106 protein-coding genes, 1 tRNA gene and 4 pseudogenes (1 of these 111 cut by a window edge) are annotated in these 113,398 nt (G+C 62.1%); 51 read left to right on the top strand and 60 right to left on the bottom strand.

Annotated features, from left to right (window positions below; all coding sequences use genetic code 11):
- Both cysK and KIP88_RS22690 read left to right on the top strand, forming a co-directional pair.
- A protein-coding gene (gene cysK, locus KIP88_RS22695) for a cysteine synthase A (RefSeq protein WP_249790944.1) crosses the window boundary here: on the top strand, nt 1–37 show its 3' end. The gene continues 941 nt to the left of window position 1, outside the view; the window shows 37 of its 978 coding nt (coding positions 942–978); the start codon falls outside the window, past its left edge; the stop codon is at nt 35–37.
- 2 nt (nt 38–39) lie between these two features.
- Nucleotides 40–279: a BrnA antitoxin family protein gene (locus KIP88_RS22690; protein ID WP_214490211.1), complete on the top strand. Its 240-nt coding sequence runs from the start codon at nt 40–42 to the stop codon at nt 277–279.
- Nucleotides 280–372: 93 nt separating this feature from the next.
- Here the strand turns inward: KIP88_RS22690 and KIP88_RS22685 are convergent, their stop codons facing one another.
- Both KIP88_RS22685 and KIP88_RS22680 read right to left on the bottom strand, forming a co-directional pair.
- On the bottom strand, nt 373–1,803 hold the full coding sequence (locus tag KIP88_RS22685; protein WP_214490210.1) for a caspase family protein: 1,431 nt from the start codon (nt 1,801–1,803) through the stop codon (nt 373–375).
- A 177-nt stretch (nt 1,804–1,980) separates the two neighbouring features.
- On the bottom strand, nt 1,981–2,859 hold the full coding sequence (locus KIP88_RS22680; RefSeq protein WP_214490209.1) for a DMT family transporter: 879 nt from the start codon (nt 2,857–2,859) through the stop codon (nt 1,981–1,983).
- A 162-nt stretch (nt 2,860–3,021) separates the two neighbouring features.
- Between KIP88_RS22680 and KIP88_RS22675 the strand changes: the two genes are divergently transcribed.
- Both KIP88_RS22675 and KIP88_RS22670 read left to right on the top strand, forming a co-directional pair.
- The gene (locus KIP88_RS22675) at nt 3,022–3,420 is read left to right on the top strand and encodes a RidA family protein (protein ID WP_065729279.1); all 399 of its coding nucleotides are present in this window, start codon (nt 3,022–3,024) and stop codon (nt 3,418–3,420) included.
- 87 nt (nt 3,421–3,507) lie between these two features.
- Complete coding sequence (locus KIP88_RS22670; RefSeq protein ID WP_214490208.1) at nt 3,508–3,708, top strand: hypothetical protein; 201 nt, start codon at nt 3,508–3,510, stop codon at nt 3,706–3,708.
- Between the two features lie 192 nt (nt 3,709–3,900).
- Here KIP88_RS22670 and KIP88_RS22665 read toward each other — a convergent pair whose 3' ends face one another.
- The 3 genes from KIP88_RS22665 to KIP88_RS22655 all read right to left on the bottom strand — a co-directional run bounded on the left by KIP88_RS22665 (nt 3,901) and on the right by KIP88_RS22655 (nt 5,552).
- A complete protein-coding gene (locus KIP88_RS22665) occupies nt 3,901–4,455 on the bottom strand; it encodes a hypothetical protein (RefSeq protein WP_214490207.1) in 555 nt (184 codons plus the stop codon).
- Nucleotides 4,400–4,753 carry a hypothetical protein gene (locus KIP88_RS22660; RefSeq protein WP_214490206.1) on the bottom strand — a complete coding sequence of 118 codons (354 nt, stop codon included), beginning with the start codon at nt 4,751–4,753 and terminating at the stop codon, nt 4,400–4,402. Before KIP88_RS22660 ends, KIP88_RS22665 begins: the two co-directional genes overlap by 56 nt.
- A gap of 202 nt (nt 4,754–4,955) precedes the next feature.
- On the bottom strand, nt 4,956–5,552 hold the full coding sequence (locus tag KIP88_RS22655) for a formyltransferase family protein (RefSeq protein ID WP_214490205.1): 597 nt from the start codon (nt 5,550–5,552) through the stop codon (nt 4,956–4,958).
- Between the two features lie 347 nt (nt 5,553–5,899).
- On the opposite strand from KIP88_RS22655, the gene KIP88_RS22650 reads away from it, so the two are divergent.
- Entirely contained in the window at nt 5,900–6,304 is a 405-nt protein-coding gene (locus tag KIP88_RS22650; RefSeq protein WP_214490204.1) for a DUF5413 family protein, read from the top strand.
- On the opposite strand, the gene KIP88_RS22645 is transcribed toward KIP88_RS22650, so the two are convergent.
- A complete protein-coding gene (locus tag KIP88_RS22645; RefSeq protein WP_214490203.1) occupies nt 6,296–6,541 on the bottom strand; it encodes a hypothetical protein in 246 nt (81 codons plus the stop codon). The genes KIP88_RS22650 and KIP88_RS22645 overlap by 9 nt on opposite strands.
- 157 nt (nt 6,542–6,698) lie before the next feature.
- Between KIP88_RS22645 and KIP88_RS22640 the strand changes: the two genes are divergently transcribed.
- The 4 genes from KIP88_RS22640 to KIP88_RS22625 all read left to right on the top strand — a co-directional run bounded on the left by KIP88_RS22640 (nt 6,699) and on the right by KIP88_RS22625 (nt 11,083).
- Nucleotides 6,699–7,094: a hypothetical protein gene (locus KIP88_RS22640; protein ID WP_214490202.1), complete on the top strand. Its 396-nt coding sequence runs from the start codon at nt 6,699–6,701 to the stop codon at nt 7,092–7,094.
- Nucleotides 7,095–7,292: 198 nt separating this feature from the next.
- Nucleotides 7,293–9,626, top strand: a complete 2,334-nt coding sequence (locus KIP88_RS22635; protein WP_249790943.1) for a PAS domain S-box protein — start codon at nt 7,293–7,295, stop codon at nt 9,624–9,626.
- A 98-nt stretch (nt 9,627–9,724) separates the two neighbouring features.
- Nucleotides 9,725–10,117: a response regulator gene (locus tag KIP88_RS22630; RefSeq protein ID WP_249790942.1), complete on the top strand. Its 393-nt coding sequence runs from the start codon at nt 9,725–9,727 to the stop codon at nt 10,115–10,117.
- Nucleotides 10,118–10,849: 732 nt separating this feature from the next.
- The gene (locus tag KIP88_RS22625) at nt 10,850–11,083 is read left to right on the top strand and encodes a hypothetical protein (RefSeq protein WP_214490199.1); all 234 of its coding nucleotides are present in this window, start codon (nt 10,850–10,852) and stop codon (nt 11,081–11,083) included.
- Nucleotides 11,084–11,142: 59 nt separating this feature from the next.
- Here KIP88_RS22625 and KIP88_RS22620 read toward each other — a convergent pair whose 3' ends face one another.
- A complete protein-coding gene (locus tag KIP88_RS22620; protein ID WP_214490198.1) occupies nt 11,143–11,286 on the bottom strand; it encodes a hypothetical protein in 144 nt (47 codons plus the stop codon).
- Nucleotides 11,287–11,753: 467 nt separating this feature from the next.
- On the opposite strand from KIP88_RS22620, the gene KIP88_RS22615 reads away from it, so the two are divergent.
- Entirely contained in the window at nt 11,754–12,263 is a 510-nt protein-coding gene (locus KIP88_RS22615; protein WP_214490197.1) for a hypothetical protein, read from the top strand.
- 805 nt (nt 12,264–13,068) lie between these two features.
- On the opposite strand, the gene KIP88_RS22610 is transcribed toward KIP88_RS22615, so the two are convergent.
- Genes KIP88_RS22610 through KIP88_RS22595 form a run of 4 tightly spaced genes read right to left on the bottom strand, consistent with a single transcriptional unit; the run spans nt 13,069 to nt 17,374 of the window.
- A complete protein-coding gene (locus KIP88_RS22610; RefSeq protein ID WP_214490196.1) occupies nt 13,069–14,121 on the bottom strand; it encodes a TetR/AcrR family transcriptional regulator C-terminal domain-containing protein in 1,053 nt (350 codons plus the stop codon).
- Nucleotides 14,075–14,737, bottom strand: coding sequence for a TetR/AcrR family transcriptional regulator C-terminal domain-containing protein (locus tag KIP88_RS22605; RefSeq protein ID WP_214490195.1), 663 nt, complete (start codon nt 14,735–14,737; stop codon nt 14,075–14,077). The genes KIP88_RS22610 and KIP88_RS22605 overlap by 47 nt, the downstream gene beginning before the upstream one ends.
- 1 nt (nt 14,738) lies before the next feature.
- On the bottom strand, nt 14,739–16,346 hold the full coding sequence (locus tag KIP88_RS22600; protein WP_214490194.1) for an MFS transporter: 1,608 nt from the start codon (nt 16,344–16,346) through the stop codon (nt 14,739–14,741).
- Nucleotides 16,343–17,374: an HlyD family secretion protein gene (locus KIP88_RS22595; RefSeq protein ID WP_214490193.1), complete on the bottom strand. Its 1,032-nt coding sequence runs from the start codon at nt 17,372–17,374 to the stop codon at nt 16,343–16,345. The genes KIP88_RS22600 and KIP88_RS22595 overlap by 4 nt, the downstream gene beginning before the upstream one ends.
- Before the next feature lie 82 nt (nt 17,375–17,456).
- Here KIP88_RS22595 and KIP88_RS22590 point away from each other — a divergent pair, with 82 nt between their 5' ends.
- Nucleotides 17,457–18,083, top strand: coding sequence for a TetR/AcrR family transcriptional regulator (locus tag KIP88_RS22590; protein ID WP_214490192.1), 627 nt, complete (start codon nt 17,457–17,459; stop codon nt 18,081–18,083).
- 107 nt (nt 18,084–18,190) lie between these two features.
- Here the strand turns inward: KIP88_RS22590 and KIP88_RS22585 are convergent, their stop codons facing one another.
- The 12 genes from KIP88_RS22585 to KIP88_RS22535 all read right to left on the bottom strand — a co-directional run bounded on the left by KIP88_RS22585 (nt 18,191) and on the right by KIP88_RS22535 (nt 28,909).
- Nucleotides 18,191–18,973 (bottom strand): 3-hydroxybutyrate dehydrogenase, encoded by a 783-nt coding sequence (locus KIP88_RS22585; protein WP_214490191.1) that lies wholly within the window; start codon nt 18,971–18,973, stop codon nt 18,191–18,193.
- 43 nt (nt 18,974–19,016) lie between these two features.
- Nucleotides 19,017–20,195 (bottom strand): patatin-like phospholipase family protein, encoded by a 1,179-nt coding sequence (locus KIP88_RS22580; protein WP_214490190.1) that lies wholly within the window; start codon nt 20,193–20,195, stop codon nt 19,017–19,019.
- Between the two features lie 32 nt (nt 20,196–20,227).
- Nucleotides 20,228–21,025 carry an acetoacetate decarboxylase gene (locus KIP88_RS22575; RefSeq protein ID WP_214490189.1) on the bottom strand — a complete coding sequence of 266 codons (798 nt, stop codon included), beginning with the start codon at nt 21,023–21,025 and terminating at the stop codon, nt 20,228–20,230.
- Between the two features lie 56 nt (nt 21,026–21,081).
- Nucleotides 21,082–21,729: an NAD(P)-dependent oxidoreductase gene (locus tag KIP88_RS22570; protein ID WP_214490188.1), complete on the bottom strand. Its 648-nt coding sequence runs from the start codon at nt 21,727–21,729 to the stop codon at nt 21,082–21,084.
- On the bottom strand, nt 21,729–21,851 hold the full coding sequence (locus KIP88_RS47890; RefSeq protein WP_283848524.1) for a hypothetical protein: 123 nt from the start codon (nt 21,849–21,851) through the stop codon (nt 21,729–21,731). Before KIP88_RS47890 ends, KIP88_RS22570 begins: the two co-directional genes overlap by 1 nt.
- Nucleotides 21,852–21,959: 108 nt before the next feature.
- Nucleotides 21,960–22,892, bottom strand: a complete 933-nt coding sequence (locus tag KIP88_RS22565) for an MBL fold metallo-hydrolase (protein ID WP_214490187.1) — start codon at nt 22,890–22,892, stop codon at nt 21,960–21,962.
- A gap of 95 nt (nt 22,893–22,987) precedes the next feature.
- Entirely contained in the window at nt 22,988–24,193 is a 1,206-nt protein-coding gene (locus tag KIP88_RS22560; RefSeq protein WP_214490186.1) for an NAD(P)/FAD-dependent oxidoreductase, read from the bottom strand.
- Nucleotides 24,194–24,317: 124 nt separating this feature from the next.
- Nucleotides 24,318–24,641 (bottom strand): hypothetical protein, encoded by a 324-nt coding sequence (locus KIP88_RS22555; protein ID WP_214490185.1) that lies wholly within the window; start codon nt 24,639–24,641, stop codon nt 24,318–24,320.
- A 105-nt stretch (nt 24,642–24,746) separates the two neighbouring features.
- Nucleotides 24,747–25,697 (bottom strand): helix-turn-helix transcriptional regulator, encoded by a 951-nt coding sequence (locus tag KIP88_RS22550; RefSeq protein ID WP_214490184.1) that lies wholly within the window; start codon nt 25,695–25,697, stop codon nt 24,747–24,749.
- 337 nt (nt 25,698–26,034) lie between these two features.
- Complete coding sequence (locus tag KIP88_RS22545) at nt 26,035–27,777, bottom strand: ATP-binding protein (protein WP_249790941.1); 1,743 nt, start codon at nt 27,775–27,777, stop codon at nt 26,035–26,037.
- Nucleotides 27,770–28,207 (bottom strand): response regulator transcription factor, encoded by a 438-nt coding sequence (locus KIP88_RS22540; protein ID WP_214490183.1) that lies wholly within the window; start codon nt 28,205–28,207, stop codon nt 27,770–27,772. The genes KIP88_RS22545 and KIP88_RS22540 overlap by 8 nt, the downstream gene beginning before the upstream one ends.
- A 51-nt stretch (nt 28,208–28,258) precedes the next feature.
- Nucleotides 28,259–28,909, bottom strand: coding sequence for a response regulator transcription factor (locus KIP88_RS22535; protein ID WP_214490238.1), 651 nt, complete (start codon nt 28,907–28,909; stop codon nt 28,259–28,261).
- Nucleotides 28,910–29,354: 445 nt separating this feature from the next.
- Between KIP88_RS22535 and KIP88_RS22530 the strand changes: the two genes are divergently transcribed.
- On the top strand, nt 29,355–30,287 hold the full coding sequence (locus tag KIP88_RS22530; protein WP_214490182.1) for an AraC family transcriptional regulator: 933 nt from the start codon (nt 29,355–29,357) through the stop codon (nt 30,285–30,287).
- A gap of 10 nt (nt 30,288–30,297) precedes the next feature.
- Here the strand turns inward: KIP88_RS22530 and KIP88_RS22525 are convergent, their stop codons facing one another.
- Nucleotides 30,298–31,224: a catalase family peroxidase gene (locus KIP88_RS22525; RefSeq protein ID WP_214490181.1), complete on the bottom strand. Its 927-nt coding sequence runs from the start codon at nt 31,222–31,224 to the stop codon at nt 30,298–30,300.
- A gap of 550 nt (nt 31,225–31,774) precedes the next feature.
- Here KIP88_RS22525 and KIP88_RS22520 point away from each other — a divergent pair.
- Together KIP88_RS22520 and KIP88_RS22515 are read left to right on the top strand one after the other, a co-directional pair.
- Nucleotides 31,775–32,377 (top strand): annotated as a pseudogene (locus KIP88_RS22520) (sigma-70 family RNA polymerase sigma factor); the annotation flags it as partial.
- A 792-nt stretch (nt 32,378–33,169) separates the two neighbouring features.
- Nucleotides 33,170–33,373: a cold-shock protein gene (locus tag KIP88_RS22515; protein WP_214490180.1), complete on the top strand. Its 204-nt coding sequence runs from the start codon at nt 33,170–33,172 to the stop codon at nt 33,371–33,373.
- A 117-nt stretch (nt 33,374–33,490) separates the two neighbouring features.
- Here KIP88_RS22515 and KIP88_RS22510 read toward each other — a convergent pair whose 3' ends face one another.
- Nucleotides 33,491–33,745, bottom strand: coding sequence for a DUF3551 domain-containing protein (locus KIP88_RS22510; RefSeq protein WP_214490179.1), 255 nt, complete (start codon nt 33,743–33,745; stop codon nt 33,491–33,493).
- Nucleotides 33,746–33,961: 216 nt separating this feature from the next.
- Between KIP88_RS22510 and KIP88_RS22505 the strand changes: the two genes are divergently transcribed.
- Together KIP88_RS22505 and KIP88_RS22500 are read left to right on the top strand one after the other, a co-directional pair.
- Nucleotides 33,962–34,174 (top strand): hypothetical protein, encoded by a 213-nt coding sequence (locus tag KIP88_RS22505; RefSeq protein WP_214490178.1) that lies wholly within the window; start codon nt 33,962–33,964, stop codon nt 34,172–34,174.
- 67 nt (nt 34,175–34,241) lie between these two features.
- Nucleotides 34,242–34,496 carry a hypothetical protein gene (locus KIP88_RS22500; RefSeq protein WP_214490177.1) on the top strand — a complete coding sequence of 85 codons (255 nt, stop codon included), beginning with the start codon at nt 34,242–34,244 and terminating at the stop codon, nt 34,494–34,496.
- Nucleotides 34,497–34,637: 141 nt separating this feature from the next.
- Here the strand turns inward: KIP88_RS22500 and KIP88_RS22495 are convergent, their stop codons facing one another.
- The 5 genes and pseudogenes from KIP88_RS22495 to KIP88_RS47885 form a co-directional block, all read right to left on the bottom strand.
- The gene (locus KIP88_RS22495) at nt 34,638–34,958 is read right to left on the bottom strand and encodes a hypothetical protein (RefSeq protein ID WP_214490176.1); all 321 of its coding nucleotides are present in this window, start codon (nt 34,956–34,958) and stop codon (nt 34,638–34,640) included.
- The gene (locus tag KIP88_RS22490) at nt 34,955–35,404 is read right to left on the bottom strand and encodes a DUF1778 domain-containing protein (RefSeq protein WP_214490175.1); all 450 of its coding nucleotides are present in this window, start codon (nt 35,402–35,404) and stop codon (nt 34,955–34,957) included. Before KIP88_RS22490 ends, KIP88_RS22495 begins: the two co-directional genes overlap by 4 nt.
- 189 nt (nt 35,405–35,593) lie before the next feature.
- Nucleotides 35,594–37,255 carry a hypothetical protein gene (locus KIP88_RS22485; RefSeq protein ID WP_214490174.1) on the bottom strand — a complete coding sequence of 554 codons (1,662 nt, stop codon included), beginning with the start codon at nt 37,253–37,255 and terminating at the stop codon, nt 35,594–35,596.
- A gap of 674 nt (nt 37,256–37,929) precedes the next feature.
- A pseudogene (locus tag KIP88_RS22480) lies at nt 37,930–38,445 on the bottom strand (antitoxin Xre-like helix-turn-helix domain-containing protein); the annotation flags it as partial.
- A gap of 41 nt (nt 38,446–38,486) precedes the next feature.
- Nucleotides 38,487–38,612 (bottom strand): hypothetical protein, encoded by a 126-nt coding sequence (locus tag KIP88_RS47885; protein ID WP_283848523.1) that lies wholly within the window; start codon nt 38,610–38,612, stop codon nt 38,487–38,489.
- Between KIP88_RS47885 and KIP88_RS22475 the strand changes: the two genes are divergently transcribed.
- From KIP88_RS22475 to KIP88_RS22465, 4 genes are all read left to right on the top strand, one after another.
- Entirely contained in the window at nt 38,601–39,209 is a 609-nt protein-coding gene (locus KIP88_RS22475; RefSeq protein WP_308163624.1) for a class II aldolase/adducin family protein, read from the top strand. The two genes, KIP88_RS47885 and KIP88_RS22475, sit on opposite strands and share 12 nt — an antisense overlap.
- Nucleotides 39,206–39,382, top strand: a complete 177-nt coding sequence (locus tag KIP88_RS46625) for a hypothetical protein (RefSeq protein WP_249790939.1) — start codon at nt 39,206–39,208, stop codon at nt 39,380–39,382. Before KIP88_RS22475 ends, KIP88_RS46625 begins: the two co-directional genes overlap by 4 nt.
- Nucleotides 39,383–40,069: 687 nt before the next feature.
- The gene (locus KIP88_RS22470) at nt 40,070–41,962 is read left to right on the top strand and encodes a tyramine oxidase (RefSeq protein ID WP_214490173.1); all 1,893 of its coding nucleotides are present in this window, start codon (nt 40,070–40,072) and stop codon (nt 41,960–41,962) included.
- Nucleotides 41,959–42,276 (top strand): hypothetical protein, encoded by a 318-nt coding sequence (locus KIP88_RS22465; protein WP_214490172.1) that lies wholly within the window; start codon nt 41,959–41,961, stop codon nt 42,274–42,276. The genes KIP88_RS22470 and KIP88_RS22465 overlap by 4 nt, the downstream gene beginning before the upstream one ends.
- Here the strand turns inward: KIP88_RS22465 and KIP88_RS22460 are convergent.
- From KIP88_RS22460 to KIP88_RS22450, 3 genes and pseudogenes are all read right to left on the bottom strand, one after another.
- Entirely contained in the window at nt 42,262–42,471 is a 210-nt protein-coding gene (locus KIP88_RS22460) for a hypothetical protein (RefSeq protein WP_214490171.1), read from the bottom strand. The two genes, KIP88_RS22465 and KIP88_RS22460, sit on opposite strands and share 15 nt — an antisense overlap.
- A 199-nt stretch (nt 42,472–42,670) precedes the next feature.
- Nucleotides 42,671–48,598, bottom strand: a complete 5,928-nt coding sequence (locus KIP88_RS22455) for an AAA family ATPase (RefSeq protein ID WP_214490170.1) — start codon at nt 48,596–48,598, stop codon at nt 42,671–42,673.
- Nucleotides 48,599–49,015: 417 nt separating this feature from the next.
- Nucleotides 49,016–49,837: pseudogene (locus tag KIP88_RS22450) on the bottom strand (NAD(P)/FAD-dependent oxidoreductase); the annotation flags it as partial.
- Between KIP88_RS22450 and KIP88_RS22445 the strand changes: the two are divergent.
- The 5 genes and pseudogenes from KIP88_RS22445 to KIP88_RS22425 all read left to right on the top strand — a co-directional run.
- Nucleotides 49,790–50,371, top strand: a pseudogene (locus KIP88_RS22445) (GNAT family N-acetyltransferase); the annotation flags it as partial. The pseudogenes KIP88_RS22450 and KIP88_RS22445 sit on opposite strands and share 48 nt — an antisense overlap.
- A gap of 608 nt (nt 50,372–50,979) precedes the next feature.
- On the top strand, nt 50,980–51,630 hold the full coding sequence (locus KIP88_RS22440; RefSeq protein WP_214490167.1) for a LysE family translocator: 651 nt from the start codon (nt 50,980–50,982) through the stop codon (nt 51,628–51,630).
- Between the two features lie 304 nt (nt 51,631–51,934).
- Nucleotides 51,935–52,120, top strand: a complete 186-nt coding sequence (locus KIP88_RS48530; RefSeq protein ID WP_374226498.1) for a hypothetical protein — start codon at nt 51,935–51,937, stop codon at nt 52,118–52,120.
- Nucleotides 52,084–52,251: a hypothetical protein gene (locus KIP88_RS22430; protein WP_214490165.1), complete on the top strand. Its 168-nt coding sequence runs from the start codon at nt 52,084–52,086 to the stop codon at nt 52,249–52,251. Before KIP88_RS48530 ends, KIP88_RS22430 begins: the two co-directional genes overlap by 37 nt.
- Before the next feature lie 112 nt (nt 52,252–52,363).
- Complete coding sequence (locus KIP88_RS22425; protein ID WP_214490164.1) at nt 52,364–52,792, top strand: GFA family protein; 429 nt, start codon at nt 52,364–52,366, stop codon at nt 52,790–52,792.
- 223 nt (nt 52,793–53,015) lie between these two features.
- On the opposite strand, the gene KIP88_RS22420 is transcribed toward KIP88_RS22425, so the two are convergent.
- From KIP88_RS22420 to KIP88_RS22390, 7 genes are read right to left on the bottom strand one after another with little or no spacing between them, the layout of a single operon-like run.
- Complete coding sequence (locus KIP88_RS22420; RefSeq protein WP_214490163.1) at nt 53,016–54,347, bottom strand: aminotransferase class III-fold pyridoxal phosphate-dependent enzyme; 1,332 nt, start codon at nt 54,345–54,347, stop codon at nt 53,016–53,018.
- A 46-nt stretch (nt 54,348–54,393) separates the two neighbouring features.
- Complete coding sequence (locus KIP88_RS22415) at nt 54,394–55,458, bottom strand: ABC transporter substrate-binding protein (protein WP_214490162.1); 1,065 nt, start codon at nt 55,456–55,458, stop codon at nt 54,394–54,396.
- A 44-nt stretch (nt 55,459–55,502) separates the two neighbouring features.
- A complete protein-coding gene (locus KIP88_RS22410; RefSeq protein WP_214490161.1) occupies nt 55,503–56,561 on the bottom strand; it encodes a histone deacetylase family protein in 1,059 nt (352 codons plus the stop codon).
- A gap of 7 nt (nt 56,562–56,568) precedes the next feature.
- Nucleotides 56,569–57,432 carry an ABC transporter permease gene (locus KIP88_RS22405; RefSeq protein ID WP_214490160.1) on the bottom strand — a complete coding sequence of 288 codons (864 nt, stop codon included), beginning with the start codon at nt 57,430–57,432 and terminating at the stop codon, nt 56,569–56,571.
- Nucleotides 57,432–58,271, bottom strand: a complete 840-nt coding sequence (locus tag KIP88_RS22400) for an ABC transporter ATP-binding protein (protein ID WP_214490159.1) — start codon at nt 58,269–58,271, stop codon at nt 57,432–57,434. Before KIP88_RS22400 ends, KIP88_RS22405 begins: the two co-directional genes overlap by 1 nt.
- Before the next feature lie 17 nt (nt 58,272–58,288).
- Entirely contained in the window at nt 58,289–59,872 is a 1,584-nt protein-coding gene (gene ggt, locus KIP88_RS22395; protein ID WP_214490158.1) for a gamma-glutamyltransferase, read from the bottom strand.
- Nucleotides 59,865–60,689, bottom strand: a complete 825-nt coding sequence (locus KIP88_RS22390; protein ID WP_214490157.1) for an IclR family transcriptional regulator — start codon at nt 60,687–60,689, stop codon at nt 59,865–59,867. Before KIP88_RS22390 ends, ggt begins: the two co-directional genes overlap by 8 nt.
- A gap of 330 nt (nt 60,690–61,019) precedes the next feature.
- Here KIP88_RS22390 and KIP88_RS22385 point away from each other — a divergent pair, with 330 nt between their 5' ends.
- The 7 genes from KIP88_RS22385 (at nt 61,020) to KIP88_RS22355 (ending at nt 68,866) form a co-directional block, all read left to right on the top strand.
- Nucleotides 61,020–62,063, top strand: a complete 1,044-nt coding sequence (locus KIP88_RS22385) for a LacI family DNA-binding transcriptional regulator (protein WP_214490156.1) — start codon at nt 61,020–61,022, stop codon at nt 62,061–62,063.
- A 78-nt stretch (nt 62,064–62,141) separates the two neighbouring features.
- Nucleotides 62,142–63,599 (top strand): xylulokinase, encoded by a 1,458-nt coding sequence (xylB, locus tag KIP88_RS22380; RefSeq protein WP_214490155.1) that lies wholly within the window; start codon nt 62,142–62,144, stop codon nt 63,597–63,599.
- On the top strand, nt 63,596–64,918 hold the full coding sequence (gene xylA / locus KIP88_RS22375; protein ID WP_214490154.1) for a xylose isomerase: 1,323 nt from the start codon (nt 63,596–63,598) through the stop codon (nt 64,916–64,918). Before xylB ends, xylA begins: the two co-directional genes overlap by 4 nt.
- Before the next feature lie 13 nt (nt 64,919–64,931).
- Nucleotides 64,932–65,696, top strand: a complete 765-nt coding sequence (locus tag KIP88_RS22370) for an ATP-binding cassette domain-containing protein (protein ID WP_214490153.1) — start codon at nt 64,932–64,934, stop codon at nt 65,694–65,696.
- The gene (locus KIP88_RS22365) at nt 65,696–66,778 is read left to right on the top strand and encodes an ABC transporter permease (RefSeq protein ID WP_214490152.1); all 1,083 of its coding nucleotides are present in this window, start codon (nt 65,696–65,698) and stop codon (nt 66,776–66,778) included. Before KIP88_RS22370 ends, KIP88_RS22365 begins: the two co-directional genes overlap by 1 nt.
- Before the next feature lie 87 nt (nt 66,779–66,865).
- Nucleotides 66,866–67,798, top strand: coding sequence for a sugar-binding protein (locus tag KIP88_RS22360; protein ID WP_214490151.1), 933 nt, complete (start codon nt 66,866–66,868; stop codon nt 67,796–67,798).
- Between the two features lie 90 nt (nt 67,799–67,888).
- Nucleotides 67,889–68,866: an aldo/keto reductase gene (locus KIP88_RS22355; protein WP_214490150.1), complete on the top strand. Its 978-nt coding sequence runs from the start codon at nt 67,889–67,891 to the stop codon at nt 68,864–68,866.
- A gap of 207 nt (nt 68,867–69,073) precedes the next feature.
- Here the strand turns inward: KIP88_RS22355 and KIP88_RS22350 are convergent.
- From KIP88_RS22350 to KIP88_RS22340, 3 genes are all read right to left on the bottom strand, one after another.
- Nucleotides 69,074–69,149: transfer RNA gene (locus KIP88_RS22350), tRNA-Lys, on the bottom strand.
- A 144-nt stretch (nt 69,150–69,293) separates the two neighbouring features.
- Nucleotides 69,294–71,972 carry a glycosyltransferase gene (locus tag KIP88_RS22345; protein WP_214490149.1) on the bottom strand — a complete coding sequence of 893 codons (2,679 nt, stop codon included), beginning with the start codon at nt 71,970–71,972 and terminating at the stop codon, nt 69,294–69,296.
- A gap of 214 nt (nt 71,973–72,186) precedes the next feature.
- The gene (locus tag KIP88_RS22340) at nt 72,187–72,771 is read right to left on the bottom strand and encodes a beta-1-3, beta-1-6-glucan biosynthesis protein (RefSeq protein WP_214490148.1); all 585 of its coding nucleotides are present in this window, start codon (nt 72,769–72,771) and stop codon (nt 72,187–72,189) included.
- A 247-nt stretch (nt 72,772–73,018) separates the two neighbouring features.
- Between KIP88_RS22340 and KIP88_RS22335 the strand changes: the two genes are divergently transcribed.
- A complete protein-coding gene (locus KIP88_RS22335; protein WP_214490147.1) occupies nt 73,019–74,644 on the top strand; it encodes a beta-(1-6) glucans synthase in 1,626 nt (541 codons plus the stop codon).
- Here KIP88_RS22335 and KIP88_RS22330 read toward each other — a convergent pair.
- Nucleotides 74,604–74,984, bottom strand: a complete 381-nt coding sequence (locus KIP88_RS22330) for a hypothetical protein (RefSeq protein WP_214490146.1) — start codon at nt 74,982–74,984, stop codon at nt 74,604–74,606. The genes KIP88_RS22335 and KIP88_RS22330 overlap by 41 nt on opposite strands.
- Before the next feature lie 97 nt (nt 74,985–75,081).
- Complete coding sequence (locus tag KIP88_RS22325; protein WP_214490145.1) at nt 75,082–76,392, bottom strand: hypothetical protein; 1,311 nt, start codon at nt 76,390–76,392, stop codon at nt 75,082–75,084.
- A gap of 183 nt (nt 76,393–76,575) precedes the next feature.
- On the opposite strand from KIP88_RS22325, the gene glmU reads away from it, so the two are divergent.
- Nucleotides 76,576–77,934, top strand: a complete 1,359-nt coding sequence (gene glmU / locus KIP88_RS22320) for a bifunctional UDP-N-acetylglucosamine diphosphorylase/glucosamine-1-phosphate N-acetyltransferase GlmU (protein WP_214490144.1) — start codon at nt 76,576–76,578, stop codon at nt 77,932–77,934.
- A gap of 134 nt (nt 77,935–78,068) precedes the next feature.
- On the opposite strand, the gene KIP88_RS22315 is transcribed toward glmU, so the two are convergent.
- The 5 genes from KIP88_RS22315 to KIP88_RS22295 all read right to left on the bottom strand — a co-directional run bounded on the left by KIP88_RS22315 (nt 78,069) and on the right by KIP88_RS22295 (nt 82,274).
- A complete protein-coding gene (locus KIP88_RS22315; RefSeq protein ID WP_214490143.1) occupies nt 78,069–78,599 on the bottom strand; it encodes a hypothetical protein in 531 nt (176 codons plus the stop codon).
- A gap of 834 nt (nt 78,600–79,433) precedes the next feature.
- Nucleotides 79,434–79,889: a DUF805 domain-containing protein gene (locus KIP88_RS22310; RefSeq protein ID WP_214490142.1), complete on the bottom strand. Its 456-nt coding sequence runs from the start codon at nt 79,887–79,889 to the stop codon at nt 79,434–79,436.
- Nucleotides 79,890–79,949: 60 nt separating this feature from the next.
- Nucleotides 79,950–80,645, bottom strand: coding sequence for a tetratricopeptide repeat protein (locus KIP88_RS22305; RefSeq protein WP_214490141.1), 696 nt, complete (start codon nt 80,643–80,645; stop codon nt 79,950–79,952).
- 83 nt (nt 80,646–80,728) lie between these two features.
- On the bottom strand, nt 80,729–81,589 hold the full coding sequence (locus KIP88_RS22300) for a DMT family transporter (RefSeq protein ID WP_214490140.1): 861 nt from the start codon (nt 81,587–81,589) through the stop codon (nt 80,729–80,731).
- Between the two features lie 70 nt (nt 81,590–81,659).
- On the bottom strand, nt 81,660–82,274 hold the full coding sequence (locus tag KIP88_RS22295; protein ID WP_214490236.1) for a TetR/AcrR family transcriptional regulator: 615 nt from the start codon (nt 82,272–82,274) through the stop codon (nt 81,660–81,662).
- Nucleotides 82,275–82,553: 279 nt separating this feature from the next.
- On the opposite strand from KIP88_RS22295, the gene KIP88_RS22290 reads away from it, so the two are divergent.
- From KIP88_RS22290 to KIP88_RS22275, 4 genes are all read left to right on the top strand, one after another.
- Nucleotides 82,554–83,042 (top strand): Twin-arginine translocation pathway signal, encoded by a 489-nt coding sequence (locus tag KIP88_RS22290; protein ID WP_214490139.1) that lies wholly within the window; start codon nt 82,554–82,556, stop codon nt 83,040–83,042.
- A gap of 74 nt (nt 83,043–83,116) precedes the next feature.
- Nucleotides 83,117–83,707 carry a ferric reductase-like transmembrane domain-containing protein gene (locus KIP88_RS22285; protein WP_308163623.1) on the top strand — a complete coding sequence of 197 codons (591 nt, stop codon included), beginning with the start codon at nt 83,117–83,119 and terminating at the stop codon, nt 83,705–83,707.
- 101 nt (nt 83,708–83,808) lie between these two features.
- Entirely contained in the window at nt 83,809–84,387 is a 579-nt protein-coding gene (locus KIP88_RS22280; RefSeq protein WP_214490137.1) for a hypothetical protein, read from the top strand.
- 153 nt (nt 84,388–84,540) lie between these two features.
- A complete protein-coding gene (locus KIP88_RS22275) occupies nt 84,541–84,744 on the top strand; it encodes a cold-shock protein (RefSeq protein WP_214490136.1) in 204 nt (67 codons plus the stop codon).
- A 398-nt stretch (nt 84,745–85,142) separates the two neighbouring features.
- Here KIP88_RS22275 and KIP88_RS22270 read toward each other — a convergent pair whose 3' ends face one another.
- Nucleotides 85,143–85,307 carry a hypothetical protein gene (locus KIP88_RS22270; RefSeq protein ID WP_214490135.1) on the bottom strand — a complete coding sequence of 55 codons (165 nt, stop codon included), beginning with the start codon at nt 85,305–85,307 and terminating at the stop codon, nt 85,143–85,145.
- Nucleotides 85,308–85,868: 561 nt separating this feature from the next.
- Here KIP88_RS22270 and KIP88_RS22265 point away from each other — a divergent pair.
- The gene (locus tag KIP88_RS22265; RefSeq protein ID WP_214490134.1) at nt 85,869–86,222 is read left to right on the top strand and encodes a hypothetical protein; all 354 of its coding nucleotides are present in this window, start codon (nt 85,869–85,871) and stop codon (nt 86,220–86,222) included.
- 868 nt (nt 86,223–87,090) lie between these two features.
- On the opposite strand, the gene KIP88_RS22260 is transcribed toward KIP88_RS22265, so the two are convergent.
- Nucleotides 87,091–87,393 (bottom strand): hypothetical protein, encoded by a 303-nt coding sequence (locus KIP88_RS22260; protein ID WP_214490133.1) that lies wholly within the window; start codon nt 87,391–87,393, stop codon nt 87,091–87,093.
- An 886-nt stretch (nt 87,394–88,279) separates the two neighbouring features.
- Here KIP88_RS22260 and KIP88_RS22255 point away from each other — a divergent pair.
- The 5 genes from KIP88_RS22255 to KIP88_RS22235 all read left to right on the top strand — a co-directional run bounded on the left by KIP88_RS22255 (nt 88,280) and on the right by KIP88_RS22235 (nt 93,546).
- The gene (locus tag KIP88_RS22255) at nt 88,280–88,423 is read left to right on the top strand and encodes a hypothetical protein (RefSeq protein WP_214490132.1); all 144 of its coding nucleotides are present in this window, start codon (nt 88,280–88,282) and stop codon (nt 88,421–88,423) included.
- A 206-nt stretch (nt 88,424–88,629) separates the two neighbouring features.
- Nucleotides 88,630–89,043 carry a hypothetical protein gene (locus tag KIP88_RS22250; RefSeq protein ID WP_214490131.1) on the top strand — a complete coding sequence of 138 codons (414 nt, stop codon included), beginning with the start codon at nt 88,630–88,632 and terminating at the stop codon, nt 89,041–89,043.
- 754 nt (nt 89,044–89,797) lie between these two features.
- Entirely contained in the window at nt 89,798–91,624 is a 1,827-nt protein-coding gene (glmS, locus tag KIP88_RS22245; protein ID WP_214490130.1) for a glutamine--fructose-6-phosphate transaminase (isomerizing), read from the top strand.
- 92 nt (nt 91,625–91,716) lie between these two features.
- Nucleotides 91,717–92,499 (top strand): DUF502 domain-containing protein, encoded by a 783-nt coding sequence (locus KIP88_RS22240; protein ID WP_214490129.1) that lies wholly within the window; start codon nt 91,717–91,719, stop codon nt 92,497–92,499.
- A 63-nt stretch (nt 92,500–92,562) separates the two neighbouring features.
- Nucleotides 92,563–93,546: a dihydrodipicolinate synthase family protein gene (locus KIP88_RS22235; protein ID WP_214490128.1), complete on the top strand. Its 984-nt coding sequence runs from the start codon at nt 92,563–92,565 to the stop codon at nt 93,544–93,546.
- On the opposite strand, the gene recG is transcribed toward KIP88_RS22235, so the two are convergent.
- From recG to KIP88_RS22220, 3 genes are all read right to left on the bottom strand, one after another.
- Nucleotides 93,498–95,606 carry an ATP-dependent DNA helicase RecG gene (gene recG / locus KIP88_RS22230; RefSeq protein WP_214490127.1) on the bottom strand — a complete coding sequence of 703 codons (2,109 nt, stop codon included), beginning with the start codon at nt 95,604–95,606 and terminating at the stop codon, nt 93,498–93,500. The two genes, KIP88_RS22235 and recG, sit on opposite strands and share 49 nt — an antisense overlap.
- A gap of 70 nt (nt 95,607–95,676) precedes the next feature.
- Complete coding sequence (prfH, locus tag KIP88_RS22225; protein WP_214490126.1) at nt 95,677–96,300, bottom strand: peptide chain release factor H; 624 nt, start codon at nt 96,298–96,300, stop codon at nt 95,677–95,679.
- Nucleotides 96,297–97,490, bottom strand: a complete 1,194-nt coding sequence (locus KIP88_RS22220) for an RNA ligase RtcB family protein (protein ID WP_214490125.1) — start codon at nt 97,488–97,490, stop codon at nt 96,297–96,299. Before KIP88_RS22220 ends, prfH begins: the two co-directional genes overlap by 4 nt.
- 419 nt (nt 97,491–97,909) lie before the next feature.
- Here KIP88_RS22220 and KIP88_RS22215 point away from each other — a divergent pair, with 419 nt between their 5' ends.
- Entirely contained in the window at nt 97,910–98,200 is a 291-nt protein-coding gene (locus KIP88_RS22215; protein WP_214490124.1) for a succinate dehydrogenase assembly factor 2, read from the top strand.
- The gene (mfd, locus tag KIP88_RS22210) at nt 98,197–101,715 is read left to right on the top strand and encodes a transcription-repair coupling factor (RefSeq protein ID WP_214490123.1); all 3,519 of its coding nucleotides are present in this window, start codon (nt 98,197–98,199) and stop codon (nt 101,713–101,715) included. Before KIP88_RS22215 ends, mfd begins: the two co-directional genes overlap by 4 nt.
- 141 nt (nt 101,716–101,856) lie before the next feature.
- On the opposite strand, the gene KIP88_RS22205 is transcribed toward mfd, so the two are convergent.
- The 3 genes from KIP88_RS22205 to KIP88_RS22195 all read right to left on the bottom strand — a co-directional run bounded on the left by KIP88_RS22205 (nt 101,857) and on the right by KIP88_RS22195 (nt 106,580).
- Entirely contained in the window at nt 101,857–103,113 is a 1,257-nt protein-coding gene (locus tag KIP88_RS22205) for a GGDEF domain-containing protein (protein ID WP_214490122.1), read from the bottom strand.
- A gap of 91 nt (nt 103,114–103,204) precedes the next feature.
- Nucleotides 103,205–104,710, bottom strand: coding sequence for a class I adenylate-forming enzyme family protein (locus KIP88_RS22200; protein WP_214490121.1), 1,506 nt, complete (start codon nt 104,708–104,710; stop codon nt 103,205–103,207).
- Nucleotides 104,711–104,753: 43 nt separating this feature from the next.
- The gene (locus KIP88_RS22195; RefSeq protein ID WP_214490235.1) at nt 104,754–106,580 is read right to left on the bottom strand and encodes an extracellular solute-binding protein; all 1,827 of its coding nucleotides are present in this window, start codon (nt 106,578–106,580) and stop codon (nt 104,754–104,756) included.
- A 260-nt stretch (nt 106,581–106,840) separates the two neighbouring features.
- Between KIP88_RS22195 and KIP88_RS22190 the strand changes: the two genes are divergently transcribed.
- Complete coding sequence (locus tag KIP88_RS22190; RefSeq protein WP_214490120.1) at nt 106,841–107,617, top strand: invasion associated locus B family protein; 777 nt, start codon at nt 106,841–106,843, stop codon at nt 107,615–107,617.
- A gap of 70 nt (nt 107,618–107,687) precedes the next feature.
- Here the strand turns inward: KIP88_RS22190 and hspQ are convergent, their stop codons facing one another.
- Nucleotides 107,688–108,020: a heat shock protein HspQ gene (gene hspQ / locus KIP88_RS22185; protein ID WP_027537766.1), complete on the bottom strand. Its 333-nt coding sequence runs from the start codon at nt 108,018–108,020 to the stop codon at nt 107,688–107,690.
- 123 nt (nt 108,021–108,143) lie between these two features.
- On the opposite strand from hspQ, the gene KIP88_RS22180 reads away from it, so the two are divergent.
- Nucleotides 108,144–109,097, top strand: coding sequence for an AEC family transporter (locus KIP88_RS22180; protein ID WP_214490119.1), 954 nt, complete (start codon nt 108,144–108,146; stop codon nt 109,095–109,097).
- A 136-nt stretch (nt 109,098–109,233) separates the two neighbouring features.
- Here KIP88_RS22180 and KIP88_RS22175 read toward each other — a convergent pair whose 3' ends face one another.
- A complete protein-coding gene (locus tag KIP88_RS22175; protein ID WP_214490118.1) occupies nt 109,234–110,424 on the bottom strand; it encodes a UbiH/UbiF family hydroxylase in 1,191 nt (396 codons plus the stop codon).
- A gap of 135 nt (nt 110,425–110,559) precedes the next feature.
- On the opposite strand from KIP88_RS22175, the gene pcsA reads away from it, so the two are divergent.
- The 3 genes from pcsA (at nt 110,560) to KIP88_RS22160 (ending at nt 113,086) form a co-directional block, all read left to right on the top strand.
- On the top strand, nt 110,560–111,294 hold the full coding sequence (gene pcsA, locus KIP88_RS22170; RefSeq protein WP_214490234.1) for a phosphatidylcholine synthase: 735 nt from the start codon (nt 110,560–110,562) through the stop codon (nt 111,292–111,294).
- A complete protein-coding gene (locus tag KIP88_RS22165) occupies nt 111,291–112,016 on the top strand; it encodes a TerC family protein (protein WP_214490117.1) in 726 nt (241 codons plus the stop codon). Before pcsA ends, KIP88_RS22165 begins: the two co-directional genes overlap by 4 nt.
- Before the next feature lie 95 nt (nt 112,017–112,111).
- Nucleotides 112,112–113,086, top strand: coding sequence for a quinone oxidoreductase (locus KIP88_RS22160; protein WP_214490116.1), 975 nt, complete (start codon nt 112,112–112,114; stop codon nt 113,084–113,086).
- Nucleotides 113,087–113,398 lie beyond the last annotated feature (312 nt).

The raw sequence follows: 113,398 nt of genomic DNA, 5'->3' as shown, positions 1-113,398 counted from the left end.
GCGCTATTTGTCAACCGCACTGTTTGAAGGAATCTAGCGATGGCGGACCAGCCGCGGCGGCCGAGAACCCTGAACGACGCGCGCACCGAGGCCGAGGCCGCGTTCAAGCGCACCACCACCAAGGTGGCGGAAGCGCCGCCGAAGACGCCCCGGCTTCCCGGCGTGAGGGAACTGGTCTCGCTGCGGATCGATCAGGATGTGCTGGAATATTTCCAGGAAGGCGGCCCCGGCTGGCAGGACCGCATCAACGAGGCATTGCGAAAGGCCGCGGGCAAATAGATCGCCGCTAGCACGCATCTTGATTTAACGAAGCGCAGAATGAAAAAGGCCCGGGATGAACCCGGGCCTTTTTGTAGATGGGTCGCTTGCGGGTCAGCGCAGCATGCCGCCCACGACGCCGCCGATGAAGCGCCCGGCGCCGGCCGGATCGGGTCCGGGATTGCTCTGATATTGGCGTTGAGGCTGAGGTTGGGGCTGCGGCTGTGCCTGCTGCTGGCCGCCGCTGCTGGTGGCGCGGCGCTTGGGCCGCTCCTCGTCGGTGCTCGCGGTCGGCGCGGCCGCCACGATCTCGGTCAGCAGCGCCTTGTGCTGCAGCTTGTTGAGGTAGCCGCTCTTGGGATAGCCGCGGGCGGCCTGCCAGCGCGTGATCACGCCGCGGGTTCCCTGATCGAACTGGCCGGTGACCTTGGTGTCGAAGCCAAGCCCGGTGAGGCGGCGCTGCACGTCGCGGCGCTGGCCCTTGTCGAGGCCGATCTGATCCTCGGTGGTCTGGTTGGCTTCATCCTTGAAGGTCGCGGGATCAATGCCCGTGCTCAGGTTGCGGGTTGCGGTTGCATCCTTGGCACCGCTCTCGAGCGACGCAATGCGCGACAATGCCAGCGAGCGGAACTGACCGTTCGGGTAGTTGGTCAGATAGGCGTTGAGTTCTTCCGGCTTGTTGGAATCCTTGATCGAGCGCCAGAACTCCAGTTCCACGTCCGACGCCTTTGAAGCTCCCGCTGCCGGCGCTACAGCCGCCACGGCTCCGGGCGCGGGCGCGCCGTTCAGATAGACCGTACCGATCAGGTTGGTGTGACCCCAGGGCAATTGTCCCTTGTTGGTCTCCTCATTGACCTGGGCGCGGACCTTGGTCATCGCCTGCTGGATCTCCATGCCGGGCTGGGTGAGGTTGGCGAGAAGGGCGCGCGTGAACGGGCTGTTGGAGCCTTCCTGGCCATCGAGCGCGGTCTGGCCCGGGCCGGTCGCGAACGCGATCAGCGTGCCTTCGCCGGACTTCATTTCGGCGAGACCGGTCTGCACGTTGACGCTGCGGGTCGCGGCGTTCGACTTGATCTTCGCCGCAAACGGGTTGTCGCGGCAGGCATCGAGGAACACCAGCTTGACCTTGGCGTCGCCCATGGTCTGCTCGAGCGTGAGGTCGATATTGATCGCAGCGCCGAGCTTGACGTCCATTTCGGATTTGATGTCGGCGTCGATCGGCAACAGATAGTTGGTGCCGGAGATGGCAATGCCGTGACCGGCGTAGAAGAACAGCGCGACGTCGGCGCCTTGCGCCTTCTTGCCGAAGTCGAGCAGCCGCTCGGTCATCTTGTCGCGCGTGAGATTGGAACCTTCGACCACCTCGAACCCGACATTGCGCAGCGCGCTGGCCATCGCCTTCGCATCAACGGAAGGATTCGGAAGCGGCGCGACGTTCTTGTAGGTGCCGTTGCCGACGACGAAGGCAACACGCTTCTCGGCACTGGCGGCGCCGGCCGTAAAGACCAAGCAGATGGCGGACAAAATGAGGGTTGGGTAGCGCATAGGAAATCCCCCTGCAGAATCGACAAAAAGGCTTTGGTGGTAACGCTGGCTGGACCTTACAAAGAATCGCCTGCTTCGCACCACAAAAAAGCGGGCGAACAACCAAATCCGGGACCATCCGTTACCCTCGCGACACGCGTCTTAGCGTGATCTAGATCACAGCCAGGCAAATAAAATTCAGCTTTGGGCGGGCGCCTTAGTCGAAGGATTCGGTTTCAGGTTCAACAGATTTCCGGTGAGGATGAGCACGGCGCCGAGCACGGTGAACAGGTCCAGCCGTTCCGAATAGATCAGCCAGCCGGCGGCGGCGCTGAGCGGAACCCGCAGAAAATCCATCGGGATCACCACGGTGGCATCCGCATGCAGCATCGCGCGCGCCATGCAGTAGTGGGAGAACGTGCCGCAAAACGCGATCACCACGACCCAGCCCCAGAGATAGGTTGGCGGCCACGTCCAGACGTAGAGTGCGGGCAGCAAACCAGCCGCCGATTGAATCACCAGCATCCAGAACATGATCGAGAGCGTCTGCTCGGTGCGGGTAAGCGACTTGACCATCGCGACCGACACGCCGAACCCGACGGCCGCCGCCAGCGCGATCAACTGGCCCGGATCGACCTCGCTGGTGGCGGGGCGAACGATCACGACGACGCCGACGATCCCGAGCACGATCGCCGCGATCTTCCAGATGGTCATGCGCTCGCCGAGGAAGGTCGCGGCCAGGATCGCGGTCCAGATCGGCATCGTGAATTCGATGGCCACCACCTGGCCAATCGGGATCAGCGTCAGCGCAAAGAACCAGCCGAGTTGCGCGCCGTAATGGATGAGGTTGCGCGCCACGTGCTGCGGCAGCCGCGTCGTCTTCATCATGCCAAATCCGCCGCTGGCGCGGATCAGCGGGTACAGCATCAGGAAGCCGAGGATCGAACGCATCTCCATGAGCTGGAACACGTTGATCTCGCGCGCCGCCTCGCGTCCGGCGACCGCGATGATCAGCATCAGGGAGAGCCAGCCGGCCATCCACAGCGCGGCCAGGGTTTTGGATTGTGTGCGGTCCATTCGGGAAGCTTGAGGGGTTGGGGCAGGCCGGTATCGGCGAGCGCGCCACAATTTGCAATGCGCATATGCGGCGGGGCAGCGATGCGCGGCGTCGCAATTTCGCTGTGGGAGCGGCTGCCCGTTCAGTGCTAAGGAGCGACGGTCTCAAGGAGGAACTTGCGCATGCGTATCTTGCAACCGGCCGAATGGTCGAAACCCCGTGGCTTCTCGCACGGTGTCGAGGTCGACGCTTCCGGCAAATGGATCGTGCTGGCCGGTCAGACCGGCGGCGACGAGAAGGGCGATTATGCCCCTGACATGGCCGCCCAGGTCGGCACGGCGCTGAAGCGCATCGTCAAGCTGCTTGGAGAAGCCGGCGCGGGGCCCGAGCACATCGTCCGCCTGACCTGGTACCTGACCAGCCGCAGCGAATACGAAGCCGCAGGTCCCGGCATCGGTGCAGCCTGGAAGGAAACACTCGGGCGCAATTTCCCGCCTTCGACGCTGCTCTACATCGACGGGCTGGTCGACGTGCGGGCGAAAGTCGAAATCGAAGTTACGGCCTTCGTGCCCAAGGCCTAACTGCCAGGGCGTAACTGTCATCACAAGCGCCAGGCGCTGCCTGCTTCAACAAGCGCGCCGGCAAAGACAAAAGGATATCGTCAGCCAATGACCACTCGATCGACCTCTGCAGACTTCGTCACCGCCTTCGCAACCGGCTGGCCCGAGCACCAGCCCGACATCATGGTGCTGTCGCTGACCACACAACGGGGCGTTCAGGATTTTGCGTTCAACAAGGAGCAGGCTTTATTGATCGCAAAGACGATCAAGGAGACCGCTGCGAAGCTCGAGAAGCCGAAGACGAGTTAGTGCAACGGCACAACTGTCATCACCCGCCAACGGGTCGCGCGAATGCGCGCCCAATGACAGGCTCCGGCGGGCGACTTGTCCGCCGTAGCTCAACGAGCGAAGGCGGCTCCAGTATTCCAGAGATGTTATGACTTAAACGCCAGGGCGCGGCGTACTGGGTACCCCGCTTTCGCGGGGTACGACAACGCTGGCCTACTTCGACAGCAAAATATTGGCGGCCCTGAACTGGCTGTCGGCCCTCATGGCGATCGCCTGCTTGTTGCCGGTCGTCTTCAACGAAATGCTGGAGTTGAAACCGGCCGCCTGGGCGATGATCTGGAAGCTGCCGCCGGCGCCGTGGCCCTGGATGCTGCCGCCGACATTGCGGCTGGTCTCGCTCCAGGTACCGGTGACTTCGCCGCCCTGGGCGATAACCGCGGCCTGCAGATTGAACCTATAGGCGTCGCTGGCGCAGGTGAGAACCATCTCCATGCTGGGCCCGCCGACCTTGTAGGTCGCGCGGCAGCGGATGCGCTCGCTGGAGCCGTCGTCGAGGGTCACGGTGCCGTTGCCGGACCAGTTACCGGCCATGCCGGCGAAGGTGCTTGACTGGGCGTGGCTGGTCGACGCGGCAACGATCGTCAAAAAAAACGCGACGGCTGCAAATGTCAGCCGCCGCGCTTTGGCGAAAAATTCTGAAGTCTGGCTTGCCTTACTGACGGGATGCTTCCCATCGACCGCTGCACGCGACACCAGCTGAAGCCCCATTCCATTTCCCCGATCCGGAGTTGCCACTGAGTTGACCGTTCGCATATGCACCATTGATCGAGACTCGCACAAGTCCCCCGCTGCCGACGCTGCCGGAAACCGGACCGCCCGAAATCTTGCCGTCGGCGACGTTCACGGTGGAGGTAGTCTGCGCATCGCAACTGCCCGTTTTTGTGACAACGGTAACCTGCCAAAGGCCGTCATAGGGCGACTGGGCGGAGGCCGGAGCTGCGGCCAAGGTCGCGGCGGAGGCAAGAAACGAAGCAAACAAAATGTCGCTGATGCGATTGGCGCGCATGGATCAAATCCTTGAGATGTGTGTGATGACGCGCCTTATCCGGTCACAATGTGTCCAAACTTGGGTGCGACGCAACACGGAGGAATGTTCCCGGGATTTCAAACACATCAAGGTGAATCTGGTTCCGGGCAGGGAACGAAAAAAGCTGCGATTTCGCCACTGATTCCGTACCAAAACCGCTGTAGAGGTATCCAGGTAACGTTCAGTGTTTCGCGTCCAGGCTCGGCGCTTGGGTGGCGAACTCCTCCTCCTGCGGCGTGGCAGGGAGGTTGTTGTGGGTCTTGGCGTGAAAGATGACGTCAGCGAGCAGTTTCTGGCCGAGCGGAGCCAGCGCGCGTTCCCAGAGCTCGCGCGCGGTCTCTCCCTTCCTGACGAATACCCACTCTTGCGCGGCGATGGCGCCGGCATCCATGCGGTCGGCGAGGTGGTAGACGGTGCCGCCGGCGATCGGATCGCCTTCCTTGATGGTCCATTCCACCGCCGCAAGGCCGCGATGCCGGGGCAGGAGCGAGGGGTGATAGCCGATGCCGCCGAGTTTGGCGGTAGCCAGTGCTTCCCGGGTCACGCGGGCATGGCTGTGGGCGGTCACGATCAGGTCGGTATTGGGCGCGACTTCCGGGGCGGCCACGCGTTTCGGATCGGCCTGCACGACGACCTCGATCCCGGCGGCGTGCGCAGTGGCGGCAAGCCGGTCCTCGCCATCGTGGACGACAACGCGGACGATATCGACGCCGTGTTGGCGCAGCGTGTTGAATGTCGTTACGCCGAAATGGCGGGAACCGACCAGGGTGATCCGCATATGTTCTTTCCGTCGTTAATCAGGCCGGTATGCCGATAGCACACCATGGCGGCCTGTTTCGACGCTGGCCCCGGGGCTTTGGGGTTATCAACAGGGCGGACCGGGCAGCTAGCTCTTGCTCAGGTGGCTCGGGTAGGGCGCGGCCTCGTCTGGCAGAAGCGGATCGGTTGTAGCTGGCGCAGCCGGTCCACCCACTGCGGCTCGTCGAGGGCTTCTTTCCAGACTTCCCCAATGCGCATCCGAACATAGGCCGGAGCGGCGGCACCGGCCAGCGTGAGTGGCGTCACATCGGCAGCGAACGACGCGGCGCTACGGTTCGGGCCAATCAGCAACCACGGACGACCAGCATGAAACGCCTTCTCATCTTTGCCGCCATAGCGCCGCCGCTCGGCTTCGTCGTCGCGTTCTGGGTGATGCTGCAGATTGCCAATTGGCTTGCGGGCAGCCCGAACACGTTCGATGTCGCCCAAGTCATGATGCTGCCGACGATATATCTGGTGGGGTTGATCCCCGCGCTATTGGCCGCGTGGTTTGACCATGCGCTGGCAAGGCGCAATGTCTCGTACCGCATCGCGCTCACGGCGCTGTTCGGCTACGCGATCAGCTACCTGCCGCTGGCAGCAACGTTCTGGATGGGCTTCGTCCACGGGCCGGATGTCCTGCTGTTCGGCCTTATCGGCGCGGTGCCGTCGGCGGTCTGTTCGTGGCTGGCGGCGGAGCGGCAGGCGCCTGACCTTGTTCCGTCACCATGACAGGATGCGCAGCTCTGGCCGGGAGTAGGCCGGGACCGGTTGCTGGACCGGATCGGACTGTTGTTCGGCCGCCATCTGCAGTCGCTCCCGCAGGTCGGCGCTGCACTGCTTCATCTGGTTGCGCAACTCGCGCCGGGTGAAGGTGGTGAGGGAGGGATCGCCGAGCTGCTGCCAGGCAGCGCGCAGCCACTGCTGCAGGGCGTGGATATCGGAATCGAGGATATCAGGCTGGTTCATTCCGCCGGAATCTCAAAACGTGATCGCGCCATGAATAAGTCTGATTCTCTTCCCGACGCCTACTCCGTAGCAACAGGAAAAACCGACCCATCCGGAAGCAAGGGAACCCGCGCCCTACCTGATCGTTGGATGTAGTGCCTCCTGGAGAGAGATCCCGATGTCCCGTAATCCGGCACTTGTTCTCTTGGTGGCGCTCGGCCTTATCGCCCCCGCAACGGCATTCGCACAACTCACGCCGCCGGCTGGCTCGGCCGGCGCCGGCAATTCGTCGATATCGGGCGTGCCGTTCGGCCCGGCCAATCCCAGGGCACTCTCCGATCCCAGCGGTATCGGCAACGCCGCGAGTATCCCGCCGCTCCGTGCCAACCCTCCGACGCCGCCCACCTCCTACGGCTCGGTCGATGCGCCGCGCGCACGCGTCGCGCCGTCGCCCTATCCAGGCGCCTCGCAACGGATCATCAGCGCGCGTAAGGCTTACCCGCGAAGGCCGCCGGTTGGGCGACGGGGGCGACCGGAGGTGAGCTCATTCACGGGGATCTGCCGGGGCTGCTAGCGATCAATCCTGCGCTTCATCCTGCAGGGAGCGAGGCGCGCAAGAAAACGGACATTTCGAGCTCCAGCCGTCGCGAGGAACAATTTTCTCTTGCCGGACTTATGCAAGGTTAGGCTCAGCGGTATTTTGCTAATCTTGCATTGCTGATGCCGAGTATCGCGTGACACAAAATTTGCCCTTGGGGCAGAGATGGCGGGAATGAACATCCAGCAACGGACGGCCAAGACTCTCGCCCAGCCAGGCCTGTCCGCCACCCCGGATATCGCCCTAGTGCCTCGCGAAGAACGATTGCCGGCGCACGAAGACAGGCTGGCTATCACCTACGAACACGTCGGCGTGGGCATCGCCGAGATCGATCAGGCCGGGCGCATGCTGCGCGTCAACCAGAAGGTCTGCGAGCTGACGGGACAGGAAGCTGCCGACCTGCTTGGCCGCTCCATCTTTGACGAGACCGCGCCGCAGGACGTCGCGCAGGATCTTGCGCAGTTCAGGCGGCAGGTCGCCGGCGAAATCGATCGCTACACCATCGAAAAGCGTCTCGCGCGCAAGGACGGCTCATACTTCTGGGCGGAGGTGACGTCCTCGAGCGTTCGCGATGCGTCGGGAAATTTCCTTTACGCGGTGCGCGTTCAGCATGACATCAGCGCCCGCAAGGAGACCGAACAGGCGCTGGCACGCCGCAGTGAAGAGCAGGCGGCACTGTTCCGGTTCTCCGAAAATCTCCAGTACGCCACCTCGCTTCCTGACGTTTACGACGCCGGCCTGGATGCCGTCCTCGCCGCGCTCGTTTGCGAGCGCGCCTCCATCCTGCTGTTTGACGACAGCGACGTGATGCGTTTCGTCGGGTGGCGGGGCCTGTCGGACGACTATCGGAAGGCCGTCGAAGGCCATTCGCCATGGGACAGGGACGAAAGAAATCCGCGTCCGGTCTACTTCGAGGATATCGGCGTTTCAGCGCTTTCGGTCGCGCTCAAGGAAACGATTGCGCGAGAACATATCGCGGCGGTCGCTTTCATTCCGATTATGATCGGCGGCCGGCTCGCCGGAAAATTCATGGCCTATTACGCCAGGCCGCATCACTTCACCGAACCGGAGATCGACGTCGCGCTGACGCTCGCGCGGCAACTCGGCTTCGGCATCGCGAGATTAAGGGCGGAACAGGCGCGCAGCGCCGCCGAAGAGCGTGCGCAGCAGCTCGTGTCCATCGTGGAATCTTCCGACGATGCGATCATCAGCAAGAATCTGGACGGGATCATCCGGACCTGGAATCCGGGCGCCGAGCGGCTGTTCGGCTATACCGCCGGCGAGGCCATCGGCAAGCCCGTGACAATTCTTTTTCCGCCGGGCCGCGAAGACGAGGAGCCCGGGATCCTCGCGCGCATACGGAGCGGCGAGCGCATCCACCATTATGAAACCGTTCGCCGGCGGAAGGACGGTCGCCTTCTGGACATTTCGCTGACTGTCTCGCCCGTGCGCGACGGCGCGGGACATATCATCGGCGCATCGAAGATCGCCCGCGACATCACCGATCGCAAGGAAGCCGAACGCCGGCTCCGGGAGAGCGAGCAGCGTCTCACCGAATTGCTCGCGGCGATTCCGGCCGCGATTTACACGACCGACGCGCAGGGGAAAATAACCTACTTCAACGAGGCGGCCGTCGAATTCTCCGGCCGGACGCCGGCGCTCGGCACCGACGAATGGTGTGTCACGTGGAAGCTGTTCATGCCGGACGGCACGCCGCTCCCGCACGATCAGTGCCCGATGGCGGTGGCGCTCAAGGAAGGGCGTGCCGTGCGTGGCGCCGAAGCGGTCGCGGAGCGGCCGGACGGGACGCGGGTTCCCTTCATTCCGTTCCCGACGCCGTTGCGGGACTCTTCCGGCAGGATCAACGGCGCCATCAACATGCTGGTGGATATCAGCGAGCGGCGGCAGGCGGAAACCCAGCAGCGGCTTCTGCTCGATGAACTCAATCATCGCACCAAGAACAACATGCAGATGCTGCAGTCGCTGCTGTTTTCTGCGGCAAGAACCGCGCACAGCGACGAGGCGCGGAAAGTCCTGAACGAAGCCAGCGCGCGGATCGCGGCCATGGCGGCGGCGCAGCGTGTACTGTACGGCCGCAGCGATACGAGCCGGTTCGCGGCGGAAGAATTTTTGCCGGCGGTCTGTGAAACCATCCGGCAATTGCTGCCGCCGGATGCGCGAATTGAATGTGGTGCTGCGCAGGGCGTGCTTTCCAATGATATCGCGATGCCGCTTGCACTGATATTGAACGAGCTGCTGACAAACGCCGTGAAGCACGGCGTCAAGGATCATGCGAGGCAGGGCGTCCGGGTCAGCCTGACCGATCAGGACGGACGGTTGGCGCTCTGCGTCGAGGATGACGGGGAGGGGTTCGACCTGGAGGAGGTGCGCAAGACCTCGTCCGGACTCCAACTCGTACTCGGCCTCGCGCGCCAGCTGCGCGGAACGTTTTGCGTCACGAAAAACCCCTCGCGGGCGTGCCTCGAGTTCCCCGCCGCGAAAATCTAGAGCGGGGATCGATGACGCCTCAGCGCAGCGCAAGGCATTTCGCGTCGCGGTCCGAACCGGACCGGAACCCGCCGCTGCCTGCCGAAGAGGCCCGACGGATGGAAGACAAGCAGGGCCCGCCGTGCGTTCTCATCGTCGAGGATGATTTTCTGATAGCCATGCAAACCGAAGTCGCGCTGACGGCAGCCGGCTTTGAGGTTGTCGGCCCGGCCACGACCGCCGAGGAAGCCGTCGCGCTGGCCGGCGAGGCGCAGCCGACGCTCGCCGTGATGGACATTCGTCTCGCCAGCACCCGCGATGGCATCGACGCCGCACGGCAATTGTATCAGGACTTCGCCATTCGCTGCATCTTTGCGACCGCACATGACGATGCGCACACGCGCGGGCGCGCCGAGCCCTATGCCCCGCTCGGATGGCTGCCGAAGCCATACACCATGGCTTCGCTCGTCGCGGTGGTTGCCGAGGCTCTCGCAGAGCTGCGCCGGCCGTAGCGCTCCGGCAAGCGTGCTTTGGGTCCGTGCCACCAAGGATCGGACACCCCCTTGCAGGTGCTTGCGCTGCCGTTCCCGATCCACTTCAGTCGACCGGAAGGCTCAGTCCCGATTGTGGCGCCGGCCCAGCAAATTTAACTATTTAAAATCGCGACCCCGTGGACAGAATCGCACGGGCCGGTTGCTCTCATTAGATTTAATTAACGCGCGTCAACGATCTCGATCACGACAGGCTGGATAGCCGGCGACCGCGTCAGGGCAGGGCGCGGTTCGAGCCCGGGTCGTGGGCGCGCGAATAGCCTGACATCTCGGGCCAACGTTTTTTCATGCCGACGGCAATCTGTTGGGCCAAGCGATCCTCACACTGGAAGGGCTTCAATGACGCGCGACGTTGCGCCCTCAACCGTGCGCGCTGACGCCGGAGATATCTTTTGGATCGCGTATGCATTAGGCATCGCTCCAAGATTTGGAAGCCACCGCCAAAAAGGACCCTCCGGAAGGCGATGGTCTCCTGATCGGGCTTGCGACGATCGTTTCTGGCGGATTATTTTCTTGCCCGCAAACGTCCCGGCGCGTTTTATTAAGTTAATAGAGCCATTTAATCAGGCCCATAATTTCAGGCAAGGGAACCGGGGGCAATCGACATAATTATGGTTAATTTGTTCGGGGGCGTTCGAAGGGAACTTTCCACTTCATCCCGATTTAAGCCTGGGAGCAGGGAGAGCGATAGACATGGCCAAACGCTGGAGTGCCGAGGATATCAGCGACCTCAAGACTCTCGCTCAAAAGTACTCAGTTCAAGCGATTGCCGAAAAGATGGATCGAACCGTGGGTGGGGTGGCCTTCAAGGCTCACCAGCTGGGACTCCCACTAAAAGCGCGCTCGCGGGCCATCGATCCGGAATCCACGGATTTCAATTGGACAGGGGGCGACAGCAGACCGCCCGCGTCTGAGAAACGCCACTGAGGCAGCGCCTGCGGCCCTCGAGGCAAGGGTTTGGTCCTGATGCGGTCTCCGCTGCGAGCCTAGCCGGTGCGGTAGGCATCCAGCGCATGGGCGGCGAAGATGCCCACGCTGACCAGGGCGAGGATACCTGCTGAAAGCTCAATCATTGGCCGGCCTCCCGCTCCTGGATTGTAGCGAGGAATCTGCTGCGTGACTGGTTCCATATGAGATCGAAGATGAATTGCATGCTGGCTGTCCCTGTTTTGTTAACAACCAGCTACGCAGTCCTTTGTTTCAGGATGTTTTCGTCGGCTCCAGAAAATGGTTTCGTCCGCACTTCTGCCGCAACTGAATGATGACAATTTCGCGGCCGGAGTGCATGCTTTTTGTGACACCAGCGGAGTGATTCGATCATGCTGGAAGCAATCGTATTGTTGCTGGGCGTAAGCACGTGCGCCCTGATCCTCATTGCCTTCTGGGGCCTCGACCTGCTCGGGATGCGCCGTCGCAGAGGATAGGTTGATTTGGTTGAATGCGGATCGTTGCCGGGAAGGGCACCGGCACGAGGCGGTCACCCGCGCTTGGGGAAACGACAGGGCGCCCACTCACAGTAAACCAACGCTTAACTATAAATCGGTACACATTTGCTGTGTCCGGGTGGTGATCGTCCGGCTAAACGGGAGCGAATATCATGCCCGTCGAGATGCTGACGTACGCCGAACTGGGCGACAGGCTCAAAATTTCCCCGGAGGCAGCCCGGGCTCTCGTAAAGCGACATAGATTGCCCCGTTCCCCCTCCAACGACGGCAAGACGCTTGTGCACGTCGACCTCGCCGAAATCAGCCACTCCCCAATCTCCCGCCCGCCGCAAGCACAGGGCGGTCACCATGTGGTCACCGCCCTGAAGCAAAAGATTGAGTCCTTGCAGGCCGAACTGCTCGAGATGAAGGCTGTTGCCAACGGCCATCGGGGCGACTTTGAGAGAGAATGCGAACGCACGAACAAGCTCTTGGCCGAATTGCTCAAGGCCGCCTCAGAAAGCGCGGGCGCCCGGGAAAGGGCGGCTCTGCTCGAAGGGAAGCTATCGATGCTAACGCAACCCTGGCGACGTCGGCTGGTTGACGCTTTCACCCTTGCCTTGCCACAGGTCGCCGGCAACGGGCGTGAGAGCGCCGGAAGCATAGCTCAATCGCGTAACTGAACCGACTTGACTCACGGGTCACGCTCCGGCGGTTGTCGATAACCGCTGACATTCTCGTCGTTCAGTTCAAGGCCGCTTGGCGTGTATCACGATACCGGACTGGGTCGCTGTTGCGCGCCGGGTGGCGCGGAATGCCAATTTTCTGGCCTTGAATAACAAGACTTGTTCTTGCGCTTTGGACTAACGCATTCGGGCCCGCGCGTCCGAGTTGGCGACGCGCTCCAATTCCCAATTCATAGGCCCGTGATGGAGCAGGACGACTTGGTGTTCTGGATTTCGATCGTTTGGTTTTTTTGCATGTGCGGCGCTGCCGCGTGGGTACTCTCGTCGAGTGCGGCCTAGTGCGCCTGACGACAGCACGCCGCCATACCTGATTGCGAGGTCGACCAAATGCTCGCGTCGACTTTTCTGAATTCACGCCAATGGAGTCTAGATAGGCTCGTCCCGCTGGCTGGCGTCAGCGCCAATGGCGGCGGTGATGACGATGGCCCCAGTAGTGACGATGTCCCGCTCGCTGCCAGCCATAGCTCGAGTAGGGGTTTCCGCGCCCGTAGTTCTGGCAATTTGCGTTCGGATAGAACTGGGCGCACTTGCCCGGATTAGTGATTACGTGCTGCGCCGACACCGGGCTGGCAAACGCGGATAGGAATAATAAGGCAACAGCGCCAAGTAAGATCGTGGGTCTCGTCATCGCAGCCTCGCTTGGTACGTGTTTGCGACTTCAAACGGCGATTGATCGTAAGAGTTCCAAAATGTCTTAGGATCGTTCGCGCCGTGTTGCGAAGCACACCTATCGCCTTGATCTTCACGCGGGCGAAAGCCTTTTACGCGCGAGGATTGGTGTCTCGTTAGGCGCAACGCCGTCGAGAAAGACTTTCACCGCGGTGCGGGCGCGCAAATCAATTTCGGAAAGCGTTGGTATCGCGCCAAGCTGAAGCACAGCTTCCAGATGAATGTTTCCGTAGAGCATTCCGAGAAACTGGCGGGCGCCGGCTTCGCAATCCGCGAGGTCGACTTCACCCGTCTGCTTCGCTCTTGCGAGAATTTTTGTAAGGACCGCGATGGCCCGCTTTGGGCCATGCTGCGCGTAGACCCGTGTCGCATCCGGGTAGTGGTCCGCTTCGAGGATGGCTGTGTAACAAACCTCCAGCAAGGCCGGTGTCATCATCGTCTCGAGAAGATTGCGTCCAATGATGATGAGCAATTCCCTGAGCGGCAGGGAAAGCTGGTCGGCACTGACACTCAGTGCATTGGAGGAATATTGACTGACGACCTTGGCGAACTGGTCGACCAGAAGCTGCTCTACGTTCTCGCGCCGCGTTGTCTTCTCGCGGAGCAGTTCGCGGTAGAGACCGTGCGGCGTCCATGTCCAGCTCGGCCGCCCAAGCACAAACGCCGTCAGAACCGCGCAATTTGACCAACCGCGAATCTGGCTCGCTTTACCTGGGACCGCCTCGCGGACACGAAGGATATCGCCCGTCCCGCCCCACCGCAGAAATTTGACGGCATCGGCCGGCGGCAAGATCGTCACCATCATACGCGTCCACCAAGGCTCCACGAGCAGCCAACTCCCGGTGTTCGTCGGCCGCATGGCAAAGACGTGCTTATGCTTGTGATGGACGAACCGATGCCACCATTGCCGTTTCAGGCCGGGGACGAAGCAAATGATCCAGTCGACGGGCTCGACCGTCACCAGCGATCCATGCTCGTCGGCGCAGTTGGCCAGATCCGACGGGACATCGTCGACGACCTTCAGACTTGATGAGCTGTCGCTGCTACGCGCCAGCCAGGACTGGCTCGCACGGACAGTATCATATGGCGCGTTCATATCTGGCGCTCCTCGCGCTTGCACATCCATGCAGGAACCTTTCAACGCCGGCCTTGACGCGGTCGGCGGTTGTCCCGTTCTGGCTCGTCACGGGATTCAGCATCAGTGCCTGGTAGAGTGGCTCCCTCAGCAGTCCCATCAATTGCTCAGCGCATACCTGCGCGTCCGATATCGACAGGATCCCTCTTTCATTGGTGTCCGACAGAAACTCCCGCAGCCTCCGTGTGACGATCTCCGACCCTGCCTCGTAGACCCGCTTCTTGAGAGAAGGGTTGCGCGCAACTTCGGCCATCATCATCCGGATGAACCCGACCAGGGTGGTCGAATATTCTCGCGAGGCAACGAGGCCGAAGGCGACAAGGGTATCGCGTACATCGTCAAGGGTATGGGGGCGCACCCTCCTCACCAATGGCTGCGATATGAAAAAGGCTTCGTGTTCGGCAAGCGCGACGACGAGATCGTCGACACTTTTGAATGTCGACCAGATATCTTCTTCCGAATATCCGCTCCGATGAAAAATACTGTTGAGGCCAGCGGGTGCATCGCTCGGATCAGCAAGGGCCTCGCTGATCGCCGACAGGATGTCGGAGCGAATGTCCGGCCTCGAGTCAGCATTGTCCGCTCGAGCGGACGTGGGACGTCTCATGTTACGGCTCCTCGCTTCGGGATGACTGCGCCGCGTGCGCTTTCGCGTATCGGTGGAATCCAATCTTGATGGTCACCAGCACAGGCGCGGCGATCACAAAGAGCAGGGCGACTGCATTGAACGCGGTGTCGAAGGCGATCACGGTGGACTGACCAGTGACGGCTCTTCCCAGCAGGCTCGTGGCAGCCCGGCTGGCGGCCACGGCGTCCATTCCTCGCGCCGCGAGCATGGATGTCATCGCCGTCAGGCGCTCGCTCACCGCAGGAACACCCGCGGTGACGCTGGCGCCGAGCACCGCAACATTGCGGGCGACGTTATGGTCGATCAGTGTCTGCAGTCCGGCGACCCCCATCAGACCACCAAGCTGGCGACCCGCATTGAAGAGACCGATGCCGGACGCACGTTTGTGGTCATTGAGATTGCTGAAAGCGATGAGCGTGATGGACAGAAACAGGAAGCCAAGGCCCAGGCCGCGCAACAGGATGGCGGCCATCATGTCGTGCGCGCCGCTTTCGCTGGTCGAACCGGACAGCATCCACATCGCAATCATAATCAGCAGGATCCCAAAGGGCACTGTAGCCACCGGAGGAACGCGGCGGGCCTGGAAGAGAAAGGCGGCTATGAGGAGCGTGCCGATGAAAAATGCGCCGCTTGGCAACAAGAGCAGGCCGGCGTCGGTAGGCCTGAACGCGAGAACGGAGACGGCAAACGACGGGATCAGGAATGCGCTTCCGAACAGTGCAGCGCCGGCGACAAAGCTGACAATGAAGGCGAAGGAAAAATCTTCCGTCCTGAACAAGGTGAAATCGAGCAGGCCCCGGCCTTTGGCGATCACCTGGTGGCCGAGAAACAGCAGCAGGGCGGCGGCGCCCAGCACCGTCAGCCACAGGATGCGAGGTTCCTCGAACCAGCGCCATCGGTTGCCCTGGTTGAGGACATAGGTGAAGCAGAGAAATGTGACTGACATCAGCGAGAAGCCGATCCAATCAAACGGACGGCGCACGGCCGCAGCGGGCTTCGGGGCGTCCGCGATCAACAGGAGGCCGGCCGCTGCCAGGGCCACCGGAACGACGCTGACGAAAATCCATGTCCAGGACTGGCTGTCGAGCAACCATCCCTGGAGCGCCGGGGCGATGGTCCCGGGAGCGACGACCGATCCCATCGCGAACAGGGCTTGAAGGATCGGTTGGTGGGCGCGCGGATAGGCGAGAAAAATGATCGCCTGCCCGCTGATAAGCAAGGTGCCTCCGGCGAAGCCCTGTATGATGCGGAGTGCTATCAACAGATCCAGCCGGGCTGTGATGACGGCAATGCCACATGCCGCGCCCATGACCAGCGTTGAGCCGATGATCAGTTTGTGCGGATTGATGCGGGTCATCAGCCAGGGGGCGGTCATGAACCCGATCAGTTTCAGAGCGGTGTATCCGATGTCCAGCCAGGCGGCCTCATCGGGAGTTGCATAGGTGTCGCCGATGATATAGCCGCGCCCGAGCGACAACACCGTGCCTGCGATCGCCTCCGTCAGCGTCGCAAGCACAATGGCTGCGACGAGAAGGGCTCCTGCCGCAGATCTGTCGCGGCTCGGCGTGTCGGCGACGGCCATGGTCATGAACCGCTTCTCCGGTCAACCGCGACACGCGCGGACAGGCCGGGCACGAGGCGGCCGGGCAGTGGGTTGCTGGCAAACCGGATCTTCACCGGTACGCGTTGAACGACGCGAATGAAGTTTCCTGTCGCATTGTCCGCGGGGAGCAAGCTGAAGGCAGACCCGCTGCCGGGCGCGAAGCTGTCCACCAGACCTTCAATTGTCTCGTTCGGGTAGCCGTCGACCGTGATGCGGACGCGCTGACCGGGCCGGATATGTTCGATCTGGGTTTCCTTGAAATTCGCCACGACCCACACGTTCTTGACCGGAACGATGTCAAGCAAGGACGCGCCCGGCGCGACAAGCCGGCCGACGCGGACCTGGCGATTGCCGATGACGCCGTCGACTGGCGCATGCACTACAGTGTTGTCGAGATCGATCTGGGCAAGATCGCGTGCCGCCTGTGTCTGCGCCACGGCAGCAACGGCGGCTTCGCGCTGGGTGGCAAGGACGGCAATGCGCTGCTGCTGGGCCTCCACCATTGCCGACGCCGCCGACACGCCCGCCTCGGCTCGCGATAGCGCCGCGTCGCTTTCATCGACCGCGGCCTGGCTAACGGCACTGGTGCGGATAAGTTCGCGGCGGCGATCGGAGGCCTTGGTCGCCAAATTCTTCTCGGCCACGGTCGAACGTCGCTGGGCTTCGGCCTGTCGAACCAGGGCGTGCTGAAGCTGGATGTCCGCATCGACATTGGTGAGGCGAGCCTGGGCAGCTTCGACATTGGCCGCTGCTTGCGCAAGCTTTGCGCGGTAGTCCCGATCGTCGATCCGGAACAGGACGTCACCCGCCTGGACGGTCTGGTTATCCCCAACCTCGACAGTCGTGACGTAGCCCGCAACCTTTGGGGCGAGTGAGGTCACGTCCCCACGGACATAGGCGTTGTCGGTCGACGTCTCGCCGTTCGAACGAGCCCTCCATCCCGTGGCCACGATCACCACCGCGCCAAGGCACAGCAGCAAGCCGATCACCTTCTTCTTGTTATGCTGACGCATGACGGCCTCCGGTAATGGGTGTTACCATTTGACGTTTATGGTAATGAGCGTTACCAGTCAAGCGATGGATCGGGATGGACGAATGGCTAAGGCTAAGAAAGGGCGCCCGAACGGCCGCCGAGAAGCCCTGCTTCGAGCTGCTGCCGAGGTCTTTTTCGAACAAGGCTACGCGGCGACAAGCATCGACGCGATCATCGAACGCGCCGGTGGGTCGAAACGCAACATCTACGTTGAATTCGGTAACAAGCAGGGCCTGTTCTCCGCCATCGTGAAAGAAAACGCAGACAGAGTTCTTTCGACACTGGTCGTTGAGCAGACGGAAGGCCACGACTTGGAGGCGACGCTGACAGCGTTTGGTCGGCATCTCATGGGTGTTTACATGTCGCCTACCTTGATCGGCATTTACCGAATTGCCGTCACCGAGGCCAATCGCTTTCCTGATCTTGTGAAGTCGTTCTACGAACAAGGACCCGGCCGGGCCACGTCCCGGCTTGCCGAGGTCCTTGAAGCCGCCAATAAACGGGGGGACATTCGCATGGATGACTGCTTGCGAGCGGCTGGGCATTTTGTAGGTATGATCCGCGACAACGTTCATCTGCAGGTCGTTCTGGGGCTCCGCGCGGCACCATCGGACAAAGAAGTGCGGGCAGCGGTGCGTTCGGCCGTAGCGGTCTTTTTGAACGGTGTTCGACCTGGCCGGGAAAAGTAGACAGCCTGCTGTCGTCTTCGGCATCAAGCGGTCTACCGAACGGCCGGGCCGAGTGCCAATACTGATCATGATTCTCTCGTCATGTGAGGGAATGCTCATCGTCTTGCCTACTGCGCAGTCCAGCCGCCATCGACAGAGATCGCTGTGCCCGTGATCTGGTCTGCCGCAGCGGAGCACAGGAACGCGACGGTGCCGCCAAGCTGCTCCGGCGAGGCAAACTCCAGCGACGGTTGTTTCTCGGACAACAGCTCCTCGGTGGCTTCCTTTTGACTGATGCCGCGTTGTGCAGCGATGTCGCTGATTTGCTTTTCGACCAAAGGCGTTCGCACCCAACCGGGACAGACGGCATTGCAGGTGACGCCGCTCCCGGCCGTCTCCAGGCCAACCACCTTGGTCAGGCCGACCAGCCCGTGCTTGGCCGCGACATAGGCGGCCTTGTGCGTTGACGCGACGAGGCCGTGGGTGGAGGCAATGTTGACGATCCGTCCCCAGCGCTGCTTTTTCATCTGGGGCACCGCCGCTGCTATGCCGTGGAACGCCGCGGACAGGTTGATGCCGAGAATTGCATCCCACTTAGCAGCCGGGAATTCATCCACTGGCGCGGTGAACTGGATGCTGGCATTGTTGACGAGGATATCGAGGCGTCCGAATTTCTCGATTGTCCTGGCAATCAACTCGCGCACCGCGTCGCCCTTTGACATGTCGGCGCCGTCATAGGCGACACGCACGCCGTGGTCGCGTTCGATGCCGCTGCGAATCCGTTCGATCTCGCCCGCATCGCCAAAACCGTTCAACACCAGGTCGGCGCCGGCCTTCGCCAGTTCCTTCGCGATCCCGAGTCCGATGCCGCTGGTCGATCCGGTGACAATCGCTACCTTGCCCTTCAACATGAGAATTCCTTTCGATGCTTTGAGAGGTGAATCCGTCGCGCGCTCAGTCGCGGCGATGGACGTCGTGTGTGACGATGCCGAGCTCCGGTGACGGCGGGTCGAGGCGGTGCGGATCGGCCAGCGTGCGGCGGATGTCGTCGAGCCCGCTCTGCCAATGCGCGCGCATCGCGCTCAGCCCGAACTCGTAATCCCTCGAATGGCCCTCGTGGGTCTTGGTCTGATAGATCAGGTGGATGATGTTGTGGGAGCGATGGCGCGCCATATCCGCGATGGCGCGGATTTCCGGGTCCTGCTTTGCGGCTTCCGGCAACTTCTCGATCGTCTTCTGCAACGCCTGACGCATCTTCTGCATCCGCAGCGCCTGGTCGGTAACGGCGCGTGTGCGGCTCGAATACTGGATGTCCTTCTGGCGGCTCGACACCTCCATCATGTCGTAGGGGACGCGGCCCCTGGCCGACCAGAGATCGATCTGGAATGTCAGCGTGTCACATGGCTCGCCGGACAACACGCGGGAAAGAGGTGTGTTCGAAACCACGCCGCCATCCCAATAGTGCTCGCCTTCAATTTCGACGGCGGGGAAACCCGGCGGCAGGGCGCCGGAAGCCATAAAATGCTTCGGTCCCAGCCGGCGTTCGGCGGTGTCGAAATAGGTCAGGTTGCCGGTGCGGACATTGACCGCGCCAACGCTGACGCGAACTTCGCCCGAGTTCAATCGGTCGAAGTCGATGAGCCGCTCCAGCGTCTGGTGCAACGGTGCCGTATCGTAGAAGCTGGTCGCGGCATCGCCCGAGAACGGCGACCAGAACGGCGAAGGGAAGCGCGGCTTGAAGAAGCCGGGCTGGCCCTGGACCAACGCCCGCGTCGCCGCCATCGAGTTGCGCACCGAGTTGATGTCGAAAGCAAAGGGCAGGGCATTGGCCAGCCCTTCGCCGGCGGGCCACTCTATCGAGAAGGCACAGATGGTTTCCCAGAACTCGCGCAGCCGTGCGACGCGCTCGGCTTCAGGGGAGCCAGCGATGATGGCGGCGTTGAGCGCGCCGATCGAGATGCCGGCCAGCCAGTTCGGCCGGATGCCGGCCTCGTGCAGGCCTTCATAGACTCCCGCCTGATAGGCGCCGAGCGCGCCGCCGCCTTGCAGCACCAAGGCGACGACATCGTAGGGCAGCACCCTGGAGTATTGCGGCGGCACGGGATTGGTCTGTTCACGTATTACGTTTAACATTGCCAAAACTCCTTGCATTGCGGTTGATCCGATCAGCCGACATTCGCTTCAATCAGGATGTCGGACCATGCGCGACGTCGTGCGGGCGCGCCCGGTGATAGATAGTCGTGAACCACGGTGCCGAGGCCGAGCGTCAGGTCGGCAACGATGTGCTTGGCCGACAGCACCTGCAGCACCGGCAGCTCCGCGACGGGGGCGAGCGCATGCGAGTAGAGGTCAAGCGCAGCCGGCCCGGTCCATGCGCCCTTCACGGTGATGTCTTCGAGGTGGAAGCGCACCAGCTCGCAGATGCGCGGCGTGCCGTCGACATGCGGGATGATCTTGATCAGGAAGTTGGGCGCTGCGAGCTTCCTGGCCTCGGTCGCGGTGTCGAGGGCGCGGTGCTTGTAGCCCATGGTGCCGGTCGCGATGCGGACCGAGCCGTAGTTGAGGGTGCCGACCAGCGTGTCGGTCTCGACGGCCAGCTTCGGCTCCGCCAGCTTCTTGGGAAAGCCCCACAGCTCGCGCCCGCCCGCAATCGGCGGATGATCGTTGAGGAACATCTGGTGGACGAAGCTGCCGGCCTGCCCCTGATAGGAGACCGGGATGACCTGACCGCTTTCGGTGTAGTCGCCGAAGCCGGTGGAGTCGGGCATACGGATGAATTCGTAGTTCACCACCGGCTCGCTGACCGCCAGCGGCTCCGGCACGATGCGGCGCAACGCTTCGAGATCGGTCCGGTACTGGATGATGAAGTATTCGCGGTTGACGAAGCGATAGGGGCCGGCGGGAAAGGCCGGGTTCGTCAGCGGCATGGCGAACGCGCTCGCGCGCACGGTCTCGTGTTTCATCGAGGTCGAGCTCCAAAAGGTTTTGGGGTAGATTTCACTGCGGTTCGCCGCCAAACCTAGTTGCGCACCGTTATGGCCTTCTTGTATGTCGCGGGGTCATCGAGTATCTTGACCAGATACTCGGCCACGTCAGCGCGGGTGGCGGTTGAGGTGATGTTCCAGCGCAGATCGGTCCCGGCCTTCAGGTTTCCGCGAGCACGCTTGAATGTCAGCGTTGCCGGTCGAACGATCGTCCAATTGCAGTCACTCTCCCGAACGGCTGCCTCCTGCTTCTCCTTGTCTGCCATCACCTCCTTGAGTGCGAGCTTGACCATGAAGCCTGCGCCGAAACTCCCGGTGTGGTAGCTCTCACCGACACTCACCGAACTCTCAACGATGAGTCGGCCCCGGCCTGGAGGCATGGCGGCCAGAATGTTCTTGGTTCCCACCGAGCAAACCGGGACGCCGGGCTGGCGTCGACCCCGATCCTCTTTCGCCTGAGGTATCGCCCCCAACGTGCAGATGACCGCATCCGCTCCTTGGATCGCAGATGCCACCGCGGCTGGATCCATTGCATCGCCCTTGACGATTCTGAGATTCGGATGCGTCAAGGGCATGCGCTTTGGGTCACGGACAAAGGCAGTGACGACGTGACCCGCAGACAAGGCGAACTCAACGACGAGCCGTCCTGTCGACCCCGTTGCACCAAAGACAACGACGTTCATCACACCCTCCCGTCGCGCGGCTTCGATGCGCGATCGCCGTGGAGGGTGGCTTCCTTGACATGCATGGCCACGCAGAAGGCCCAGCCGTTGAGCAGCGTGGCGCGCACGGTCTCGTGTTTCATCGAGGTCGAGCTCCAAAAGGGATTTGGGTGAGCGGGCCGCGCTCCGGCGCTGCAAACGCGGCCCGTATCGGATGAAGCGCTCACTACGCGCCCTGGTTCGGCCAGCGGTCAGTAGTCCCAGAAGACCGGCACCCAACGAAAGGCGTCGCCGTCGACCGCCACATGGCCGACGGACGGGAACGGCAGGTGAGTGGCCACCAGCAGCCCACCGGTCTCAGCCAGCTCCCGCAAGAGACGGATACGAACGCGGGCCGACTCCTCGGGGTCGTGTTCGAAGCCGTTGTACCACTCGGGGTGTTCGAACCCGACCGCGAACACGAGGTCTCCGGCGAACGTCAGCCGGTCGCCGCCGGACACCACGCGAACCACGCTGTGCCCGGGGGTGTGGCCGCCAGTGCGAGTGACGACCACTCCCGGCGCCACCTCGTACTCCTCCTCGAACGGCCGCAGCTGGCTGCGGTACTCTTTCACGAACCGCTTGGCTGTCGATCGAAGCGCGTCCGGGAAACCCGGCGGCATGGAGACGTGGGAGAAATCGGGTGCCTCCCAGAACTTGACCTCGGCGGCCGCCACGTGGATCCGCAGGTCCGGACGCAGTTGGTCCTTCACCCCGTCGACGAGCAGCCCGCCAATGTGGTCCATGTGCATGTGGGTCAGCACCACGTCGGTCACGGACGCAAGATCGATGCCGGCGGCCTCCAGTCGCTTGATCAGCTGCCCGGCCCGCGGCAAGTGCAAGTCCGGGTCGAGCCCAAGCCCGGCGTCGACGAGGATGGTCCGGTCGCCGCTACGCACCACGACCACGTTCAGCGCCCAATCGTAAGCGTCCGGCGGCAGGAACATGTCTTTCAGCCAGGTCGCCCGGACGGACGGGTCGATGTTGTGTGCCAACATGGCGGTTGGGAGCGGCAGCACGCCATCGCTGACCACCAGCACGTCAATGTCGCCGACCCGCACCGCGTAGCGCGACGGAACCAATTCGTTGGGCCCCGGTCCACCGGGGTGTGAGGTGTTGTCCAGGCTCGTGTTTGTTAGGCTCATGTTTGTCTCCTGCTTCATGGTTGAGGCTGCTGGCTGGTCTTGGTTGAGCAGGCCGCGCAGCCAGCGGCGAGCGCGGCCCGTATCGCGTGAGGCGTCTACACCTTGGTCACATTTTCCGGATCGGCCGATGCCAACGCAGCGGCGCGCTCGGCCTTCGGCGGATAGATCCACACGGTGTTGATCTCTTGCTTGGTCTTCTTCGCGACGTCGCCGACCATCTCCACCTTGCGGTCCCAGCCGCGCGTGAACAGCGCGCCGGCTTCTCCGAGGTCGAGACAGGTGACGTATCCCTTCTGGTGATACGGCTTGGTCGGAACGCCCAGCAGTTCGGCCGCGGCGTTGTTGCCGGCAAAGGCGCCCATCCGCGTGGCGTGCTGGCACGACATCAGCGCGTAATTGCCGTCGTCGTCGCATGCGGCGCGCGCGGCATCGCCGGTGGCGAAGACGCCGGCGACACCCGGCACGCGCAACTCGCGGTCGACGAGCAGGCGGCCGAAATTGTCACGCTCGGCGGGGATCTGCTGGGTCAATGGCGCGGCGCGAATGCCCGCCGCCCAGATCACGGTTTCGGCTTCGATGTGTTCGCCGTTGGAAAGCGTGACGCCGGATTTGTCCAGCGAGGCGACGCCGGCCCCGAGCCGGGTCTCTACACCGACCTTGCGCAGGGCGTCCTCGATGACGGGGCGGGGGCCTTCGCCCATATCAGGGGCGATCGCACCGTTCCGGTCGACGATGATGACGCGCGGCTTGGCATTCTTGCCGAGGATTTTGCGGAGTCGCGCCGGCATCTCTGTCGCTGCCTCGATGCCGGTGAAACCGCCGCCGGCAACGACGACCGTGTCGCGCCCGTTCATTGCCGGACGATCGGCAAGGCCGTGCAAATGCTTGTCGAGCGCGACTGCGTCCGCGAGCTGGTCGACGCTGAAGCCGTGCTCGGCAAGGCCGGGAATGTTGGGGCGGAACAGCCGGCTGCCGGTGGCGACGACCAGCCGGTCGTAGGACAGCGTCTTCCGCGTGCCCGTGGCGGTCGCGATCTGCACCACGCGGGCCTCGGCGTCGATCGTCTCTGCGCTGCCTTGCACATAGTCGACATCGATGGCCTTGAGGACATCCAGCAGCGGTGCCGACAGGGTCTCCGGCTTCTGTTCATAGAGCCGCGGCCGGATTACCAGCGTCGGCTCGGGCGCAACCAGCGCGATCTCGAGTTCCTCGGGCGAGACGCCCTGGATATCGCGGAGGCGGGCGGCAGAAAGTGCGGCATACATGCCGGCGAAGCCGGCGCCAATGATGATCAATCGCATGTGATTTACTCCTGTGGTTTGAGGTGCTCGGAAGTACGCGCGTCACCGCCGCCGCTACTCGTTGGCGGCAAAGCCTGTTGTGATCGACGACGACGCGAAGATGTGAGACGAAGGCGCTAATCGCCTATGGAGGAGCGCAGTCCAGCATTAACGGCATAGGCCGTTCACATGCTGCGCGGCAGCTTCTGGAACTGCGTGGCCAGCCGCGTTGAAAGACGATCGAGTGACCGGGATTCGGTGACCAGTTCTTGAAGATTTGAGCGCCGTCGTTAATCATGATGGAGCTCATGGGATTGTTACCTTGAATGGCTTGCGCCGGATTTTCCGTTTCTTCGCCCGTCGGTGACGTGAAACGAACTGTCAATGAAAGTCCGTACATGAGGGCGCTCGCGACCACCCTCCGTCGTGACGTGATTGCATTTGGTCCGACGAAGTTCTTCCAGGCCATTGCTTGTCTCCTAGTTCTTGGCGTGACCACCGCGATGATCTTTGTCTAGCGGACCAAACCTGTGACTGCCCCAGAGCGATTGACGTACGTGTAGAGAGATTGCTGCTAACGCACGCGCCTCCGCCAATCGGTCGGGGTTTCGCCGGTCAACTTCCTGAACGCCGCGGCGAAGGCCGTTTGCGACGAATAGCCGAGCGCTGCTGCAATCGACACGACCGACATTTCGGGCTCGCGCAGCATGTTCATGGCCTGCTCGAGCCGGTGCTGGCGCAGCCAGGCATGCGGCGAGAGCCCGGTGCTTTCCTTGAAGGCACGGCAGAAGTGGAAGCGCGACACGTCGGCGTCCGCAGCCAGCGCCGCGAGCGAAACGTCCGCATCGCTATCGGAGCGCAGGCGTTCGATGGCGCGTCGCAGTACCATCGGCGGGAGGCCGCCCACGACCGGCTGGGACGTGACCGACGAGCCGGCATGCGCGGCCAGCAGGCGGTTGGCCAAAAGATCCGTCAGTTGCTGCCTGAACAGGGCATCCAGCGCCGCGCTGCCTTCAAGCGCATCCGCCGCACTCAGAAGCAATCGGGATGTAATGAGGTCGGTGTGCCCTGTTCTTTCCAGGAGATCGCCAGGGGCGGTCATGTCGGCTTCGCCGGCAACACGCGCGAGCGTTCGGTGCGGAAGGTAGAGCTGAACGACATGCATGGGCTGGTGAATATCCCACCGGGAGGTCGAGCCGGCCGGAATGACCGTCACAACCCCGGGGCGCGCCGTTGCAATCGCGGCTGATTTCCCGGTGCGCCGCTCCAGCCGCTGTGAGCCGGCGGGATAAGTCATGATGACGTGATCAGCCATGGGCTCGACCACATCGTGTAGGGGCTCATGCTTCCAATAGGCGATTGCGCCGCTGGACGGGTCGGAGGCCATGCGAACAGGGGTGGTCCTGAGCACCCGCGCCATCTCCACATCGGCTGGACGCCGATCGGCAGCCGGCGAGTCGTCCGGGCTCGCCCCAGATGCGACCAGCAGATTCTTCAGAGGATCGTGCAAGATCGGCTTGCTCATGGACTGTGCTCGCATTGAAGACGTCATGCGTTCGCTCCGCAGTGTGCGCTGGACCAAAGAGGCGCGGGGCCCGTTGCTTCCTGTATGTTCGCAATGATGATGGCAAATGCCGCGCGACGGTATCGTGCAGCGAGTCTAGTCGCGCTGGTTCGGCGGATAGATCGACCTGTACCTTGGGATAGGATGGATGCGACGCGCGTTATCGCGCCATGGAGCACGTTGAATCGATGTCATGGCGCATGAGGTCAGCTTTGACCCGAAACGGACATGCGTCATTCACACTTCTGCAAAACTGGTCGAGAGAAGATTGCACGAGGTTTGGAGGCGCAGTACGTGGTCAGTCCTGGCAGTCCGAATTGATAGGAACTGTGAATTGAAACGCCGCACCTTTTGGTACGTTTGCGGCCGCCCACAATCGTCCTCCGTGATCCTCGACGATCGAACGGCAGATGGATAGTCCCATCCCCAGGCCGCTCGACTTCGACGTATAAAATGCCTCGAAGGCTCGCTCGATAGCGCCTTCCGATAGGCCCGGGCCAGAGTCTCGCACCGCAACGAGAACACAGTCAGCTTCAGCCTGGGTGCTGATTAGCAATTCTCGACGGTCGTCGCTCATTTGGCTCATCGCCTCGACTGCATTTACGATCAAGTTCAGCATCACTTGTTGAATCTGGACCCGACTGCCTTGAATGACAGGTAAGCCCGCCGCCAGTTTAGTCCGCACTTGAACGCCGTTTTTCAACACTTCACCGCGCGTCAGTCCGATAACTTCCGAAATGGCTTCATTAATCTCCAAGCTGTCCTTTCGCGTGGGCTCCTTCCTAACCAACGCGTGCGTCCGGTCGACAACTTCAGTGATGCGCATGCCGCTCAGCACAGCTCGGTCTATTGCCTTTTTTGCCCTTTCAATATCTGGCTGCTGGCGAGTGAGGAAGCGCTGGGCGGTTTGGATATTCAGGAGCACGGCCGTGATCGGTTGCTTGACCTCATGCGTAATAGACGCCGTAAGCTGGCCCAAAGTTGCCAGTCGATTGGCGTGGGCCAATTCCATCTGCATGTTGCGGAAACGCCGCTCGCTCTCACGCGCTTCTGCTTCTGCCCGTCTACGCTCGGTTAGATCGAGCACAAATGCGACACCCTGGCCCTCTGTCTCTTCAAGGCTCGCGACGCCGATCAACACTGGAATACGGCTCCCATCCTTCCGGATATACTCCTTTTCAAAGGGTTGCACGGCTCTCTTGTTCTTTAGCTCGGAGATCGTCAGCGCATCGCGATCGCGCCATTCAGGGGGCGTCATGTCCGCCCACCTCACTCGACCGGACAGGAGGTCGTGCTGATCATATCCAACGATGCGGAGAAACTCGCTATTGGCATCAAGAATCTGACCCTCCACATTCCAAATGATGATGCCGATGATGTTGGCATCGACGAGGCGGCGAATTTTCGCCTCACGTTGTTTGATCTCTCGCTGCGTGGCTGCAATGGATCTCAAGTCCGCCTGCAACACGTCACGCCACTGCAACAGCAGTCTGAGATAGAGCTCGCTGTATTCGTTGCTTTTCCTGTCGAGAACACAAATCGTTCCAAATATCTCGCCATCGGGCCAACTGACCGGCACGCCGAGGTAAGAGATCATGCCTAGTTTGATGTCAGGGTTTGACTTCCACGCCTCGTCTTGCAGAGCGTCCGGGACAATCAATGGTCGACGGGTGTTCATTACAGTCTCACAATAGAGTCCTGTGTTGAGACACGCGATCTCGTCCGGTTCGTAAGGATTTCCCTTGGACTCGCTGGAAACGAAGACTTTGATGTTTGGCGGCTCTGCCCTCATGATCAAGGCGGAGGGAACATTTAGAATATCGGCCAGAAGATCTACGATCTCCTGCCATTTTCGCATGACTTCCGCGGGTACTTGAATATTGGGGAGCATGTCAGCCTCGACACTCATGTCCGTTGCGCGCAAGTCATCCAGACGTGATCCTGCGCTTTCAGATGCGAAATCGGACAACTCCATCCCGGGCGGGGATGAGAAGGATTGTTCGCGGCCGCCCGCGACGGCTTTGTGGACGGGACTAGTCATCAGAAGGCTTCCCCTGTTCATCACCGTCAGGGCCAGAGCCCACGTGCCTCAGGGCGGACTGCAGATGACGAAAGAGGGCGTCACTGCTTACCGGCTTGGTCAGGTATGCATAGGCCCCACCTCTCATGGCGCGAGATCGGGTCGTCGGATTCGGATCGGCCGTGACGATGATCACCGGCATCGAGGAACCGATGCTCCGCAGGTGCTGCAGCAGGTCGAGGCCGCTCCGGCCCGGCATGCTCACATCGGTAATCAGGCAATCGAAGCTGCCCGGGGTGTATTCCGCCATGAAGGCCTCCGCTCGATCGAAAGTGCGACACGATAGATCCAGCACCAGAAGGAGGTCAGAGAGGGCCTCTCGCACAGCTTCGTCGTCATCTATGATCGCGATCAGGGGCGCTTTGGACAAGCGGATGATTTTCGCTGGCATGGCCTCACGACCATCTGCCCATTGCTGGCCGGGTTGTATCTATTCTTTGGTCTAGGGTGATCTCTCCCCTCGAATCTCCGCAGGTAAAAGTTCCCATATGCGGATGAGCTGCCCGATCGACGTCGCCTGCATTTTCTTCGTGACGTTGCCGCGGTGCAGCTTGACGGTGATCTCGCTGATGCCGAGATCGAACGCGATCTGCTTGTTGAGGCGACCCTTTGCCACTTCGCGCAGGACCTCGCGTTCGCGCGGCGTCAACTTTGCGTAGCGGTCGACATGTTGTTTGACGAGCCGGGCGGCGGTTCTTTGCGCGATATCCTTTTCGATCCCGGTTGTGACCGCATCAAGCAGCGTCTGGTCTCTTACTGGCTTTGTCAGGAAATCGACGGCTCCCGCTTTCATCGCCTGAACGGTCATAGCGATGTCGCCATGTCCGGTGAGGAAAATGATCGGTCGCGTATTGCCGTTCGAGGCGAGATGCTGCTGGAGATCCAGGCCGCTTGCTCCGGGCATGCGAACATCGAGGATAAGGCAACCCGGGCGCTCCGGAAGATCGGCGTGCAGCAATTCCTGCGTCGATCCAAAGCAGCGCGCGTCGATTCCCACCGACAGAAGGAGTTCTTCAAGTGCGGAGCGGACGTCCTCGTCATCGTCCACGATGAGGACGAGAGGTCGCTCCATATTGTCGGCAACGTTGCTCATGGGAAGGCGGGGTAAGGGCGGTAGGGCAGATGAGCCGGCAAGTGCAGTGGTACCAAGCATTGCGTAGTCTCCCTTCTGATCGCTTCTGCTCTGTTGTCTGCCCCGGTCGTTCATCTGGGTCGATCGTTCGTGGCGGGTTCTAAACTCCGTACAAGTACGGCGTCTTTCCTAAAGCCGCTGTGCTTTGCCGGAACCTGCTCCAAGCGCGCAATCGTGATACTAACTGCCTAGGCGGCCCGGATTCGTGGTCGGGAGATCAAGCGGGCCTAAGTGTATTGAAACCGCTCTGAAAATCGTTCTCACGCGATCGGACCGATTGCTGTCACAACAGCTTCGCGTTTCACGGGCAAGCCTAGACGGTTGCTCGCCGATAACAGATAATGTGACGGAACCTCGCGAGCGGCGATCAGTTTCCCGGTTCAATCCACCCATGAGATCGATCCAGATGACACAAGCGGGTGCCTTCGGACAGCGGCTCGGGCAGTTACTGCATCTGAAGGATGCGCCGCCCTCGCTGATCACGCGTTCACTGCGCGGCGTGGAACTCGCGGTCACCGAAACCCGGGATGACAACCCGGTGGCCGGTCTTTCCGGCTCGTTCACCCCTGAAGATGCCTTTGTCGTCAGCCTGAAACTTCACGATTTCCCGGACTGCGAACTCTGGGAGAACGGCAAGTGCGTGATGAAGGCGCATGTCCCGGCGGGCGCAACATATCTGTACGATCTCAAGCGCGATCCGCGCTACGTGATCGACAAGCCGTTCCACTCCCTGTTTTTCTATCTGCCGCGCTCGGCGCTCGACGGCCTCACGGAGCAGTCCCGCACGCCGCGCGTCGGTCAGCTCGACTGTGAGCTCGGCGTAGGCCATGACGACGCGATCGTCCGTCATATCGGCGCGTCGCTGCAGCAAGGGCTGCGCCGGCCGGACGAGACCAATCAGCTTTTCATCGATCACATGATGCTCGCGCTCACCGCACACGTCGCCCAGGCCTATGGCGGACTGCGTCCCGGCTCTGAAACGGCCCGCGGCGGTCTTGCGCCTTGGCAGGCGAGGCGCGCCTGCGAGAGGCTCGAGTCCGACCTCGGCGGAAAACTTTCACTGCAACAGATCGCGGCTGAGTTCGACCTATCGGTCAGCCATTTTTCGCGCGCATTTCGAATCTCCACCGGCCTGCCGCCCCATCAGTGGCTTCTTCAGCAGCGCGTGAAGGCGGCCAAGCAATTGATGACCGTCCGCGATCTACCATTGTCCGAGATCGCGATGTCGGCGGGGTTCGCCAATCAAAGCCACTTTACGCGGGTGTTTTCCGCCGTAGTGGGTGTCAGCCCAGGTGCGTGGCGCCGCGAAAAGCAGGGCATTTCGGAAGACGAGACGTGATCCAGGGCGATCACCGACGCTTCGCCAGCGAGATGGCGTAGGCGGCACTTCGCGCCGCAAAAATCTCGTCCGGCGGATGACCGATGCCTTCGGCGAGATTGGCCGGATCGAAGATCGACGCATCGCACGCCTCATTTGCTTCGACGCCGGTGATGACGATCGTTCCCAGTCGCACCGCTTCGCGATGGTCCTCATCCGGCCATCGGATGGTCACGTCCATGGTGGAATCGCCGGGACGGTCGAGCAGCGCCATCACATTGAATCGAACATCACCTGAGGTGATCCGGCTTTCGAGGTCGTCATACAGGAAGTCGGCAGGCTTCGCCTTGGTCGCGTCCTCGGTCAGCGTGACTTCTCCACCAGCCGGAACGATCTTGAATTTGATAAACCGTGTCTCGCCCTTCGCATTCGTTGCGGGAAAGGCGTGCACCCCCCAATAGGTCGTACCCGCAAAACTCAGGGGCGGTGGATGTGCGGCGATGTAGTTTGCCTGATGCTGAGTCTCGGGATTGGCGGCAGAGAATGCCCTGATCTTCGTCATATCCGGCTTGCCACCGCGTCGGGGAATGCGTGCCTTGAGGAAGGCCAGCATCTGGTCGAGCGTCCGCGCAAAATGCATCGGAGCGCTTTGCACGAGAATGTCCGAGCGATAGCCATCGCCGCCGAGCCTGAAGCTGAAGCAGCGCAGTCCGTATTTGTCGTTATCCGCCACTTCGGGATTGCCGCCGCCCACCGAGAAGCGGGCCAGCACCCGTGATGGCTTTGTGAAACTGCGGGATTTCGTAATCTCCGCCGCCCGATCCGACGCGGCATAGGTGCCACGGACGCATCGGCCCCTGGCAAAGCTCGCGCGCCCCTTCGGCGGATGACCGGCTGCCGCTTTCAGGGCGTCGACGATGGACCTGGGCGTGGCGGCGCCGGTCGGGAACCGGGACATAAAGGGATCATGGGTTCGAACTTGGGTACACGTTCTAGGTGCTCCACTGGTCCGGCGTCTTTCCTAAAGCGGCCATGCCTTGTCCGATTCTGCTCCAGGCTCGCCATCGCGAGGTACCATGCCACCCCGCTCATCCAAGTTTGTGGTCAGGACGGTTGAGGGATGCAGTAAACGCCGCATGCGATCAAAGTCATGATCAAGCGAAGCGAGCGCATCCAATTCAACTGGTGCTGCCATCGCCGCACCGAAAGCGTCACACCACGCGCTTCCTCCTGCCTTCCGCCTAATTCACCTAGACCATGAGGTTAGAAATACGAGTCTCTCGTAGGGTAGCGCGAACAACGCCACGCAACGCATCCTTGCGCAATCTCGTCATAACGAAGTGGAGAGAACAATGCCCAAGGGCGAGCGGCGACAAGGCGCAGCGAGGCCAATTCTATTGCCGGCCCAGCATCGGCAGGAAATCCCTTCGTCCGGCCTCCGGCCGATTCTCGCGACGGCGATCTCGCCCAACTGCGCCGGCGAAAGTTTGTCCGAGCGGTGCCGCGGGATGAGCGATGGCAAACTGGCTTACGCGTTCCGCAATGCGACGGAATCGGAAGAAAGTGCTTCCGACGAGATGCTTCTAAAAAATATTGCGGAGGGCGACAAGGCCGCAATGCACATCATGTTCGCCCGTCACCGCGTGAGAGTGTTTCGTTTCATCCAACGGATAGTCCGCAATACGGCAATTGCGGAAGATCTCGTCAGTCAGGTGTTCCTCGATGTTTGGCGTTCCGCAAACAGCTTCGAAAGCCGCTCGCGGGTTTCCACCTGGCTGCTCTCGATTGCCCGTTTCAAGGCGTTGTGCTCCTTCCGTGAGCGAAGGCATGTGAATATCGATCGAGAGGATGTGGTTGAAATCGTCGATACCGCAGACACGCCGGACGTGACGCTTGATCGCAAGAAGACGAACGCCACATTGCGCGCATGTATTGACAAGCTGTCTCCAGCTCATCGCGAAATCATCGACCTCGTCTATTATCACGAGAGGTCAGTCGCTGAGGTGAGCGAGATCGTCGGCATTCCCCATGCCACCGTGAAGAGCCGGATGTTTTACGCGCGCAAGCAACTCGCGGGGATGCTTGTGAATGCGGGTTTCGAGGGCGCAGCGGTTCGAACAAACGTTGATAAGGCGAGAGAAGCAAGACCATCTCGCGGATTGCATCTCACAATGCGGGCAGGGCTGTCACCAATCAGCAATAACGTGTAGCGCCGCTCGGTTTCTGCATGGCGCCATTCTCAAATTGACGTGTTGCGCTCAGGGAACCAACCCTGGCCAAATCAGTTTAATCCCCTGTGGGTAGCACGGAGTAATCCATGACCACTCTGCAAGCGGTCGCATTGGGCGCCATGCTCGCGTGGACTCCATCGCTTATTATCCTGGCGGTTTCGCTATGGGATGTTCCCGAGCTTGAGGGGATGGAGTAGCGCCGCGGCGGAAGACGCAGCCGAGTGCGCTCTGATCCGCGATCTCGCCACGCACCAAGCGAAGCGCGAGTTGTTTGATCGGCTCACCAGCCATCTTACGGTCCTCGCGGACCGGCGCTGCTGCAACGGAAGGCGGGGACCTGAGACCGCCTCAGTTGGCGACCCCTTCACTTCAAAACCTAATACTCGAAGGCGACGCCTCGCACCCCAAGCGGGTGGGCTTGGCTCAATTCGCGCGCGTCCCGGCTATTCACAGGGATTGGAGCGCGAGCCGTATTTGCCCTTCGCCTTCAGCCCCCGGTTCAACAAGCCGGCGGATTGCCTCTGGCCGCGTCAAGTCGGGCTCGCGACCGCACCTAAGAGGGCGGCAGTTTAAATCGCGCGCGGCCCGCTGTTTCACGCTGGCGGGCCCTTTCTTTCGCCAGATTTCTGTCACCAACATTGCGTGTTTTAGAATCGATTGGGGAGAAACGACGTGGCGATAGGTACAGTGAAGTGGTTCAACCCGACAAAGGGCTATGGATTTATCCAGCCCGACACTGGCGGCAAGGACGTGTTCGTCCACATCTCGGCCGTCGAGAGAGCAGGTCTAAGCAATCTGAATGAAGGCGCGAAGGTCAGCTACGAAGTCGTGGCCAACCGCGGGAAAGAATCCGCCGAAAACCTCAGGGTAGGTTGATCGTCGTCCGCTAGCGAGAGCCGGCGGGACTACGGCGACCCGAGCACCTGCCAGACGATAGCGACCGCCAGTAGCACAAGCATGGCGTTAGCGGTCGTGCGGTCGCTGCGGTTCACTTCAATTGACCTGGCGATGCCGTGGATAACCCGCCGGCGCTTCCGCGCCCGCGAAGTATGGATTGACGACGCACTGTGCCGAGCGGCCCGACGCCGATGCGTTGCACTGAGGCAGCGACGTGTAGCGGCATTCGTAATAGTTGGTCCGGTCGTACACACGCAGGCAAACCGGATAAGCCGGATCGTACGTCTGGGCGCCCACCGGCCCTATTGAGGTCGCCCCGATCGTCAAAATCGCCAAGGCCAGAATGCGCATCAGAGCCTCCTTCGGCATTTCTTGGGGAAACGGCCCCGGCTTGTCTCCGCTTCTCCGGGGCCGCCAACTCTCAGCTGGAGCTTGGGGGCTGGAACAGCCGAGAGCCTCGACTAGACTCCCGCCGGGAACATTAGTTCCAATGCCACCTTCGAACGTTTCCCGTTCTACCGGTTATCCCGACCGCTGGAGGAGACGGGACATGAATGGACACTGATAATGGCGGTTGGCACAGCGATGCTCGCCACCCAGCTCTGGCCGATTCCGTGGAAAGATGAGAGCGGCAAGGGCCGGTGGGGCGGCGGCGTTCGTGGCTACTACGGCCGCAGCTACAACGAAGCGCGCGAGTACGAGCAGGAATACCGCCAAGGAAATAGCAAGGTCGAGCGCAAGTGGGAGCGCGACGGCGGCTACAAATTAATTCCCCCTTAACCATTCTCCCTCGCAATTGCTGCTCAGGTGCTGCGTTCAGATTCGCGGCAGCGGTGGGGACCGAGCGATGCACGCAACAGACGATCTGAAGATTGGAAAGCTGTACCGGCTGAGTTTTCCGGGTATCGCGGCCCGAGTGATTGAGCCGCCCGCTGGTGTGCAGGTCGGGAAGTATCCTTACCTCGTTGAGAGCCTTATTTTGAGAAGCCGCTGGTGGGTCAACGAACAGGGCGAGCCGGACAATATCTATTCGCCACGCGTCATTCTCATGTCCAAGGAGAGCGCTCAGGCGGCATCGGTTGCAGGAGCTATTCAAGCTTAGGTATCGGGCGGGAAGCAGCGCAGCAGCACCGCGGCGAAGCGCTCGCCGGCATCTTCATCGTGGCGACGACGAATAGCGCTTCCCAACGGCTTCCCAGGCTCAATAAGCTGGGAAGCAAAGCGATCGATTTCTGGTCGTAAGTTATTGATTTCGTTTGGTGAGCGCGGAGGGACTCGACCGAGCCAACTGATCAGCACCACCGGCACGGACGGATAGCGCGGCATCTTTCTTCTTGAGTTCGTCCGGAATCTGGGTGAGCGGAACGCTGTTCGAAGTCAGGGTGTAGAACCCGGCCAGCCTCTCGGTCTCGACTTCAACGGCCACGAAGCATTTGACATAACCGCGCTTGATGTCCTGAGACACCGTCTCGCGGAAGTGCCTGTCGATACGATCGTTGCCGCAGCAAAACCTGCTGCGGTCATGCGCGGCCAGCGCCTCCACGCGGAACGGAGGCAGCGTCACCGGATCAAGGCGGCATGACGGCGCGCGGCGGCGACCAGTTTGGCGTTCGGGGCCGGCGGCTCGATCAGCGCCTTGGCAAAGGCGGCCTGATCGTCGCGCGACAGCTTGATGCTGCTGCTTTCCTCGATGGTGTGCCGCGCGTCGCTTACCATGACAGACGTGACGTAGGCGGTCATGGTCAGACCGCGCAGTTGTGCGGCGCGCTCCATCACCTCATAGAGAGCAGTCGGAATCCGCGCCTCCAGCCGGGACATGGCTTCTTTAGGCAGTTCAAGACGGGCGAGGCGGTTCGTATGGTGGGTCGCAAAACCGATATCAAGGTAGGCTGCTTCAGGCACGCGCTGGACCTTCCGGCGCCGGACCTTGCTAGGCGCGGTTTCCTTGAGCGAGTGGGCCTTGACCTTGGCCTTCGCTCTGGCCTTGGTCTCTTTCTCCGTCTTGAGCATGGCGGATCTCCAGCGCCTTATATACGGCAGAATGCCGTACAGAACAGCCGTCGGGAGCGGCCTGATCGCGAACCGCCGGCTGTCTCGACCGACACGCCTGTCACTGGCGATTCAACTGGCGCATCGGACGAGCCATCAGCTCGGCGATGGTATCGCGCGGGCTAAGGCAATAAGTTCTGAAACGAGCGGCTAGACGACGATCGTGAACGAATCCCATGGGCTCCAGTCAGTGCCATCGAAAGCGCGCACATACATCGTGTCCGTGCCAGGGGTGGTGCCGCCGCGGACCCAAACATCATCAAGGTCAGCGGCATTGACATCGATTGCGGTGCCGGCCGCCCAGTGGGAATTTTCGGGTGTCCAGAAATAACTGCTGTTAGCCGCGGAATTTCCGTCCCAGAACTGGTACTTCGTAATGGCATCGCCATCGGCGTCGGAGGTTGTCGTCCAGTTCATGACCTGCGCCCATTGCGCGGCACTTAAATTCTGATTGCCGACCGTCGCGACTGGGGCCGCATTCGTCGATGAAAATGTGAAACTGTCCCAATTGCCCCATGATGCGCCGTCGAAAGCCCGCACGTACATGGTTTCAGAACCTGCCGTGGCGCCCCCGCGAATCCAGAAATTGCCGAGATCGGAGGCCGAGACGTCGATCGCAGTAGCGGCCGCCCAATGCGAGTTGGTGGATGACCAGAAGTACCCACTATTTGCACCCGAGCCTCCGTCCCAGAACTGATAGCTGGTAATCGCATCGCCTTCGGCATCCGTTGTGCTGAGCCAGCTCTGTGGCTTGGCCCATTGATTAACGTGCAGAGTTTGATCGTTGATGGTTGCGACGGGGGCGGTATTTATCGTCGTCGTCAGCGTGAAGGTATCCCAAGCGCCCCATTCGAAGCCATCGAATGCGCGCACCCATAGCGTCTCGGAGCCAGTTGCAGAGCCGCCCCTGATCCAGACGTTGGCGAGGTCGGAAGCGGAAACGTCGATGACAGTACCCGCGGCCCAATGTGAGTTGGTTGGAGTCCAAAAGTAGCCGCTGGTGGCTGATGTACCGCCATCAAAAAACTGATATTGCGTAATCGTGTCGCTGTCCGCGTCGGACGTGTTTAGCCAACTGCCTGCTGTGATCCATTGATCAACATGCAATGAATGATCGGCAACGGCGGCAACGGGCGTTGCGTTCGTCGACGTCAACGTGAAACTATCCCAGTTCCCCCAATCAGTTCCATCGAAGGCACGTACCCACAGGGTTTCGCTACCGGTCGCGGTGCCGCCTCGCACCCACGTATTTGCTAGATCTGCTGCCGAAACGTCGATGACGGTATTCGCGGCCCAATGGGAGTTGTCGGACGTCCAGAAATAGGCGCTGTTCGCGCCCGTACCGCTGTCCCAGAACTGGTATTTGGTAGCAACGTCGCCGTTGGCATCGGAGTAGCTCAGCCAATTCGAGACCTGCGCCCATGTATTATTGTGCAGTATCTGGTCATTGATCGCAGCGACAGGAGTGGTGTTCGGTATCGTGGTGAAGGTGAAACTGTCCCAATTGCCCCAATCGGTACCGTCAAAAGCGCGAACCCACAGAGTCTCGGAGCCCCCCACTGAACCGGCACGAAGCCACACATCAGAGATATCCGAAGCTGCGACATCAATGACGGTGTTGGCAGTCCAATGCGCATTGGTTGGAGTCCAGAAATAGCCACTGGTTGCGCTCGTACCGCTGTCCCAGAATTGATACCTTACCGCTGGATTGCCGTCAGCATCGGTATAGGTGATCCAAGGCTGGAGGCGCTGCCATTGATCGTGCAGCAGACTTTGATTGCCGATAGAAGCGACGGGCGCATTATTTGCCATGGTTGCTTACTCGCCGGTTGAAAAAAACAGGTGATCATCAATATCAATGTTCCACGACGGGAACACTCCGGAGCCTGACGCAATAACCTGAGATAATCAAGATTGCCAAAATTAACGAAAATCGTTTGTGATATGCATCACACGTATAGTTAAATTCCGTCGCGGGCCGGTGTTGACGCGCCGGCCTTCTGCTTTTTCACCGCGCGATTGGAAGCCTGCGGGGCTTCACCGCGCCCCTGATAGTGTGAAGGCGCCCTATGCGCGACTCCCACATGGCGGGTGTGTGAATGGCCGGAAGCGCGCTTTCAGCGCTTGACGCCCCTATCACGTATCGGGCGGGAAGTAGTGCCGCAGCACCAGCCGCACCGCGCCACCAGTTTAGCCAATCCATGATGACCCCCTTTGGCCGCGCAACTGCTTTGCAGACACAGTGCAGACACGAGGGGTTTTCTAGGATCTTGGGAGTTGGCCTAAGATTTCCATGGTGAGCGCGGAGGGACTCGAACCCTCGACCCCATGATTAAAAGAAAAGTGCTTTTGGCATTTTCGTGAATGAAATCAATTGATTCGGTTTACAATCTAAGCTCGTTTCCGAGGTCAAACGGGCCCTAAAAGAGGGGGGTTGTAAACCTGCCACCGGCCGCGGTGAGGGCGCGAACACATCCGTCATCGGAAACGATTTCCGTGTCAGTGTAAGGTGTGAACGCCTCGTCGATGGCGTTCGGCTGCATGTATAGGCCACCTCGCGCGCCGTCGAGGAAGCGGCGCATCGTGAGCAACCCGTCCTGGGAACCGCTGGTCACCAGATCTAGAGGTGGCCTTCCGCCGAACACGACGGCATTGTGCAGGGTTCGCAGCCACTCGACGCCAAGCCGCTCGGTCGGAAAGAGGATTTCGAGACCCTGATGGATTCCGAGTATCGCCGAAATGCGTGTGAGGACATCAACATCGAGCGTGAAGGCGCCGTGCTATCGAGCTTGCTTGCACCATCTGTGATATGTGGATCGAGACGGATACCCGAGGACCAAATGACGCTGTTCTTGCGTCAGGCCCCACAGATCTGCAATGGCCAGGAATGTCCGCAAAGCGGGCGCGCTGAGCCGCCTTAGATTGGCCGGCGCAAAGCGCGAGGTATCGAGGCGCTTTGGCCCTTTTCGCGCTTCAGACGGGCGCGCTTTGTGATTGCTCAACGTGGCAGCCAACCTTTATCAGATATAGACACAAGAAACCGCTATTCAGCCTTCTTGGCAATGCCCAGGACGTGTACGCGCTGCTCCGCCCAGCCGGCCTCGAGTAGCTGGATCGCGCCGCGTACGAGGCGGAATTTGGAGACCTCCTTGGCGTAGTGGTTGACCATCTGCTCGGACATTCCGACGATCGCGCTCACCATCTGCGTCGTGCAGCCTCGTTTGAAGAGGAGAGGCTACACCGCAAGCAGCGCCTTGCCGCAACCTTCCGCCTGTTCTCGCGCAACGGCTTCGACCAAGGTCTCGCCGGGCATGTCACCGTGCGCGATCCGGAATTTCCGGATCGCTTCTGGATCAATCCGCTGTCGAAGTTTTCCGGCCAGATCAAGGTCTCGGACCTTCAGTTGGTCGATCGTGCCGGCAACATTCTGATCGGTGACAAGCCGATCAATCAGGCCGGCTTTGTGATTCATTCGGCGATCCATGCCGCGCATCCGGAGGTGATCGCCGCAGCCCATACGCACTCGACCTACGGCAAAGCCTGGTCGGCGCTTGGCCGTTTGCTCGATCCGCTGACCCAGGACTCCTGCGCCTTCTATGAAGACCACGCGTTGTTCGATCCGTTCTCCGGTGTCGTGCTGGAAGCGGAGGAGAGTCGAAAGATCGCCGAAGCGCTGGGATCGAAGAAGGCCGTCGTTTTGCAGAACCATGGCCTGTTGACGGTTGGACCGACGATCGAAGCGACCGCTTGGGGTACATCGCGATGAACAATGCGGCGCGAACGCAACTCCTCGCCGAAGCGGCGGGAACGCCGAAACCGATTCCGAACGAGGTGGCGAAACTGACCGCAAGCCAGGTCGGCACCCACAAGGGCGGCTATTTCAGCTTCCAGCCGCGGTGGGACTGGATCACCGAGGCGGAGCCGGATCTGTTCAACTAGCGCATCAGGTTCGCACCGACATGGCGCCCGCGGCCGGATGACCGTGTGCTCATCGAGACGTAAGGGTCGGAAGTGACGCTGAGAGATGACGCGAGCACCAGTGAACGATCGCTGCCGACCGATGACAGGGCGTGGACAGCCGCCGAGAAACATAAGCTTCGCGGACTCGCGAAGAACAATACGCCCGTCAGAAAGATCGCGCGGACCCTGAATCGCAGCGTGGCTTCGACAGGGAACATGGCCGCCAAGCTTGGCATTGTGCTGAACTTGGGCGTCAGATCCCTTTACACACACGACTGATCATTTCGATGAACCAGCGCAGTGCCGGATCGGCCATGGCGCGGCGAAATTAGTGGCGCTTCAGCGCTGGCCAACCTGCTGGCGACCGCGATTCCGACACGACGTCTGGTGGACGGCTTGTCGGCAGGCATCAGATTGTCGGTCCCTATCTGGAGGACCGCACGACGCCAGCTCGTTGAACGCTATCTTGGTGGCTTCATCCCGCCGCCATCTTTATAAGCAAGGTGAACACAGGTCGATGGCGGAGAGGGTGGCATGGCTCGGAGATTGCGAACATCAGGGCTTTGTGGTCTGGCCTTTGGCGGTCTGATCGCAGGCGTTCTCTCTTCCACCGCCGTTTCGCGTGCCGAAACGAGAGTTCCGCCGTTGGCGTCGCCGGCCCATCCCATGGATGGCTTAACCGCGGACGAGATACGCGCGGGCATCGACGTGCTCCGTGGCGCCGGCAAATTCGACGATGCCGCCCGCGTCGTGTTCATCGCACTGGATGAAAACGGCAAGGACGAGGTTCGGGCGTGGCGGCCGGGGCAGGCATTCGCGCGGCGGGCGGTGGCGACGCTGCTGAAGGACGGTCATCTCTACGAGGCGCGGCTCGATCTCAAGTCGCGGAGCCTGACCAGTTGGGACGAGATCGGGGATCGGCAATCGGCACTGACCATCGATGAGCTGATGTCCGCGGGCGTGTTGCCAAAGCTCGACCCACGATGGATCGCCGCGATGGCCAAGCGCGGCATCACGGACTTCAAGAATGTGCTGTGCCTTCCGCTTACCGTGGGCCCGGTGTTCGATCCCGCCCTCAAGGGCCATCGGCTCCTGAATGTGCCCTGTGTCGATACGACGGGCGCCGGCAATAATCTCTGGGGAAAGCCGATCGAGAACCTGATCGCGCTGGTGGACCTCAGCGCCCGGCAGGTGGTGTCGGTGACCGATCTCGGCGTGTTGCCGCCGCCCGCGAATTCGCCGTCGCATGCCTATGCCGATTCCGGAAAATATCGTGCCGCGCCGAAGCCGATCGAGATTTCGTCGCCGCAGGGGACGAACGTGACGGTGGAGGGCGGGCAGGTCCGCTGGGACAACTGGTTCTTCCACGTTCGCCTGGAGCCGCGCGTCGGCGCGGTGCTGTCGCTGATCCGCTACGACGATCGCGGCACCCAGCGTGACATCGCCTACCAGCTTTCGGCGAGCGAGATGTTCGTTCCCTACATGGATCCGGCGCAGACTTGGCAGTTCCGCGCCTATATGGACATCGGCGAATACGGCTTTGGCGTGCTGTCGAGCGAGTTGCGCCCAGGCGAGGATTGTCCCGGCAACGCGCATTTTCTCGATCTGACCATCTCGGACACCAAGGGAGCGCCTGTGGTCTTCAGGGGCGCGGTGTGTGTTTTCGAGCGGCCGACCGGGGATCCGATCTGGCGCCACAGCGAGCTGATCAACAACACTGCCGAGGTGCGGCCGAACACCGAGCTTGTCGTGCGCATGGCGCCCGTCGTCGGCAACTACGATTATCTCGTCGACTATGTGTTCGACCGCGCCGGCAACATCGACGTGAAGCTCGGCGCGTACGGCATCGACGCCACCAAGGGCGTGGCGAGCCGGAACCTGAGCGATCCGACCGCGGCGCAGGATACGGCCTATGGAACGCTGGTCGACGAGCGGTTGCTGGCGGTCAATCACGATCACTACATGACGTTCCGGATCGACATGGATGTTGACGGCACCGGCAATCGTCTGGTCGAGGATCGCTTCGGCGTTCGCCGGTTGAGCGGCGAGGGCCCGCGAAAAAGTCTGTGGCAGGTCGAGACACGGCCGGTCGCAACCGAAGGACCGGTCACCACGCCGTTGAATGCGGCCCAGTTCCGGATCGAGAGCGCTGGCAAGACCAACAAGCAGGGCTATCGCACCAGCTACCAGCTTATGCCCGGCCATTCCGACGTGTCGTTGCTCGCCAAGGACGACCCGATCCAGCTTCGCGCTGGCTTCAGCGGCTACACGCTATGGGCGTCAGCCTACGCCAGCGACGAGAAATATGCTGCGGGCCTCTATCCCAACCAGAACGCGGAGGTAGATGGCTTGCCGAAATGGGTTGCCGCCAAGCGCCCGATCGAGGATCGGGACCTCGTGATGTGGTACACGGTCGGCTTCCGGCATGTGCCCCGCGCCGAGGACTGGCCCGTGATGCCGGGCCTGTGGCATGGTTTCCGCTTGCGCCCGTTCAATTTCTTCGATGGCAATCCGGCGCTCGACGTGCCGCCGCTCGTCGATGCCAAGGGCGCGAAATGACCCGCCGCCTGCATCGAATTGGCACCGTCGCATGCGTTCTGCTGCCGTTGCTGATACAGGAGGCGGCCGGCGGCGCGGCGACTTCTTCCGACATCGCGAGCGAGGAAACGTCCTTGCTCTATCTGAGTCCGCATGACTGGGAGAGGCAACCAGCCACGCGCAAGATCGCGCTCGCGGCCGATTTCATGCGGATCTTCTGCGCGGACCAGACCATGTCGCCAGCGTCGCTGGCCGATTGCCTCGACAGGGACAGTGCCAACGGCGCGCTGTTCGAGCGCGCCATCGCCTGTGCGAGCGCCTTAGCTGGCCGCTGAGAGACCGGCGCTGATTCCCTCGGCCATTTTCGTCACATCTGCCGATGTCAGAATGAGCGGCCGCGACAGGATGATGTTGTTGCCGGAGACCCGGACCATCACGCCAGCCTCGTAGGTGCCGTCGGCGACCTTCGCCATCATCTTGTCCGCAGGCTTTTTGCTGTCGCGATCGACAACAAGCTCGATCGCGGCCATCAATCGCTTGCTTCGCACGTCATGAAACCGGACTGGAAGCTTACATCGTTCCAGTCACGCTTACTGTCCTCGGAGCTGGTGGCGAAATCGTTCTCGAAAAAGGGTTGTCGGCAGCGATCAACCGGGTCGTCGAAAAAATGTGCGGCGTTCTGTGGAATGCCGAAAGCCAGCGTCACTGCAATCGCGGCTTGGCCAGCTATCAGGTCCGCGTCTCGTCAGCCTGTTCCGCCGGAACGGCCTCGTCCAGCTTTGGTGGCAATGCAAATTGAAATACTGCTCCCCGCGGCTCATTTGCACTGGCCCACAGCCGGCCGCCGTGCGCCTCGATGATCGACCGGCAGATCGCCAGACCCATGCCCAAACCGGCGGACTTGGTCGTGTAGAAGGCCTCAAAAACGCGGTGCGCACTTGTGAGATCCAAGCCCGGGCCCGAGTCCCGAACAGCAACGAGGACGTCGCCCGTGGGATCCATCTGCGTCCTGATCAGCAGTTTGCGCGTCTCCTCTCCGAGGTCGCTCATCGCCTCGGCTGCGTTCATGATCAGATTCAGGATCACCTGCTGCAGCTGGACGCGATCACCGTCCACAGACGGTAAGCTCGTCGCGAGCTCTGTCTTCAGCTCGACACCGTGCTTCAGCACTTCGGTCCGGGTCAGGGCGATGACGTCGAGAATGGCTTCGTTCAAGTCGACTCGGCTGCTGCGGGGCGGTGCCTTCTTGATGAGGTCCCGGATTCCGTCGATGACATCGCCGGCCCTTCTGCCGTTCTCGATGACCTGGCCGAGCGATTGTCGGACTTCCTCGAGATCAGGCGGGCTGGCGCGCAGCCAGCGCAAGGCGGCGTAAGCGTTGGTAACCGCAGCTGCGATCGGCTGGTTGACCTCGTGAGCGATCGAGGCCGTCAGCTGGCCCATGGTCGTCACGCGATTGACGTGCGCCAGTTCCGAGTGCGCCTCGCGCAAGGCCTGCTCTGCTTGCCTGCGCCCGGTAATGTGCCGCCCGACGCCGCGGTAACCGGTGAAGCGCACATTTTCGTCAAACACCGGCAGCCCCGAGACGGATATGTAACGCTTGCCACCGTCGGGCGTAGGTCGCGCCAGCTCGAAGTCACGGAAGGGGAGATGGGCATCAAGCGTCGCCCGATGTTTGCGCCAGGCCTCTGCATCGGGCTCCAAATAGGGCACTTCCCAGCGCGTCTTGCCAAGCTCGGAGCCCCGCGACGGTGCATCGACAACGCTTTCGGCGAACTCCTGACGAATGAAGCGATGCTGCGCATCGCTCTCCCAGTACACGTCGAACGAGAATTGCACGAGCGTTCGAAAGCGCTCCTCGCTCGCGCGCAGCTCCTGCTCGGCCCGCTTGCGCTCGGTCAGATCAAGCACAAACGAGACCCCTTGGTTCCCCTTTTCATCGAATAGCGTCCCGCCCATCAGCACGGCCACGCGGCTGCCGTCCTTCCGGAAGTATTCCTTCTCAAATGGTTGGACTATCCCAATCGTCTTCAGCTCTGCAACGGTCCGTGCGTCGCGGTCGCGCCATTCCGCGGGCGTCGGGTTTGTTCGGTTCAGGCGACCTGAGGCAAGATCCTCTTGGTCGTATCCCAGCATACGCAGAAATGCGTCATTGGCTTCGAGAATCCGACCTTCGAGGTCCCAGATGATGATCCCGATGATGTTGGCGTCGACCAGACGCTGAATCTTTGCTTCGCGCTCTGCAAGATCGCGGTACAAGCGGGTATTCTCAAGCGAGATCGCGGCCTGCGAGGCGAGCAGCGTCAGCGCCGCGATGCGGGCCGGTGCGAAGACACGAGCGGCCAGGTTGTTCTCCAGATAGAGGACGCCGACGAGCTTCGCCTGATTGAGCATCGGAAGGCAGAGAATGGAACGAGCCTTGTGCTGACGAATGTATGGATCCGCAGCAAACGAGGACTGGGTCGCGGCATCGTCGAGAATGACGGTCTCCTGCATGCGCAGGACATAGTGGAGCACCGATTCTGGCAGCAGATCCTCGGTTATTACATCGTCACGCGGATTGACGATCACCCGATCGCCATTGGTCGTGGCTTCCGCTGTGATCCGCAGCGCTTGCCCTTGCAGCAGGAGCAACAGACCTCGTTGGGCTCCGGCCTGCTCGATCGCGGTGCGAACCAGCGTCCCGATCAGCTTTTCCAGAACGATTTCGCCTGACACGGCCTGCGAAACCTTGATAACCGTCGCGAGGTCCAGTTGCTGAATCGGCGCGCCGATCGTGGTCGTCGGGCCGGGAACGCGCTCGTTCTCCCGAAGGTGCGGATGAAGCTGCTCGAGTTGCCGCACCTTGCCGTCGGCTCCCCAGCGAAGATACCCGTGGCGGGCGTTGCGCAGATAGAGATGCGCGATCTGCTCAAAGCCACGCGCGGCGTAGAAGCGCGCGGCCAGTTCATAGGCGAGCGCCTCATTCTGCACGAAGGCATTGTCGCGCGCAGAACGGATTGCCCGCTCGTAGAGACGCTCTGCTTCAAGTTCCCGTCCTTCGAGGTCGGCAATCTCCGCATCAACCAGTGCGACGCGATTCTCGTAGTTCTCGGGGCAATTGTTCGCCCAGACCTTGAGCTGCTCTTGATGTGCAGTCATCGCCTCCAGATGCTGCTGCCGGTCGTCGGGAGGAGCGGACCTGCAGACCGCCGCGTGGCAGAGCGCAGAGCAGAAGCAATATTCAACCGTCTCCGAGTGCGAGAGCGTCCACAGGAGATCGTGCGCGCTCCGGGAGGCATCGAGCGCAATCTCGATGTCGCCAGATATGAAACGCGCCTGCAACTTCCGGATCCAATAATAGGCCGTGGGCCGCGCCAGGGCAGCGTCAGCGGAGAGCTGGTGCTCAAACTGCCGCTCGTCGAACTCTCTATCGTCAAATTGACCGAAGATCGGTGTCAGGCCGCGGAGAGTCCGAATGAGCCTGAGCTGCGCGGTGATGAGATCGATGAAGAATGTGAAATGGACTTTCCGTGCGAATTCGAGGCCATAGTCGGCCTCTCGTTGCGTCTCGGCAAGCGCGTCGCCTGCCGCCAGCATGTTCCTGATCAGGTTCGCGTAGCCGTAAGCGGCGTAAATGACGTCTCCGTTCCGGGTAGCCACATCGACACCTCGACGCACCAGCTCTTGTCCCGACTTCACGTGCTGAGTCCATGGCATGACCAGGTTCCCGAACACGATATAGACACCGGCTTGGAAGCGCTTCAATCCACATCGTTCGACCAGCTCGTACCCCACGCGACCGAGTTTGAGCGCGGTCTGATACTCGCCGTAGCGTGCGCCGGCAACGAGCGCCAGCCGCTGGTAGGCCAGGCTTGATCCATCGCAGTTGCCGCGCTCGAGGGTCAGCTTGACCGCGCAGGATACCACGAGTATTTCGCGAGTCTTGTCAACGCGCGCGCCCGGCGTTTCCATCTTGTTCAAGATGTCCATGGTCGCCAGCGAAGCCGGATCGGTCATCAGCGGCAATTCGATAAGTTCATCGATCGTGCGGCTGCCGAGCAGGGACAAGACCTGTTCATAGTCGCGTCGAGCCTCGTCTTCGGTGGGATGGGGCGACCAGTCAATGCCCACACGCCGGAGGTAGTCGAGACCGACCTCGACGGCGTGGCTGCCTTGACCGAGGGTCGTGTAAACATCCATTCGCAAGCAGGTGATGGCGGCGCAGTCAACGATGTTGGTGGCGCGTTCCCAAAGAATCCTGAGCCGTTCATCGGCTGCGGCCAATGCGCCGGTCACAAACTCGCACTCTGCACGGTGGAATTCGAGCGCGAACGTAAGTGCGCCACAACGCTCCGAGCAGCCGCCCGACAATAGCGCGCGACCGGCAATGAGGTAGGTGAGGGCAGAGCTGTAGGCTGCCGATTGCCTGGCGCGCCTGCCCGCGAGCAGATTGAGTTCGGCTAACCACTCGCGCTCCTCGCGTGAGGTAATCAAGGCCGCCCCGCGGTTGAGCTGATTAACGATGTCGAATATCACCTCCTCCCGCTTCTCGGGAAGTGTGCGCGCCACGAGCAATCTGCCCATTCGAAGGTGCGTTTCGCCACGCAGCTCGTCGGGGACCATCGAATAAGCAGCCTCCTGAATGCGATCGTGGACGAACCGGTACGTGCCCCTCGAGTGTTCGATCAATTCCTGATGCACGGCTGGCCACAGCGCTGCGTGGACCTGCGGCCTGGAAGTCCCGAGCACGATCGAGAGTGTCGCGAGGTCGGCGCTGTTTCCAAGACTCGCGAGCTGCTGCAACGCAGCCAGTGTGGTTGCCGGCAGGCGGGTGAGCTTCCCGACCATCAACTCCACCACGTTTTCGGTGTATCCCTTCGCGTGAATACGGTCGAGATCCCAGGACCAACGCGCAGCATCATGATCGAAGATGAGCATGCCCTCTTCGGCGAGCGAGGACATGAACTGATTGGCGAAGAAGGGATTGCCGCCGGTCTTCTCGTGCACCAATTGAGCGAGCGGTGCGGCGCGCTCCCGGTCGCAGCGAAGCGTGTCTGCAATCAGTTCTGCGAGATGCTCTCGATCGAGCGGCGCGAGCCTGATTTCCGTCACTTTCCCGCCAGCCGTCTTGATCGCTTCGAGCTTGCGCAGCAGCGGATTGGCGGCAGTGACTTCGTTGTCGCGGTAGGCGCCGATCAGCATGAGGTGTTGCAGATCCGAACGGGTCAGCAGATCCTCCAGAAGATCAAGCGTCACCGCGTCGAGCCACTGCAAATCATCGAGGAACAGCGCCAGTGGATGCTCCGGCCTAGCGAAGACGCCTATCAGCCGCCGTAACACCAGTTGGAAACGCTGTTGCGCGTCTTGGGGTGGTAACTCACGAACCGGCTGCTGATCTCCGATGATGAGCTTCAATTCCGGAACGAGATCGACTATGAGCTGGCCGTTCGGGCCTAACGCTTCACGGAGCGAGTCGCGCCACGGCGCCAATTGAGCTTCACTCTTCCCCAACAATGGCCGAATAAGACTCTTAACGGCTTGAGCGAGTGTCTCATATGGCGTTTCAGGCTTGTGCTGGTCGAACTTGGCGGACGCGAAGAGCCCGCGTGGCGTAACGAGCACCTTATGCAGCTCATTGACCACTGACGATTTGCCGATCCCGGAGTATCCGGAAAGCAGCGCCAGCTCCGGCGCTCCGGTCGTGATGATGCGATCAAAAACAGCGAGTAAATGCTCGACCTCGCGCGCTCGTCCGTACAGTCTCTCGGGAATAAGGAGCCGGTCCGAACTGTCTTGGACGCCGAGCGGAAACGCATCGATGCGTTCGCGCGCTTCCCATTGAGCCAGGCAGCGCCGCAAGTCACGCTCGATGCCGCGTGCGGTCTGGTAGCGCTCCTCGGCTGTCTTGGCCAGCAACTTCATGATGATGGCCGAGACAATCGTCGGGACTTCCTTCACTCGCTCGGCCGGCGGGATGGGTTGCCGTGCGACGTGGCAATGCACCCACTCCATGGCATCGGCCGCCGCGAAAGGCAGCACGCCGGTCAGCATCTGGTACAAGGTGACGCCGAGTGCGTAGAGGTCGCTTCGGAAGTCAATCGAACGGTTCATGCGGCCGGTCTGTTCGGGCGACATGTAGGCGAGACTACCGGTGAGTTCTTCCGGCGGCTCCGGTGACGGCCGCTCGCGCCGCAGGCGTGAGGCGAGACCAAAGCCAGTGAGCCGCACCTCGTTACCCACGCCCGTCACCAGGATATTGGTTGGCTTGAGGTCCTTGTGGACAAGGCCATGCTGGTGCGCCTTGTTCAGCGCTGTGACGATGCCGATCGCCAGGCGCAAGAACTGTCCCATCTCCGTGGGGGCGCCGAGCCGTCGGGCGAGAAGCTCGCCGCCGGGGTCCTCAAGCAGGAGCATGGTCCCTTGGCTGTTCCGCAACAGCTCTAGCGGCTGTACTGCCCAGGCACCGTCCAGTTCATCCTTCAACCCAAATTCGTGCGCAAGGCGATCAAGGTGCGAGGGCGTTGGATGCTCCGCGGTTGGCAATACCGCCAGCACCGGCTTCCGCTGGCCATCGGCGTCCAGACGCCATCCTCGGCCGAATAGACGCTCGCCGTCCTCGCACAAGACCTGGAAGGTGCATTGCGCATCAGCGCCGAACCGATAAGATTTCTCCAACGGCCGCACCCCGCCATTACTCCGGTGGTCGCTATCGGACTAACTTTGGCTCTCACCGATCGTCTGCTTGAGCAGGCCAGGCCGAGCTTCAACGACAACTCTGCCACAGCCAGCGCGGTATTGCATGCCTTTCTGGTATTTGCGCTCACTACAGGACATGGCTGCGGCTAGCGCGGAACCGGACACGCACGCTGGTACGCCAGCCAGAGTAGCCCCAGCAAATCGCGTGGCAATCGCCATGCAACGTGTGCGCGACGAGAGGGACGCATTGCGAGTGACCAGTAAGCGACGGCTGCCGATTTGACCCAATGTGTGCCGCTGGCAAATACGAGGGTCTCGCGAACCCAGGCGACGAGGGCGAGCTTGTGAGGCTTGCCGACCGCTTTCGCAGCCCTTCCGGGCAGCATCCTGGGCGGGCTAGAAATCCGCGACTTTGCCCCATGCTGATGCCGAGAACCGATCCGGGCGATACGGTTTCGGATCAAAAATGGGCTCCGCTCCGGTGACGAGGTCGGCGATCAGGTGGCCGGCTCCCGGCCCGATGCCGAAGCCGTGCCCGGAAAAGCCGGCGGCCAGAATGAGGCCGGGCGCCTTCTCCAACTCTCCTATGCCGGGCACCCCGTCCGGGGTGCTATCGATATAGCCGGCCCAAGCCGCGGTGATCTTTGTCTTGCGGAGTTCGGGTATGAGTTCGATTGCCCGGCTGTGGGTCAGCTTCACCGCAGCCGGATCGGGCGTCGGATCGAGAATGCGCATGTGCTCCATCGGCGTCGGCTCATCGAGCTTCCAGCGCTTCAACCTCTCATGGCCGGAACGAATCCCTTCGAAGCCGCCCGGCAAGAGGCTGCGCCAGCGCTTCAAAAACATCGGCAGAAACTGCGGAGCGAAGCGCAGCTGCTGCGGCGTGACGTCCACGCGCCCACGTCCGCTGATTGCCAGGGTGTAGCCGCCATCGCTCCGGCGGGTGAGGGAGATGCTGGCGGTATGCAGAACATCCGGCAAATCTTGGGCACCGGGAGAGACGGCCAGGATCGAAGAACGTATCGAGGCTTGGGGGAAGCGGATGCCGACCTGACGGCAGAAGGATGATGCCCAAGCGCCCCCGGCAAGCACAGCGACCTTCGTCTTGATCGTTCCGCTCTCCGTGACAACGGCGCTCAATCGCCCGGCTTCGAACTCGGCGAAACCCGGGGCCGCAATCTTCGTCTGAACGCCACGCGCGCCGCCCAGCGGCTGTATCTGTCGCTTGATTTCCAGCCGGAGAAAACGGTTTATCAGCGTCAGGGCACGGTGCGGCAGGCTGGGGTCGCGATGGACCGGCCACCAACCGGAGTGGTCAGGCAGCTGCAAGACAAAGACTTGCCCGCGGTCATCGCCAGCGACGCACTTGCTTTCGGCGTCAGCAGGCAGGCCGTCATCGGTGCGCTGTTTGCGCATTCTTCGGGTTACGGCCTGTTCCGCGAGGACAAGCTTTGCGCCTTTGCCCTATGTCGACGGTTCGGGCGGGGCCATGTCGTTGGCCCCGTGGTCGCAGCGAACGACGAGGATGCAATCGCGGTGGTCAGGCCCCACGTTCTGGAGCATGATGGACTATTCCTCCGTCTGGACACGCATCGTGAGCACGGCGATTTTGTTACCTTTCTCATGGAGAATGGACTGCCTGTGTTCGACACCATGCTGACCATGTCTTTTGGCAAACGCTTGGCCGATTTCGTGCCGGACGAGGCGAACCCGCCGGTCACCTACGCGTTAGCGAGCCATACCTTGGGTTGAAGGGCGAGTTTGAATTCAAGTGGGCTGCGGCCCTGATCCCGCCAGTTGGGCCATGTTTTGGCCAGCCCGTTCGGAATCATCGAAACACCAGGTGCGCGCAAGAGATCATTTGACGGAAACCCTAGTCCCCAAGCATCAACTGGTTCTTGAGCGCGCGGGGTGTCGCCGACTCTGCGGAAACTGATCCTCCTGCAAAAGCTGCTTCCTTATTTGGAAACCGCTGCCAACCTATTGGAATTGCGAGAGCGCCTTTTTGGCGTTTTTTCCAAATGCGACTTGAAATCGTTGAACAATCAAGCGGGGTTTTGATTCCGCCATTCGGACGTCTGGTCCCCCGCGTCAGCCGAGACGGGAAGCGTTGAGTTTGTTACGTAAACACCAACGTTCGGGTGCCGAATTTTGGGCGCGTTTGGAAAGCAATGCCGCATCGCTTCTCTCAAGCAGATCTAGTGGTGTTGCCCGCATACTTGAGACAGAGCCAGACCCCTTTCGCATTGACCGCGCCATAAATCGATCGACTTGTTCTTTGGTGGGTCGGTCGATTAGCATGGCAGTCGTGCGCCCAACACCACCTATGTCATGTTGCTCTTTCATGGTATCCAACTTCTATGTTCAACTTTCACTTGCTGCTCGCCTTCATCCTTGCATCGCTGGTGCTGAACATCACTCCAGGCCCCGACATGATGTTGACGCTCACGCGCGGCATGACCCAAGGCTTTAGAGCTGCCTTCATGAGCGTCTTGGGGACGTTCTTCGCCGGCTTCGTCCAAATACCGGTTGTCGTTCTAGGTCTCGCCGAAATTTTCCGGCATTCACCGGAACTGTTCTCCGCCGTGAGGTTGGTCGGCGCAGCCTACCTAGCCTACCTTGGTATCCGCGCTTTATGGCGCAGCATCCGCCTCGACCAGCATACGATGCGGGCGGCGCTGACAGGCGCACACCGAGCCGCCTTCATACAGGGCTTCACGACAAACCTGCTCAACCCGAAGGTTTTCCTGTTTATGACGGCGTTCCTGCCCCAATTCACTGATCCCACTGTTGGTCCGGTCTGGCAACAATTATTCATTCTTGCAGTAGTCTCGAAGGCACTTGGCTTTGTCGTCTATGTCGGCTTCGCCGCTGGTGCTTCCAGCATTGGCGGGTGGCTTGCCCGCAATGCGTGGTTTGCCAAGCTGCAAGAAGGTATTCTTGGCGCTGTTATGTTGATGATTGCCGGATTGCTTTTCTTTGATCGTAGCGGCCCTGCGACCGCGCGCTAGTGTCCTGAATCTGAAGTTCACAGCATCACAGAGTCACGTTGATGTGGCACATTTCCGTCGCGAAGCAGCGAGGGAGATTGCAATGGCTGGTCGGCGAACGGCACCTCAGATTGTGCTGAGAGATGACGAGCGCTCGGAACTGGAAGCGCTGGTCAGACGACTCAAGACTGGGGAGGCCATGGCGATGCGGGCACGCATCGTTCTGGCATGCGCAAGGACTTCAGAGTAAGATAAGGTCGCGGCGGCGCTTAGAGTCAGTCAAGTCACCGTCGGCAAGTGGCGTGGTCGTTTCGCCGAGCACCGGCTGGATGGGCTCTATGACGAGCCTCGCTTGGGAGCGCCGCGAACGATCGATGATGCGCGCATCGAAGCTGAAATCATCACAACCCTTGAGACCGTCTCCGAGAACGTCACGCATTGCTCCGGCAGTCGCCGAAGTAGGACCGCAGCGAGATGGCGCGCCAAATCTTCTTGCTTCTTCTCTGTCTGATCGACGGCTTCGCCTTGATCGCCTACGAAGCCGCGATGCGAGCCGCCAACATCACGGGCGAGACCGGCACACTAAACGGACAAGCGGAGGCCATCGAAATAATGCTGGACGACGGCTTCGACGGTGGATAGGTCATGGCTCACGATCAGGTCTCCCTTGCGCAACGTTGCTCTGGTTTGAATCAAGCCATGAATCGATGGATTACGCTACGGATGACTTGCATCATTCGCAACGGAGAAACCCGTGACGCGTTCGGAAAACTCGAATGAACGTATGCTTGCCGGAGAATGCTATTGCCGCGCAGTCAGCTACAGGGTGGCAGATGCGTTCGCCTATGCCGCGAACTGCCATTGTTCGAATTGCCGGCGCACCACGGGTTCGGCGTTCAAGCCGTTCGCCGGAATCATCCGCGACAAATTCAGCGTCGTCAAAGGCGATGACAATCTGATGATCTATGGCGACGAAGCCAACCACGACGCGCATTGCCGGCGTTGCGGCTCATTGCTGTATTCGCTGGTCCGCGAGGGCGCCTTCGTTCACGTCGCCATGGGGACGCTGGTCGATAAGCCCTCGATCCGGCCGACCATGCATATTTTCGTTGGTTCCAAAGCGCCCTGGTTCACCATCACCGACGACCTGCCGCAATACCAGGGCCACGTGGTAGCGGACTGATTGTCGCAGAACTGGCAAACGAAGATTAACAGGCAGCGCTGGATGGTTCTTATACGAATATTGCCACGCGGCGGTCGCGCCGAGATCGGGGCGGCCTGGAAGAACGGCCAAACTCAATGACGTCGAGCCTGTATTCTGGCTTCACCGTGAAGTTCTGACCGGTGTGGTCGTTTCCTTAGGCCGAGCTCCGAGGCTGGCCCTCGTTGATGGCTGGCTCCATGTTTCACAACGTCCGAATGCCGTTCTTGATGCCTTCGGCGATCTGACCAATCTGCTCCTCATTGATAATAAGAGGGGGTGACAGGATCAGGGTGTCACCGAGAGCGCGAACAAAGACCCCGTTTTCGAAACAATGGTTCGCCACGGCCCGCGCCCGTTGACCGGGAGCATTTGGCGCAGCTTCGATCTCTACGGCCCCAAGCAGGCCGAGGTTGCGAATATCGCGGACCACGCCGCCGGCGCCCCTGATGTCGTGACTGGCGGCTTCCCATTTTCCGGCAATGCGCGCGACCTTCTCGAAGATGCCTTCCTCCTGATACACATCGAGGGTGGCAAGCGCCGCAGCGCAGGCAAGCGGGTGGCCGGAGTAGGTGTAGCCGTGCGCGAACTCGACGGTAGCCTCCGGTCCCTGCGACATGGCGTCATGCACATGGCGATGGACCAGCACGCCGCCCATGGGAACGGCGCCGTTACTCATCCCCTTCGCGCAGGTGATGAGATCGGGTGTAACGCTTAGAGCCTGGGCAGCAAAGGGCGCTCCCAGTCGTCCGAAGCCGGTGACGACTTCGTCGAAGATCAGCAGGATGCCGTGCTTGCTGGTGATCTCGCGCAACCGCTTGAGATAGCCCTTGGGCGGCGGCAGCACGCCACCGGCGCCAGCCACCGGTTCGACGATGACGGCTGCGACGGTCGAGGGGTCGACCGAGGTGAGGAGACCTTCCAGCGCATCCGCAAAGTCAACACCGTGTTCCGGTTCTCCCTTGCTGAACGCATTGCGGGTGAGATCATGTGTGTGAGGAAGGTGTGATACTCCCGGAAGCATGACGCCGAACTGCGCCCGCTGCCATCCGATGCCGGAGACCGAGAGTCCGCCGAACCCCATTCCATGGTAACTGCGCTGGCGTCCGATCAGGCGCTGGCGATGACCCTCGCCGCGTGCCCGGTGATAGGCCAGCGCCATCTTCAATGCGGTGTCGACCGCTTCGGAGCCGGATCCGGCAAGGAAGATGTGGTCAAATCCCTTCGGCGCGATCTCCATCACCCGATTGGTGTAGTGAAACGCGAGCGGATGGCCCAGCGAGAAGCTTGATGCGTAATCGAGCTTGCCCGCCTGGTGGCGAATGGCCTCGATGATCTTGGGATGGCAATGCCCGGCATTGACGCACCAAAGGCCGGCAATGGCATCCAGCACAGACCTGCCTTCAGGGGTCTTGTAGTGCATCCCCTTGGCCTCGACAAAGAACTCCGGCGCTGACTTGAAGCGTCGGTTCGGCGTCATTGGCATCCAGTAGGCGTCAAGGTCGTTCGGAGGAATGTCGAGGTTCGCTTGGGACATTTACGTTACTCCAGTCTTGTATGCTGTGGACGGGCGACCGGGCGCGTTAACGCGCCAAGGCCTGTTCGACGGACTTGAGGTCGAGGTCCTTGTTGATGTCGCCGACCAGGTCGTTCGTTGCGATCTCCTTCGCATCCATAGGCTGCTTAAGGATCTTCGCGCGCACCAGCCAATCGAGGTAGCTCTGATAGACCTTGAGGTCGCTCTCACCCCACTTCTCGCCGGGCTTGTCGAGCGTCCACTTCTCAGAGACGGTCTTGAGCAGGGTCGCTGTCCGGTCGAGCGCTGCGTCTGGAGCAAGGCCGGTCGGGACGACCTGCGGATAGACCTCCTGGAAGATAGCGGCGGCCTGACGCGTATTCTTCAGGGTGTAAACCACGCCCATGGTGTAAGCGCGTGTCAGGCGCACCAGCAAATCCCGCTTGCTTCTGATCGAGTCAGCACTCGCCACGAAGCTATTGGCGGGGAAGGACTCGATTACAGGATCCTCGAGCATGCGCATGGGGACGCCTGCGAGAGCCATCAGCGTGTATTGCGTGTCCCACTGGCTGACCGCATCGATCTCCTTGCGCTGGAGCAGGACGACGCTTTGCGCCGGTTGACCCGACACAACGACGCGGATATCGCGGTCGGGGTCGAGGCCGGCATCGGAGGCTCCCGAGCGGGCCAGCACGACGCCTGCCGAGGCCATGGAGGTCACCCCGATTTTCTTGTCTTTTAGATCCGCATATTTCTTGATGGGGCTGTCCACCGGCACTGCGACGCCAAAAATGTTACGGCGGTAGGCAGTATAGAAAACCTGCATCTTCACGCCAGTCTGGTGCAGGATCGCGACCGGTTCTGGGGTGGCGACCGCGACCAGCACCTCGCCTGTCGCAACGTTGCGGACGCAGTCCGAAGATCCCGGAAAGTTCACCAGTTCGACTTCGATGCCCTCCTGCTTGAACCAGCCAAACTTGGTGGCAACCGCGATCGGGGCGACCCCATGCGTTATCACGCTCGTGCACCAGCCCAGGCGCACTTTGTCCAGTGCGAATGCGGGCGAGGTCGTGCCTGCAACGGCAATCACTGACCAAAGGGCGAGGCCAGCACCTAGATAGGTATGACGCATCTTGCTCTCCAGTTCTGTTGCACGTTGGTTGAGGTGACATCTCGTCAGGTCCGTTTGTGTCGTGAGCAGAATGCACCGATAAAGGCTGCGGCGGCGTTCTCGGAGGCCTCGAGCGAATAGCCGCCCTCCTGCACGATGAGCGTTGGAAGCTGCAGATCGGCCAGCAATTCGCCGACTCGCGCAAAGGCGTCCGTCGAGACATCGAGCAGGGATAGCGGGTCGTCGCGGTGGGCGTCCCAGCCGGCCGACACCACGAGCACCTCGGTCTTGTGCGCACGCGCGGCTTCAACGAGATTTCGGCAGGCGTCGAGAAAGACTTCGTCGCCGCTGCCGGGGGCAAGCGGCACGTTGACGTTGGCGCTGAGCCCTTCTCCCTCGCCGCGCTCGTCGGCGTAACCCGAGAAGTAGGGATAGTAGGACGTCGGGTCGGTGTGCACGGATGCGAACAGCACGTCGTTGCGGGCATAAAAGACCGCCTGCGTGCCGTCTCCGTGATGCGTGTCGAAATCGAGGATGGCCACTTTGCCTGCCCGCTTGCCGATGAGATCGGCGGCAATGGCGGCGTTGTTGAGGAAGCAGAAGCCGGAGGCGCGGTCGGCGAATGCATGATGTCCCGGCGGCCGGCAAAGCGCGAATGCAGAGGGGGCGCCATCGATAACCGCGTGCGCCGCAGACAGCGCGGCCTGCGCCGATTCGTAAACCGCGCTCCAGGTGCCGGCGCCGATGGCGCAATTGAGGTCGCCGATGTACCAGCCCGCCTGGGCGTTGACCACGCTGCAAAGCGGTCTGGACGAAGGGTTGAGGGCCGATCCTTTCCCGCGGTACGGATGCGTGTTCGGCAGGACCTCCGGCCCTGCCTTGGGATTGGCTGCCCAGCGCACGTAGCTGGAGGCGAGAAAGTCGACATAGTCGGCGCTGTGCACGGCTTCGATGGCTTCGCGGCCATGGTCGGCAGGTGGCGTTTCCTTCAGGCCGGCCTCGGTCAGCCTGCGGGCAAGCACCTCCAGCCGATCCGGATTTTCGACGGGCGGGGAGAGCTTGCCGAGCAGCATGATCTGCTGGGGACGGTGCTCAAGCTGGCGTTTTGAGTAATAGACCTTCATGGCAAGTTCACTTCTGCGATGCGGGGATCGCGGCGTCGGCTTGGGGCGCCTTCGGCTCGGCGATGGTCGTGTCGGCGGCGGCTCCGGGGTCAACCCGCCCGAGACGCTCCCAGAACAGCACCCGGTTGCGGATCATGATCAGCGTCTGATTGAGCACGAGCCCGACGACCGCCAAAATGATCAGGACGGAAAACGACCCGGCGACGTCCATCATGAAATTCATGCTTTGCATCAGCATGCCGAGCCCGGCATCCGCACCGAGAAACTCGGTGACAACCGTGCCGATCAGCGACAGCGCCATGGCGATCTCGAGACCCGCCATGATGAAGGGCAGGGCGCTCGGAAGCCGCAGCATGGTGAATACCTGTCGTTCGCTGCCGCCGAGCGAACGGATGAGGTCGATGCGGTCCTTGTCTGCAGAGTTCAATCCGGAGATCGTGTTGATCATCATCGGAAAGAAAGCCACGAGTGCCGCCGTTACGATCTTGGACGTTACGCCGAGGCCGAACCAGAGAACGAACAGCGGCGCGAGCGCGACCTTCGGCATCGACTGGAACATGATGATGTAGGGGTAGATGAAGTAGGCGAAACGCCGGTTGAGTGCGACGGCCACTCCAAGTGCGAGGCCGAGGGATCCGCCAAGCGCAAAGCCGGCTAGCACCTCGAACAACGTCACCGCGCCGTGATAGAGATAGAGCCCGTTGGTCAAGCCGCGCCAAAGGCCTTCGGCCACGGCGGACGCAGACGGCAAGATGAACGCGGGAATTTTGAAGAGAACCGGGCTTGCCTGCCAGATGACGAGTACGAGGCACAGCAGCAAGATGCTCAAAATTCGATTCTTGGCGGTGTCTAGCGAGGAGAGGTCAGGCATCAGTCCATAACTCCAGCTGTGCCGAAATGGGCGCGGACGCGGCGGACGTACTCGCCAAATGGCGGCGTGGTCATCATGTCGAGCGTCCGTTCACGAGGAAGGTCGATGTCGAGCACCTCCGCGATGCGGCCCGGCCGGGGCGTCATCACAACGACCCGGTCGGCGAGAAACACGGCCTCGGAGATCGAATGGGTGATGAACAGAATGGTCTTGCTCTGGGCCATCCAGAGGCGCTGCAATTCGACGTTCATGTGCTCGCGCGTCATGGCGTCGAGCGCTCCGAACGGCTCGTCCATGAGCAGCATCGCCGGATCGTGCACCAGGGCGCGGACAATGCCGACCCGCTGCTGCATGCCGCCGGAGAGCTCGGCGGGATAGCGCTGTTCGAACTCACTCAATCCAACGAGATTGATGAGTTCACGCGCCCGCGACAGATACTTCTTGCGATCAAGCTTCTGGACGTCGATCGGGATCAGAACGTTGTCGAGAACAGTGCGCCAGGGAAACAGCACGGGTGACTGGAACACGACGCCGATGTCGTGTCGTGGCCCTTCCAGCTTGCGATCACCGAACCAGACAGTTCCCGAGCTGGTCGGGATCAGTCCTGCGAGAATACGAAGCAACGTCGATTTTCCGCAGCCTGACGGACCCACAACCGCGACGAATTCGGCGAGGCCGATATCGAGATTGATTTCCTGAAGCGCGGTCACGATCGGCCCACGACCGCCGAACAACTTGCCGACTTCGTTGATGCGGATGAAATCGCGTGAGCTCGAGGCGCCGGCCGGGCGGTGCTCCGGATTTGCTTCCGCGGTGGATGCACCCTTCAACAGCGTCATTGCTCACTTCCCTCCGACTAAAAAACTAGAGCCATGCCGTCCTTGCGATGGTCAGACGCGCCAAACATGATTCCCCGCTGCCGATCGATCCAGATCGCTTGCGCGCCTCCGATCGGGAAGTCGGACCAGTTGACCGTGTGTCCACGGCGGGCGAGTTCGTCGTACGCCGTCTGCGAGATTGTCTTTTCAAGCGATAGCTTTCCGTCGAAAGCGAATGAACGTGGCGCGTCGCTTGCTGCCTGGATGTCGAGTCCGCTGTCGAGAATCTTTGAGAGAAAGTGCGCATGGCCCGTGGCCTGGTAGTGGCCTCCCATCACCCCAAACGGCATGATCGGCTTGCCGTCGCGGAAAAGCAGCCCGGGAATAATCGTGTGCAGCGGCCGCTTGTGGGGCGCGATGACGCAGGGGTGCGTGGGGTCCGTCCGGAATCCGCTTCCTCGGTTGTGCAGGAGAACGCCCGTGGTCGGTTCGAAAATGCCGCTGCCGAACGGCGCGAACAGCGAGTTGATCAACGACACCGCGTTGAGGTCGCGATCGACCGCGCAAACATACACGGTGTCCTTGTGCTCGGTCAGGTCCCAGTCTTCAGGCAGCGAGGCCTTGCCGGGATCGATGCGATCTCTGATCCGGGCGGTAAATGCGTCCGAAAGAAACCGCGCAACTGGAGTGTCGCCCTGCGTCGGGTCGCAAAAGTAGGAATCGCGGGCGCGATACGCCGCCTTGGTGGCCTCGGCAAGAAGATGGATACGATCCGCCTCGCTGTGCCGGCTGTCCCCAAGCGCCAGATTTTCGATAACGCGCAGGATCATGAGGGCGGCCAGACCCTGTCCGGGCGGCGGACACTCGTAGACCTTATATCCGCGATAGCTGGTCTCGACCGGCTGCACATAATCGCAGCGATGCCGGGCGAAGTCTTCCTCCTGATGCAACCCACCGGCCTCGCGCAGTTTGGCAGTCAGGGCCTTGGCTACCTTGCCGGTGTAGAATCCGGCCGCACCCTCGCGACTGATGCAACGCAGGGTTTCGGCAAGCGCACGGTTGCGGAAGAGGTCGCCAACCTCTGGTGCTCGACCGCCGGGGAGATACGCGGCGCGGGTCGCCGGATCTACCGAGAGCTTCTCGATTTGCCTGCCCCAATCCCAGGCGACGCGAGGCGTCACGCGCATGCCTTCCTCGGCAAGGCGGATCGCTGGCGCAAGAATCTCTGAAAGTGGCTTCGATCCGTGGTCCCGGTTCAGTGTGCACCACGCCGATATCGCACCGGGTATCGTAACAGCATGGGCGGAGTTTGGTGGGATTTCACGGATGTCACGATCGACGTACCATTCGGCTTTTGCCGCGCCAGGCGCACGGCCTGAACCGTCAAGCGCGATCGGTGCCGCGCCGCCCATCGAGAACAGTGCGAAGCAGTCGCCACCTATGCCGGTCATGTGCGGCTCGACAACAGCCAGTACGGCGATGGCGGCGAGGGCAGCGTCGACCGCATTGCCGCCCGATCGCAGCACATCGAGGCCGGCCATGGAAGCAGCCGGATGCGACGCGCAGATCATGCCGTTCTCGCCAACCGCCATCGATCGGCCTTGCTTCGTGAAATCACGCACCGCCTGCAGCCTCCATGGAAATTTGCCGGGCGGCGCGCGCGAGGCGCGGCCCGATCTCGTTCTCGAGTTGCGCGGCGGTGACCTCAGATGGCATTCCACCGCAATTGAAAGCCAGAACCGCGCCGTCAGCCGTCACGACGGGGGCGCCGACCGCGTAGACATCTGGCTGGCGATCGCCGAGGGACACACAGAACCCGCGCTTGGCAATCGACTCGAAGGCCGTGTCGATCCGCGCTCGCACGCCGCGCCACTCGCTGCGTGGCCACTGTAGTCGGATCCGCCGCAGCATCGCCTCGCGCTCATCCTCCGCCAGGGCGAACAGATAGGCGCGGCCCATGGCCGACGTCTCGATCGGCAGCCGCGAGCCCAGGTCGAACCGCGCTGGCCGCATTTGCGGATGATGCGCCGTCTCGATCGTGAGCATGACCAGTTGGTCGCGCATGCCGACCGATGCCGGTAAGCGCGAGAAGTCCGCAATTTCCTGCAGGACGGGGCGGGCGGCGATGCGGTGGGGCATGCCGGCGAGCAGCGAATGGCATAAGGCGACGATACCGGCGCCGAGCTGGTAGTGCCCGGTGCGCGGAACGATCGACAGGTAGCCGAGCGCGACAAGTGTCTGGCTCAAACGCGAGATCGTCGGCTTCGACAGGCCTGTGCGCTCGGCCAGTTCACTGTTGCTCAGAGAATTTTCGCCGGGCTTAAACGCCCGGAGCACCGACAGGCCGCGCGCCACAGCCTGCACGAGCCGAACATCGTCCGAGGAAGCCTCCAACGTGTCGGTGCTGGTCTTCCGCTCGACCGCAGTCAGTCTGGCCATGGAACCTCAATACGCATTTCAGAATTTAATTTCACTCCTCGAAATTAATTGTGTCAAGTGTGCCTGCGCGAAAACAAGAGGCAAAGACCGATGGGATATCAGGCACGATGTCTTCAAATCGCACGCGCCGGTGCCATTGCTCGCACCTGCGAGACCAAATTCGACGGGCCATTATGAATGCGAGACCTGATCACGATCAGCAGCCGCTCGGCAGCAAAGTCCGCAAGATGACGGGCCGCTAAGGCGCGCCCGCGGCGCTGCCGGGTCCACAGTGTCGCGTTCCTCAAAATGAGTTGCGCACCTCAAATAACCTCTGTTAGCCTTCAACTCATGAAGGAGCCGGACGCCGACAGCCCTCTCACGCTCAGGGACATCGCCCGCCAGGCTGGCGTCAGCCTCGCGACGGTCGATCGCGTCCTGCACAACCGGCCCGGCGTGCGGCCGGACACGGTCCGCCGTGTCAAGGAGACGATCGCGCGAAACTCCTTCCAGCCGCATGTGGCCGGGGCCGAGCTCGCGCGTGGCCGCTTCAGGCGCTTCGCCTTCGTGATGCCGTCGGGGCCGAACCTGTTCATGCAGCAGATCCAGTCCTATCTCGGCGAAATGTCGGGCTGGCTGTCGGCCCGCCGCCTCGCGCTCAAGATGGTCGCGACCGACGTATTCGACGCCTCCGTTCTCGCGAGCTCGCTGGAGGCCCTTGCCGGCGAGTATGACGGCGTCGCGGTCGTCGCGCTCGATCATCCGGGCGTGCGGGCCGCCATCAACGATCTCGTCGATGGCGGCGCCAAGGTGGTGACGCTGGTCTCTGACGTGCCGTCGTCGCGCCGCCATCATTATGTCGGCATCGATAATATCGCCGCCGGGCGCACCGCCGGCGCGCTGGTCGGCCGCCTCGTTGGTGCACGATCCGGCAAGGTCGCGATCGTCGCCGGCTCGCAAGGCCTGCGCGACCATGCCGAGCGCATCTTCGGCTTCAATCAGGTGATGGCGTCGGAATTTCCTGGGCTTAACGTGCTGCCTGTGCTCGAAGGGCGCGACGAGGACGAGCGTTCGGAACAGCTCATGTCGCGGCTGCTCGGCAAACATCCTGACATCGTCGGCCTCTACAATGTTGGCGCCGGCACGCAAGGCGTTGCCAAGGCCCTGATCGATTCCGGTCGCGAGAAGCAAGTGGTGTTCGTCGGGCACGACGTCACCTCGCTGACACGCAAGCTCTTGTTGCAAGGCGTGATGGATGCGGCGATCTCGCAAAACCCGGGACATGAGGCCCGCGCCGCCGTGCGCGTGCTGCTCGCGCTCGCCCGCGGCGAGCCGATCCTCAGTGAACAGGAGAAGATCCGGATCGACATCGTGATGCGGGACAATCTGCCGTAGCCGGCAGAACTGGTTGCAAGACGGTCCGATAGGGATGAGGCGACGAAGATCGCCAAGCGGGCCGGAAGGGAGGACGACGTGTATCTCGGGATGGACATCGGCACGTCCGGTGTGAAGGCGGTGCTTGTGAACGAGGCTGGCGCGATCGTCGCTACAGCCGCGCGCGAGCTTGCGCTCTCGCATCCCGCGCCGATGTGGTCCGAGCAGGATCCGGACGCCTGGGTTGATGCGGCGATCGGCGCCGTCGACGATCTTGCGTCCGCTCATCCGCGCGACGTCGCGCAGGTGCGTGGCATCGGTCTCTCCGGCCAGATGCACGGCGCGACCTTGCTCGGCGAGGACGGCCGTCCGCTGCGTCCGGCGATCCTGTGGAATGACGGCCGGTCCCATGCCGAATGTGAGAGGCTCGAGGAGTGCTGTCCGTCGCTCCACGCCATCGCCGGCAATCTGGCGATGCCGGGCTTCACCGCGCCAAAGCTGCTCTGGATGGCCCGCCACGAGCCGGAGATTTTCGAGCAGGTCGCAAAAGTGCTGCTGCCAAAGGCCTACGTGCGCTACCGCCTGACTGGCGAGATGGTCGAGGACATGTCGGACGCCGCCGGCACGCTCTGGCTCGATGTCGGTCAGCGCCGCTGGTCTGAGTTGCTGCTCCATGCCACGGGGCTCGATCTCCACCACATGCCGCGCCTGGTCGAAGGCAGCGAGATCAGCGCGGCGCTCTCTCCCGAATTTTCCAGGCGCTGGGGCATGGCGAAGGATGTCGTGTTTGCCGGCGGCGCGGGAGACTGTGCCGCGAGCGCTATCGGGCTCGGCGCCATTACGCCCGGCGATGCGTTCCTGTCGCTGGGAACTTCAGGCGTCGTGTTTCGCGTTACTGACAGTTTCGCGCCGGCGCCGGCGTCGGCTGTGCACGCTTTCTGTCATGCGCTTCCACGTCTCTGGCACCAGATGGGCGTGATGCTGGCGGCGGCCGCCTCGCTCGCCTGGCTTTCGGGCGTCATGGCGACGCCTGCCGCCGCGCTGCTGGCGCCGCTCGGCGCGACCGTCCGCGGACCGAGCCCAGTCAAGTTCCTTCCCTATCTCGATGGCGAGCGCACGCCACACAACGACGCCGCTGCCAGCGGCGCGTTCGTGGGTCTTCGCGGCGCGACGGCGCGCGATCAGATCGTCCAGGCCGTGCTCGAAGGCGTGGCCTTCGCCGCGCGCGACAACCTCGCGGCGCTCGGCAGCGCCAGCTCCGCGATCGCGGAGGTCGATCTTGTAGGCGGCGGCTCGCGCTCGGCGCTGTGGGCGCAGATCTGCGCCGATGTGCTCGGCATTCCCGTCCACCGCGTCGAGGAGGGCGAGGTCGGTGCAGCGCTTGGCGCGGCACGGCTCGGCCGGCTTGCCGCAACCAACGAAAACCCTGCGCATGTCTGCGCGCGTCCGCGGCGGATTGCGAGCTTCACGCCGCGTGTGTCTGCGCAGGCGGCCTACGATGAAGCCTATCACCAGTGGCGAAAACTATATCCTGCGCTGAAGGAGTTCTCCCCGTGAACGCATCACCGAAATTCTTCGGAGCGAGTGCGCCGGTCGCCTATGGCGGCAAGGACGCCAAGAGCCCGCTCGCGTTCCGCTGGTACGACAAGGATCGCGTCGTGCGCGGACGGCGGCTCGAGGATCACCTGCGTTTCGCGGTCTGCTACTGGCATTCGTTCTGCTGGCCAGGCGGCGATCCGTTCGGCGGCGAGACATTCCTGCGGCCCTGGCATCATGGCATGGATGCGATGGCGCTTGCGCACGCCAAGGCCGATATCGCCTTCGAATTGTTCCGCCTGCTCGACGTGCCCTTCTTCACCTTCCACGACGTCGACGCCGCGCCGGAAGGCGCCTCGCTCGCCGAATCGGTCGCCAACCTCAACGCGATCGCCGATCTCTTCGAACGAAAGATGGCGTCTTCCAAGGTGCGCCTGCTCTGGGGGACGGCCAATCTGTTCACGCATCGCCGCTACATGGCCGGCGCCGCGACCAATCCGGATCCGGACATTTTCACCTATGCCGCCGGCCAGGTGCGGGCTGCGCTCGAGGTGACCAACCGTTTGGGCGGGCAGAACTATGTGCTGTGGGGTGGGCGCGAAGGCTATGAGACGCTGCTCAACACCGACATCAAGCGCGAGCTCGACCAACTCGGCCGTTTCGTCTCGCTGGTGGTCGAGCACAAGCACAGAATAGGTTTCAAGGGACCGATCCTGATCGAGCCGAAGCCGAAGGAGCCGACCAAGCATCAATATGATTTCGACGTCGCCACCTGCTACGGCTTCCTGCAGCGCTATGACCTTCTGAATGACGTCAAGCTCAACATCGAGCAGAACCACGCCATCCTTGCCGGCCATTCGTTCCAGCACGAGATCGCGCTGGCACAGGCGCTCGGCGTGTTCGGCTCGCTCGACATCAACCGCGGCGACGATCTGCTCGGCTGGGATACCGACCAGTTCGCGATGAACGTGCCGGAGCTGGCGCTGGCGTTCCACGACATCCTCAAAGCCGGCGGCTTCACCACGGGCGGTCTCAATTTCGACGCCAAGATCAGGCGGCAATCGATCGATCCAGACGATCTGATCCACGCCCATGTCGGCTCGATGGATGCCTGCGCGCGGGCGCTCCTGGCCGCCGCCGACATGCTCGATGCCGCGGCGCTCACGGCGCCGGTCGCGGAACGTTACGCCGGATGGGCTGATGCCGAGGGACGTGCGATCCTCGCCGGCCAGCGATCGCTTGCAGATCTCGCTGATCGCGCGCTGGTACCCGGTTTCGATCCGCAGCCGCGTTCGGGTCGTCAGGAATATTTGGAATCACTGGTCAACCGGTACGTCTGAGCGAGGCCTTAGCATGGAAACCGCAGGTGCAGCCGGGCAGCCGGTTCTGGAATTGACTGATATCGGCAAAGAGTTCGGCGCGATCCGTGCGCTGCACGGCGTCGACATGCAGGTCTTCCCCGGCGAGGTGGTCGGCCTGATGGGCGACAACGGTGCGGGCAAGTCGACGCTGGTGAAGATCATCGCCGGCAATTTCCGTCCCAGCCAAGGCGAGGTCCGTTTCGACGGCAATGTGGTCCATTTCTACCGCCCCATCGATGCCCGCGCGGTCGGGATCGAGGTCGTCTATCAGGACCTGGCGCTTGCCGACAATCTCACGGCGGCGGCCAACGTCTTCCTTGGCCGCGAGCTCAAGCGAAAATTCGGCCCGTTCGCGTTCCTCGATCACAATGCAATGGCGGCACGCGCGCTGGAGCTGTTCGGCGAGCTGCGCTCGGAGACCAGGCCGCACGATCTCGTCAAGCAGATGTCCGGCGGCCAGCGCCAAGCGGTTGCGATCGCACGCACCCGCCTGTCGAACGCCAGGCTCGTGATGATGGACGAGCCGACCGCGGCGATTTCGGTCCGCCAGGTCGAGCAGGTGCTGGGCCTGATCCATCGGCTGAAAGAGCAGGGCGTCGCCGTCATGCTGATCTCCCACCGCATGCCCGACGTCTTCGCGGTCTGCGACCGCGTCATCGTTATGCGCCGCGGCGAGAAGCGGGCGGACAAGCCGATCCGCCATACCAGTCCCGAAGAGGTCACCGCCCTGATCACCGGCGCGAAGGAGGCTGCGTGATGGCCATGCCGCTGGAAACTCCAATTTCCTTCACCAATGTCGGCCGCATCAAATGGTGGCAGCGCGGCATCTTCGCATCGCAAACCGGCTACGTTCTGCTGGCGCTGTTGGGGCTAATGATCGCGATGCATTTTGCCAGCCCCTACTTCTTCACGCAGGGCAACATGCAGAACGTGGCGAAGAACTTTTCCTTCATCGCCATTGCTACGCTTGGCATCACTTTTGTGATCATCACCGGCGGCATCGATCTGTCGGTCGGATCGATGATGTGCTTCTCCGCCATGATCACCTCCATGGTGATGTCCGGCCTGTCGACGCCGGGCATGCCAGGGGCGTCCCTGTTCGTGCATCTGGCTGCGGACGGCAAGACCGTGGTCGCCAATGTGCCGGGGCTGATCCTGCTCCTCTCGATCCTGGCGGGGCTTGTCGTCGCGCTGATCGTCGGCCTCGTCAACGGCTTCTGCATCGCCGTGCTCGGGCTGTCGCCCTTTGTCACTACCCTCGGCATGCTCTCGATCGTCCGCGGTCTCGGCTATGTCGTCTCCAACGGGCGCGGCAGCTTTCCGGGCGGACCGGATGCCGAATATTTCTACGCGCTGACATCGGGCGAGCTGTTCGGCGTACCGGCGCCTTTCATCTATCTCGTGATCCTCGCGGTAGTCATGGCGATTGTGCTGCATCACACCAGCTTCGGCCGTCACGTCTTCGCGCTCGGCGGCAACGAGAAGGCGGCGGAATTGACCGGCATCCCAGTCGTACGGGTCAAGATCGAAGTCTACGTGATTTGCGCGTTGGCCGCGGGGCTGCAGGGCATCATCGTCTCGGGCTGGCTGGGGTCTGCGCCTGCGAACATGGCGACATCCTACGAGCTCAACGTGATCGCAGCGGCGGTGATCGGCGGCGCCAATCTCGCCGGTGGCGTCGGCGGTTCGCTCGGGGCCATCGTCGGCTGCGTGCTGCTCGAGGTCATCCGCAACGGCCTCGTGCTCGCGCAGGTCAGCTCCTACTGGCAGCAGACGCTGGTGGGCGTGATCATCATTCTGGCCGTGCTAGTCGACCGCATCCGTTCGCGCATCACTTGAGATTACTCCGGAAGAAGCAACGAGCGCATCGTCTATCCGCCTTCCGGAGCCTTCAATTCAAAGGATAGGCACAAAGTGGAGGGAACCATGAGGAAGATACTTCTTGCCGGCATGGCCGTCGCGATGATGGCAACTCCGGCATTCGCCCAGACCTACAAGTTCGTGATCGTGCCCAAGGCGATGAACAACCCGTTCTTCGACGTCGCGCGCGACGGCTGCCTGAAACGCGCCAAGGAGCTCGGTAACGTCGAATGCATCTATAAGGGGCCGGTCGAGCACGAGCCGGCGACGCAGGCGCAGATCATCCAGGATTTCATCACGCAAAAGGTCGATGGCCTTGCGATTTCGGTCGCCGACGTCGCCGCGATGACCAAGTCGATCGACGCCGCGACCGCGGCCGGCATTCCCGTCATCACCTTCGATGCGGATGCGCCGGGCTCCAAGCGCCTTGCCTATATCGGCACCAACAACAAGGATTTTGGCCTCGCGCTCGGCAAGCAGTTGCTTCAGCTCAAGCCCGAAGGCGGCAAGTATGCCGTCGTCTCGGGTGGCCCCGGCGCCAAGAACCTCGCCGAGCGCGTCGATGGCGTGCGCGAGGCGCTCAAGGGATCGAAGTGGACCGAGGTCGCGGGCTCGCCGACCTTCTGCAACGACGATCCTGCGCTCGCGGTGCAGCAGATGGCGGATCTGCGCACCGCGACGCCGGACCTGGGGGCGATTGTGCCGGTCGGCGGCTGGCCGATGTTCGCGCCCGAAGGCTACAAGGCCTTCGTTAACAAGAACAAGAAGGACATCGACGCCGGCAAGCTGACGCTCGTCGTCGCCGATACGCTGAAGATGCAGCTCGAACTGCTGCGTGACGGTTATTCCAACGCGCTGACCGGACAGCGCCCGTTCGAGATGGGCGAGAAGGCGATGGACGCTCTGCTCGCCATCAAGAAGGGCGAGAAGGTCCCCGAGGTGATCTATACCGGGCTCGACCTCGTGACCAAGGGCAACGTCGCCCAATTGTTGAAGTAGGAACGTTCTCAGCCCCAACGTTCCGGCGCATTCACTCCCCCAGCTCGCGGGGGAGTGAATGTTGCTTTTCGACCTCGGAAGGATCTTGAAATGAAACGTGCGCGGCTCGCGGAGGGGCTCGACGTCACGGCGATCGGCCTTGGAACGGCTCCGCTCGGTGGATTGTTCTCGCCGGTCAGCGACGCCGATGCAGAAGCGACGATCGAGCGCGCCTGGTCGCTCGGTGTCCGTTTCTTCGACACCGCACCGCTTTACGGTTTTGGCTTGGCCGAGCGTCGCCTGGGCCATTTTCTGCGCCGGCAAAAGCGGGATTCATTCGCGATTTCGACCAAGGTCGGACGCCTGCTGCGCCCGGCCACTGCCGCTCCGGAAGACGACCACTACAAGGGAACCCCCGCCGAGCGGCCGCAATTCGATTTCAGCTATGACGGCGTGATGCGCTCGGTTGATGAAAGCCTCGACCGCCTCGGGCTCGATCGCGTCGATGTTCTGCTCGTCCACGATCCGGATGACCATTATGACGATGCCGTCACCGGTGCCTTCCGTGCGCTCCGGCGTTTGCGCGACGATGGCACGGTCAAGGCGATCGGCGCCGGCATGAATCAATCCGGGATGCTCGCCCGTTTCACTGACGCCGCGCCGGTCGATTGCTTCCTGCTGGCGGGCCGCTACACGCTGCTCGACCAGAACGCGCTGACGACGTTGTTTCCGGTCTGCCATGCGAAGCGCATAGGCATCATTCTCGGCGGCATCTATAACAGCGGTATCCTCGCCAATCCGCGCGCCGGCGCGAAGTTCAATTACGAAGACGCCGATGCGGCGCTTCTAGCCCGCGCGCTGGCGCTGGAGGCGCTGTGCCGCAAGCATGGCACGGAGCTCAAGGCCGCCGCAGTCCAGTTCTGCATGGCCCACCCGGCGGTAACGGTCGCGCTGCAAGGCGCGCGCACCGCTGCGGAGGTTTCCGATAACGTCGCGATGGCCGAGCGGTTGGTGCCCGCCGCCTTCTGGCAGGAACTGCGCGAGCGCAAGTTGGTCGATGTATCAGCACCACTGCCGGGTGGAGCCTGACCCATGGTAATCGACGGTCATCAGCATTTCTGGGATCCCACGCGCCCTGGATGGAGGCGCCTGAACTCGCGCGGATTCGCTGCTGTCTGCGCTCCGCAAAGAACGGCTGGAGAACAAACTTTGTAAACTGGTTTACAATTAGGGCTCAGAAGCGCTCTAGGCGTCGCTGCCGAAGATTCCTAACGCATTGATCGCGTTTGTCTTTGTTGGTGAGCGCGGAGGGACTCGAACCCTCGACCCCATGATTAAAAGTCACGTGCTCTACCGCCTGAGCTACGCGCTCACTTGCCGCGCTGTGTAGGGGGCGGGCCCCTGCGGGTCAATAGTGCCGGCGCGACAAAATCGGCACTCGCCCAAGGCAAATTTTCTTTGTGCCCGTGACGCTTAGCACGGCTTGTTGAAGCGGACAGGGCCTGTTCATCCACCGTCAGTTCGCCTCGCGGCGAATTTCCGACGCAACCGGCTGGGACTGGCTGCCGACGGTCGGCAGGCTGACCGGGCGCAGCCCGATCAGTTCCGCCGTCCGCACCGCGCTGTTGCGCCAGAAGGCGAAGGAATTGGTGCGGGAGTTTTCCAAAAGCGCGATCGCGACCGCCGCGAGGAACGGCAGGCTTTGCAGCACCAGCACGCCTGCGAAGATGTAAATCTCGTGCACCTGCTTGTAGCCGTTCGTTACGATCAGCACGGCGGCGCCGATCAGGAGCAGCACGCCGATCACGGCTTCCCAGAACGCCTGGAATTCGATCGACATCCGCGACAGGCCGCCCTTGGAGGTGCGGGCGAAGGCGAGATGCTCGGTGATCAGGCCCTGGGCCACGGCGCGCGACACCGTCCATTGCACGCTCATCGCGGCAATCATGGCGCCCAGCATCTGGCCGGCCTTGATATTCACCCGCAACCGATAGAGCGCGACGAAATGCACCAGCGAGACGACGAAGGAGGCGATGATCGGCAGTGTCAGGATTTTATCGGGGATGGCGATGTCGGCGAAGGCGACGATCGGCACCCAGATCAGGTTGAGAATCGCGACCACCACGCCCAGGCTTTCGGCCCCTAACCAGTTCAGCCAGCCGAGCGAGAATTCGCGGCGCTGGTCCGGTGTCAGCCGGCTCGCGCCGGGCATGAAGCGCCGCCAGTGCTTCTTGACGATCTGGAAGCCGCCATAGGCCCAACGATGGCGCTGCTTCTTGAACGCTTCATAGGTGTCGGGCAGGAGGCCCTCGCCATAGCGGACGTTGGTATAGTGCGTCAGCCAGCCCTGCTGCTGGATGGTCAGGCCGAGATCGGTGTCTTCGCAGATGGTGTCGCTGGACCAGCCGCCGGCCATGTCCATCGCGGAACGGCGGATCAGGCACATCGTGCCGTGCACGATGATGGCATTGCATTCGTTGCGCTGGACCATGCCGATGTCGAAGAATCCGGCATATTCGCCGTTCATGATGTAGTGCATCAGCGAGCGGTCGCCGTCGCGATGTTCCTGCGGCGCCTGCACCAGGCCGACGCGTGGGTCGGCGAACACAGGAACCAGATCCTTCAGCCAGTCCGGATGCACGACATAGTCGGCGTCGATGATGCCGATGATTTCAGCGTCGACTGCCGTGCGCTCCATGGCGATGCGCAGGGCGCCCGCCTTGAAGCCCTGCACCTTCTCGGCGTTGATGAACTTGAAGCGCTCACCAAGCGTGCGGCAGTGATCCTGGATGGGCTGCCAGAACTCCGGGTCGGGCGTGTTGTTGATGATGCAGACGCATTCGAAGTTCGGATAGTCGAGCCGCGACACCGCATCGAGTGTCTGCTTCAGCATCTCGACCGGCTCGAAATAGGCGGGGATGTGGATCGAGACCTTCGGGAAGACGACGTTCTCGCCGATGGTGGCGGGCGCTAACGGCGCGCTCTTGGTGATCAGCCGGCGCGTGCCGCGGCCGAAGGCGATCGCTGCGATTTCGTCGATGCGCGCCATCGCGATCAGGACCAGCGGAACCAGCAGGATCAGGCCGAGCGTCAGCGCGAAGGCCGAGCCGAACACGAAATAGTGCCCGGCCCAGTAGGCGAACACGGTGGAAGTCCAGGCGCCGACGCCGCTCGCGGCCGCTGAAAGCACCAGCGCCTGCATGATGGTCGGCTGCTCGATCCGCAGGATCGGCAGCGACATCAGGATGCCGACCAGCAGCGCGATCGCAGCCAGCTTCCAGTAGTTCTCGTTCACGATCGGGCCGGTCCACGCGAATTTCGGTTCGCGGGAAGCATCGAGAATGCCCCAATAGGGTCCAACGCCGCCTTCGAAGAATTTCCAGGGCTGATCGATCGCCTCGACGACGTTGTAGTCCATGCCGATGGCTTCGGCGCGGGTGACGAAATTGCGCAGCACCGCGGCCTGTTCGAACGGGCCGGGGTCGGCATTTCTCAAATTATATCCGGCGCTCGGCCAGCCGAATTCGGCAATCACGATTCGCTTGCCGGGAAACTGGTCACGCAGCAGTTGGAACATGGCCACCGCCTGATCGACGGCCTGCTTGGAGGTGAAGTTTTCCCAATAGGGCAGCACGTGCGCGGCGATGAAATCGACGGAGGACGCCAGTTCCGGATTGTCGCGCCAGATGTTCCAGATTTCGCCCGTCGTCACGGGGACGTTGACGGACTTCTTCACCTGCTTGATCAGCTCGATCAGGTCATCGATCTTCTGCTCGCCGCGGAAAATGGTTTCGTTGCCGACGACGATGCCGTTGACGTTGCTGTTGCGCTTGGCGAGGCTGATCGCCGCCTCGATCTCGCGCTTGTTGCGGTCGGCATTCTTGTCGATCCAGGCGCCGACGGTGACCTTGAGGCCGAACTCGGCGGCGATCGGCGGCACCAGTTCGACACCACCGGTCGAGGAATAGAGACGGATCGCGCGGGTGATCGTCGACAGCTTCTTCAGGTCGGCGCGGATTTTTTCGACCTGCGGGATATTATCGACGTCCGGATGGGCGCTACCCTCGAACGGCGCATAGGAGACACTTGGCAGAATGCCCCTGAAATCGGGCGCCGCCTGCTTTTCCTGAAACAGGCCCCACAGCCCGGCGTGAGCTGCAGTGACAAACAGCAGAACGGCAACGATGGCACGCATCGGAGACTAAACCATACGGGGCTGTAATTTATGGGAAGCGAACCTGTCCCCTAGGTTCGACCGGCACGGCGGCATCATAAGGATAGTCCTGCCGTGCGTTTTCACAACTGGTATGACGCCATGACTTTTTTAAGGACGGCGTCTTAAGGGCTCAGTCGATCCAACACAGCATAGATAGGATCGTTCCGCTGAACGTATCCTGAATGCCGGACGTCTATTTCGCCGGCGCGGCAGGCGCGGGGCTGGGGGCCGGCGAGGGCGCAGCGGCCGGTGCAGGCGTCGCATTGCCGGCGGTCGCAGGCGCCCCTGGCGCCGGGTTGGCCGCCGCAGCGGTCTGGGGCTGGGCGCCCGGGTTGATCCAGCAGACGTGGATGCGGCTGTCGAGGGTTTCGGCCACCTTGGGATCGATCTGTCCGCCAAAGCGGGTCAGGCAGCGGAAGGTCGCCTGGACATGGCCGCCGGGGCAGCCGAACCGATCGTAGAGATCGAGGTGGCGGAATGCGGTGTCGAGGTCGTCGCGCCACATCAGGCGCACGACGCGTCGGCCGAGCCAGACGCATTCCGGGTTTCCGCCCGGGCCGTTGATGGCCTGGGCCGCCTCGACGAATTCGTCGGTTTTCCGCTGATTATCCTTCGTGGGGTCGGCCTGATTGCCGGCCGGTGCCTTGCCTTGCTGATCCTGCGGGGCGGGGGTGCCGCTCTGGGCGAACGCGCCAGCCGATCCGATCAGGAGGGCCAGGCCGGCAGCGGCGAAGCGCCTCAAAACCGCAACTCTTGGATCAAGCAACCGTCGACGCATACATTCCCCGATTAGTTTCCAGCCACGCGGCTGGTGTGGTGGTCTGGCTTGTTGCCGCCCAAATTGGTCCCCAATGCGGCGGACAGGCCCGGCGATTCAAATGACGGGTATTTCAGATTTTGTCCAGCAAAGTCACAACTTTATCATGGCGGTGGTAAAACTGCCGCAGGGGATGAGGCGCAATAGGGCTATACTCCATCTTGGCAGAACGCCGATGAACGGGTAATCGACGGTCCCCGCCCGGAGGATGGAACCGATTTCTCTTCGTACGCCGCTGGCGCTTCTCCTTTCATCGCTCGGTATGATCGCGGCTCTTTGGTGGTGGCTGGCCACGCCGATTACGCTTGCGCGCGCGCCGATCGATCCCAACGCAAAGCTGCAATGCGTTTCGTACGCCCCGTTCCGCGGCGCGCAGACACCCCTGATACCGACCACGCAGATCTCTCCTGAACAGATCGCGCAGGATCTGGCGCAACTCGCCAAGATCACCGATTGCGTGCGGACCTATTCGATCGAGAACGGGCTCGACCAGGTTCCGGCGCTGGCCGCCAAGGTCGGGCTGAAGGTGATCCAGGGGATCTGGCTCTCGAGCAACCGGATCAAGAACCTCGCCCAGATCGCGATCGCGATCGAACTGACCAAGGAACATCCGGGCGTCATTACCGCGCTGGTGGTCGGCAACGAGGTGTTGCTGCGCGGCGAAATGACGACATCGGATCTCGCGGCCCATATCCGCTCGGTCAAATCGCGGGTCACGGTGCCCGTGACCTATGCCGACGTCTGGGAATTCTGGCTGCGCAACCGCGAAGTCTATGACGCCGTCGACTTCGTCACGATCCACATCCTGCCTTACTGGGAAGACATCCCGGTGCGCGCGAAATTCGCAGCCGCCCATGTCGACGACATCCGCAAGCGGATGGCGGTTGCGTTTCCAAACAAGGAAATCCTGATCGGCGAAACCGGCTGGCCGAGCGCGGGCAGGATGCGCGAGGGCGCGCTGCCGTCGCGCACCAACCAGGCGCGCGTCGTGTCCGAAATCCTCGACCTCGCCAAGCGCGAAAAGTTTCGGGTCAACCTGATCGAGGCCTATGACCAGCCGTGGAAACGCCAGCTCGAGGGCACGGTCGGCGGCTATTGGGGCCTGATCGATGACGCGCAGCGCGCGGTGAAATATCCGCCCGGCGAGCCAATCAGCAATTATCCGTCCTGGAAGCTGCAGATGGCATGCGGGATGGCGCTCAGCGCCTTCGTCTTCCTGGCGGGCTGGCTGACGCTGCGGCGGCGGCCATGGAAGCCGCGGCTGGCCTCGTGGGTCGCGGTCGGGACCTCGGCGACGACCGCCGGCATGCTGCTCGGGGTCGCCGCCGACAAGATGTTTTACGAGAGCTACGGGCTCGGCGGCTGGCTGCAATGGGGTGCGCTGCTGGCGGCCGGCATTGCGTCACCGATGCTGTGCGCAAACGCTGCGATGTCGGGACGGCCGCTGCCGACATTCCTCGAACTGCTCGGACCGCGCGACATCAGGACCAAATCGGCGCTGACGGCGCTGCTGGGTTTCGTGCTTGTTGTGACCACGGTGATCGCGGCGGGCACCGCGCTCGGCTTTGTGTTCGATCCGCGCTACCGCGACTTTCCGTTTGCTTCCCTGACCATGGCGGTGGTGCCGTTCGCGGCCTTGATGCTGCTCAACCGGCCGAAAGAGGGCGTGCGCCCGATCGCCGAATCCGCTTTTGCCGGCCTGCTGCTTGCAGCCGCGCTCTTCACCGGCTTCAACGAGGGCAACCAGAACTGGCAGGCGATGTGGACCTGCGCGGTCTATCTCTTGCTGGCGTTCACGCTGTGGCGGGCGCGGGCCGTGCAAATCCCAAAATGAGCAGGCCGATCGCAATTCCCGACAGCACGATATTGTAGAGCACGATCCCGAGTCCCGCCGCGATCAGCCCGCCGGTCAACAGCACGATCGACGGCCGCATGACGTGAAGCGTCGCAATGATCAGCGCGACGATGCCGAATACCGAATTCTTGAACAGATAGGTCGCAAGCGTCCGCGACTTGCAGAGCATGCTTTGCAGGCCGGCGTCGCAGGCGAGCGCGACGGTTGAGAACTCGACCGCGAGGTAGCGCAGGTAAAGCGCGTAACCGACGGTGACGAAGCCGACCACCAACAGGAATTGCACTTGATAGGGCGTGAGCCGGAACGGGGATTTTTTCATGGGGGCAATATGGTCGGGATTGGCTGCCGGGACAAGCGTTCGCCTGTGGCCAAGGGAGCGTGTCAAAAGTTCGGCGTAACGTTCTGTAGTCAAAAGATTATTGTGAATTTTTCCGATTGAAGAAGGACGACAATGTCGTCTGCGTTGTCGCAGGCGGCGGGTCCGGTTTCTTCGGCGCCTCCTCGACGACAACCACCGCCGCCCGCTTGGCGATGGCGGCGCGACGGCGCGGCACCGGCTTGTCGGCCGTGGGTGGCGGATCATCCGACTTCAACGACAGCCGCTGGCCATCGAAGATCGCGGTCTCGCAAGGCCGTTTGTTTTCTGTCAGGACGGCGCAGATCTTGGCGGCGGCACCGGCGTCGTTCAGGGGACCCGCGACCAGGCGAAGCTGCATGCCCAGCCCATTGGTGCTCTCCTTGATGACGATGATCGGGCGCAGCGCCGTCAGGGGGGCGTTCGATCTCGATTTCAACAGCCCGCGCCACAATGCGCGCAGGCCGTTCACCGAATTGGCGGTGCCAAGATCGATCCCGAACTCGGTTCGCTGCAGGGAGACTTTTGGCGCAGTGTCATCGTCGGCTTCCGCATCGGCTGGCGCCGACGCCACGACGTCAGGGATCGGGCTCGCGATCACGGGGTTTGGAGCCTTGCCCGGCTCGATCAGCTTGCCGGCGGCGGGATCGGGCGGGGCCATCATCGACTGCGCCGCTATCAGCGGCGTGGCGGGCGAGGGTTTTGCGGGCTCCGGCTTGATAATGTCCGCTTTTGCCGTGTCGGCCTTTGCCGCTTCCGGCTTTACGGTTTCCAGCTTGGCGCTATCCGCTTTGGCGGTCTCGGTCTTCGCGGCATCCTTTGCGGCGGAGAAGAGCGCCGCCGGGCCGGGCTCCGCCGTGGCAGCGTTGGTGGATTTGTCGGCGGCGGGCGCCGTGACCGGGGAGCTTGCTACCGGCGCAACGGCCGGCGACGGCTGCGGGTTTTGCGGCTCGGCACTGGCAACAGGCGGCGATGCCGCAGCGGAACCCTGCCGGGCGATGGCCCCGGTGACGGAATCGAGCCCCTGTTCCAGGCCGGTGACCCGGGAATACAGCCTGTCGCGATCGCGATTGAGCGTATCGATGGCGGCGGCGAGCCGCCGCGCCTCGTTCTGGGATTCCTTCGCGACCGCCTGGATCTGCTGCGCCTGCCGGGTCAGATCGGCGGCGGCGACCTGTTCCCGTTTCAATCCGAGCGACGACTGGTTGGCCAACACGGCCAAAATCACCGCGCCCGTGGCACCGACGCCCCATGATCCGATCCGCCATAGCGTGCGGCGGTCGAGTTCGTTTTCCTCGGCCAGCAAACCGCCCAGCACCCCGCCGGCGTCATCCGCCTCGAAGTCTGCGAGATGGTCTGATTTCTTGGCCAAGCGCCCTCGGCCCTCCTCAAGGCCCCTGCCGAATCACAGGGCAAACATTAACAGGAAAACCGCCGCCTACTTGAATCCGGACATTTTCGGGGCGGCGAATCGGTTTCATCTCCAGGGGAAAACAATTAAAGACGGCCGACGCCATCCGCATTGTCGGCCAAGGAAAAATAACAAGGGAATAGAATGACCGCTCGATCCAGCCTGACTGTCGTGCTTGCGGCCGGCGAGGGTACCCGCATGCGATCCTCGCTGCCGAAGGTGTTGCACCCCGTCGCCGGCCAGCCGCTGCTGGCACATGTGCTGGACGCCGCCCCGCACGGAGCCGGCGCTGCACTTGCGGTCGTGATCGGGCCGGACCACAAGGCGGTCGCCGACGAGGTCAAACGCGTCCGCGGCGATGCGGCGACCTTCGTTCAGGCCGAGCGCCTCGGCACGGCGCATGCCGTGCTGGCCGCCCGCGCGGCGATCGCGCGCGGCGCCGATGATCTGCTGGTGGCGTTCGGCGATACGCCGCTGATCTCGGCAAAGACTTTTGCGCGGCTGCGCGCGCCGCTGGAGCAGGGCGCGGCGCTCGCGGTGCTCGGTTTCCGCGCCGCCGATCCGACCGGCTATGGCCGGCTGCTGCTCGAAGGCGACCGCCTGATGGCGATCCGCGAGCATGCCGATGCCACACCTGAAGAGCGCAAGGTGACGCTGTGCAATGCCGGCGTGATGGCATTCGACGGTCGTCGTGCGCTGGAAATTCTCGACCGGATCGGCAACGCCAACAGCAAGGGCGAGTATTATCTGGTCGATGCCGTTACCATTATCAGGGAAATGGGATTGGAGGCCGTCGTGATCGAAACCAGCGAAGACGAAGTGCGCGGCATCAACACCAAGGCGCAGCTCGCCGAGGCGGAAGCGGTGATGCAGGCGCGGCTGCGCAAGGCGGCCCTCGATGCCGGCGTGACGCTGATCGCACCGGAGACGGTCCATCTCGCCGCCGATACCAGGTTCGGCAGCGACGTCACAATCGAGCCGTTCGTGGTGATCGGCCCCGGCGTCACCATCGCCGACGGCGCGGTGATCCATTCGTTCTCGCACATCGTGCAGACCTCGATCGGAAAGAAAGCCTCCGTCGGTCCCTATGCGCGCCTGCGCCCCGGCACCTCGCTCGGCGATGGCGTGCGGATCGGCAATTTCGTGGAGACAAAGGCGGCGACGATCGAAGCGGGCGCCAAGGTCAACCATCTCTCCTATGTCGGCGACGCCCATGTCGGCGCCAACGCCAATCTCGGCGCCGGCACCATCACCTGCAACTATGACGGCTTCTTCAAGCACAAGACCACGATCGGCGAGGGCGCTTTCGTTGGCACCAACTCCTCGCTGGTGGCGCCGGTGAAGATCGGCAACGGCGCCTATATCGGCTCGGGCTCCGTCATCACCAAGGACGTGCCCGATGACGCGATGGCGGTGGAACGCAGCCCGCAGAGCAACCGCGAGGGCGGCGCTGCGCGGTACCGCGAGATGAAGATGCGGGCGAAGGCCAAGAAAGAGGGTTGAGCGGAGGGCCCGCTAAGCTTTCCGCTTAAGACTGTCTCGATCCGCAACAAGGGTTCGTACAAACGGTTCAGCGGGTGGGGTTTGGCTGGAGCGACTGTCAGCACGTGGTCCGTGATCTTGACTCCCATTAGCCCTTACGTGACGGCGAACACAAAAACGCCGCGGTCGAGATACTGCCCGACATCGTGCCAATTGAAGTGCATCAAGGAGCTATTTCCAATGTAGTTCGATCGTTGGACCGCAGATGGTACGGCTAAGGCGAAACTAAGCGTCGCAGAGGCGCCAGAGGCCAGCGTCAGTCCAGAGAACGTCGGCTGCGTCAAGCGGGGAAAGCGCGCATCAACATTTAGCAAAAACGCGTCAACCGTCGGAACGACGTTGCCGGAGCCGACCCAGACGTGCGCGAACAGCCAGATAGCTTGCGTCGGGTCCGGGTTGTAGACGCCGAGATTGTAGTTGACCACTCCTCCAGGGCTCGTTGAATTCCATCCCTGCGAGATGATCATCGGTGAGTTAACACGCTTGAGCTTCTTTTCGATTTCATCCGTTGTGAGCGACGTGAAGTGCTCGCCTTCGTTCTCCCGCTTGTGCCTTTCGATCGCTTGCTGGATTTTTTTGGCTTGTTCCTTAATCTGAGCTGCGGTGAATTTGGGTTTCTTTGCCATAGTCCGCACTCTCCTTTGCACTGAAAAACGGCTCAGTGAAATTATTGCGCAGGTAAGTCCCAAGCGCTGGGGCCCGCGCCGGCACCTGCCGCCAGCGGCCGAGCGCAACCAACCAATGTAATTATCATGCAGTGCTACCGCGCCGATGTGAACTAATTCACACCTCAACGTCGTAAGGTCAAAAAAACTGAAACGGGTGGGATAGCGAGTTATCCACGGCTAACATAGCGGCGCCGAAGGCCGCAGATATCTTCGGTCCATGACACAGATTACGGCACCGCTATTGCAATTATTTCTGCATGCTGGCCCATCCGGCGGACTGATTGAAGGGATCGTTTCTGTTCAATGCTCCAATCCGCGCGTGCATCGCAATGCCGCGGCCAGTAGCCTGGTGTCGTCGAGCGGTCCCATCCAATTCGTAAAACTGTATTTGCCGCGCCACTGAAGGACCGTCGTCTTGCACCTTCTGCAAACGAAGCGGCCGACATCAATGCTCGGCCTCCTTTTCTGCGTGGCGCAATAGACCGCCTCGCAAGACAGGCAACGGAAAAAGACGCGCAATGGAGTTTGGTCCATCATTGATCTCCATATGAAAGTGATGGCCGCGCCGGTTTGCGCAAAAAGCTCAACAGCGACAACCAGGCCAGTGAGAGCAAGCGTAGCCCGGATGAGCTCAGCGACATCCGGGGGTGTGGTTCATCCCCGCATATGGCTGCGCTCATGCAGGCTACTTGCTGATCGGTTTTACACTCGGTTGTGGTTGTAGCGGCTATGGTGCAAGAGCGATCAGGACGGCTCCGGCGCAGGACTCATAGCGGTTTTCAAGCCGGCTGTTTACGCCGGGTCGGCGCCGTACAGGTTCGGCCCCTTGGTGCCCGGCAGAATGCCGAGCTCGATGATGCCCCATAGCGCGGGCGGAAGGCTCGCAAGAATCAGGATCGAGCCGGTCGCGAAATCTCCGCTCCGGCCGGTCCTGGGGTCGTCAAAGAGGACGATGCTGAAGCCGACACAGAACAGGGCGAAGGGGAGCAGCCAGAAAACCAGCAGCCACCAGCCGTTCTTGTTGCGGTCGTGCAATCGCTTAGCTCCCACGGCCAGCATCGGCCACAGGCTCAAGAGCCATATGAATTGCGAGGTCAAGGCGACCAACAGGAACGCCTCTTCGCTGTTGAGGAGAAAGGGCGCGAAGGTCAGGACCAGCGGCGCGACGATCAGCGCGAGGATCGCCAGCCAATAGACGCCGCGGCCGATCCGGCCCTCGAAGCTGAAAAGGATTTTCTGCAGTTTCATCGCATCCTCGCCAGGGGCGTCCTGTTGGGTGCTTTGATTGGTCGGTACGGCGGCGAATGCTTATTTCCTGGTGCTTTTTAAGAGTTCTTCCGCTGCCCTGACACCGCTCATTGCCTTGAGTGTTAGGGCGGTTGGTCGCGGGCTCCATTCGGAAACCATTTTTTCCGCCTTCTGAAGTTCTGGTTTGGACAACACGGCAGCCATCTCATCCACATTCTTCTTGGGCGCGAGTTTTGAGAGTTTGAAATACGCGTACGATAACGACAAATCTTTTGGCGCGGCTTTTCCTGCAGAATACGCCATGGATAAACCATAGAGGGCCATGGGAAATCCCTGATCGCCCGCCATCTTCCACCACTTTAACGCCTCTTCTGAATTGCCCTGCTGGTCATACAGAATGGCAACGTCGTGCTGGGCAAGCGCATAACCGGCTTTGGCAGAAACAAGTTTGTATTTTAGTGCTTCATTTGAGTCGGACGTTACAATGCCCGCGCCTTGCCCGTCATAGTAGCAACCAAGCTTGTAGGCTCCCAGCGGGTCGCCAGATGCAGTGGATTTTTGAAACCACGCAAATGCCTGCCTCGGATCTTTCTGGGTGCCGATGCCATTATTATGCATCATGCCAACATGGTATTGCGCCTCTGCATTTCCTTTGTTGGCCAATGCTACCATCGCATTGAAGGCGTCCGCTTCATTTGCATTGGCAGGCATTGAGAAAATCAAAAGGCATGAAAACGCCAAGGCAATAAATTTCATACTCATTCCCCGATTGGCGTCCCGGAGAGCCCAGGGTGGAGATTCTGTCGCATGAAGGAAGTCGCCACAATGCGACTTCCGGTTCAAATGAGCCGAGCGCCCGGTCTTAACTGTGTAATGGCGACGCCCGAGATCGCGAGCAGCCCACCGGCAATCAACTTTGGGGTCATGCGGTCGCCAAGGAACAACACGCTCGAAATCAAGGCGAACACCGGAAGCAGCAGACCGAAGGGGGCGACGCGGCCCATGGAGCAACGCCCGATCAGCCAGAACCAAAGGCCAAACCCGACAATTCCGCCGATGAAAATCGTGTAGGCGAGTGCCAGCCAGCCGCGTTCATCCGCCGTGACAAGGCTCGCCAGTTGTCCCTGCTCAAGGAGCAACGACATCAACATGACCTGAGGCACCGTGAGCAGCGACGACCACCCCATCAACATCAGGGGATCAAAAGGGCCGTAGCGTTTCGTCAAGACGTTGGACACTGCGAATGCGAAGGCTGCCCCGACCACAAGCAGCAGCGGAAGCGCGTTTGCCGACAGGCCAGGCTCCGCTGCCAACACGACCACGCCTGCGAATGCAATCACCACTCCGGCGGACGTGGTGAGAGACGGCCTCTCCGCGAGCAGCGGCCAGGCCAACAGGACGGTGAAGGGCGTGGCGAGTTGATAGGCGACGGCCGACATGCTTCCCGAGCCGAGCCCAAGGCCAACATAGAACAGCCCGAAGTTCAGTCCGCCAAGGAAAATCGAAATGGCCGCGACAGGGCCGAACTGTTGTCGCGCGGGCCTTTTGACGAACGGAACAAGCAGCAGCGCGATGGCCAGGAAGCGCAGTGCGAGGAAGAACAGCGGCGGAAACTCCGTAACGCCCACTTTGATGGCCACGAACTGATAACCCCAGAGCAGGGGAACGGCCACCGCGCAGACGATCTGGATGGCAGACATGGCAAATTTCCTTTCAAGACCGATCAGTCCACATATCAGCGCGCCAATAGCTGAGGTATCCTCGGGTTGTTTACCTGATGAAGCGGTCGAGAAGCGCGTCAGCGGTGGCCTGCAATGTGATCCGCCTCGGCGCCGTTTTGCCGACCACGCGCAGCCCCTCAACGAAACAGACGAGAATTCGGGCGGCACTTGAAGGCTCGACGCCATCGGCCAACTTGTCCGCCGTCTTCGCGCGGGAAAGTGCATCCGCCACCCTGGCCTCCATGGCCTTGAAAAAGCCCGCGATGCGCCGACCCACTTCAGCATCCTGGCCAGCCAGTTCCATGGCTGTGGCTACCAGCAGGCATCCGCGCCGACCCTTGGCGCCGGTCGTGCGGTCAACGTAGCCGGCAAGGTAGGCCCGCAGGCCGGCGACCGGCTCTCTGCGGGGGTCAAGTTCGATATCCATCCGTGTCAGGGCATCGGCAATGTAGCGATCAAGCGCACGCAGGAACAGCGAGTGCTTGTCACCGAAAGCGGCGTAAAGGCTGCCACGCGAGAGCTTCGTCGCGCGAAGAAGGTCCGGGAGCGCCGTGGCGTGATAGCCGCGCGACCAGAACACACCCATCGCGCGTTCGACGGCGGCGTCCACGTCAAAACTTCGGGGGCGGCCACGGGGCAACTGCACTGGGGTTTGGCGGCTCATTGCCGATATATAGACCAATTGGTCTTTAAATCGCAAGTGACCACTTCGGATCAGACGCGGGCCTTGGCCGCAGGATCAAGCCATGTCCGCAAACGGGGCCAGCGGCAGATGAACACCGTCGATCGCCTCGCATCCATCGGCGACCAGGGGCGAAGGGCACGCCCGTTCACAACACTGTTATTGCGAGCTGTCGCGCTCTTCGCCTCCCGCAACTGGGCCTCTCGCGCTTGTTGTTGTATCCTCGGCGGAGCAACTGCACGGTCGCCAGGAGGAGTTTACATGACCAGCGTCGTACTCAACCGCCGCAGCCTCCTCGCCGCTGGCGGCTTCGTCCTGGCAACCGGGGTTTCCGGGCTCCTGTTGCCCGCCCGCGCGGAAGGCCTCGCACCGACCGCTTCGATGCCGGGCGGAGCCAACAACTACTTCAAGGGCGCGCCGACCGTGGATCGGATCGGCAAGGGTGGCTTCTGGATGAGTGGCACCGTGCGCCGCGCAGGCGACGGGGCTCCGCTTGCCGGCCAGCGCATCCAGATCTGGGCGCACACGACCGAAGGGCGGGAGCATGACCCGCATAGTCATGGCGCCACGCTCACCGACAAGAACGGGGCGTTCCGTCTTGAGATGCCGCAGATCGTTCCCGTCTTTGGCCAACCGCATGGTCACCTCGCCTATGACAGTGGTGAATTCAAAACCGTCTTTCTGCGTCCCGTGATGCGGAGCGCAAAGGATACCAGCCTGGAGGCGCACTTCGTCCTGCAGCCGGTCTGACCGAGTTGCGAACGACGGGGTGGAGATTGACCCGGGTCACCCTGATCTGGGTCGCCCTTGCAGCAGCCGTTTGCGTGCCGATCGCCGCGGCAGCGGCGAGCCCGCTGCTCGCATGGCGCGATCCGCTCTACATACTGGCCGGATTCGCAGGGATTGTCGCACTGGGCCTCATGCTGTTTCAGCCTCTTCTGATTGGCGGATACTTGCCGGGACTGTCGGCCCGTATCGGGCGGCGTGTACATCCCTGGATCGGAGGCGCGCTGGTCGTGGCGGTGCTGATCCACGTCGGGGGTCTTTGGATCACCAGTCCGCCTGATATGATTGACGCGCTTCTCTTCGTATCCCCGACGCCGTTCTCCCCCTGGGGTGTGATCGCCATGTGGGCAATCTTCGCCGTCGCGCTTCTAGCTGCACTCCGCCGGCGATTGGGACTGCGACCGCGAACGTGGCGCATCGCCCATATGCTGCTCGCGGTTATCATCGTCGTCGGGAGTGTGGTCCATGGCATGCTGGTCGAGGGGACGATGGAGACGTTCTCGAAGGCAGCGCTTTGCGCGCTGCTCCTCGCAATGACTATAAAAGTCATGGCTGGCCTGAGGGTGTGGAGAAAGCGAGCGACGTCGCGCGGAGAGAATATTGCGCGGCAGGAAACTGAGCAAGCGTAAGCCCGGATGAGCGCAGCGACATCCGGGGTCGTGATTTATCCCCGCATATCGCTGCGCTCATGCGGGCTACTTGCTGTTCGGTGATCTGGAGCATGTCACCAATGAAACGCTGTCTCGCTGCTTTCGCAATCGCCGCCAGCCTGTTCGCACCAGTTGCGCACGCCAATGATGCCTTGGAAGCCAAGGTGCGGGCCTACGTTCCGGTCGTCTCCCTCGCCAAAGCATGTGACCTCAGGATCAATGACGCCACCTCGGGTGACCACCGCGCCATGCTCGAATCGGTGAAATCCGACCCGAACGCCAACAAACTCGCCTACCGCGTGCATTACGAAACGCAGACGGCCTACATCAAGGCCCGCGACGGAGGTCAACGGGTCGCCTTCTGCAAAGACTTCATCGCAGCCAACAGCCAATACGCCAAGGCGCGCTTCACCGCCGTGGTCGAGGACCACATGAGCGACGTCGGCACTGGTGTGCAGAAAGCGATTGCCCACAACGTCTGCGGTGCGCCCCCCGTCAAGCTGTCCAAGGCCGACTGGAAACCGTACGCGCAAATCAAAAAGATGCTTCAGAACGAGCAAAAGTTGGCCAGGGAAAACGCCGAGACGAACGGCTGGAACGTCACCGAGGAAACGACAGCGGTCACGGAACAGTTCTGCGCGGCGGTAAAAACCCGATGAGCCGCTCGCTGCGGCCCCGGCGCGTCTGTCATCGCAATTTCATCCCACAGCATAGGTCGATGGCTGCGACAGTTATATTGTCCTTTGGGGAGGGTTGCGGCGCGCCGCGCTACCGATTTAGGCTGCCACCATTGGCTCAATGGGAGGTTTTCAGTGGCGATAGGTACTGTGAAGTGGTTTAACCCAACGAAGGGATATGGATTCATTCAACCCGACACTGGTGGCAAGGATGTCTTCGTGCACATTTCGGCCGTCGAAAAAGCGGGACTGAGTAGCCTCAAAGAGGGGGCCAAGGTGAGCTACGAAGAAGTGAGCAACCGTGGCAAGACGTCCGCTGAAAATCTGAGAGTCGGATAAAATCAATTCCGCCGGCTAGGACCCCAGAGCGGGGGGCGTGGCTGTCATTACCGTGACGGTGCTTTAACTTTTGAGACGCGGCGCGATGGCGCATTTCCGATGAGCCCCGCACGCGTCAATTGAATGCACTGTCACCGTAATTCCCGCCTAATTGGGTCGCCGCGGTCGCCGTAAGTCAAGCGGTCCTGTCCAACCCGTAAAACTGTATTGGGTGCCCCACCACCGGTGCACCGTCGTGTTGCACCTTTTGCAAGTGAAGCGGCCGACAACAATGCTCGGCTTCCGTATCTGCGTCGCGTGGTAAACCGCCTTGCAATACAGGCAACTGAAAAAGACGCGCAATGGAGTTTGGTCTGTCATCGCTTCGTACAAAAGGGGTGATTTCAGGTCTTTGCGGATCAGCAAGCGCGTTTCGCGGCGATGTTGGCCTTCAAATCGGCGGCCATTGCCCGAATCTGTTCGGTCATCCGGATGACAGGTAAGAGTTTGGCGAGCTTGGCGATCAGTTCGAAGTCTTCTGTGTCCAGCAGAAGTGTTTCCAACCGTTCTCTATATTCGTCCATTTTGGTCTGCTGCTCGCGCGTACGCCTGCTTGCAGGTGAAGCCGACCGAGACATCTAAATGGAAACGCGAATCGTAACTTGTGATTTCGCGCCAATTGCTTGTGAATGCGCGCCAGCGACAGCTTATCGCGGTTAAATTCTGTTCATGCCCGCAGGAGAGCAGCGCGGGATTTTGCGCTGCGGATTTGCGGTGATGATCGGCTAGGATCGCCCGTAAGTTTACGGTGTGCAGCAAGCGTAGCCCGGATGAGCGTAGCGACATCAGGGGGCAATCTCCGCATATCGCTGCGCTCATGCGGGCTACTTGCTTCGTTTATCTCACCGGCGGGCTTCTGTTTGGCACGCTGGCGATCGTTTACTACCGCCGCCTGATCGACAGGGTGGAGAGTGCTCCTGCCAAAGCCGCCGCAGGCTCATGACGACATGATAAAGTCCGAGCCTTCTCTGACCGACTAATCACGCAATGTGACAAGCCTCACAATACGAAGCTCCGCGTCACTACACAATCGACCCCATGTCCACCGTCCTGTGCCGGGCAGTAAACTAATTGGAACAAAGGTCATGAAAAGCTTTCGCTTCGTCACCCCGGCGCTCGCGACGACGCTTGGAGTTGACGGGTTCACTTGCTTTGCCAGGCGCTTCGCGTCGTTGTCGGTCGCAGCAACGGTTTTAGCCGGAGTTTTTCTAACGCCGTCAAGTTCCTTTGCCTGCGAGGCACGCATCAACCTTGCGGCGGTAGAGCAAGAGCTAGCTAAGCCCAGCCTAAGTGCCGACCTCCACCGCGAGGCAAACGCGATCAAGAACAAAGCTGCAAGTGCAATTCAAGCTGGCCGGCGGGAGGAAGGGCGTCATCTATATTTCGAGCTCATGGCTTTGCTGGGCGTTCCAACATTTGCGGGGCGCTTTCGATGTTAGCATTACGGTGCACTGTCACCGTAATTCCATCGTCACGTTTCGCAAGTCTGGCATTGACGCGTTGTTTATGGATGACGTGTTTCTGACGGCGCAGGCCTGACTTCGACCCGAAGGCTTGGGAAAGCCGGCTATCGAGCCTGTTGGATGCAATTTTCTCAGCGTCGGGCCGCTAGATCGTGGGACTTAGCACACGCGGCAATATCCCCAAGATGCGCAACAGCTGCCGGCCGCGCAACCGACCGCGCAGGCACGGACCGCACAGCCCCGGACCGCGCAGCCACGGACCGCACAGCCACGGCAGCCACGGGCCGCGCAGCCGCGGCAGCCACGGGCCGCGCAGCCACGGCAGCCACCGCGGGCGGCTAGCTGCACGCCGCTGCCAACGTTTTCCTTATCGAGGAGATGGAACGTGGCGAGACTGACGTCGGCCATTTCCTCTTCGCTAAGGACTAAGCGCTGATTAGGAGGGGTACTGTCAGATTGCGCGATATCAGCAGCGGGCATCGTGGATGCTGATGTGCTACCCAGCAGCGAAAAACCCAGTCCGGTGGCACCCAGCACCGTCACGGCGGCGGCTGTGGTTGTGCTCTTCTGCTTCGAAGCTTGCTTGACCCGTGGCATGGTCTGCATCCTCCGTAAGTTCTTATGATGGTGCTTGCGGTCGCAAGTGTGCGCTTGGCAAATCCGGCGCGCAAGGGTTAGCAGTGCGATAAGATGCGAACCGTCCCATCGAGTTCCCATTCATCTTCATGAACGAGATCGACACATAGCCGCTTTTGGTCGAGCGAAACCAGTTTCTCATGGCGGCGGCTCGATGCCGGCGTCGCGCAGCGTCAGCAACTCGCGCCCGTCGGGCAAAATGATAGGGTCAACGAACCGTTTGAACCAGGCCATCAGCCGCACCCGGATCATCTTGTCGGATGTGAAACGCCAGCAAAGCTCCGAGCGAAAACAGCAGCATCGAAGCGCTCATTGAAGTCGCAAGGACGGTAGCGTGGGTCGGTCTTGGATTGCGGAAGGCAAATCGCTGGATCAGGTAGCCCGCAATTAGCCAGATTGCGGCGCCGGCGCCGAGTGTTGCGCCGGCAATCGCTGCCTCCACGACCCCGTCGTTCATACCCGATCCTCGATCAATGATTTCGCCGGATGCCATCCAGTGATGAAAGCTCAATTGAACATCGGCGGGCGGATTCGTGTCGGTTCACTTTGTAACCGTCGCGCCAGGAATTTCGTAAAGTGATGCGTCGACGCATCATTTTTGATGGCGATTAACGCCTCTCTGGCTGGCACCATCCGGCGCCATGCGGTCGCCAGTCCGGCGCCATCGCTCGCCGCGATCGAACCGGCGATATTTTTCCGCGGTCCAGGCTTGGTGATCGCGCCAGGACCTATCGCGATCGGCTGCACCCCAACCAGGCGATTAGCTGCTAGCAGGCGTAGCCGAGCACGGCCCCGCCGGGGCTTTGGGGGCTGGTAAGGCGGAGGCCGTGCCGGGTCAGACTGTTACGCGCACTGAGTCGGCCCAGACAAACCAGACGATCTCCGGATGTCTGAAAGATGGCGGGCCGGGAAGTTCTCACGCAGGAGGCCGACAACGCTCGCCGCCGCGCCCGCATAGCCCCATGTGGCTGGCGCGTGAAGTTTGAGCTGGCCGAGGGCTTGCCCGATGCTAAGTTTTCCCGATGGGGAAAGTGGATTGGTTCGCTATCACGTTGGTGGTGCTTGGAATGTTGCCGGTCGTGCTGGTCGCTATCGCGCTTCTCTCATTCTAGTTAGAAAGCGCACATGCCCACAGTTGAACAGTGCAGAGCTTATGCTGTGGAATACAAGCTCCTTGGTGCCGATCCGAGAAATTCAGGCCGCCGGTCTAACGTGCTCAAGAGCATTTCACGTAGCTGGGCAGCACTAGCGAACCAACTTGAGAGCCTAGAGATAATCGAGAGATCGGAGGGGAAGTAAGGTCGCCTCAGCCACGGCACCTTAGCCAGTACCCATGCGGGTGTGCGAGAATTTCGGCCGGATTTCTGCCGCAGCATGTACAGGTGAAGTTTGGTTCGATGTCGGAGAGCTCGGACATCATCGGCCCAGCCGTCGGCATTTGTTTCGACGTGACGACTGCAGCGGTGATCGCGGCAATTTCCGGTCCAATGGTGCGGGCGCAGATCTGCGTGACATGGAATTCGAATGTCGCGAGACGCTGACCGTCTCGTTGGAGCCGATGGCGACCTCGTAGGGCGCTATAGAGCCCGCCGGAATCGGGCGTTTCCGAAATTCAAGCAGCCCCCGCAAAACATCGGATATTCTCGCCGCGTCGAGAATGCGATGTTTTGGCCACAGGGGTTTTAAGCTGTCCGAATCCCCTTTCGCAAGTAGGAGGCGCACTGAATCAAATTCATGGAGGCCCATAATGAAGGCCGTGTTTGGCGTGCTGTTTTATTTTCTGCTTTCGGCTTTGGTTTTTGCTCATGAACATACGAATGCCGTACCGGAGATCGATCGGAAGTTTCTCGACAATCTTCAGCGACCGGACAACCGTCCTGATGATCGTCGCGACAAGAAATCCAAATCATGCTGCACAGACAAGGATGCCGTAAAAGTCGAGTACAAGATGGTCGTTCCCGAGGGCGCTAAGTATCCGGAGCCTGAGTGGTACGTGTGGATTGAGTCGTATAAACCGGACGGCACACCGAGCGAATACAAATGGGTGAAAGTGCCATCAGAGAAAATCGTAGTATTCGCCTTCAGGTCAGGCATACGTGTATGTGATCGCCCACAGCATCCAATGCTTTGTGCGCCCACAGACGCGGTACTAAAGACCTAGCGCCTGCGCTTCTCGGCTATTGCTTACGCTCTCGGGTGCAGCGGGCGATCTCGTGCCAGCGTGGAACGGCGGCGAAGACTGCGAATCGCCGCGGAAATCAAAATTCGGCATGCGGACTGTCCGCACCACCATCATCAGCAGGCTCAACCGCACCGACCACGTCGGCCTCGCAGCGCGCCTCGGCACAGTGGCTCGCAGGCGTCGCAGAACGTGCGCTATCGCGCCACCGCTGCGGTTGTTATCGCAAACGTCAGCGGTGCCCGCAGGATCTTGATGGGGGTGTCATCCGGTGCATCGCAGAATTTTGCACAGCAAATTATAGCTCCCGCGGATCGCGACACAGATGTGAACACAACAGCCACATCGCGTTGATTCATCTCAAAGTTTTGGTCCATTCTTCTCCATTGCGCAGGGAATGCCGGATTGCCTCCGCTGAACCTGTATGCTCGTGTGCGTTTCCTTCTACCCATTGCACGCGAGGCCGCGGGTGCAGCGAGCACCCGGCATTCCCTGCTCCCTCTTTCTTGGGGGGAACCAAGGCCATAGCTCGGGCAGGTCATGCCGCGAGATCGCGGACCCCTGTTCCGCACGCCTGGCGGCTGTGACAGGTTAATACCCGGTTTGGCTACCCATTAAGCTTTCCACTTAAGACTGTCTCAATCCGCAATAATTATTGAGTATCCGTAAGATAGCGAATTTCGTTAAGAGACTGGCGGGTTGCGACGCTATTCGTCGATTTGGGGTATTGAACCGCATGTGCGGCATTGTCGGCATTCTTGGGAAAGCTCCGGTCGCGGAGCTGTTGGTAGATTCGCTCAAACGCCTTGAATATCGGGGCTATGATTCCGCTGGCGTCGCCACGCTGGAAGGCGGTCACCTCACGCGCCGCCGCGCCGAGGGCAAGCTGAAGAACCTCGAAAAGCGGCTGGAGGCAGAACCGCTCAAGGGTTACACCGGGATCGGGCATACCCGCTGGGCGACTCACGGCAAGCCGACCGAGAACAATGCCCATCCGCATGCGACCGATCGCGTCGCCGTGGTTCACAACGGCATCATCGAAAATTTCCGCGAGTTGCGCGAAGCGCTCGAGAAGAAGGGGGCGGTCTTCAAGACCGAAACCGATACCGAGATCGTTCTGCATCTGGTCGACAATCTGCTTCAGCAGGGCATCAGCCCGGTCGAGGCGGTGAGGGCGGCGTTGTCGGAACTGCGCGGCGCGTTCGCGCTCGGGTTCATCTTCGCCGGCGACGACGACCTGATGATCGGCGCCCGCAACGGCCCGCCGCTGGCGATAGGTCATGGCGACGGCGAAATGTATCTGGGTTCGGACGCGATCGCGCTCGGGCCGTTCACCGATACGATCAGCTATCTCGAAGACGGCGACTGGGTGGTGCTGACGCGCAAGGGCGCTGTCATCTACGACAAGAACCACGCGATCGTTCACCGCGACGCAGTCAAGCACAGCGCCTCGACCTCGCTGGTGGATAAAGCAAACTACCGCCACTTCATGGCCAAGGAAATCCACGAGCAGCCGGAAGTGGTCGGCCACACCCTGGCGCGCTATGTCGACATGGCGAGCGAGCGCGTCACCTTGCCGGTCAAGCTGCCGTTCGACTTCAAGGACGTCCAGCGCATTTCGATCACGGCCTGCGGCACCGCGAGCTACGCCGGCTACGTCGCCAAATACTGGTTCGAGCGCTTCGCGCGCGTACCGGTCGAAGTCGATGTCGCCTCCGAATTCCGCTACCGCGAAGCTCCCTTGCGCAAGGGTGATCTCGCGATCTTCATTTCGCAGTCCGGCGAGACCGCCGATACGCTGGCTGCGCTGCGCTACGCCAAGGCCGAGGGCGTCCACACCGTATCTGTCGTGAACGTGCCGACCTCGACGATAGCGCGCGAAAGCGAAACCGTGCTGCAGACGCTGGCCGGTCCCGAAATCGGCGTCGCCTCGACCAAGGCGTTCACCTGCCAGCTGATGGTGCTGGCCTTGCTCGCGGTCGCCGCCGGCAAGGCGCGCGGCGAGTTGTCGGATGAGGACGAGACAAAGCTCGTTCACGGCCTCGTCGAGATTCCGCGCCTGATGGCGGCGGCGCTGACGATCGAGCCGCAGATCGAGAAGCTGGCGCGCGACATCTCGAAATCGAAGGACGTGCTCTATCTCGGCCGCGGCACCAGCTACCCGCTGGCGCTGGAAGGCGCGCTGAAGCTGAAGGAAATTTCCTACATTCACGCCGAGGGCTATGCCGCCGGCGAACTCAAGCACGGGCCGATCGCCCTGATCGACGAGAACATGCCGGTCGTGGTGATCGCGCCGCACGACCGGGTGTTCGAGAAGACCGTCTCCAACATGCAGGAAGTCGCGGCCCGCGGCGGCAACATCATTCTGATGACCGACGCCAAGGGGGCGGCGGAAGCCACCATCGAATCACTGGTCACCATCGTGCTGCCCGACATGGCGTCGGCGTTCACCCCGATGGTCTACGCCGTCCCGGTGCAGCTGCTAGCCTATCATACCGCCGTGGTGATGGGGACCGACGTGGATCAGCCGCGAAATCTCGCGAAATCGGTAACGGTCGAATAGGCCTAGGCCCATTGGCTGTCACGTAGGCCCTTCAAAAACCTGCTAGGATGGCTTAGCTGGGATCAAGCCGGCTGCTCCGACCTGGAACCACGATGAACCGCGAAGAACTACCCCCGACTGCGCCCCCGGAGGAACCCCTGCTGGACGCGCACCCTCCCGGGCTGATGGCCCGTTTCCGGAACTATTTTCTGACCGGACTGATTGTCGCAGGGCCGGTCGCGATTACGCTCTACCTGACCTGGTGGTTCGTGAACTGGGTGGACAGCATCGTCCGTCCGTTCGTGCCGACGGCCTACCGGCCGGAAACCTACCTGCCGTTCGGACTGCCCGGCTCGGGCCTGATCGTGGCCGTGGTCGCCCTGACGCTGCTGGGCTTCCTCACCGCCAACCTGATCGGGCGGACGCTGGTCGACCTCGGCGAACGCCTGCTCGGCCGCATGCCGGTGGTGCGCGCGATCTATCGTGGCCTCAAGCAGGTGTTCGAGACGCTGTTCTCGGGCAAGGGATCGAGCTTTCGAAAGGTCGGCCTGGTCGAATTTCCCTCCCCGGGGATGTGGTCGATCGTCCTGATCTCGCAGTCGCCGAGCGTGAACATCGCCAGCCAGCTTCCCGGCCAGGAGGAGCATATTTCGGTGTTCCTGCCCTGCGCGCCGAACCCGACCACGGGTTTCTTCTTCTACGTCCCGAAGAGCAAGATCATCGAAGTCGACATGAGCACCGAGGATGCCGCGACGCTGATCATGTCCGCCGGCGTGGTGCAGCCGGGCTCCGATCCGCAGAAACGCAATGCCGCGCTGGCCGGCATGGCGAACGCGGCGCGCGTGGCGAATTCGGCCGCGCTGCAGCCGGCTCCCGCAAAGGTGAAGGTGGAGTAGGGCACGCGCAACGCTCCTCCGCCGTCATTGCGAGCGCAATGACGGATAGACAGGCTCAAATTCATGACCAAGAAGATCGAAGGCATCATTCCCGTGATGATCACGCCGTTTACCGCGAACGGCCAGATCGACTATCCGGGACTCGGCCGGCTGGTGGAATGGTACATCGACAATGGTTCAGACGCGCTGTTCGCAGTCTGTCAGTCCAGCGAGATGCAGTATCTCAGCCTGGAAGAACGGGTTGAACTCGCCGCCTTCGTCAGGCAAGCCGCCGCCGGCCGCGTGCCTGTGATCGCTTCCGGCCACATCAGCGAAAGCCTGGATGACCAGCTTGCCGAGCTGACCGCGATCGCCGCGACCGGCGTCGACGGCATGGTGCTGGTCACCAACCGTCTCGACGCCAGGCAGGAAGGCGGCAGCAAGTTCATCGACGACCTGAGCTGGCTGCTCGACCGGCTGCCGAAGCACATTCCCCTCGGGCTCTACGAGTGCCCGGCGCCCTATCGGCGCCTGCTGACCGACGATGAACTGACGTTCTGCGCGGGTAGCGGCCGCTTCGTCATCCTCAAGGACGTTTCCTGCGACCTCGAAACCGTGAAACGCCGGGTGGCGCTGACCAGGGGCACGCCGCTTGCCATCGTCAACGCCAATGCGGCGATTGCCTATGATGCGATGAAAGCCGGTTCACGCGGGTTCACCGGCGTGTTCACAAATTTTCATCCCGATCTCTACAAGTGGCTGATGACCGAGGATGCCGGCCATCCGGCACTGGCGGACGAACTTTCGGTCTATCTCGCACTGTCCGCGATGGCCGAACCGATGGGCTATCCCAAGCTTGCAAAATTCTATCACCAGCGTCTCGGCACGTTTTCCTGCACCGACAGCCGTGCCGTTACCTTCGATATCCACGAAAAATTCTGGGCGCTGGACGCGTTGATCGACAAGATCGTCGAGGGCACCGAGCACTACCGGCGTCGCGTTGCTCACACTCGGGCGAGTTATCCCGCGCCGATCAGCGGCACGGCCTCATCGCGCTCGTACAGGTAAAGCAGGCAGCGCAGCGCCTCGCCGCGCTCGCCCTTCAGCTTCGGATTGTCCTTCATGATGCGCAGCGCCTCGTCGCGCGCCTGCGTGATGAGTTGGGCGTGCACGTCGGAGCGGGCGATGCGATAGCCGGGCAGGCCGCTCTGGCGGATGCCGAGCACGTCGCCTTCGCCGCGCAGCTTCAGGTCCTCCTCGGCAATCCGAAAGCCGTCGGTGGTCTCGCGGATCACCTTCAGCCGCGCCTTCGACATTTCGCCGAGCGGCTCCTTGTAGAGCAGCAGGCAGGTAGACGCCTCCGAGCCGCGCCCGATCCGGCCGCGCAGCTGGTGCAATTGTGCGAGCCCGAAGCGCTCGGCGTTCTCGATCACCATGATGGTCGCGGCGGGGACGTCGACGCCGACCTCGACCACCGTGGTCGCCACCAGGAGCCCGATCTCGTGGGCGGCGAATTGCGCCATCACGCGGTCCTTCTCCGTGCCCTTCATCTGCCCGTGGACGAGACCGACCTTGTCGCCGAAGCGTTGCCGCAGCTTTTCAAACCGTTCCGTCGCGTTGGTGAGGTGTTCGGTACCTTCGGCTTCCGATTCCTCCACCAGCGGGCAGATCCAGTAGACCAGCTTGCCGGCCTGCAGCGCGCGGCCGACGCCATCCGTCACCTCGTCGAGGCGGCTCATCGATATGGTGCGGGTTTCGATCGGCTGGCGACCGGCTGGCTTCTCGCGCAATTCGGAGACGTCCATGTCGCCGAAATAAGTGAGCACCAGCGTGCGGGGGATCGGCGTCGCGCTCAGGACCAGCACGTCGACCGCTTCGCCCTTGTTGGTGAGCGCGAGCCGTTCGCGCACGCCGAAGCGATGCTGCTCGTCGACCACGGCCAGCGCCAGCGCCTTGAAGATCACGTCGTCCTGGATCAGCGCATGCGTGCCGACAAGGAAATCGATCTCGCCCGCTTCCAGCTGGGCGAGGATTTCGCGGCGCTCCTTGCCCTTCTCGCGGCCGGTCAGGATCGCCACGTGCAAGCCCGCACGCTCGGCGAGCGGCGCGATGGTCTTGATATGCTGGCGGGCAAGGATTTCGGTCGGCGCCATCAGCGCGGCCTGCTTGCCGACCTCGACGACCGCAGCCGCGGCGAGCAGCGCCACTACCGTCTTGCCGGACCCGACGTCGCCCTGCAGCAGCCGCAGCATGCGCACCGGCTGGCGCAGATCCTCGGCGATGGCCGCGACCGCCTCGCGCTGTGAGGATGTGAGCGCGTAAGGAAGGGCGTCGATGATCTTGTGGCGCAGGTGGCCGTCGCCGGCGTTGCGGTCGCCGGCCGGGCGCCGCAACTGCGCGCGTACCAGCGCCAACGCCAGTTGACCGGCCAAAAGTTCGTCGAAGGCGAGCCGCGACCAGAACGGGCCGTCCGGCAGGATGTCGGCGAGTTCGACCGGCACATGCACGCGGTTCAACGCTTGGCCGATCGGCGGAAAGCTGCAGCGGCGAATGACTTCCGGGCTGATCCACTCGGGCAATTCCGGCAGCTTCTGCAGCGCCTGTGCGATCGCGCGGCGAAGCGAGCCGAGCGCGAGACCTTCGGTGAGGGGATAGACCGGATCGATACCGGTCAGTTTTGAGAACGCCGCTTCGTCCACGACCCGATCGGGATGCACGATCTGCGGGATGCCGTCGTACATCTGCAGCGTGCCGGACACGTAGCGCTTCTCGCCGACCGGCAGCAGCTTTTCGACATAGCCGGGCTTGGCACGGAAAAACGTCAGCACCACGTCGCCGGTATCGTCTGAGGCATAGACGAGGTAGGGCGCGCGGGAATTGCGCGGCGGTGGCGGCCGATGGCGATCCACGGTGACTTCCAGCGTCACCACGGTTCCCTGCACGGCCTCGCGAATCTTCGGCCGCGCCCGGCGATCGATCACGGAGGCCGGCAGGTGCAGCAAGAGATCGACCGGCCGCGGCGTCTCATCGCGGCTGAGCAGATAGCGCAACAGCTTGTCCTGCTTCGTCCCGACGCCAGGAAGGGTCGTGACCGATGCAAACAATGGATTGAGCAGGGTGGGGCGCATTAAGGAAACCTAAGACCGTTTCGTGCCGTCATGCGCGGGTTTAGGCGAGACGTCCACGGCTTTTTTCCTGCTACGATGCCTGGAACGCTACACCCTTGAACCGCTTTACCGGGCGTCCGCGCTCAAGGCGATCATGCGCCGCATGCGCATCGTTCTGCGCGGTGATCGCTTGCAGCTCGCCCTGTGACTTGAGCAATGCTGCGATCCGCTCCAATGCCAGCGCCTTGTTTCGATGCTGCGAGCGCTCCTCCCGCGCAACGACAGAGAGGCCGCTCGCGATGTGGGTGGCGCGCACAGCGCTCTCGGTCTTGTTTTGATGCTGGCCGCCGGGGCCGCCGGCCCGGAAGGCTTCAAAGCGGACATCCTGGACCGCCAGCGCTTTCGGTGCCTCCGGCAGCGCCGGAAGCTCGAACACACCGATGAACCAGTTCTTCCGCTTGTGATGTGGCCTGAGCGAGCTTTGTGCCACCCACTGGATCGCACCGATCCACGGCCGCGCGAATGCAGCCGCGGCATCGCCATGAATTACGACGATCGCCGAGGCCGGACCATGCCTGTCCGTATTCGGCCCCTCCAGGCAATCTGTCTCGAGACCGAGCGAGGCAGCTTCAGCTGCGAGCGTTGCAACAGCCTTCCGGACCGCGATCCGGCATTCCGCCGGACCGCGTCCGCTGGTGAAGAGAAGTCGGATCATCGGCGATCCTCCTTCCAGGATTTCTCCCGCCTGGCTCCGCCAGCTGCGACATTCGACTGTGCCTTCTTGAACGTCACCAGCGGCCGAAATGTCGCGACCACACGCGCCAGGCCGAACTCGACGAGGTCGGCGATGACGCGTTCAATGCTCTTGTAGGCCTCCGGCGCCTCTTCCGCGAGCAGGCCACGATCGCCGCAGACGACGATGCCGCCATAGGGATTGCGTTCCAGCCGCGCCACGTCGGGTTTCTTGACCCGGACGCGGCCGTGCATGGAACCGCGGTCGTATTTGCGGCCCGCGCCATGCGCGAGCGAGGCCAGCGCCTCGGTTCGCATCGCCGGAAGCGGCTCCACCAGATACGACAGCGTCCCGCGCGATCCCGGCACCGGCACCAGCCCGCGATCGGAAGCCGCCGCGCCCTTCCGGTGCAGCGCCATGACGTCGCCACCTGCGTTGTGCTCACGCTCGACCATGTTGTGCGCGAGATCGTTGACAGGACGCAGGTCTGCGCGCGCTGCGGCTGCGGCCCGCTCCGCGATGATGCGGCGATTGAGTCTGGCCCACTGCACGGCGTGGTCATGCGCGGCCATGTACGCGCCGCCTTCTTCGCCCGCGGGATCAAGCGCTACGGGCCCATTCAGCAGAATTCGTTCCAGGATCGAGAAACCGAGGCCCCGCGAACCGGAATGGACCAGGACGTAGGCACGATCGCGGTCGAACCCCGCCTGTGCGGCGGTGTCAGGCGCAAGGATTTCCTCGATGGCCTGGAATTCGCAGAAATGGTTGCCGCCGCCGATGCTGCCAAGCGAGGCATCAAAGGTGGTGGTGGAAAGGCCGACGTCGGCCAGGACGCTGTCGGTAACGCCATCCCAGGGCTGATCGAGCGCATGCAATCGGTCGGCCAGTTGGTCGAGCCGCAGCTTGCGCGCCGCGATATCAAGCTCAAACAGCCCCATGCCGCAGCCGATGTCGGAGCCGACCAGCTGCGGGTGAATGCGATCAGCCAGAACGGCGCAGCCGACCGGACCATATTTGCCGGGGTGGAGGTCCGGCATGGCCGCGACCGACTGCACGCCGGGCAATCCGGCGACCTGCTGGAGTTGAAGCGTGGCGTTACCCTCGATCCAGGACTTGGACGAGGCGAAGACGTGGATCGGCGCGCAGCCGTCCACCTTGGGAGAAGTGCCCATTGAAATGCTTTCAGGAGATTTGAGAATCGTCGGCGCGCGCAACGCGGATATCGCTGACTTAAGCGCGCGAGTTCCCAAGTGGCACGGCTAACGCACGCGCCCTTAGGCGATGCCCTCGACGGGGCGGCGAGACAATGTCATCGAGCCTTCTCCGTGATGATCATGCCAAAATCGGCTATCGATCGCGCGAGACACATAACGGTGAAATCGAAAAGCTGCAAGTCCGGCCGCGGCGGGCAGCGCGGGCGTCGAAGCAACCAACGCGGGAGATAGGGAGGGCAGTGGACCGCCTCGCAATCCATACACGCCACTTTCGCATGGGCCTGTGGGTGAAACGCTACTGACATTCCCTGGTGCGAGGGCTATATCAACCCCGCCCGGCACGTCCGGGCTTTTGGCGTTCGAAACGGAATGGGACAATGACCGGTACGACACGATCAAGCGGTGGCCTCGACGACCGCCGCAAGCGGCTTTTGTTCCGCTGCTGGCATCGCGGTACCCGCGAGATGGATCTCATCCTCGGCCGCTTTGCGGATGCCGAGATATCGGCCATGCGCGATGACGAACTGGCCGAACTCGAGCAGCTGATCGAGGTGCCCGATCCCGATCTCTATGCCGCGCTGATCGGCGACACGCCGCTTGATCCGGAATATGCGACCGCGCTGTTCGACCGCATCAAGGCGTTTCGCGCCGTGGTTCACGACGCATGAAGTCGCCTGTCAAATCGCCCGCCGCGTTGCTGGCCCCCAGCCGTGCGCTGACCTTTGCCAACGTTGCCGAAGGCGCCGAGGGGCTGGTCGTATCCGATCTGGCCCGCGCGGTGGCGGCACGGCCGAAACCGCCGGCCGTGAGCCTTGCCGTCGTCTGCCGCGACGGTCCCCGCATGCAGCAGCTCGCGCGGGCGCTGGAATTCTTCGCCCCCGATCTACCCGTGATGCAGTTTCCGGCCTGGGACTGCCAGCCCTATGACCGGGTGTCGCCGCATGGCGGCATCCTGGCGCAGCGCCTGACCACGCTGGCGCGGCTGTCGCGGCTGCAGGGCAGCGACAAGCCGCTGATCGTGCTCACCACCGTCAATGCCATCGTGCAGCGCGTCCCGGCACGCGAGGTGGTGGCGGCGCAGGCGCTGTCGGTGGCGCCCGGCCATGTCGTGCCGATGGACTCGATCGTGGCCTGGCTGGAGCACAATGGCTACAACCGCTCCTCGACCGTGCGCGAGCCCGGCGAATATGCCGTGCGCGGCGGTATCCTCGATCTGTTTCCGGCCGGTCTCGACCAGCCCGTGCGGTTCGACTTCTTCGGCGACAGCCTTGAATCGATCCGGACCTTCGACGCGGAAACGCAGCGAACGCAGCTCGACATGCGCGCGCTCGATCTGGTTCCAGTTTCGGAATTCCAGCTCGTCACCGAAACCATCCGCCGCTTTCGCATGGGCTATGTCGCGACCTTCGGCGCGCCGCAGCGCGACGATCTGCTCTATGAAGCCGTCAGCGAAGGCCGCCGCCATCCCGGCATGGAGCATTGGCTGCCGCTGTTCCAGGAGCGGATGGATACGCTGTTCGACTATCTCGATGGCGCGCCGGTCGCGATCGAGCCGCAGGGCGAGGACGCCGCCCGCGAACGCTTCAAGCAGATCGCTGACTATTACGAGGCCAGGCGCGAGGCGCTGGAGCATCCGGGCTCCGGCGCGATCTACAAGCCGTTACCGCCGGATCGGCTCTATCTGACGGAAACGGAGTGGACCGAACGTCTGAGTGAGGCGGCGGTGGCGCGGCTGACGCCATTTGCGGTGCCTGAGGGCAGCGCCGACGTGTTCGACGCCGGCGCGCGGCAGGGGCGCAATTTCACGCCCGAGCGCGCCGACGGTTCGGTCAACGTGTTCGAAGCCGTGGTGGCGCACGTGCTGGCGTTGCAGGCGCAGCGCAAGAAGGTGGTGATCACGCTGTGGAGCGAAGGCTCCCGCGACCGCATGGGCAGCATGCTCAGGGATCACAAGCTCGCCAATCTCACCAGCGTCAACGCCTGGCGCACGGTGCAGGCGACGCCACGCAACGAGGCCATGCTGGCGGTGGTCGGCATGGAGAGCGGTTTCGAGACCGACGAATTCGCCGTCATCAGCGAGCAGGACATTCTCGGTGACCGCCTGGTGCGGCCGCGCAAATCGAGCCGCAAGCTCGATAACTTCATCTCGGAAGTCACGAGCCTTTCGACCGGCGATCTCGTGGTTCACGTGGAGCACGGCATCGGCCGCTTTGTCGGGTTGCAGACGATCGAGGTCGGCGGCGCGCCGCATGACTGCCTCGAACTGCATTATGCCGCGGAAACAAAACTGTTCCTCCCCGTCGAGAACATCGAACTGCTGTCGCGTTACGGCTCCGATCACGCCAATGTCGAACTGGACCGGCTGGGCGGCGGTGGCTGGCAGGCGCGCAAGGCAAAGCTGAAGAACCGCATCCGCGAGATCGCCGGCGAACTGATCAAGATCGCGGCGGAACGGCATCTGCATGAAGCGCCGAAAATGCCGGTGCAGCCGCATGTCTATGACGAGTTCTGCGCGCGCTTCCCCTATGAGGAAACCGAGGACCAGTTGGGGGCCATCACGTCCACGCTGAAGGACCTCGAAAGTGGCCGTCCCATGGACCGGCTGATCTGCGGTGATGTCGGCTTCGGCAAGACCGAGGTAGCGCTGCGCGCCGCGTTTGCGGTTGCGCTCGACGGCAAGCAGGTGGCCGTCGTGGTGCCGACCACGCTATTGGCGCGGCAGCACAGCAAGAACTTTGCCGAACGTTTTCGCGGTTTTCCCGTCAACGTTGCGCAGGCCTCCCGCCTGATCCCGGCCAAGGAACTGACGCAGGTCAAGAAGGGGTTGACCGAGGGTCATGTCGATATCGTCGTCGGCACCCACGCGCTGCTCGGCAAGTCGATCAAGTTCAGGGATCTCGGCCTTCTGATCGTCGACGAGGAGCAACACTTCGGCGTCAGCCACAAGGAGCGGCTGAAGCAACTTCGTGCCCAGGTGCATGTGCTGACGCTGAGCGCCACGCCGATCCCGCGGACGCTGCAGCTCGCGCTCACCGGCGTTCGCGATCTCTCGATCATTGCCTCGCCCCCGGTCGATCGACTGGCGGTGCGGACTTTTGTGGCGCCGCATGATCCGCTGATGATCCGCGAGGCGCTGCTGCGCGAACGCTACCGCGGCGGACAGGCGTTCTACGTCGTGCCGCGGATCGAGGACCTCGCCGGCGTCAAGGACTTCCTCGACAAGAACGTGCCGGAGATGAAGGTCGCGGTCGCCCACGGCCAGATGCCGCCGACCGTGATCGAAGACATCATGTCGGCGTTCTACGACGGCAAATACGACATCCTGCTCTCGACCACGATCATCGAGTCCGGCCTCGATATCCCGACCGCCAACACGCTGATCGTGCACCGCGCCGACATGTTCGGGCTGGCGCAACTCTATCAGCTGCGCGGACGGGTAGGGCGCTCGAAACTGCGGGCGTACGCGCTGTTCACGTTGCCAGCGCAGCAGAAGATCACAGCCCAGGCCGAGCGGCGGCTGAAAGTGTTGCAGTCGCTGGAGACTTTGGGCGCGGGCTTCCAGCTCGCATCGCACGACCTCGATATTCGCGGCGCCGGCAATCTGCTCGGCGAAGAACAGTCCGGGCATATCAAGGAAGTCGGCTTCGAGCTCTATCAATCGATGCTGGAGGAGGCGATCCTCAACCTCAAGGCCGGCGTGGTGGAGCCCGCGGCCGACCGCTGGTCGCCGCAGATCACCATCGGGATGCCGGTGCTGATCCCCGAGGACTACGTCAACGACCTCGCCGTGCGGCTGTCGCTATACCGGCGGCTGGCCGATCTCGAGACCGACGAGGAGATCGACAATTTCGCCGCCGAGATGCGTGACCGCTTCGGCGTGCTGCCGGACGAAGTGCGCTATCTCTTCAAGGTCGCGGCGATCAAGGCCTATTGCCGCAGAGCCAATGTCGAGAAGGTCGACGCCGGGCCGAAGGGCGCGGTGATCGCGTTCCGCGACAACAAATTCGCGCAGCCGGACCGGCTGGTATTCTTCATCCGCCAGCACGGCCAGGCCGCCAAGGTGCGGCCCGACATGAAGGTGGTGTTCCTGCAGACATGGAAGACGCCGGAAGAGCGGTTGATGGGCACGACCGAGATCTTACGCCAACTCGCCAATCTCGCGGAGAGCAAGAAGGCGGCGTAGTCGGTCTCGTGTCCCGGACGCGGTGCGGCGCAGGGTGGGCAAAGCGTAGCGTGCCCACCATTTCGAAGCGCGATCGGTGATAGATGGTGGGCACGTCGCTAACGCTCCTTTGCCCACCCTACAGGCCGGCGGGGCGAATGACTACGACGCGGCGCGATGCGCCTCTTCCTGGAGCCGCGACCGTAGCGACTTCGCGGAATCGTTCGGCAGCAGCGTTGCGATCGTGACGGTCGGCTCAGATCGCGCATCGCGCTGGCCGTGGCTGGTATGGCGCATCACGCTCGACAGCCGCCGCGCGACGGTGTGCGCCGTCTTCAGGTCGGTTTCGGCAAACACCACGACAACCCCGCCGTCTTCCTGGGCGGCGCCGAAATCCATCTGCCGCATCAGGCGGCTGATGATCCGTGCGCCGTCGAATTGCGCGCGGGGATGTTCGGGATCGAACGCAAAACGTGCGACCGACAACCCGCCGCCGCGTTGCTGCGTCTGGTAGATGGCGCTGGCGAAGTCGCGCTCGAAGGCTTCCGGGGTGAGCAGGCCGGTCCGCGCGTCGATCAGGCCATCGGCATCGATGGCCTTCAGCGTGCGGCTCAGATGGGCTTCGAAGGCATGCTGGCGGATCAGCGGCAGCGCCGTCGCGACCACCTGGGCGGCGTCGTCGGACACGACCTCGAGGTTCGGCAGATCGTAGCTAGGTGCCAGATCGACTGCCGTCACGACGACGGGAAGGTTGCGGAAACGGGCGTCCTCCGTCAGCACGGTGAGGAAGGCGTCGATCACGCGCGGGCTGAAGCCTTCGCCGAGCACGATGCCGTCGATGTCTCTCACATTGAGATGCTTCGCCGCCGCCTCGATCGAGAGCGCGCCGACCACGCCGGTGCGCTCGCCAAGCGTGACCGACAACGTGGGATAGGCGCCGCCGCGGCCGATCAGCAGCACGGTGGCGTCGCGCGCCGGATCGATATGCGACAGCGCCATCGGCGTTGCCGGCTCCAGCCGGCGCATCACGGTCGCATGCAACGACCGCACGCGCAGCGCGGCACGCAGGCGAGCCACCAGGCGGTCGGAGCCGCCTTGGGTTGGCGAGACTTGAGTTTGGGAGATTTGGCCCTGAAAGAAGGGAATGACGTTGTCCGGATGCGGGACCCGCGGGTCGACCGCGATCAGCGGCAGATAAGGCTGGCGTGCCGCAACCCGCGCTGCCAGCTCCGTCAGTCCGGCTGCATCGGTGTCGGCGGTTGCCGCCAGCACGGCGGCCGGTTGCACCTGTTCGACCGCGCGCACAGCGTCCGCCCACTCGGTCTCGACCACCGGAAACAGCCTGCCGACATCGAGCGTCGCGGCAAAAGATGGCCGTCTCGCAGTCGACACGACGAGGATCGGACCTTGCTGGGACATTTTTAGAACTCGGGTCAGGCGTGCATCTGGAACCCGCGAGTCTAGTTTGCGCCGCTTAATGCGGCGTCAACGCCGTCCCTGCCGGAGGCTCTCAGGTCGCGTTGGACCGGTCGCGAAATGCTTCCACCATCAATGGGTTAAGGCCGAGTTCTGTCAGCGCGTCCCGGGCGCGCGCATTGTCGAGCGCGCGGCCGGCGAGCCGGTGGCCGCTGAGGCGGTCGGGCAATGCGGTCAAGAGCGCGCCCTGGCCGAGCCGCCGCGCCCACTCCTGCAGGTCTTGCGCCAGGAAGCGGTAGCCGCCGACGGCCATGACGCCGGATGGCGGCGCCGTGATGTTGATCGCGCCGGTCACGCGATCGAGCCGCGCCGCGTAATCCGTATCGACATAGTCACGCGGCGGCGAGGCGATCAGAGAGTCGCTCGGCGGCGGAGGCGGTGCATAGGCGGCGACCGGCACCATCGGCCCGCGCAATCCCAACGTGCCGCGCGGCGTCAGCAGGACCTCGCCCGCGATCGACGATCCCGGCAATTCGCGCGGCGCGCCGTGAAGGCCGGGCTTGATCAGGGCCGGTGAGCCGTCCTCCGCGATCCGGCGCGCGCCGAACAATCCGGCCTCGCCGAACAGATAGACATCCGTCAGCATCGCCTGTTGCGCGGCCCAGCACGCGCTGGAGCCGACCTGTTCGGGCGTGCGCCACAGGCCGATGACATTGCGCAGGCTTGGCATCCGCGACGCGAGGTCCAGTTCGTCCAGCCGCAGCGCCAGTTGAGCAGGTGCAATCAACGTATCGCAGGCCTGTTCGATGATCTGTTGTTCCAGCGCCTCATCGTCGAACGGGTGGTGCAGCACCAGCGTTCCGCCGGACAAGAGCCAGATCGCCAGTGACGAGGCGAGGCCGGCAAACGACATCGGCGAGAAGGCCGACAGGACAGTTGCGCCCTGCGGCACGTCGCTTTCGAGCGACATCGCAAGCCCGCCGGCAATCAGACCGAGATGGGCGCGCGGGACCGGCCGGAAGCCGTCCGCGGTGACGTCGAAGGAAATCAGCGCCGCCTTGCGGCCGTCCTGGATCACGGCACGTGTGGTCAGGGATTCTCGGAAAATCGCGTTGTCGAGCGAGGCCATGCCTTCGGGCAGGTCGCTGCCGAAGCCGCAGACATGGCGGATCGAGAACGCTTCGGCGGCGGCGTTCATGGCGATGTCCGAATAGATCACGCCGTCGACCTTGCCCGAGGTCACGATCCCCCGCGCGGCGGTGCGGTTGAGCGCCATGGTCAATTCCGACTGCCGCCAGAGCAGCGGCAGCACCGCGACGACGAGGCCGGCGCGAAAGGCGGCGAGCACGGTGAGCGCGAATTCGATGGTGTTGGGCAGTTGAACCGCGATCACCGAATTGGACGGCAGGCCGGATTCGATGAAGTGCGCAGCCAGCGACGAGATCATGCGGTCGGCCTGCGCGAAGGTAAGACGCTTCGGCGGCTGGCCGGTGATGCGCTGCTTGTTCGGGGGATCGACCAGCGCCAGCGCATCCGGCTGCCGCGCCAGGTTCCGTTTGAACAACGTATCGAGCGTTGGCGAAGCGGTGGGCTGGGTCACGGCGTTACTTCGGCTCTGTCACGAGGGTTGCACAGTTGGTGATTCATTTCGCTTCCGGCTTCTGCCACCAGGTTTCCGGCAGATAGCCCGTCAACGCGGTTGCTACAGGTCGTTCTATCCGATTCCAGCGCGCGATCCATTGCTCCTGCACGTTAATAACGGGGATAGCGTAGAAGCCTGACATCAGGGCGCGGTCGAGCGCCCGCACCGCGGAGACGAAGGCCGGGTGCTCGCGCGCCTCGAGCAGCGCCGCAATCAAGGCGTCGATGGCGGGCTCCTTCGCCCCCATGTAATTCCGCGTGCCGGGAATGTCGGCGGCCTGGCTACCAAAGTAGAAGGACTGCTCGTTGCCGGGGGACAGCGATTGATCCCAGCGGTTCTGCAGCATGTCGAACTCGTAGCTTAGCCGGCGCTGGTCGAACTGCACGGGATCGACCGCGCGAACGCTGGCTTCGATGCCGGCGCGCTTGAGGTCGCGCTGATAGGCCAGCGCGATCCGCTCCTGATCGCGCGTCGTCACCAGGATTTCGAAGGTGAAGGGGATTTTGGTCGCACGCTGCCGCAACACGGCTCCATCGAGCTCGTAACCGGCCTCCGACAGCAATTTGAGCGCACCGCGCAGCGTCGTGCGATCACGCCCCGATCCGTCGGTGACGGGCAGGCGGAAACTGCCGTCGAGAATATCCGGCGGGATACGCTCAGTGAACGGTTTCAAAAGCTCGCGCTCGCGATCGTCGGCCGGACGGCCATAGGCAGACAGTTCGGAGCCTGCGAAGAAGCCCGCTGAGCGCGCATAGAGCCCGAAAAAGTAATTCCGGTTGACCCACTCGAAATCGAACAACAGCGTCAGCGCCTGACGAACGCGGATGTCTGAAAAAATCGGACGCCGCGTGTTGAACACCAGGAATTCCGACGGCTGCGGCATCTCGGTCTTGATGGTGTCGCGGATCACTTCGCCGCTGCGGGCCGCCGCAAAATCGTAGCCGTCGTGCCAGCGCAGCGGTTCGTGCTCGACCCGAAAGTCATAGAGGCCGCGCTTGAATGCCTCGAACTGGCCGTTGGACTCGCGATAGAAGTCGAGCCTCATCTCGTCGAAATTCCACAAGCCGCGATTGACCGGCAGGTCGCGGCCCCAGTAGTCGGGATTGCGGGTCAGCGTGACACTGGCTCCCGGCTTGACGGCGGTGACGCGATAGGGTCCGGAACCGATCGGCCCGGTCATCGTCGTTTCCTCGAAGGTCGCTGGATCGACCGCGTGTCGCGGCAGGACGGGCATCAGGCCCAGGATCAGCGGAAGCTCGCGGTCACTTGTGCCGCCGAAATCGAAGCGCACCGTAAGCGGGTCGGGCGCCTCCGCCTTTGCGACCTTGGAATAATACTGCCGGTGATTCGGTCGGCCCTTGTCGCGCAGTAGTTCCCACGAAAACAGGACGTCGTCTGCCGTGACCGGCTTGCCATCGGCGAAGCGCGCCTTGGGGTCGAGGTGGAAGGTGACGTAGCTGCGCGCGTCGTCGGTCTCGACGCTTTTGGCCAGCAAGCCATAGAGCGTGAAAGCCTCGTCATTGCCGCGCGCCATCAGGCTCTCGACCACATAACCCCTGATCTGCTGAACGGCGATGCCGCGGACGATCAGGGGATTGAGGCTGTCGAAAGTTCCGAGGAGGCCCCAGACCAGCCGCCCGCCCTTCGGCGCATCGGGGTTGGCGTAGGGCATATGCGTGAAGTTGGGGGGAAGGGCCGGTGCGCCGTGCATCGCCAGCGCGTGGCTTTCGGTCGCCTTCGCTTCGCCGACCGCCGCGAGCGGCGTTACACCCAGCGCGAGGGCGATACAGGCCAACACACGCAGACGTATACGCCCGCAGACGGTCATAGACGGGCAGGGATTTGATTCGAAAATGCGCACGCGAAAGCTTTACCATAGGCTTCGGCCCGGACCTTCGGGGAATGCCAAAGATGCCTGTCGGCATTGATCTTTTCGCCTGCCTCTGTATTGAAGGCGGGCAATTGATGACGGCGGGAACACCTGTCACGTATCCGCCTCAATTGCCAACGAGACAGCCGCCTCAGCGCGGCTAGGTGTCGGTGCCTGTAGCGGTTTCGGGCGCTGCGGTTCAGAAAGGGTTTTCCGCAATGAATTTCCGTATCTTGGCCGGGTCGATCCGGCCGCGTGGGCAGATCATCGCCCTGTTGGCGGCCTCGGCATTGTCGGCAACGTTGATCGCTTCGGGCGCGCAGGCCCAGCAGCCCGCGCCGGCGCCAGCGGCGCCAAAAGCGCCTCCGAAGGCTGCTCCCAAGGCTCCCGCCCCTGCCGCGCAGGCCCCTCCGGCTGGCGCTCCCGCCGCCCCCCAGCAGCCGCCGGAACAGCAGGTCCAGCTGATCTACGCGCCCTGGACCAAGTTCTGCCTCAAGGGTCAGGAAGCCGGCGCCAAGCAGGTTTGCTTCACCGGCAAGGACGGCCGCATCGAGTCCGGCCAGCCCGTCATCGCCGCCGTCATCATCGAGCCGGAAGGCGAGCCGAAGAAGCTCCTGCGCGTGACCCTGCCGCTCGGCATGCAGCTCGTGCACGGAACCCGGATCATCGTCGACAGCAATGCGCCGCTGCAGGGCCCCTACGTCATCTGCTTCCAGAACGGTTGCATGTCCGACTACGAAGCAACCCCCGAGCTGATCGCCAGCATGAAGAAGGGCCAGAATCTCGTTGTTCAGGCGATCAATTCCAACGGCGCACCGCTGACGCTGCCGCTGCCGCTCGCGGGTGAATTCGCCAAGGCCTATGACGGTCCGCCGACCGATCCCAAGGTGTTCGAGGAAAATCAGAAGAAGCTGCAGGAAGAATTGCAGAAGAAGGCTGAAGAAGCCCGCAAGAAGCTCGAGGGAGCGGGCGGCGCCAATCCGGCGGCGAAGTAAGCGCCGCATCGTTCGACAAAACACAAAAGGCGCCCGAGCAGGGCGCCTTTTTTGTTGCGGGCAATGATGGCTAGTTCAGCGACGGATTGCGCGGGCGATAGCCGCCTGACTTGTCCTTCACGAAGATCTCGGCCACCTGCGAATGCCGGATCGGCTCGCCGGAATCGTCCGGCAGCAGGTTTTGTTCGGAAACATAGGCGACGTATTCGGACTCCGAATTTTCAGCGAGCAGGTGATAGAACGGCTGGTCCTTGTGCGGCCGAACCTCTTCGGGGATCGACAACCACCATTCCTCGGTATTGTTGAATTCCGGATCGATATCGAAAATCACGCCCCGGAATGAAAACACCCGGTGACGGACGATCTGCCCGATCTGAAATTTGGCGGTGCGCGCTTTAATCATGTCCCGTCGAATAGACCATGATTGTGGCCGATGCTAGGGGCAATAGGACGAATTAACCTTTACGTGTGGTGGCCAGGTCCGGCGCCATATCCCCGAAATCACTGACGAAAAGACGTTTTCGAGATGGCCGATATACTCAACCTCGCGCTTCCCTATTTCGGCCTGATCTTCATCGGCTTTGCCTGCGGCAAGACCAGGGGCCTGCCGGAAGCCGGTCTCGCCTGGATGAACTTCTTCCTGCTGTATGTTTCTCTGCCAGCGTTGCTGTTCGGCATCATGTCCGAGACGCCGTTTTCCGAACTGAACAATCCGCCATTCCTGATCGCGACCACGCTTGCGACCGTGAGCGCGTTCGTGATCGCGATGGTGATGGGCCGCTTCATCGGCGAACTGTCGCTGCGCAAGGCGACCATGGCCGGCCTTGCCGGCGCCTACGGCAATATCGGCTATATGGGGCCAGGGCTGGCGCTCGCGGTGCTCGGCAGCAAGGCGGCGGCGCCGACGGCGTTGATCTTCTGCTGCGACAGCATCTTCCTGTTCTCGATCGTGCCGCTGTTGATCGCACTGACCGATCGCGAGCATCCCTCGATGCTGCACGCCATTGGGGTCGCGGCGAAGCAGATCGTCATGAACCCCTTGATCATGTCGGCTGCCGCGGGCGCGCTGGCGGCTGCGCTGCATATTCAACTGCCGGTCGCAATCGGCAAGACGCTATTGTTTCTGCAAAACGCGGCCGCGCCGACCGCGCTGTTCGTGCTCGGCGTCACCGTGGCGCTGCGCCCGTTCGATCGCGTGCCCTGGGAAGTGCCGGGCGTGATCGCGATCAAGCTGCTGGTCCATCCGCTCATCGTGTTCGGCTTGATGCTGCTGTTCGGACCGTTCGCGCAGCCCTGGGCGGCGACCGCCGTGCTGATGGCGGCACTGCCGCCTGCACTGAACGTGTTCGTGATCGCCCGGCAGAACAATACCTGGATCGAGCCGGCGTCCGTCGCCGTCCTGATCGGGACCTTTGCCTCGGTGGTCACGTTGACCAGCGTGATGTGGTTCATCCAGAGCGGGCGGCTGGTGTTTCCGTAAGGGGGCGGCTTCTCAAAACACAAAATCGCGAAAACAAGCCCATGCAAAGTAGATAAGCGTAGCCCGCATGAGCGAAGCGATATGCGGGACCGGTCCCCCGGGGTCGCTTCGCTCGCCCGGGCTACGGCAAATATGGTCAGCTCACGCGCTTCCAGGTCGGCGCCAGCCCCTCGCGCATGGCAAGCCGCCGCAGCGGGCCGAACGAACCGAGGAGGTGCATGCCGGCCGCGCGCAGCGATTGCATGCCTAAGAAATCGCTGAGCAAGGAGCGATTGGCGACATCGATGGCAATCAGCCGGCTCGCGACGTCGGCGCGGCGGGCGGACTGATAGCGCGCCAGCACCGCCGGCGATCCCGGATCCTCCCCGAGCGAGATCGCACTGCCTGCGATGTCGGCGATATCGGCCGCATCGCGCAATCCCATGTTGAGGCCCTGCGCGCCGATCGGCGGCACCACATGGGCGGATTCGCCGACCAGCGCGACACGATGGCTGGCGAACTGGTCGGGACGCTCGATCGTCAGCGGAAACAGGTTGCGCCCGGCTTCGACCTGGACGCGGCCGAGGATGGAGTGCGACTGCGCCTCCGCGGCTTCCGACAATTCCTCGTCGCCGAGCGACATCAGCCGCTCGGCCTCCCTGGTCGCCGAGACCCACACCACGCTGCAGCGGTTGCCGGGCAGAGGCACGAATACGCAGGGGCCCTGCGCGGTGTGAAATTCGGTGGAGATGCCGTTGTGCGGCCGCGAATGGGAAATGTTGAAGGTCAGCGCCGACTGGTGCAGGTCGCGCCGGCTGACCCCGATTCCGGCGGCCTCGCGGGAAGGCGATTGCCGCCCGTCGGCGCCGATCACCAGCCGCGCGGCAAGCTGCTCGCCCTTGCCGGTATGGATGATGACGGTCGCGTCCTGCGGGTCGATCGTTGCCGCCTCATCGTCAAACCGGGTCAGGTTCGAAAGCCCGGCGGCACGCTCTTCGAGGGCGACCATCAGCGAGCGGTTGTCGATATTGTAGCCGAACTGTTCGAGACCGATCTCGTCCGAGGTGAACCGCACCTCGGGCGCGCGGATCAGCCGGCCGGTGTCGTCGACGAGGCGCATGGTCCGCAAGGCGGCGGCCTTGTCGCGGCAGCGGGACCAGACGTCCAGACGTTCGAGCAGATCGGTGGAAGCCCCCAACAGCGCCGTGGTGCGATTGTCGGCATAGGGGACGCGACGGGCGAGCAGGGCGGTTTTGGCGCCGGTCGCGGCCAGCGCGATGGCTGCGGTCAACCCAGCCGGACCGCCTCCGATCACGGCGGTGTCATAAATTTGGGATGCATCGTTCATATTGGGACAATTGACATTCGGGCCGGCATTTTCAAGCCATCAACTGGCCGAAATGTTTCCGCCCCAATCGCGCGGCGGAACGCCGCAAGAGCCGATATGCAAATCGGAGCGATTCCTGATAGCACTGCCGACGCAATGGACCAGACGACAGAACCAGATTCCGTCCCGGCGACCGGCCAAACGCGGACCGCAGCATTAGCCGTGCATATCTTCACGGCGATGGGCGCGGGTATCGCGTTGTTGGCGATGCTGGAGGCCGTGCGCGAACACTGGGCCAACATGTTCGGCTGGCTCGGCGTCGCCCTGATCATCGATGCGATCGACGGCCCACTGGCGCGCAGACTGGATGTCGTGAGATTGCAGCCGAACTGGTCCGGCGAGGTGCTCGATCTCGTCGTCGATTTCGTGACCTACGTTTTCGTTCCGGCCTATGCCATCACCGCCAGCGGGATGCTCCTGCCGGTCGCAGCGCCGCTGCTTGGTATCGGCATCATGGTGTCGGGTGCGCTCTATTTTGCCGACCGGCGCATGAAAGCGTCAGACAATCATTTCCGCGGCTTTCCGGCGCTATGGAACGTGGCAGCGTTTTATTTGTTCTTGCTGCACTTGCCGCCCGTGCTTTCCAGTCTCGGCATCGCAGTTCTGATCGCGCTGACATTCGCGCCGTTTCATGTGCTGCACCCGATCCGGGTGGTGCGTCTGCGCTGGTTGACCCTGTGGCTGATGGCCATTGGAGCAGTGCTTGCTATATATACGCTCGCCCGCGATTTCGACGTGGGCGCTCCGATCGTCGCCGGGCTGTGCGCTATCGCGGCTTACATAATAGGAAGTGACACAGTGATCCGGCGAATAAAGTTGTTCAAGGCATGATGGAATTACTGACGAGCCCGGAAGCCTGGGCGGCGCTGTTGACGTTGACGGCACTGGAAATCGTGCTCGGCATTGACAACGTCATTTTCATATCGGTGATTGTCTCGCGCATCCCTGAGCACCAGGCGAAGCAGGCTCGACAGATCGGGCTCGCACTAGCGCTGGTATTTCGCATCCTGCTGCTCAGCGTGCTGGTGTGGCTGATCGGCCTGACCCAACCCGTGATCACGGTGAAGGACCTCGCATTTTCGTGGCGCGATATCATCCTGATCGGCGGCGGCATGTTCCTGATCGCGAAGGCGACCCACGAAATTCATGCCGAGGTGGAAGCGCGCGAGGCCGAAAACGACGATAAGCCGAAGGCCAGCGCTTTTTTCTGGGTGATCATGCAGATCATCGTCGTCGACATGGTGTTCTCGCTGGATTCGATCATCACCGCGATCGGTATGGCGGAGGATATCGAGATCATGGTCGCGGCGGTCGTGATCGCCTGTTTCGTGATGTACGTGTCGTCAGGGCCGGTTTCCAAATTCGTCGCCGATCATCCGACCACCAAGATGCTGGCGCTGGCGTTCCTGGTGCTGATCGGGGTGGCGCTGGTGGCTGACGGATTCCAATTCCACATCCCGCGTGGCTATATCTACTTTGCCATGTTGTTCGCGGCGGCCGTCGAACTGTTCAATGTGCTCGCCAGGCGCAACCGCAGGAAGGTCGCCAGGTAGCCGGTTTCGGCCGGGCGAGTTGACAACCCGGCGGCGATGGCTTTCGTTTCGTATCCAGGTTGGACGCCTGAGCAAATTCCGAGGGAGAGACTGTCATGACCAAGGCCGTGCGCGTGCACAAGGTAGGGGGTCCGGAAGCCCTGGTGTATGAGGACGTGGACGTGCCGGCGCCGGGAGCGGGCGAGGTCCGCATCCGTCAGCATGCCGTCGGCCTGAATTTCATCGACGTCTATTTCCGCACCGGCCTCTACAAGGCGCCGGGGCTGCCGTTCATCGCCGGAAACGAAGCCGCCGGCGAGGTCGTGGCCGTCGGCCCGGGCGTCACCAATTTTCACCCCGGCGACCGCGTCGCCTACTATTTCACGCTTGGCGGCTACGCCAGCGAGCGGGTGATCCCGGCGGACAAGCTGGTCAAGCTGCCCGACCACATTACCTACGAGCAGGGCGCCGTCCTGATGCTCAAAGGGCTGACGGTCTGGTACCTCCTGCACAAGACCTTCAAGGTCGAACCCGGCCATCGCGTGCTGATCCATGCCGCCGCGGGCGGCATTGGGCTGCTCGCCTGCCAGTGGGCAAAGGCGCTCGGCGCGCATGTGATCGGCACCGTGGGCTCCAAGGCGAAAGCCGATCTCGCGCTCTCCAATGGCTGCGACCACGTCATCCTCTACAACGAGGAAGACTTCGTGGCACGGGTCAAACAGATCAGCCGCAATGAGCTCTGCGACGTCGTCTATGACGGCGTCGGCAAGACCACGTTCCCGGGCTCGCTGTCGTGCCTGCGGCCACGCGGCCTGTTCGTGAGCTTTGGCAACGCCTCCGGCCCGGTACCGCCGTTCCCGCTCACCGAACTCAACAACCACGGCTCGCTGTTCGCGACCCGGCCGAAGCTCAACGATTACGTCTCTACCCGCAAGGAACTTCTCGAAGGCGCCGACACGCTGTTCGCCGCCGTCATCAACGGCAAGCTCCACGTGCCGATCAACCACGCCTACGCGCTGAAGGATGCGGCGAAGGCGCATACGGAGCTTGAGGCCAGGGCGACGACGGGCGCGGCGATCATGCGGCCGTAGCCGCCACCGTCCTTGCGAGCCAACGGGTCGTTCGCGCCCGGCCGTTGCCAAGGTTACGTCACGCGGTGCGGAATGCCGGGAATGACGACACGGGCGAGGCGGGTCATATGCCATGATGACAACCAGAGGGCGGCGAGTCAAATTGAGTGCTCTGGCGCGATCCGTGATGCGGACGTAGCCATCAACCGAAGAAACGGGCGCGGTACGAACACAGTAGCTGCGAGTGACACATGAACGACGTTGGCAGCTGGCGCTGCCAAAAAAAATTGCTCTGCATCTTGACGACCGGCCGGCTAATGGGTGTCACCGTAA

This window comes from Bradyrhizobium sp. SRL28, from assembly GCF_018596315.1.
Classification (GTDB): domain Bacteria; phylum Pseudomonadota; class Alphaproteobacteria; order Rhizobiales; family Xanthobacteraceae; genus Bradyrhizobium.
This window is presented reverse-complemented; position numbering and strand designations above follow the sequence as displayed.

Coding starts and splice junctions, on each gene's coding strand:
- KIP88_RS22530 (WP_214490182.1), top strand. CDS start 29,355: ATGACACAAGCGGGTGCCTTCGGACAGCGGCTCGGGCAGTTACTGCAT.
- KIP88_RS22355 (WP_214490150.1), top strand. CDS start 67,889: ATGAAACGTGCGCGGCTCGCGGAGGGGCTCGACGTCACGGCGATCGGC.
- KIP88_RS22370 (WP_214490153.1), top strand. CDS start 64,932: ATGGAAACCGCAGGTGCAGCCGGGCAGCCGGTTCTGGAATTGACTGAT.
- KIP88_RS22660 (WP_214490206.1), bottom strand. CDS start 4,753: ATGCGCGCCAATCGCATCAGCGACATTTTGTTTGCTTCGTTTCTTGCC.
- prfH (WP_214490126.1), bottom strand. CDS start 96,300: ATGATCCGACTTCTCTTCACCAGCGGACGCGGTCCGGCGGAATGCCGG.
- KIP88_RS22600 (WP_214490194.1), bottom strand. CDS start 16,346: ATGACCATGGCCGTCGCCGACACGCCGAGCCGCGACAGATCTGCGGCA.
- KIP88_RS22570 (WP_214490188.1), bottom strand. CDS start 21,729: ATGAACGTCGTTGTCTTTGGTGCAACGGGGTCGACAGGACGGCTCGTC.
- KIP88_RS22565 (WP_214490187.1), bottom strand. CDS start 22,892: ATGAGCCTAACAAACACGAGCCTGGACAACACCTCACACCCCGGTGGA.
- KIP88_RS22590 (WP_214490192.1), top strand. CDS start 17,457: ATGGCTAAGGCTAAGAAAGGGCGCCCGAACGGCCGCCGAGAAGCCCTG.
- KIP88_RS22215 (WP_214490124.1), top strand. CDS start 97,910: ATGACCGGTACGACACGATCAAGCGGTGGCCTCGACGACCGCCGCAAG.
- KIP88_RS22255 (WP_214490132.1), top strand. CDS start 88,280: ATGTCGGAGAGCTCGGACATCATCGGCCCAGCCGTCGGCATTTGTTTC.
- KIP88_RS22310 (WP_214490142.1), bottom strand. CDS start 79,889: ATGAAACTGCAGAAAATCCTTTTCAGCTTCGAGGGCCGGATCGGCCGC.
- KIP88_RS47890 (WP_283848524.1), bottom strand. CDS start 21,851: ATGAAACACGAGACCGTGCGCGCCACGCTGCTCAACGGCTGGGCCTTC.
- KIP88_RS22195 (WP_214490235.1), bottom strand. CDS start 106,580: ATGACCGTCTGCGGGCGTATACGTCTGCGTGTGTTGGCCTGTATCGCC.
- KIP88_RS22620 (WP_214490198.1), bottom strand. CDS start 11,286: ATGGAACCAGTCACGCAGCAGATTCCTCGCTACAATCCAGGAGCGGGA.
- KIP88_RS22365 (WP_214490152.1), top strand. CDS start 65,696: ATGGCCATGCCGCTGGAAACTCCAATTTCCTTCACCAATGTCGGCCGC.
- KIP88_RS22415 (WP_214490162.1), bottom strand. CDS start 55,458: ATGCGTCATACCTATCTAGGTGCTGGCCTCGCCCTTTGGTCAGTGATT.
- KIP88_RS22510 (WP_214490179.1), bottom strand. CDS start 33,745: ATGCGCATTCTGGCCTTGGCGATTTTGACGATCGGGGCGACCTCAATA.
- KIP88_RS22655 (WP_214490205.1), bottom strand. CDS start 5,552: ATGCGGATCACCCTGGTCGGTTCCCGCCATTTCGGCGTAACGACATTC.
- KIP88_RS46625 (WP_249790939.1), top strand. CDS start 39,206: ATGAACAATGCGGCGCGAACGCAACTCCTCGCCGAAGCGGCGGGAACG.
- KIP88_RS22670 (WP_214490208.1), top strand. CDS start 3,508: ATGACCACTCGATCGACCTCTGCAGACTTCGTCACCGCCTTCGCAACC.
- KIP88_RS22420 (WP_214490163.1), bottom strand. CDS start 54,347: ATGTCCCAAGCGAACCTCGACATTCCTCCGAACGACCTTGACGCCTAC.
- KIP88_RS22605 (WP_214490195.1), bottom strand. CDS start 14,737: ATGAGACGTCCCACGTCCGCTCGAGCGGACAATGCTGACTCGAGGCCG.
- KIP88_RS22540 (WP_214490183.1), bottom strand. CDS start 28,207: ATGCCAGCGAAAATCATCCGCTTGTCCAAAGCGCCCCTGATCGCGATC.
- KIP88_RS22190 (WP_214490120.1), top strand. CDS start 106,841: ATGAATTTCCGTATCTTGGCCGGGTCGATCCGGCCGCGTGGGCAGATC.
- KIP88_RS22220 (WP_214490125.1), bottom strand. CDS start 97,490: ATGGGCACTTCTCCCAAGGTGGACGGCTGCGCGCCGATCCACGTCTTC.
- KIP88_RS22615 (WP_214490197.1), top strand. CDS start 11,754: ATGCCCGTCGAGATGCTGACGTACGCCGAACTGGGCGACAGGCTCAAA.
- KIP88_RS22500 (WP_214490177.1), top strand. CDS start 34,242: ATGCACGCAACAGACGATCTGAAGATTGGAAAGCTGTACCGGCTGAGT.
- hspQ (WP_027537766.1), bottom strand. CDS start 108,020: ATGATTAAAGCGCGCACCGCCAAATTTCAGATCGGGCAGATCGTCCGT.
- KIP88_RS22180 (WP_214490119.1), top strand. CDS start 108,144: ATGGCCGATATACTCAACCTCGCGCTTCCCTATTTCGGCCTGATCTTC.
- KIP88_RS22265 (WP_214490134.1), top strand. CDS start 85,869: ATGAAAAGCTTTCGCTTCGTCACCCCGGCGCTCGCGACGACGCTTGGA.
- KIP88_RS22300 (WP_214490140.1), bottom strand. CDS start 81,589: ATGTCTGCCATCCAGATCGTCTGCGCGGTGGCCGTTCCCCTGCTCTGG.
- KIP88_RS22250 (WP_214490131.1), top strand. CDS start 88,630: ATGAAGGCCGTGTTTGGCGTGCTGTTTTATTTTCTGCTTTCGGCTTTG.
- KIP88_RS22625 (WP_214490199.1), top strand. CDS start 10,850: ATGGCCAAACGCTGGAGTGCCGAGGATATCAGCGACCTCAAGACTCTC.
- KIP88_RS22205 (WP_214490122.1), bottom strand. CDS start 103,113: ATGTCCCAGCAAGGTCCGATCCTCGTCGTGTCGACTGCGAGACGGCCA.
- KIP88_RS22340 (WP_214490148.1), bottom strand. CDS start 72,771: ATGCGTCGACGGTTGCTTGATCCAAGAGTTGCGGTTTTGAGGCGCTTC.
- KIP88_RS22525 (WP_214490181.1), bottom strand. CDS start 31,224: ATGTCCCGGTTCCCGACCGGCGCCGCCACGCCCAGGTCCATCGTCGAC.
- KIP88_RS22270 (WP_214490135.1), bottom strand. CDS start 85,307: ATGGACGAATATAGAGAACGGTTGGAAACACTTCTGCTGGACACAGAA.
- KIP88_RS22290 (WP_214490139.1), top strand. CDS start 82,554: ATGACCAGCGTCGTACTCAACCGCCGCAGCCTCCTCGCCGCTGGCGGC.
- KIP88_RS22635 (WP_249790943.1), top strand. CDS start 7,293: ATGAACATCCAGCAACGGACGGCCAAGACTCTCGCCCAGCCAGGCCTG.
- KIP88_RS22175 (WP_214490118.1), bottom strand. CDS start 110,424: ATGAACGATGCATCCCAAATTTATGACACCGCCGTGATCGGAGGCGGT.
- recG (WP_214490127.1), bottom strand. CDS start 95,606: ATGCGCCCCACCCTGCTCAATCCATTGTTTGCATCGGTCACGACCCTT.
- KIP88_RS22390 (WP_214490157.1), bottom strand. CDS start 60,689: ATGGCCAGACTGACTGCGGTCGAGCGGAAGACCAGCACCGACACGTTG.
- KIP88_RS22680 (WP_214490209.1), bottom strand. CDS start 2,859: ATGGACCGCACACAATCCAAAACCCTGGCCGCGCTGTGGATGGCCGGC.
- KIP88_RS22400 (WP_214490159.1), bottom strand. CDS start 58,271: ATGACGCTGTTGAAGGGTGCATCCACCGCGGAAGCAAATCCGGAGCAC.
- KIP88_RS22665 (WP_214490207.1), bottom strand. CDS start 4,455: ATGGGGCTTCAGCTGGTGTCGCGTGCAGCGGTCGATGGGAAGCATCCC.
- glmS (WP_214490130.1), top strand. CDS start 89,798: ATGTGCGGCATTGTCGGCATTCTTGGGAAAGCTCCGGTCGCGGAGCTG.
- KIP88_RS22410 (WP_214490161.1), bottom strand. CDS start 56,561: ATGAAGGTCTATTACTCAAAACGCCAGCTTGAGCACCGTCCCCAGCAG.
- pcsA (WP_214490234.1), top strand. CDS start 110,560: ATGGACCAGACGACAGAACCAGATTCCGTCCCGGCGACCGGCCAAACG.
- KIP88_RS22595 (WP_214490193.1), bottom strand. CDS start 17,374: ATGCGTCAGCATAACAAGAAGAAGGTGATCGGCTTGCTGCTGTGCCTT.
- KIP88_RS22460 (WP_214490171.1), bottom strand. CDS start 42,471: ATGGCCGCGATCGAGCTTGTTGTCGATCGCGACAGCAAAAAGCCTGCG.
- KIP88_RS22160 (WP_214490116.1), top strand. CDS start 112,112: ATGACCAAGGCCGTGCGCGTGCACAAGGTAGGGGGTCCGGAAGCCCTG.
- KIP88_RS22235 (WP_214490128.1), top strand. CDS start 92,563: ATGACCAAGAAGATCGAAGGCATCATTCCCGTGATGATCACGCCGTTT.
- KIP88_RS22280 (WP_214490137.1), top strand. CDS start 83,809: ATGAAACGCTGTCTCGCTGCTTTCGCAATCGCCGCCAGCCTGTTCGCA.
- KIP88_RS22580 (WP_214490190.1), bottom strand. CDS start 20,195: ATGTTAAACGTAATACGTGAACAGACCAATCCCGTGCCGCCGCAATAC.
- KIP88_RS22430 (WP_214490165.1), top strand. CDS start 52,084: ATGGCGCGCCAAATCTTCTTGCTTCTTCTCTGTCTGATCGACGGCTTC.
- KIP88_RS22240 (WP_214490129.1), top strand. CDS start 91,717: ATGAACCGCGAAGAACTACCCCCGACTGCGCCCCCGGAGGAACCCCTG.
- KIP88_RS22610 (WP_214490196.1), bottom strand. CDS start 14,121: ATGGATGTGCAAGCGCGAGGAGCGCCAGATATGAACGCGCCATATGAT.
- KIP88_RS22585 (WP_214490191.1), bottom strand. CDS start 18,973: ATGTTGAAGGGCAAGGTAGCGATTGTCACCGGATCGACCAGCGGCATC.
- KIP88_RS22690 (WP_214490211.1), top strand. CDS start 40: ATGGCGGACCAGCCGCGGCGGCCGAGAACCCTGAACGACGCGCGCACC.
- glmU (WP_214490144.1), top strand. CDS start 76,576: ATGACCGCTCGATCCAGCCTGACTGTCGTGCTTGCGGCCGGCGAGGGT.
- KIP88_RS22305 (WP_214490141.1), bottom strand. CDS start 80,645: ATGAAATTTATTGCCTTGGCGTTTTCATGCCTTTTGATTTTCTCAATG.
- KIP88_RS22555 (WP_214490185.1), bottom strand. CDS start 24,641: ATGGCCTGGAAGAACTTCGTCGGACCAAATGCAATCACGTCACGACGG.
- KIP88_RS22360 (WP_214490151.1), top strand. CDS start 66,866: ATGAGGAAGATACTTCTTGCCGGCATGGCCGTCGCGATGATGGCAACT.
- KIP88_RS22685 (WP_214490210.1), bottom strand. CDS start 1,803: ATGCGCTACCCAACCCTCATTTTGTCCGCCATCTGCTTGGTCTTTACG.
- KIP88_RS22645 (WP_214490203.1), bottom strand. CDS start 6,541: ATGAACCAGCCTGATATCCTCGATTCCGATATCCACGCCCTGCAGCAG.
- KIP88_RS22535 (WP_214490238.1), bottom strand. CDS start 28,909: ATGAGCAACGTTGCCGACAATATGGAGCGACCTCTCGTCCTCATCGTG.
- KIP88_RS22490 (WP_214490175.1), bottom strand. CDS start 35,404: ATGCTCAAGACGGAGAAAGAGACCAAGGCCAGAGCGAAGGCCAAGGTC.
- KIP88_RS22465 (WP_214490172.1), top strand. CDS start 41,959: ATGACCCGCCGCCTGCATCGAATTGGCACCGTCGCATGCGTTCTGCTG.
- KIP88_RS22315 (WP_214490143.1), bottom strand. CDS start 78,599: ATGGCAAAGAAACCCAAATTCACCGCAGCTCAGATTAAGGAACAAGCC.
- KIP88_RS22345 (WP_214490149.1), bottom strand. CDS start 71,972: ATGCGTGCCATCGTTGCCGTTCTGCTGTTTGTCACTGCAGCTCACGCC.
- KIP88_RS22440 (WP_214490167.1), top strand. CDS start 50,980: ATGTTCAACTTTCACTTGCTGCTCGCCTTCATCCTTGCATCGCTGGTG.
- KIP88_RS22470 (WP_214490173.1), top strand. CDS start 40,070: ATGGATGGCTTAACCGCGGACGAGATACGCGCGGGCATCGACGTGCTC.
- KIP88_RS22330 (WP_214490146.1), bottom strand. CDS start 74,984: ATGAAAAAATCCCCGTTCCGGCTCACGCCCTATCAAGTGCAATTCCTG.
- KIP88_RS22335 (WP_214490147.1), top strand. CDS start 73,019: ATGGAACCGATTTCTCTTCGTACGCCGCTGGCGCTTCTCCTTTCATCG.
- KIP88_RS22295 (WP_214490236.1), bottom strand. CDS start 82,274: ATGAGCCGCCAAACCCCAGTGCAGTTGCCCCGTGGCCGCCCCCGAAGT.
- KIP88_RS22560 (WP_214490186.1), bottom strand. CDS start 24,193: ATGCGATTGATCATCATTGGCGCCGGCTTCGCCGGCATGTATGCCGCA.
- KIP88_RS22485 (WP_214490174.1), bottom strand. CDS start 37,255: ATGGCAAATAATGCGCCCGTCGCTTCTATCGGCAATCAAAGTCTGCTG.
- KIP88_RS22165 (WP_214490117.1), top strand. CDS start 111,291: ATGATGGAATTACTGACGAGCCCGGAAGCCTGGGCGGCGCTGTTGACG.
- KIP88_RS47885 (WP_283848523.1), bottom strand. CDS start 38,612: ATGGTCAACCACTACGCCAAGGAGGTCTCCAAATTCCGCCTCGTACGC.
- KIP88_RS22675 (WP_065729279.1), top strand. CDS start 3,022: ATGCGTATCTTGCAACCGGCCGAATGGTCGAAACCCCGTGGCTTCTCG.
- KIP88_RS22405 (WP_214490160.1), bottom strand. CDS start 57,432: ATGCCTGACCTCTCCTCGCTAGACACCGCCAAGAATCGAATTTTGAGC.
- KIP88_RS22385 (WP_214490156.1), top strand. CDS start 61,020: ATGAAGGAGCCGGACGCCGACAGCCCTCTCACGCTCAGGGACATCGCC.
- KIP88_RS22650 (WP_214490204.1), top strand. CDS start 5,900: ATGAAACGCCTTCTCATCTTTGCCGCCATAGCGCCGCCGCTCGGCTTC.
- KIP88_RS22505 (WP_214490178.1), top strand. CDS start 33,962: ATGGCGGTTGGCACAGCGATGCTCGCCACCCAGCTCTGGCCGATTCCG.
- KIP88_RS22545 (WP_249790941.1), bottom strand. CDS start 27,777: ATGACTAGTCCCGTCCACAAAGCCGTCGCGGGCGGCCGCGAACAATCC.
- KIP88_RS22630 (WP_249790942.1), top strand. CDS start 9,725: ATGGAAGACAAGCAGGGCCCGCCGTGCGTTCTCATCGTCGAGGATGAT.
- KIP88_RS22550 (WP_214490184.1), bottom strand. CDS start 25,697: ATGAGCAAGCCGATCTTGCACGATCCTCTGAAGAATCTGCTGGTCGCA.
- KIP88_RS22575 (WP_214490189.1), bottom strand. CDS start 21,025: ATGAAACACGAGACCGTGCGCGCGAGCGCGTTCGCCATGCCGCTGACG.
- KIP88_RS22640 (WP_214490202.1), top strand. CDS start 6,699: ATGTCCCGTAATCCGGCACTTGTTCTCTTGGTGGCGCTCGGCCTTATC.
- mfd (WP_214490123.1), top strand. CDS start 98,197: ATGAAGTCGCCTGTCAAATCGCCCGCCGCGTTGCTGGCCCCCAGCCGT.